Raw genomic sequence first — 115343 nt, 5'->3', positions numbered from 1 at the left:
CAGTGGGTATCGTTGCAAACCAGCCCAGCGTTATGGCGGGAGCTCTTGATATAGATTCCTCCGTTAAGGGGGCAAGGTTCGTTCGCTTCTGCGATGCCTTCAATATACCCCTGCTCACCCTTGTTGACGTTCCCGGCTTCATGCCCGGCGTTGCCCAGGAGTACGGCGGTATCATCAAGCACGGTGCGAAGCTCCTTTATGCTTACTGCGAATCCACAGTGCCCAAGGTTACTCTTATCACTAGAAAGGCCTACGGTGGAGCCTATGACGTTCTCAGCTCCAAGCATGTAAGGGGTGATATCAACTATGCTTATCCCACAGCGGAGATCGCCGTTATGGGACCGGATGGAGCCTCCCAGATCCTCTACAGAAAAGAGATCATGAAGGCGGAGAAGCCCGAAGAGATGCTTAAGGAGAAGGTGGACGAGTACAGAGAGACCTTCGCCAATCCCTATAAGGCTTCCGAACTCGGTTTCATAGATGAGGTTATCCTCCCCGAGGATACAAGACCGAAGCTGATTCAGGCTTTTGAGCTTCTGGCAAACAAGAGACAGAGCAACCCGCCCAAGAAGCACGATAACCTTCCGCTTTAATTGATAAGGAGGAGATATAATGCCTGATATTAAAAAAGTTTTAGTTGCAAACAGGGGTGAGATAGCCATCCGGGTTTTCAGAACATGCCGGAAGATGGGTATCTCCACCGTTGCCATATACACCCATGCAGACCGGAAGGCTCCCCATGTACGCTATGCGGATGAGGCCTACTGTGTCACAGACAGCGAGACGGATACCAGTTACCTCAAGCAGGATAAGATCATCGATATAGCAAAGAAGACTGGCGCTGCGGTTCACCCCGGCTACGGCTTCTATGCAGAGAACGCTGATTTCGTCCGTGCACTTGAAGAGGCGGGGATAACCTTCATAGGGCCCTCCGCAGAGCACATAGTTCTTATGGGCTCCAAAACCGGCGCCAGAAACGCCATGGTTGATGCGGGAGTTCCCGTTGTGCCCGGTACAAAGAACGCCATCCGTGATGTAGAGGATGCTAAGAAGGTAGCCAGAGAAGTCGGGTACCCCATCATGCTTAAGGCCGTACACGGCGGCGGCGGAAAGGGTATGCGCCTTGTAAACACGGAAGAGGATTTCGAATCCTCATACCGCATGGCCTCCTCCGAGGCGGAAAACGCCTTCGGAAACGGAGACATGTATATAGAGAAGTTCATCGTTGAGCCCCACCACGTTGAGATTCAGGTCCTTGGTGACAAGCATGGAAACGCTCTGCACCTCTTCGAGCGTGAGTGCTCTATCCAGAGACGTCACCAGAAGGTTATCGAGGAAGCTCCCTCACCCTTCATTAACGACGACACAAGGGCGAAGATGTATGAGGTTGCCGTTAAGGCTGTTAAATCCCTCGGCTACATAAGCGCAGGAACCCTTGAGTTCATCGTTGGTGCGGATCAGAACTTCTACTTCCTTGAGATGAACACAAGGCTCCAGGTTGAGCACCCCATCACAGAGATGATCACAGGGGTGGATATAGTTGCGGAGATGATTAGGGTTGCCGAAGGTAAGGAGCTCTCCTATCAGCAGGATGAGGTTCACAGAAACGGACACGCCATCGAGTGCCGTATATATGCCGAGGATCCTAGCAACAACTTCGCTCCCTCACCCGGGCTTATCACCGTATACGAAACTCCCGAAGGTCCCAACGTTCGTGTGGAATCAGGAGCCTTCGCAGGATACGAGGTACCACTTTTCTACGACCCTATGATCGCAAAGGTTTGCGCCATAGGCAAGACAAGGGAGAGCTCCATCATCAGCATGAAGCGTATCCTTACGGAGTACAAGGTATCCGGTATCAAAACCTCCATCCCCTTTCATCAGAGGGTTCTCAACAATGAAACCTTCCTTGCGGGGCACTACGACACCAGCTTTATCGACACCAAGTTCGATATGGAGGATCTGAAGCGCAAAGAGGAAGCGGATGTGACCATTCCCCTCATTGCGGCGGCTATCAAGCAGCTTCAGAGCGAGAAGCTCAGCGCCCAGCGTTCCGTTACCAGAAGGGATGTGGGAGAGAGCAACTGGAAGCGTTTCGGAAGGCTTACGAGCCTCGGAAACAAGCTGGCGTAAGGGGGTATGATATGATTACGAAAAGAAAATACTATGCCACAGTGGACGGGGGCGAGCAGGAATACCTCGTCCATATAGAGCAGTCCGAGACGGATCTTTTCAAGGTTGATATAGACGGTGAGGAGCATGTTGTGGATTTTGCCATGACAGGCGACAACCTCTATTCGATTATTATTGACGGAAGATCCTACGATATCGACATCACCGAGCATGGAGACAACTTCTCCGTTCTCCTCGAAGGTGATCACTACGATGTTGAGGTGCTTAACGACATGAAGCGCCTCATGAAGCTCAGAGCCGAAGCGGGTCTAGAAGGTCGTCAGGTTATCGAAGCACAGATGCCCGGAATGATCTGGAAGGTTCTCGTTGAGGAAGGCCAGGAAGTGGAAGAGGGGGAGCCCCTTCTGATCCTCGTTGCCATGAAGATGGAGAACGAGATCAAATCACCCAAGGCCGGAGTTGTGCAGGAGCTTTTCGTTAAGCCCGATGATACTGTCGGTGCCGGCGATAAGCTTGCCATCGTAGAGTAGAATATTCTTTCTGGTAAAAACTTAAATACGGGTATACATTTGGGAGGGCGAGACTTTCGCCCTCCCGGTGTCTTTTGCGGTGACACCTAATTTAACCCATTGTGAGTGTGAGGTTTTTTATGGCTGACTTCAAGAAACCGACCTTTAGTGAATGGGAGTCCAAAGCGGCGAAGGAGATTAAGAAGGACGATGTCTCCTCAATGCAGTGGAACACTCCCGAAGGTATCAAGGTTAAGCCCCTTTATACGGCGGATGACCTTGAGAACCTTGAGCAACTCGATACTATGCCCGGCTTTCCCCCTTATACCAGGGGACCAAGAGCCAGCATGTACGCCGGACGTCCATGGACGGTTCGGCAGTATGCAGGATTCTCCACGGCGGAGGAATCCAACGCATTCTATAAACGTAACCTTGCCGCAGGGCAGCAGGGGCTCTCCGTAGCCTTCGATCTTGCCACCCATAGAGGATACGACTCCGATCATCCGAGGGTTGTGGGAGATGTGGGCAAGGCAGGGGTTGCCATCGATTCCATCCTTGATATGGAGATCCTTTTCAGCGATATTCCGTTGGATGAGGTCTCTGTTTCCATGACGATGAATGGTGCGGTACTCCCCGTTATGGCGCTGTATATAGTCGCCGCCGAGGAGCAGGGGGTAACACAGGATAAGCTTGCGGGAACTATCCAGAACGATATCCTTAAGGAGTTCATGGTCCGCAACACCTACATCTATCCCCCCGAGCCCTCCATGCGCATCGTTTCGGATATTATTGAGTACACAAGCCTATATATGCCCCGTTTCAACTCCATAAGCATCTCTGGATACCATATTCAGGAGGCGGGTGCAAACAACGTTCAGGAGCTGGCCTTCACCCTCGCAGACGGCGTGGAGTACGTTAAGGCGGCTATTGAAAAAGGTCTTGATATCGATAAGTTCGCCCCCCGTCTCTCCTTCTTCTTTGCCATCGGCATGAACTTCTTCATGGAGGTAGCAAAGCTTAGAGCGGCGAGATACCTTTGGGCGGAGCTTATATCCCAGTTTAACCCTAAGAACGAGAAATCCCTCGCCCTTCGTACCCACTGCCAGACCTCCGGCTGGTCCCTCACCGAGGCGGATCCCTACAACAACGTAGTGAGAACCGCTGTGGAGGCTATGGCGGCAGTTCTTGGCGGAACCCAGTCTCTGCATACCAACGCACTCGATGAGGCGATCGCTCTTCCCACCGACCATTCGGCAAGGATTGCGAGAAATACCCAGCTCATCATTCAGGAGGAGACGGGCATAACCAACGTTGTGGATCCCCTTGCGGGCTCTTACTACGTCGAAAGCCTCACCAACTCCCTTATTACCGAAGCCCGTAAGCTGATAAAAGAGATCGAAGGCATGGGTGGGATGACCAAGGCCATCGAAAGCGGAATGCCCAAGATGCTCATTGAGGAATCAGCCGCCAGAAAGCAGGCGAAGATCGATATCGGCGAGGATGTTATCGTTGGTGTCAACAAGTACCGTGTAGAGGAGGACGAGCCCCTCGAGGTACTCAACATCGACAACACAGCCGTTCTCAACTCTCAGGTGAAGAGGCTCCAGAAGCTCCGTGCAGAGCGGAACGATGCGGACTGCAAGGCCGCCCTTGATGCGCTCACTAAGGTTGCTGAAACGGGTGAAGGGAACCTCCTTGAGGCGTGTGTCGATGCAGCAAGAAAACGTGCATCCCTCGGCGAGATGAGCGAGGCGATGGAGAAGGTCTTTGGAAGACACAAGGCGGAGATAAAGCTTGTAAGCGGAGTGTACGGCAAAGTGTTTGAAGAGGACGAAAACTTTACAGAGATACGCAAAGAGATAGAAAAGTTTGTAGAGGAAGAGGGGAGAAGACCCCGTATCCTCGTTGCGAAGATGGGTCAGGACGGCCACGACAGAGGAGCCAAGGTTGTTGCAACGGCATATGCGGATGCGGGCTTTGATGTGGATGTCGGTCCCCTTTTCCAGACACCCGAAGAGACGGCTAAGATGGCGGTTGAAAACGATGTTCATGCTATCGGCGTATCAAGCCTCGCCGCAGGCCACAATACCCTTGTGCCCCAGCTTGTGCAGGAGCTTAAGAAGCTCGATGCGGAGGACATCGTTGTTGTTACAGGCGGAGTTATCCCCAGAAACGACTACGACGCACTCTACAAGGCGGGCGCATCCTGTATCTTTGGTCCCGGAACCCCCATAACCAAATCGGCGAAGATGACCCTCGAGGCCATACGCAATAAGAAGGCGGGTATCTCCGGCTGATGGAACTCGGCGTTTTAGCGGATAAGATAATCGAGGGGAGCAGACGCTCCCTCGGCAAAGGTATTACACTTATAGAGAGCAGAAAGCCGGAGCATTCCAAGGATGCTTCGGCTCTGCTCGACCTTCTTTTACCCCATACGGGCAACTCTATCCGTGTGGGCATCACCGGGGTCCCCGGTGTGGGCAAATCAACCTTCATCGAAGCCTTCGGCAAATACCTCACTTCTATCGGTCACAGGGTAGCTGTGCTTGCCGTTGACCCCTCCAGTCAGATAACGGGGGGCAGCATCCTCGGGGATAAAACCCGTATGGAGGAGCTCTCCCGAGATGAAAACGCATTCATCCGCCCATCCCCCGCAGGGGACACGCTCGGAGGTGTTGCCAGAAGAACGAGGGAGACTATGCTCCTCTGCGAGGCGGCCGGCTATGATGTTATTATCGTTGAAACTGTCGGGGTAGGCCAATCGGAGATAGCGGTCGCCTCCATGGTGGATTTTTTCATGCTCCTTCAGCTCGCAACAGCGGGGGACGAGCTTCAGGGGATCAAGAAGGGTGTCATGGAGCTTGCCGATGCCATTGTGATAAATAAGGCGGATATCGACTGGCAGAAAGCGGAACTCTCGAAACAGCAGTACCTTAATGCACTTCATATACTCCGCCCCAAAAGCCGCAACTGGACCGTGCCCGTCTATCCGGTGAGCTCCCTCGAAAACAGGGGTATTGAGGATATCTGGGGAATGCTTCAAGAGTTTAAAGGTGTCATGGAGGAATCGGGGGAGTTCGATGAGAAGCGAAAGTCCCAGGCGGTGGACTGGATGTGGAGCCTCCTCATGGACGACCTTAAGGGGATGTTCATGGCCAACAAGAACGTTCAGGGTATATTCGAATCGGTTCAGGAGGCCGTTGCCAAAGGGATAACAACGCCCGGTGCGGCATCTAAAAGGCTTCTGGATGCCTTCCGTAAGGGGTGGTAAGAACTATAGGTCCCGTCGTTTCTCGATCTTATCGCTCTTGCATCTTGCACATACCGACTTAGTACGCAGAAACCATATAAACGACAGGAATAGGGCGGGTATGCCTATCACCGTACCGAAGAAGGGTACGAGTACAAAGAACACCGCCGCCACGGCCAGTGCAACCCCCGGGTAGTATGAAACCTTTTCAGCATCCACATTCTCGCCGCAGTCGCGGCAGTATTTCACAGCCATGCCAGATATTAGCACAAAGTGCCCCCTTTTTGAACCCCCAAGACCCTTGACAGCCCCTGGAAGGTTTCGGATAATGACTACTTGACTATGAGGTGAGCTATGGCGGATAAATTCCCTGTAACCCAGGCAGTAAGAGTGTTTCGTAAGGAAAAAGTGGATTATGAACCCTTCATGTACGACTATGAGGAAAAGGGGGGCACAGCCCAGAGTGCGGAGGTTCTCGGGGTAGATGAGCATAACGTTATCAAGACGATTATTATGGAGGATGAGGGCGGGAATCCTGCAATCGTTCTTATGCATGGCGATAAAGAGATCTCGGCAAAGAACCTTGCAAGGCATATCGGCGTAAAGAAGATGCAGCCCTGCCAGCCGGATATTGCCAATAAGCACACTGGCTATATTGTCGGCGGTACATCACCCTTCGGTACAAAGAAGAAGATGAGGGTTTATGCAGAGAAGACGATCTTCGATCGCCCTGTTATTTTTATCAACGGCGGCAAGAGGGGATTTCTTGTCTCCATGAAGCCTTCGGAGCTTGAGCGGGTATTAAAGCCGGAGAAGGTTGAAGCCACTGCGGAATAGGGGAGCCGGATTTGCGGGAGTTTAATCCTATCAATAGTGCTTCATTGAGTGTACTAAGCATCGAAGTAAGGATAGAATCTCATTGTTTGATGTAAGATATTGGCTTGGACTGAATAGAAGGGGGAAGACATAGCCCCGGCCTTGAAGACCGGGGTGGTTATAATCTCAAGTTAGGCCATGGAGCTGAGGCGTGTTGCGAGTCTTGAAACCCTTCTGGACGCCTGGTTTTTGTGGATGACACCCTTGGAAGCTATCTTTCTGATAGTTCTCTCGGCGTCAAGATAAGCCTTGGCCGCAGTTTCCTTGTCGCCTGATTCAACGGCGCTGAGGAATTTTTTTATGGTTGTCTTCATTCTGGACTTGTAAGCCCTGTTGGCCAGATTTCTTTTTTCGTTCTGCCTGATACGCTTCTTAGCAGAAAGTGTATGTGCCACTGTTCACCTCTGTATTTTTTTCAAGAACGCATCTTATACCAAATAGACCCGCTGTAGTCAAGCATTTTAAATCATTAATAAAGTTTTCTTGATTATAAGACCAGGGAACTCTAAAATGTGATACTACGTGTGAGGTAAGTTAATGGTGAAAAAAGCGTTTATTTTAATGTCAATCATGATGATTCTGAGTGCATGTGCAGGAAAGGAACCGGAGCCGGAGAAGGGGGAGAAGATCCTCAGCAGTTTCGGCGGAACTCCCTATGGTGCTTCCACTGCGGAGAATTCAGACAGGATTAAGGATCTGGCCTCCAAGGTGGAGGAGCTTGAGAAGGAGATCTCAGTTCTGAGGAACGATAATAAGGAGATCAAAGAGAACTATAAAGGGATACTTGCCCTTCTCGGCGAGTACCAGAAGGCGTTGTCCAATGTGCGCAACAGGCTGAAGGCAATGGCTGAAGGGGTTGATTCCTATGTTGCAGCAGAGAAGGCCTATCTATACTCCTCTCCCGATGCTTCCTCCGAACGGAAGCTGGAGCTAGAGCGGGGTGAGACGGTTAGTGTTATTGAGGGGATACCCGGCGCTGAGATGTGGATTAAGGTTATAACAGGGGAGCTTGAGGGCTATATGGACGGCCGTGTGGTTCTCCCCTTGGGGAAATAGAGTTATTAAACATTATTATTTCAGGAGGCTTGGATGAAAAAGATCATTATTGCTGTGCTGGCCCTTGCTGCCGCATTCGCTCTGCCCGCCTTTGCGGATGAGACAGGGGAGAGGATGGCGAAGACCTGTGCAGGATGCCACGGAACAAACGGAGCTTCACCCGGTGACTATATACCCACCATCGGTGGACAGAACGAGGTTTATCTTGAGGAAACCATGGCTGGCTACAAGCAGGGAGCCAGACCCGAAAGCGTTGAGATGAACCTTATGGCCTCCGGCTACACCGATGAACAGCTCGATTCCATAAGCGCATGGTACGCCGGGAAAGAGTGGGTCAGCTCCGACAGTAAGCTTGAGGAATTCAATGTTGATGCTTCCGTTGAGCTGATAGAGGATACCGGGTGTGCAGACTGTCACATGAGTGACGGCACGGGTGTTGATGAGATACCGAGGATTGCAGGCCAGAATCCGGGTTACCTCCGTGAGGTGCTTAAGCGTTATAAGAACGGCGAGATCAAATCCGAAGAGATGAGCGTTATGCAAGAAGTAAGTGAGATCGAGATAAGGGCTCTTGCCGCCTATTATTCAGCACTTGGGAGGAACAAATGAGCAGATTAAGCAGAAGAACTTTTCTGAAGGGAACCGCTGCGGCCGTTGGTGCGGTTGGTCTGGCGGGATGTGTTAATGTCGATGTAAACGTCTCCAAGAAAAAAGAGATAATAATGCCCAAAGGGGGCAAGCGTGTTGTTGTACTAGGAGCCGGTTGGGGGGGTACAACAGCTGCGAAGTACTGTAAGCTCACCGATCCTTCCATCGAGGTTATATTGATAGAGAAACTGGACAAGTTTGTCTCATGTCCCGCAAGCAACTGGGTTATAGGCGGGTTTAAGGCACTCTCAGATATAACATTCAGCTACAACGACCTTGCTTCAAATAACGGCATAAAGCTCCTTAAAACAGAGGCTCTCGGGCTTGAGCCTGCCAATAAGATCATCGTTACGGATGCAGGAAAAGTGGAGTACGACAAGCTTATCGTATCCCCCGGCGTCAGCTTTATGTATGACCAGATAGAGGGGTGGAAGGATTCTGCCATGGACGATTTCCCCCATGCATATAAGGCCGGACCCCAGACACAACTCCTCCGGGATAAGCTGGTGGCTATGAAGAACGGCGAGAATGTTGTGCTCACCGTACCGCCTAAGCCTTACAGATGCCCCCCCGGACCCTATGAGCGCATATCACTCATAGCAAACTATCTTAAGAACCATAAAACGGGCTCGAAGATCATCGTTCTTGATCCCAATGACGGGATAGTTTCCAAGGGTAAGCTCTTTATGGACGGCTGGAATGCTTATTACAGCGATGTTATCGAATATATAACCCTTGCGCCCCTCAAAGGTATCGACAGGAAGAACAAGGTTCTCCAAACCGAGAAGGGTGAGTTTAAGGCGGGAGTAGCCAACATCATTCCCGCTATGAAGGCAGGAGATTTCGCATATAAGGCTGGGCTTGTGCCCGAAGGGGAGCGTTGGGCAAAGGTGAATGCATATAACTTCGAATCGGAGGTTTATAAGGATGTCCATGTAATCGGCGACTCTACCCATGCGGGATCCGTGGGCCCTGTTCCGAAGTCGGGCTTCGTTGCAAACAGCATGGGCAAAGCATGCGCACTGGCAGTTGTTTATGCCCTTAACGGGCAGGAACAGCTACCTCCGAGCCTTGCAAATACGTGTTACAGCCTCATAAACGAAGAGGAAGCGATATTTGTATCAGCAGTTTACGATTATGACCCCTCAGTAAAACGTATCATGAAAACAGGTGGAGGTCTCTCACCAGATCGCAGAGAGATCTTCGGCAAGCACGCCAGGGACTGGACGTTAAGTATATGGTCCGATATGCTGACATAGATTTAGAGCCGGGTTCGCCCGGCTTTTTTAATCTTTTGTTCAAGTCCAAACGAGATAATATGTCAAAATCAAAATAAAATACTGTTATTAATCCACTATTTCATTGGTATTCAACTTAATATGAAAATCTGTATATTGTATACAAAAAATACTTGCGATTTTGTTGCAGGTTGATATAGTGATTAGAAATCAGTTCAGACAGAAGGTAATGTTTATATGTCAAGAACCCAGTTTATTTCTTTTAATGCGGCAGTAATGTCGGAGAATGTTTAATTATGAGCAGCATGGCAGAGTTCAAGTCAGCTCTCAATGAAGAGGATGCGGTTAAGGCCGGAGAGATTCTCTCTAAGGCGGAGCCCGATAAGGAAGGCCTTAAAAGCCTCTCATCCGTGTTCATGTTCCTTTCGGTTATATTCAGGTATCCTGAGGATACCGTTTATGAAACCATAGATAAATACTCCCCCGAGTTCCAGGAGTTCATTTCTGAATACACTGACAGGGCGCTGGTTCCCGGGAAGCAGATCGATATGGAGACGGAGTATGTGAAGCTCTTCATCAACGATTACGGCGGCGTTAAAGCCACCCCCTATGCCTCTGTGTATATGGGTGATGAACAGCTTCTCTGGGGTGATGATATGGTTCGTCTTAAGAACATCATGGCGGCCGAAGGCTTCATGCGTGATGAGAGCGTTAAGGAGCTTGAGGACCATGTCTATCTTGTGCTTGAGTTTTTCGGCCTCGTGCTCGAGAAGGTTGCGGATGAAGAGAACAGCGATTGCCGCCTTGGATCGTTAAGTACACTTCTGAGCGTATCGAGGGATTTTTTCCCCGTTTTCGCAGGCCCTTTTGCCGATAAGGTTATCGCGGAAACAGAGACGGAATTCTATAAAACGGCATCAATGCTTCTGAAAGGTTTTCTGAACGATACAGAGAACATTTTGGAAGAACTTATATTTAATTAAAAATAGGTAAAGCGGACGTAAAGTCCGGAATATTGGAGGTGTTCTAATGAAAAGAAAGGCATTTACAGCTGTAGTAGTGGCAGTGCTTCTTGCAATGGCAGTTTCCACTGCTTTCGCAGCAAACGCAAGAAAGGGTAAGAGAACATGGAAAAAGAGTTGCAGGACTACCTGTCATGACGGTAGTAAAGCAGTTGAGCTTTCACCCGTTTCCAAGACTCAGGCTCAGTGGAAGAGATTCTTCGATAACGCTCATGCAGAGATCGACGAAGCTCACGCTGGCGTTGAGGTTGATGCGCTTAAAGACAGCGACTGGGCAGATATGTTCGAGTATCTTCACGGCCACGCCCTTGACAGCGACCAGCCCGAAACTTGCGGCTAAAATTTAAAAAAAATTGCACTTAACAGGATGCTCCCGCAAAAGGGGGCATCCTGATTTTCATTTAATTAACGGGGGTTGTTAATGAAAAAGTTTCTAATTGCTATTCTGGCGGTGCTTGTTGCATCGACTGCGGCATTTGCGGCCGAGCCTTCACTCGAAGAGCTGAAGAAAGAGATCGCGGAGCTTCAGGAAGATATCGACAGCATCAGCAGGCGTGTATCCAAAAACGAAAGACACACGGCTGTGGACAGGGTTAACATCAAGGCAGAGCTCAGAACAAGGCTTGATTCAGTAAGCTACAAGGATGTTCAGGCTCTTCCCGCATACGCTAACGACATGATGGGCCTCTGGCTCAGAGATGTTCTCGTTGCAGGCGGCGGCGCAGATGCTCCCTGGGATCAAACAGGTATGACCGGTCAGCCCGACATGTGGAACGATGCTTTCATGGCCGAATATGGTCAGGATTTCGGCATGCTCTACAGCAACCTTATGGGAACCTCTCCCGAAGCTCAGGAGTTCCAGCAGAACTTCGGCGCTCTCGTAGGACAGGTTGGCCCCGGTACAGACCCTTCAGACTTTGTTGAGTCCGACTGGGTGGATGACATGGTCGATTTCGCCGGCATGACCGGTGCGATGATGGATGCCAACATGAACGGCTACAGCGACTATCAGGACTTCGTTGTAACTGTCGGCACCATGAACGGCCTTGATATGTCCAATCCCGAGCAGGCTGCTCAGGCCCAGCAGATGGCGAACATGATGGCCTTCTCTTACCTCTTCAGCGACAGAACTCTTACTGCCGGTGAGGCTCAGGTTATGAAGTCTATGTTCAAAGGCGTAGAGCCCAGATCATACGACACAGAGAACAGCTCCATGTTCACAAACAAGTTCAGGCTCCGTCTGAACAGCAAGGTAAACAGCAATCTTTCTTTCACCGGCCGTCTTGTTATGTACAAGGCGTGGGGTGACACAAGCCAGGTTAAGTTCTTCGACGGCACATTCAAAAGTATGTACCTCGATGGCAACTCCGGCTCTGTTCCCTCAGACGACAGTCTCCACGTTGAAAGAGCATACTTCGTCTACAAAAATCACATCGGAAACGTAGGCTGGCACTTCTCCCTCGGTAGAAGACCCTCAACCTACGGCCCCGGATATGAGAACCACGAGTTCTCCACACTCGGCGGTTCACCACTCGCTTCCATTATCCAGTGGAACTTCGATGGCGGCTCACTCGGTATCGATTTCGATTACTGGGTGCCCGGTTCATTCATCAAGTTCTGCTACGGTAAAGGCTTCGAAGGTCAGTGGGGAACCGGAAACGCACTTTCCGCAAACAACGGTCTCACATCCTACTCCAACGTAGATGATGTTGAGTTCGGCGGACTCATCGTTAAGTTCTATGACGACGAGAAGTACAAGTTCTGGTACAATTATGCGAGAGGCTTCGGCGTAACCGATGGTTTCACAGGCCTTGTAGCAATGCCCTACTACATTTCCGGTACAGATTATAACATGGACGGTGCTTACGACGAGTACGAGTTCAACCCGAACTGGGGCGGATACGCTTCCAGGTTCGAGCCCACCTCCGAGATTGGTGACATCGAGATGCATGCACTCCTCGCACAGGGTGAGAACTTCGGCTTCGACTGGTTCCTTTCATACAACATGAGTAAGACCCATCCGGACGGAAGGTCTCAGAACCCCATGTTCCAGTTTATGGAGCAGGATCAGCTTCTCGGTTCTGACGACAGCGAATCCGGACACATGATCTGGGTTGGTGTTATGACTCCTGATATCCCCGTTGTTGGCGGACGCCTCGGCTTCGAATACAACAAGGGTAGCAAAAACTGGATCAACTTCACCGGCGCAGAGGATGACGTAGTAGCAAGTAAGCTCGCCACACGCGGTAGTGTGTACGAGGTATACTACCACCGTCCCGTTGTAGGCAGCCGTCTTTTCGCCACCATTGGCTATCAGAGGTTCGACTACGACTACACCGGCAGCGGTAACCCCATGGGTTCACCCACAGATATCAACGATGTGAACGGACTTCATGCGATGATGCCCGTTGTTGATAAGGTGGAGAAGTTCTACGGCTCCTTCACTTACTCATTCTAATAACTAAAAAATATGAGCCGGGGTTGAAAAGCCCCGGCTTTTTATGTATCCAGCTATGCTAAAGTAAACTGTTGTTTGAAAGCGTCCAGCCCTCTTGTAAAGATAGATACAGCCAATATAGAAAGAATCATATGTAAAATCATTAATGTCTACTATAATACTATGTTTTAAATATTTGTAATTTTTCTTGCTAAAGAAGTAAAAAATGTATATTGTATTCTGTATACATTACAGGTGTATTGTGTCTACAGTGTAAACTAATGGTAGTATTGATAAAGTAGGAGGTCTATTTTATGAAGCTCAGCCGTAGGAAATTTCTGGCGGCATCCGGTAGCGCACTTGCAGCAACCATGGTTGCCAGTAATCTGTCTACCTTTAAAGCCGTCGCCAGCGGTGGACATCAGGAAGCCGCTCCCACCGGCGAAGTGGGTGAGAAGCACGTTGCCTCTTCCTGCGAGATGTGTGTAAACAAGTGCGGGTTTTACGCACACGTTGTAAACGGTCGTATCAAGAAGCTCAACCCCAACCCCAAGTTCTTCAAGAGCCGCGCAATGCTTTGTGCGAGAGGAAATGCGGGTGCGGAAGAGCCCTACAACCCCGAAAGACTTAAGGAACCCCTTCTTCGCGTCGGCAAGAGAGGGGAGGGCAAGTGGAAGAAGATTTCCTACGAGGAAGCCTTCAAAATAATTGCCGAGAAATTTGCAGAGAACAAGAAGAAGTATGAGAACCGCTCAAGCGTTGCCTTTGCTTCATCAGAAGGTTTTCAGGAAGGGATGTTCCACTTCCTTGTTCAGTCCTACGGTTCCCTTAATACAGTAAGGCACCCCACCCTCTGTCTCTCGTCCACCATTCAGGGATGGTCGTCTGTTTACGGTGTTTACCCCGATGCAGACCTGCTCAACGCTATGTTCGTTGTAATGCCCGGTGCAAACAGGGCGGAGGCCTTTGTAACACCCGACACCATCGATTTCCAGAAGAACAAGCCCAAGGGTCAGCAGCTTGTTGTCCTCGATCCCCGTTTTACAGCCACAGCCGCAAAGGCGGACAAGTGGTATCCTGTAAAACCTGGAACGGATCTTGCGTTTGTTCTTGGTATGATAAATGTAATCATTGAAGAAGAGCTTTACGACAAAGCCTTCGTTGATGAATACACCCATGGATTTGCAGAGCTTGTGGAGCATGTCAAACAGTACACTCCCGAGTGGGCGGAGAAGGAATGTGAGATTTCCGCCGAGGAGATCCGCTGGACTGCGAGAGAGTTTGCAAAGTACGCTCCCCGTTCCGTTGTTTACCCCGGCAGAAGAACCTCCTGGTATGTAAACGACGTATACTTCCGCAGAGCCTGTGCCATTGCAACGGCTATATGCGGCTGCTGGGACACCCCCGGCGGTATCGTTCCCAAATCCTCTGTACCCCTCGAGAAGCACGACATCATGTTCCCCTTCTACGACCTTGTACAGAGCAGGCTTGATATAGAATCCTACGGCAACTTCGACAACAAGATGCCCGAAGATGAGAGGACAGCATCCGGTCTTCCCATGGATTCCTGTACATACCTCAGCGAGAAGGACGGCAGCTGGCTCCGCTTCAGAGAGGCAGTTCTTAAGGGGGAGCCCTATCCCGTAACCGCTCTCATTGTATACAAGCAGAACCTTATTGAGGCTGTTCCCAACAGAGCCAAGACCCTTGAGATGCTTGATAAGATGGACTTCATAGCTATGGTGGATATACAGATGTCTGACACTGCCTACTACGCAGACCTCGTTATTCCTGAGTCCACTTACCTTGAGAGATGGGACCCTGTACACAGCCTCAGCGGCATATGGCCCATAGCCACTTTCCGCCAGCCATGTGTTGAGCCCGTATTCAAGACCAAGTCCATGTTCGAGATAACAGGTGGAATCGTTGAGGAGATGCTTAAGATAGACTCCCTCTGGGACGACACCTACGAAGAGGATATGGAATACTTCATGGACGGAGTTGTGAACGGAATACTTCGCAAGCCCATGACAGAATACATCAAATATCAGCTTAGCGAGCACTCCGGTGCCTACGAGCAGATGATGAAAGAAGGCGTCTTCTACCTTACTGACAAGGCGAAATACGGCAAGATGAGAAAGCCCGGCGCCAGATACAAGACCAGAACAGGCAAGATCGAGCTGTACAACGTTAAGTATGAGAAGGAAGGTCTTGATCCCCTTCCCGTATACAGAAGACCCAGACAGCCTAAGGAAGGTCAGTTCAGATTCGTTCTCGGACGTCACGGCTGGAACACCCACACAGGAACACAGAACAACGAGTTCCTCTGGGAGATCCAGAAGGAGAACACACTCTGGATAAACAGCCAGGAAGCACGCAAGCTCAATATTACCGACGGCGACTATGTCATCGTTAAGAGCAGCGTGGGCGAGCAGAAGGTTAAGGCCGAAGTTACAGAAAAGATCAGGCCTGACTGCGTATACTATGTGCACGGTTTCGGCCGTATCTCCAAGGGCCTCAGCCTCGTTTACAACGTGGGCGCTTCACAGGCGGCTATCCTTGAGGACTACATAGAGCCGATCTCCGGTAACTCTGCTATGCACGAAACCTTCGTAACCATCACAAAGGCATAATAGGGAGGCAGGATAGAGATGAGTACTAAAAAATACGGCATTGTCCTGGATACCGGGAAATGCATAAACTGCAAGGCCTGTACCGTGGCCTGCAAATTCGAGAACGTTATTCACCCCGGTGATGACGATTACAGGATATGGGTTACCCAGCTTGAGGTTCAGGGTGCTTACCCCAACCTCAGCCTTGAGTTTCAGCCCTCACAGTGTCAGCACTGCGAGAATACACCCTGTCAGAGTGTCTGCCCCACCAAGGCTACCTACAAGACGGAAGAGGGCGTTGTCCTTGTGGACTACGACAAATGTATCCTCTGCAAGGCCTGTATCACTGCGTGCCCCTATGATGCGAGATACGAAAACGAATCACATCATGCCATCGATAAGTGTACGTTCTGCTACCACAGGCTCCCCGAAGGAAGAGAACCCGCATGTGTTGAAACCTGCCCCACAAAGGTAAGGGTATTCGGCGACCTCAATGATCCCGAAAGTGACGCAAGCAAGCTCCTTGGCGACAACTACACCTATCAGCTCAAGCCGGAAAAGAATACTAACCCCCGGCTGTTCTACATTAAATAGGAGGTAATCTAATGGCACACGCAGCAGATACTCATAAAGAGTCATATCTCAAGTCCTTGATTACCTATAACAAGGACATACCCGCCATCCCCTTTATACTCTTGGGGCTTGCACTTTGTGCAGTGGGCGGAATAACAGCAATCATGGTTTTCGTAAATGGCCATGCGGAAATGTACAACGTAACAAGGCAGGTCTCCTGGGGGCTGCTTATCTCCACATACGCCTATTTCGTGATTACCTCCACTGGAATCGCTTTCATCGGCGGACTCGGACATGCCTTCGGTTTTGAAAAATACGCGATGATAAGCAGAAGGATCGTGGTTCTCGCTACGATTGTACTTCTTGCAGGATTCACACAGATCCTTATGGAGCTCGGAAACCCGTTGAAGATGATCTACATGATGATCACTCCCAACTTCAAAGCTCCTATCTTCTGGATGGGTATGTTCTACGGTGTTGAGCTTGTTATCCTCGCCGTTGAGCTTTTCCTTATCTTCAAGCCCAACCAGACCAAGGCGGACCACAAACTCGCCGCTGTTGCCGGCTTCCTTGCACTCCTCGTAGGTGTGCTTGCCACAAGCAACCTCGGATTTGTTTTCGGTTCACTCAACGCACGCCCCTGGTTCCATGGAATCCACTTCTCCACCTTCCTCGTGGTTTCCGGTATAACAGGCGGTGCGGCACTGCTTATACTTATCCACAACATTGTATATAAGTTCAATGTACCCTCGCGTCTCCAGCCCTCCATGGCTTCCCTCGGCAAGCTTATGGGCGGCGGTATCGGTGTTATGATATTCCTCTACCTCTGGAAGATGATTACATCCATATTCAACATGCCCGGCGACGCTTACCTTTCAGCACTCTCCCTTATCAAGGGTCAGCTTGCTGCAGGTTTCTGGATAGGCGAGATGGGGCTTGCAATCATCATACCCCTTGTCCTTATCGTGTTTGCTAAAGGAAACCCCAAAACCCTTGCTTTGGCAGGTTTTGTTTTCCTTATTGGCCTTTTCTTCACCCGCTACAATTATGTAGTAGCCGGTCAGCTTCCCCCCATGAGGGAAGGGCTTCCCGGTTCCGGTGTGGAGACTAATGCCATGGGGCTTCTTGCATACAGCCCCTCCGTTTCTGAGTGGCTCATCTTTGCCCTCGGTTTTGGAGTGTTCTTCCTGCTTTACTTCGCTGCTGAGAAGTTTCTTGACCTTGAGACTAAGGACCACCACTAAACGGAAATTAATTATGAGTAATCAAAAGGCCTCCTTCGGGAGGCCTTTTTTCATTTGATCAACGTGTCTTTACAAAACTTACAGAAACGATCTTATGATAGGTGAAAAAATAGTAACACTACACAACTTATAGGAATGAAGAATAGAATAAATATAGTCCATTAGTCATTTATATATATACAGATTTGTTTCTTTATGGAGATTAAAAAAGTTATAAAAAAATGCTTTGTTATTCAAATTTAAAATTGTAAAAAAGTATAAAATAAGATAATATAACCATGGTATAAAGATATTGCGCAGAAACATATATAAGAAATATGGTATATTAGAAAATACAAATATACCTATATGTATATGTATGGGAGATATAAAGATTTATTCAAGGACCATTTTAAAAATTCAGGTTATTTGAATAAAATATTGTTATAAAAGTATCGGGCATGTCAGCCCGAAACAAAAATGGAGGTATGTATGCGTGTAATTAGCAGACTTATGGTAGTACTTGTTCTTGTGGCTTCTATGGCAGTTATCGGCTGCGGTCAGAAGCCTGCAGCTGGCCCCGAAGAGGGAGCTAAAGGCAAGAGCGTTGCAGAGCAGATCGAAGAGGCCGGATTTGAGCTGGTTGATACCGATGAGGTTAAGAAGATCGTCGGCAACGGTGTTTACAACAAATCAAGGGGTACTCTCATCGATGCTAGACCCGAGAGAAAGTACAACCAGTCACACATCCCCACAGCTCTTCTCATCCCCGACACTCAGTTTGAGAAGTACTATGGAACACTTGCAGACCACAAAGTTGCAAAAGATGACTACATAGTTACCTACTGCGGCGGCGTTAACTGCATCAAGTCACTTCATGATGCTAATATGCTTCGTGACAAGGGCTACACCAACATCAAGATCTACCTTGACGGTATGCCCGTATGGAAGAAGTCCGGTTCCTATGATGAGATCTCCTTTGAATATGCTAAGAAGCTTATGACAAAGGACGAGGCTATCTTCATAGATGCAAGACCTTCCAGAAAGTTCAAGCAGAGCACTATCCCCGGTTCCATCAATATCCCCGACACTCATTTCGACAAGATGAAGGACCAGCTCCCCGCTGACAAGAACAAGCTTCTTGTACCCTTCTGCGGCGGATACCACTGTGTTAAGTCCCACAATGTAGCTAAGGACCTCCTCAAGCTCGGATACAAGAAGGTTGTTGTATACGCAGGCGGACTTCCCGAGTGGAAGAAGATGGGCGGACCCATGGACAAGGCTGCTGTTAAGAAGGCTGCAGGCGGTTCCGGCGATGCTGCTGTTCCCACAACTGGCGAGCAGGGTGTTATCACTAAGGACTACTTCAGAACTCTTATCGACCCCGCAAGCAGACCCGACAACATCCATATCATCGATGTACGTTCCGCTCAGGAATACCAGTCAGGTCACCTTGAAGGTTCTAAGAACGTTCACGTAAACCAGATCTACGAAGATAACGGCTGTGAGAAGGTTAAGAGCCAGCTTCCCGATAGCGGAATCCTTGTTCTTCACTGCGCATCCGGCGGTAGAGCTGGTGAGATGTACTACGGCCTCGTTGAAGACTGCGGCATTCCCATGGAAAGAGTATACTTCCTTGACGCTCAGATCAGCTTCGACTCCGGTCAGTGCACCGTTCAGTAAGCTATCTACTTAAGTTGGATATAAAAAAGGCTCCCGTAAGGGAGCCTTTTTTTATGTATACACTCAGAGAGTAATTAGTGCAATTTCAGGTTACTTCATCTTTAGGGTGTTCCAAGCTGTTTGTGGAACTTTGGTGATAATCCTTAAAAGAAAATGCTCTTGTGTGCTATTGATCAGCTACTTTCCAGCTATTTCAGCCTTTCCAAGTTCGCCTAGCCTTTTGAGGGCGCTCTCCGTCCTCTCATTCCACGGAACTGCACAATTCAGCCGCATACAGTTTGAGTACCTGTCCTGTGATGAGAATATCGTACCAGGAGCAATATGTATGCGTTCGTGGGCGGCTCTGCGGTAGATATTAAGGGTGTCTACCCCTTTCGGGAGCTCCACCCAGAGTATGAATCCACCCTTGGGGCGTGTTATTCTTGTTCCTTCGGGGAAGTATTTTGAGATAGCCATGCTGAAAAGAGAAACGTTTGATGCGCATACGTTTCTGAACTTCTCAAGGTGTCTTGCGTACTTGCCGGAGGCCATAAACTCCGCAATGGCAAGCTGGGTAGGGCGGACGGTATCCACTGTTGTGGATGTCTTGTAGCGGAATATAGGTGTGTAGTACCGTTCGGAATACAGCCATCCCACCCTGTAGCCAGGTGCTAGGGTTTTTGAAAACGATGATATGTAAATAACGTTGTCGTAGTCCCTTGAGAGGAGGGTGTCAGGGCGTTTACCATCGTGGGGGAGGTCGCCGTATATGTCCTCTTCTATTATGGGCACACCGCTTTTGCTGCACATCTCGACTATTCGGTCACGGTTCTCCGGCGGGATGCTGTATCCAAGTGGATTGTTGAAGTTTGTCTGGGTTATGCAGGCCTTCACATCGTATCTGTTCAGTGACTGCTCCAGCGCATCAAGATCCATCCCCTTGTCGGGGTGTGTGGGTATCTCAAGGGCGTATATGCCGAGGGCGTGGAGTGTATTGAGGTAGCCGAAGAAGCAGGGGGATTCGACTATAACAGAATCGCCGGGGCGAGCGAGGATAGTGAGTGCTATGAATAGAGCCTCGGAGGAGCCGTTTGTTATCATCATCCTGTCCGGCTGTACCCGTGTGTTATAGCTGAGCATATGGTAGGCGATCTGTCTTTTCAGCTCCGGCTGGCCTCCCATGAATTCGTATGCATTGTGGTTAGGTGTTGATGATATGGCTTTTTTCATGATCCTTGCAAGCTCGTCGGAGGGGACAAGCTCGAAATGGGGCTCCGCCACATTCAGGCATACGCTGTCACGGCTCCCCATGGAGTAGTACAGCTGTAGAACGAGGTCAAACTTGCTCACAGGGTTCGGCTCGGGGATTGGTGTTGTGGCATCGGGGAGTGGAAGTGTCTTAACCTCTGCATCCTTAAGGAAGTAGCCCGACTTCGGGCGTGATTCCAGAAACCCTTTACGCTCAAGCTCCATATATGCCTTCATTACAGTCGTAACGCTTGTATTAAGCTTTTTAGACATACTCCTTAGAGAGGGCACCTTCTCACCCGCCTTGAGCTCACCCTTCTTGACAAGCTCCAGAATTATATCCTGTATCTCTTCGTAGAGGTATTTCCCTTCCTTTCTGTCCATAGTTTCTCCACATCTGTTATACCAAAATATCTGTTATCTGTGTCTGTTATTCTAGTCCAGAAGATGTATATTGTAAACATAAACCAAGGACGGACGATTGTATGGAAAAGGAGGCTGTCATGACTGGAAAAAAGGCATATAGAAACGAGATACTCGAAGTCAGGATAGGCATTTTTGCCGTTAGCGCAGCTTTGCTCGGTCTTTTCGCCGCTGCCTCCGTTGTTTCACTCTTTTAGGCTGTTATATTATAATAGTCTGGTAGAGGTATAACAGAGGTGGTTAGATATCGTACTCCTTAAGTTTGGAGTGGAGTGTTCTGCGTGATATTCCAAGGATCTCTGCGGCCCTTGTCTTGTTCCCTTCTGTTTTCTCAAGGGCCTTTACGATAAGCTCACGCTCGTTTGATTTCATATCCAAACTGGAGCTTACACCCTTGTGGGATCCCTTGAAGTCTGGTAGCGTCTCGGTTCCCAGTTTCTCAGATTTGGAAAGGATGATGCTCCGCTCTACAATATTTTCCAACTCCCTGATATTCCCCGGAAAGCTGTAGCCTTTAAGTTTGTCTATATAGCTTTTATCCGCACCTTTGATTAGCTTGCCGAAACGTTCTGAGTATTTCTCGATGAAGAACTTGACTAAGGGCTCGATCTCCTGCGTCCTCTCCCTGAGCGGAGGAAGCTCCACGGGGAAGACGGAGAGTCTGAAATAAAGATCCTCCCTGAATTCACCTTTCTGTGAGATGGTTTTAAGATCCTTATTGGTCGCCGCGATTATCCTTGCATTGGTTTTCAGAGTTTTTGTTCCACCCACACGCTCGAAGGTCCGCTCCTGCAGAACACGTAGAAGCTTCGCCTGAACCTGTTGGGGGAGTTCGCCTATTTCATCCAGAAATATGGTTCCGTTATCCGCAGTCTCAAACCGCCCCTCCTTATTCGCAGAGGCTCCTGTGAACGAACCCTTCATGTGACCGAAGAGCTCGCTCTCTATGAGGTTTTCCGATAATGCCGCACAGTTTACAGCAACGAAGTTGCCGTCCTTTCTGGGTGAGTTATCATGTATAGAGCGTGCTATCAGCTCTTTACCCGTTCCCGATTCGCCTAATATTAGAACTGTTGCATCCAGCGGTGCCACCATCTTTAGCTGTTCTATGATGCTCCCAAGACCGTCTGCTGAATAAACACCACCGAACTCGTAATCCTCGGTATAGGGGATCCCCTCCGCCTGTACAGAACCGGAGATCCGCTCGATATTCTCAAGTAGTGAGTCGATATCCACCGGTTTGGTCATGTAGTCCTCAGCGCCCAGCTTCATCGCTTCCACAGCTGTTTTAACGCTGGAGAAGGCTGTTATCATAATAACGGGGATACGTATCCCTTTGCGGCTCAGATGGTTCAGGAAGGTTAGCCCGTCCATGATGTCCATCTTCATGTCCAGCAAGATAAGATCGGGGAGTGTATCCCCCAGTTTGGTGAGCGCATCGGCGCCGTTAACCGCCTCTTCGATTTCATAGCCCCTGTCCTTTAGATGGAGCTTAAGCATCAGCCTGTGGTTCTCTTCGTCATCCACAATGAGTATTCTGTTGATCATGATCCTTCACCAAAATCTATTTCCACCCTGAAGGGTGATATATGTGTAACTTTTACGCCGAAACCGTGAAGGGAGCATATACGTTTTACCACTGCAAGTCCAAGCCCGCTACCCCTTGTTTTGGTTGTATAGAAGGGCTCGAAAAGCTTGTTTTTGTCAATCTCGCTTCCGTCCGTTTCGTTTGTTATGCAGAGCTTCTGTTCGTATATCTCAAGGTTTACAACGCTACCCTCGGGGCTTGCGTGCACTGCATTATGCAGGAGGTTGAACAGCACCTGGAGCATACGGTCCGGGTCGGCGTTTATCTTCGTGTTAACACCTTTAACATCGATGAATACATCCCTGTTTGAGGCGTCCATCTCGAGGAGTACGGCGGATTTCTCCGCAAGGCTCAGCATATCCGTTTCTTTCTTGTTTATATATAGCTCACGCCCGTAGGTGAGGAAGTCGTTTACGATGGTGTTCAGCCGCTTTATCTCAGATGAGCTTCTGCTGAGCACATCTGAGATGGATTCATCCCCAACCTTCCCCTTTGCATAGTCCACAAGGCCTGAGATAGTGCTGAGAGGGTTCTTTATCTCATGGGCAAGCACCTGGGACATTCGGCCCATCTCCGCCTCCTGCTCGGCGCTTTTGAGCCTTTCGGTCTGTTTTGTATTGAGCTTGATGAAACGTATGGCGAAGAGGTATGCCGCTACGAGCAGGGCCATGATCAGGAGTATCTGCACTAATCCTGTATACATCTGCTTCTTAGCATCCCTAAGGGGCGTGTCATCGATTACGAGGGCGGCGATAACCTCCTTCATGTTCTCCTGGGAGGGTCTGCCGTGCATCATGCCCCTGCGGGGGTGCATTATGTTGAAGTTGGAATACATGACCATACCCTGATCCGTATTGAAGCTGTTTATATCCTTGATGTCTGTGCGGAGTTCTGGTGTTCTCTCAGGGTAGGGGTTTATCAGAACCTCTCCGTCGGGCGTATAGAGCACCATGTTCAGGATGGCTCCGTTTGCCGCAATGGTCTGGGCGAAGCGTGTGAGCCTCTCTGTTCCGGCGAACCGGTTTCCCATAAATGCCCTTCGACCCCCCTCAAAGGAGCGGAGTGTATTTACGCCTATGGTCACGAGGGTTCGCTCGTGGTAGGTTATGCTTTTTCTGTATGAGCCTATATGTATAACAGCATGGACGAGGTTCAGGAGAATAACAGCGATGAGTATAATCCTCAGCCTGCCCGCATAGTTTATTCCTTTATCGTTCATTGCGCCTCCGCTGTAATGAATTTTAGTCTTTTCACAGCAAATTGCAATAACACCGTTGCGGTTGAGCGTGTGCGGTGTTATCTCTTTATGTATGAGACATAAAGCGATGATACTTGCCGGCGGCATGAGCCGGCGCTTTGGTTCGGATAAAACACTGGCACCGTTCAGAGGTTCCACAGTAATAGGAACAACGGCGGATAATCTGGTTCAATCAGGTTTCAGAACCTATATAGTCGCCAAGGATATCGAGAAATACAGCGGTATCCCTGTGGAGGGGCGCATACTGGACGGCAATGCCCAGCAGTGCCCCATGACGGGGGTTATAACAGCCCTTGAGAACGTTTCGGAGCCTGTTTTCATAGTTTCTGCGGACTCCCCTATGGTAAACGGCTTCACCGCCGAAGGGATGTTTGAGTATATCGAAGGGTACGATGCGGTTATCCCCGATGTTGAGGGGAAGGTGCATCCTCTCCACGGTGTTTATGCCCCTTCGGCACTCGGTGTACTTAGACGTTTTTTTAATGATGGGAACTTCCGCATGTTTCAGGCACTAAAGGATATGAACGTCTGCTGGCTTGGGGATGACTATTTCGCCCGCTTCGAAGGTGGCACAAGGGTTCTTGGGAATATAAATACCGAAGAGGATATGGGGAAACTTCTCGGAAACTGATTCCTTTGTGGTATTATTTATAAGATGCAAACACATGAGGTGATTAAATGGCAGAAAAGTACAGGCTTATTACGAGGAGCGATTTTGACGGTCTAGTTTGCGGAGTATTGCTGAAAGACCTCGATATTATTGATGATATCAAGTTTGTTCACCCGAAGGATATGCAGGATGGCAAGGTTGAGGTTACAAGCAAAGATATAACCACAAACCTTCCTTATGTCGAAGGTGTTTATATGGCCTTTGACCACCATTCCAGCGAGACAGTGCGTGTTGGAGAGGAGAAGGATAATCATATAATAGATCCGGATGCGCCCTCTGCGGCAAGGGTTGTATACAACTATTACGGCGGTAAGGATAAGTTTCCCGGTATCAGCGATGATATGATGGAGGCTGTGGACAAGGGTGACTCCGCACAGTTTACCATGGAGGAGATCCTCGAGCCGAAGGGATGGGTCCTGCTGAACTTCCTTATGGATGCGAGAACGGGGCTTGGGCGCTTCCGTGAGTTCAGGATATCGAACTACAATCTTATGATGGACCTCATAGATCACTGTAAGGATATGACCATCGAGGAGATCATGAGCCATCCGGACGTTAAGGAGCGAGTGGAGCTTTACTTCGAGCATGAGAAGCTTTTCCGTGAGCAGATAAAGAGATGCAGTACGGTACACGGCAATCTTGTTGTGCTGGACCTGCGTGAGGAAGAAACGATCTATGCGGGTAACCGCTTCATGATATATGCACTTTTCCCCGAGCAGAACATATCTATCCATGTTCTTTGGGGGCTCAAGAAGCAGAATACGGTTTTTGCAGTGGGTAAATCCATCGTAAACCGTTCATCGAATACGAATATCGGCGACCTTATGCTCCGCTATGGCGGGGGAGGGCACGAGAATGCCGGAACCTGTCAGGTCTCAAACGACAGGGCAGAGGAGATTCTCAAGGAACTCATAGAGGAGATCAACAAAGACGGCTGAGTGTTATAACGGCAAAGATGTTTTGGCTATGGGAAATTTTCTTAAAAAAGTCCTTGCAAAATAGGCAAAACTTCTATAATTATACTTTCCCTGATGCGCCTGTAGCTCAATTGGATAGAGCGTTTGACTACGGATCAAAAGGTTGGGGGTTCGACTCCTCCCAGGCGCGCTTAGACAGAAGCGGGTTTCGGTTCATATGCCGGAACCCGCTTCTTTATTTTTACCCACCTATTACCCACCTTGCATGTCATGGAATTTTTTACACTTCATATTGTTATTAGATGTTATAAACAATTGTTGCCAATCTTTATATATGGCTGATAACAAAGTGATAAAATCATATATTCAATTTAACATTGCATTCAGCCCTGCTGAAATGATGTCGCGAACGAGTAGAGGATGCAAAACTCGTCGTATGAGCATGCATCAAGCGTTGGGTAGAGCTCGCCTGATTCTCGTTGCCATGATTCTCTGAGCCACAGCTCAGAGCGGGAGATCCTGTCCAGATGTACCCTAATATCATCTATAAGGCGTTGTGCCTTACTACATATTGATGTGTTAGCATAGATATTGATTATGATATTCTCCTTGCTTGTGGTGTTATTCTCATTGAATATTCGCACTATTGTATTGATGCTGTCAGCGTCCATTTGTAATCCTCCAGTTATAGTTTACAAGCATTTAAATGCTTTTTTAGTTCCCGTATACCTGTTGACATATAACCAGTATGGTTATATTTTCAATTATGATAGTCAATTTTGCTGATAAAGAAACAAGGAGGCTTTATGTTGATGGTTACAGCAAAAAGTTTCCTCAGGAGATTATGCAAAAGGCAGTGCTTATGCTCGACCTTTTAGATGAGACTTCTGTGGTGGAAGACCTTGGTGCCCTGGGAGGACGGAGGCTTCATAAGCTGTCAGGGGATCTTAAGGACTTTTGGAGCATAAGTATAAATAAGCAATGGCGAATCATTTTCCGTTTTGAGGATGAAAACGCCTTTGATGTAAAGATAATCGACTATCATTAGGAGGCTGATATGGAGCGTATAAATGTGAATAGAAGCAAAAGCCACCCCGGCGAGATCCTAAAAGAGCTGTATATTGATGAAACTGAAGGGCTTACGCAGAAAAAACTTGCCGAGTCTATCGGTGTTTCTTTCCGCACTGTCAACCAGATATGCAACAAGCGCAGAGGAGTAACCCCTGAGGTTGCTGTAAGACTGGGAAAGTTCTTCAGTACAACTCCAGAGCTCTGGCTTAACCTTCAGATGTCATACGACCTTCAAAAAGCTAGGCAATCTGTTGATGTAAGTCATATAAAGCCAGCGGCGGTTTAGAGTCGACATTTGCTAACTTATACATAAATGCCAAGGATTGAAGATGCTTTGGTGCCCAAAAGAAACTTCTAAATAGCTCTTAGAAAGTATAACTCTGGATATGTAAGACAGAGTTTATTTAATCAGGTTTTTAAAAGCTTTTATGTGAGATTGCTTAGAGAGTGCATCCCATCAACCCCCGTATTCTATCCGGTATATCTGCCCCGCCTTGTCGTCTGAGACTAGCATGGAGCCGTCGGGCATTATGAAGATGTCCACTGGCCGTCCGTTAACATAGCCGTCATCGAGCCACCCCGTGGCGAAGTCTTTATGGCTGACTGCCTTATCGTTCTCCACCTTTACGAAATAAACCTTATAGCCCACCTTCGTGCTACGGTTCCATGAGCCGTGCATGGCAAAGAATATTCCGCCTCTGTATTCCTCGGGGAACATATCGCCGTCGTAAAATTTCATGCCGAGTGCCGCAACATGGGCTGTGAGGTTAACCTGCGGATAGACCGTCTTTGTGCAGTCTTTATCCGTACTAAAAGCGGGATCCTTAACCCCGTCGCCGTAGCAGTATGGATAGCCGAAATCGGTGTTTTCACCCTTGATCCTGTTCAGTTCATCGGGGGGGAGGGTGTCGCCGAGCCAGTCTCTCCCGTTGTCGGTGAACCACAACGTTCCCGTCTTCGGATTCCAGTCGAAGCCTACGGTGTTTCGTATACCTGTGGCCTCGGTGCGGAAGTCTGTTCCGTCCGGCTTTATACTATGCAGTGCGGCGAAGGGGTGCCCCTCATCGCATACGTTGCAAGGTGCGCCGACAGGTATGTAGAGCCTGCCGTCCGGGCCGAAGGAAATGTATTTCCAGCCGTGCCAGTCATCATTTGGGAGCTCATCATATACAACAACTGGCTCAGGCGGGTTATCGAGCCTATCCTCGATGTTGTCGAAACGGATAATGCGGTGGATCTCGCCTATATACAGGCTCCCGTTGCGGAAAGCAGTGCCGTTGGGGGAGTTCAGCCCCTCAGCGATGACCCATTTCTTATCCGCCGTGCCGTCTCCATCCGTGTCACGAACCGCATAAACGTTCCCGGCTCCTCTAGAGCCGACAAAAAGGGTTCCCTCATCACCCATAACCATACTTCTCGCACCGGGGAGATCATCGGCGAATATCTCTATACTGAATCCATCGGGCATGTCGACTGCGAAATCGGGCTTTTCGGCGTAAGCTGTTATGCTGATTAATAAACTCAAAATTGTAAGTAAAACTCTCATATCTACCCCCATACTCAAAGGATAATAGAGATATCTGAGATTTCCACCCCGACTGATGAAAGAAAGATATTAAGAATTCATCTGTTTTGTGCTATTCATTATTTATGAGCAATCTGGATAAATGCCCGAAGTGCGGAAAAACATATATGGGTGCAGAGTGTCCCGACTGCGGCAAGGATCTCCCCGGAAGCAGTCTTCCGCCCTCTATCATAAACGGTCTTACCCTTCTCGCTTCCGTTCTTGCCTATATAGCTACAATCAATGCCCTTCTTCCCGGTTTGGCGGAGTTTCCTGACACGGGGGATTTCATGCAGAACCTTAGCGAATATGCCATGACAGCAGGTCTTGGCTTCATTATGTACCATTTTGCAGTGTTCCTCCCCATCGTGAAACTCATTAAGATGTACATGAAAAAAAGGGGAGAGGGATAGTTTATATTTGGTAAAGTAATTTCTTTTTGTTACTATTAATAAGTATGCTTTATTAATATAAGAAACAATTGGATATGATAATGCGTTTATTCCTTGTCCTGATCTTTTTGTTCTCCATCTTTACCGCCCATGCAGCCGATGAAGTTTCGGTGCGCCTGAAGTGGCACCATCAGTTCCAGTTTGCTGGCATATATATGGCTATTGAACAAGGGTACTATGATGCGGCGGGTCTTGACGTACAGGTTAAAGAATACACCTCTGACCTCGACAATATAAATGACATCGTCTCCGGTGAAACGGATTTCGGCATAGCAGGCCCCGAGCTTGTACTTAATTATCTGAAAGGTGAGCCCGTTGTTTCCGTGGCCACCATTATTCAGCACTCCCCTACGGTTATCATGGCCAAGAAGTCATCAAATATCCGCTCACCACATGACCTTGTGGGAAAAAAGGTTATGCTTGGGGAGAACCCCATAATAAACGCCATGCTTATCAATGAAGGCCTGCACATCAGCTCTCTCGATCTTGTTGAAACAACATGGGATATTAATGAGCTAGTCAATGATGAGATAGACGCCACGGAGGCATACCTGACTAATACTCCTTATTATCTTATAAAGGAGGGGATTCCTGTTGTTTATATCAATCCGATAACCTACGGCATCGATTTTTACGGCGACACTATCTTCACATCCAGAGAGATGGCTGAAGACAACTACGAAAAGGTTATGGCCTTTAAGAACGCCACACTCAAAGGTTGGGAATACGCTCTTGATAATGTTGAAGAAACCGTTGACCATATCCTGAGAAACTACGAGACATCCAAAACAAGGGAACACCTTATATATGAAGCCGAGACCATGAAGTCCCTTATGCTCCCCAAGCTGGTGGAGATAGGCCATATGAACAGAGGCCGTTGGCAGCATATGGCTAATACATATATCAAGCTCGGTCTGGCTGAGGATGGATATAATCTAACCTACTTCCTGCCTGAGACTTATAGCGATCACTCCCATGTTTACCTAAGAAATACACTGGCAGTAATGGCTGTAATTTTAACCGCATTGGCTGGTGCGGCAATAATGCTGTTTATGTTCAACTGGAGGCTGAAGAAATCCGTTGAGCAAAGAACAGAGGAGCTGACAAAAGAGATAGCCGAGAGGAAGGAAGCTGTTGCCAAGATGGAGCTTTTCCATGAGATATTTGAGAACTCCATTGAGGCGATAAGCATAACAGATAAAGATGCAAACATAATACAGATAAACAATTCATTCACAGAGGTAACGGGCTATACAGAAGAAGAGGTTTTGGGTAAAAACCCCCGCATCCTTAAATCGGACAGACACAGCGATGAATTCTATGAAAGGATGTGGAACGCAATAAATAGGGAAGGGCGCTGGTCCGGCGAAATATGGAACAGGCGAAAAACTGGTGAGGCATACCCGGAGTGGTTGAATATCTTCTGTATCTATAATCAGGAAGGGGAGATTGTAAACTACGTTTCCGCCTTCCACGATATCTCTGAATACAAGGACAAAGAGGCCAAGATCAAGTACCAGGCGCACCACGATGCCCTGACCGGCCTGCCGAACCGTTTCCTCATAAACGACAGACTGGAGCATGCGATATCCCACGCCCAGAGGGTTCAGAAACAGATAGCGGTTATCTTTATGGATCTGGACAATTTTAAGCGTATAAACGACACCCTGGGTCATCCCATGGGTGACAAGCTCCTTCAGCATGTTGCGGATCATCTCAAGTCACTCATGCGTGACGAGGACACCGTTGGAAGGCTGGGCGGTGACGAATTCGTTATTATAATCGAAGAGATAGAGGAGCCTGCATACCTAACATCTGTCTGTCAGAGGATTCTGGACAGCTTTGCGGAACCTGTGGTTCTTGACGGACATGAGCTTTATATCTCCACATCCATAGGGATAACCTATTTCCCTGACGACGGCAAGAACTCCGAAGAGCTTATCATGAATGCTGATATTGCCATGTACAGTGCCAAAGAGAGGGGTAAGAACAACTTCCGCTTCTTTACAGGAACCATGAACGAGGAGATGAAGCGCAGGCACGAGCTGGAGACCATGGTTCGCAAAGGCCTTGAAAACGGCGAGTTTGTTCCCTTCTATCAGCCCAGAGTGGATACTGCCAGCGGCAGAGTTAATGGTATGGAGGCTCTTGCCAGATGGTTCCCCGAGGAGGGGAAGATGGTTAGCCCTGCAGAGTTTATCCCTGTAATGGAGGAAACCGGGCTGATAGTGGATCTCGGCCGGCAGATGTTTGAGCAGAGTTGTGAATTTGTGAAAAGGGTGGAGGAGGAGACCGGCAAGCGTCTTAAGGTTTCCGTAAACCTTTCGCCGAAACAGCTTGAGCGTCAAGAGCTGGTTCCCCAGATGCTCAGCTCCGTTAAACGTATAGGTATAGGGCTGGATATGGTTGAGGTAGAGCTCACAGAAAGCGACATAATGAAGGATGTTGATAGAACGAAGGATGTTCTGGACAGGATCACAGGGGCAGGAATCTCCGTTTTTATCGATGATTTCGGAACTGGATATTCATCGATGTATTATCTGAAACATCTTCCAATTCAGGGGCTTAAGATAGACCGTTCTTTCATAAACGAGATCGACAGCGACCAGAACGACGCCGCCATTGTTTCCACGATGATAAGGCTCGCCGATGGCTTTAGGTTGCGTGTTGTTGCCGAAGGTGTTGAAAACGAGACACAGGCCAGCATTCTCAAGGAGCTTGGCTGTTACGAGATCCAGGGGTATTTTTACGGAAAGCCTATGCCTGCTGAGCAGTTTATAGAGTTTATTATGAACTCTTAAGCTGTTCATTTCGATATTTTCATTTTAATCCAAGTAAACTTGTTATCAGCCCTTCAATATGATATTTTTTATCAAGTATCATATACGTTTTGTTAAGATGGAGGTTGATTATGCCCCTCGATGATGAGCGGGAGATTATTCTTGTTGTGGATGATGAACCTGTTAATATCAGCCTGCTTACGGAGTGCCTTAAGAGGGATTATGAAGTTGAGTCAGCCCGAAGCGGCAGAGAGGCTCTTGATAAGATTTTTAGCGGGAATCCCCCGGCACTTGTCCTTTTGGATATCATGATGCCCGGAATGGACGGCTTTGAAGTATGCAGAAGGATCAAGGAGGACAGCCGTTCTGCCGATATCCCTGTAATCTTCATTACCGCTATGGGCGACCCTGTGGACGAAGAGAAGGGTCTTGAACTGGGTGCTATCGATTATCTTACAAAGCCTGTCAACACGTCCAAGGTGCGCATGCGTGTGCGTAATCATGTGGAATCAATTCGTATGCGCCAGAGTATTGAGGAAAAAAACAATCAGCTTCTCGAGGCGGCAAGGCTTCGTGAGGATGTTGAGCGGATCACAAAGCATGATCTGAAACAGCCACTGGTGGGTATCATGAATGTGCCCGATCTTCTGCTCATGTCATCCTCCTTCAGCGAGGAGGAGAAGATGCTCCTTGAGAAGATCAGAGAATCCGCCAATACAATGCTACATATGATAAACCGCTCCCACGATCTTCTGCGTATGGAGCTTGGAACCTATAATCTTAAGAAGGTATCGGTGGATCTCATCGAGATATGCGATAAGTCCATCGAGGATCTTATGTCCTATGCCACACGTATCGGTGTGGAGGTGATGCTTACAGTGAACGGGTGCTCATGCTACTTCGATGCAGGCTTCTTTGTGCCCGGAGAGAGACTCCTGTGCTACACAATGGTGGGAAACCTGCTTAAGAACGCTGTCGAGGCTTCTCCGAAAGGTGGGCGGGTGCATATACGCCTGAATGAGGTTGACGATGTTAAGCGACTGGAGATAGAGAACAGCGGATTGGTTCCGGAGAACTTAAGGGATTGTTTCTTTGATAAATACTCAACCTGTGGAAAGGAGCATGGTACCGGTCTGGGTACATATTCCGCATGGCTCACAGCGAAAACCGTTGGTGCCAATATGGGCTTCGAATCTGTTGACGGTACTACCAAGGTATGGGTGGACTTTCCGCAATCGTAACACTTCTCGCTGGAGGATTATGTATTACCCGTCCGTGATTTAAGTATCGATTACACCCTGCTGCAACCCTTTGCTATGTGAGCCCCTCAAGCCTTGCCTCGGAAAGCTGTTCCATGGAGAATCCGAACTCATCCAGAATCTCATTGAACCCTGCTATATCATATTCCTCAACCTTTTGCATAAGATCCAGAAGCTTTCCCAGTCTGCCTTCACCATCGGTAACTGCGGCTTTTATCTCCTCTGATATGTTGAATTGATCGATGAAATCCTCGAAGGGAGCGGAGAATACCACATCCAGAATCGAAAGAAGCCCTGCGAGATAAGCCTTCTCGATGAAATCGCTGTCGTATCCTTTCCCTTTAGAGAGAAGTGCCTCAAGGGTCTTTGCACGAATCTGGGCGGTTTGAAGGAGCGGGTTCTCATCCGGGTCAGCATCCCCTGTGGCGTAGAGTAGGAGTGTGAGCCATTTGGATAGATTGGTCCTCCCCAGCAATGATATGGCGTGGCGGATAGAGTTCACCGAAGAACGCAGGAAGAAGGCGGATGAGTTGATGAACTTAAGCAGGCTCAGGTTAAGCTCAGGGTTGGCTTTAAGCTCCTTTTCAAGGTCCTCTATTTCCGTATCCTTTCTTAGCATGTTCACAAGGTTTATGATGGCGAGTTTGGATGGGTCAATATCCTTCTTCTTGCTCAGCATGGAGGGCTTGGCGAAGTAGTAGCCCTGAAAGAGGTCGAAGCCGAGTTCCTTGCAAAGCTCAAACTCCTCTCTTGTTTCAACCTTTTCTGCCAGAAGCTTTACTTTGAAACCCTTAAGCATTTCCATGTTGTCTATGAGTTTTTTTCGATCGGAGTCCATAAAATCGACCTTGATAACATCAACCACATCGTACAGCTCTTTGAAGTTGTTGAGATACTCATCCTCAAAGATGAAGTCATCAAGGGCGAAGGAGAAGCCTTTCTCCTTGTATTCATGCACCTTTTGCAGTACCTCGAAATCAACCTTCGTTGTCTCCAGCAGTTCAAGGATAAATTTTTCTGGAGGAAGTATGTCAAGAACACCGGAATCGAGAACCGTTTCATCGATATTAATGAAACCTGTCTTCTCCTGAAGGAGGTTTTCTACGCCGAAGTTCTGCAAAGTGTTCACCAGAACGCTGGAGGTTGCGGCGAGGTTATCCTGAACGTTTGCACCTCCGGCGTTTCCGCTTCTGAACAGAATCTCATAGGCTGTAATCTTCTCTTCTCTGTCCAGTATGGGCTGTCTGCCTATGAACCAGTCTTTACTCATATGTCAGTATCCTTGGGTATATTAACTTCTCATGTCTTAATTTATAATTTTTCTTCATTTAGCGCAATAATTACTCCACCATCATAAGGAGTAAAAAAATAAAAAGTATAAGCACAACAGGGAGAACAAGGGAGAACCAAGGGTCTCGGTTAGGCTCCGGTTTGTCCCGCTCCGCACTGTCCATCACCTTTATGGTCTTCCGGACAAAACGGTCCGAAACCTTAAAAAAGATGAAGCCAAGCAGTGCAAGCGGGACTCCCCAGAGCAGAACCTCTTTCATTTATCCAGTAATCTCCTTAAAACGTTCATCATCCTTGAGACTATCGAAGTCCTCATCGGAAAGAGCCTTGGCGGCGTAATCCTTTTTGAGCTCCACAGCCCTTTCGAGAAGGTTAAGAGCCTCATCCCTGTCACCCGCCTGTGCTTTAATGCATGCGAGATTGTATACGGATTCGTGTTTATCCTCTTTTATTGAAAGTGCTTTGGTATAGCTCTCTTCGGCGGCTTTATCATCTCCGAGTGATGACTGTATGATGCCGAGGTTGTGAAGCGCTTCGTGGTAGTCAGGCTTTATCTCAACGGCTCTGTTGTATGCCTTAACCGCCTCTTCCTTTTCATCGGAAAGATAGAGGGCGTGGGCCATATTGTTGTAGGCAGCCGCATCGCTGTCGTTAAGAGCCACGGCGTTCCTGTATGCGTTAACAGCCTTTTCGTAGTCCTTCATCTTGGAGTATGTGTTTCCGAGGTTGAAGTAGGCATCAAAGCTTGTGCCGTCTGCGTTAACAGCCGCCTCAAACATCTCGGAAGCTTTTTCGTACTTCTTCTCCATATAGAAGCAGAATCCCGCATGGAACCATGCCGGTGCGAGGGATGCGTCCATATCAGCGGCCTTGCGGAAGAGGTCCGAAGCACGGCCGTAGTCCTTCTTGTATTCATAGTTCAGTGCGAGGCAGAAGTAGTCCTCTGCCTTAAGGGGATAGCCCGCATCCTTGAGGAATGCCACATCTTCGGCGAGCTTTGCCGCTGCATCCTTCATGCTTTTTGCAGGTCTGGGGACTGCGCTTGCTGTGGATATAAGCTCCTGATTCTCCTTTCTCAGCTCCTCAACCTCTTTGTAGCGTACGCCAATCTTCTCCACAACGGTTTCAAGCTCTTCGCCGTTGGTGTACGTCTCTTTGGCGGGCTCGGCAACGGGTGAGGCTGTATGGCTGGTTTTTTCGCTTTCTACAAGGGAGGCTATCTGCTTCTTGAGGGAGTTAACGGTGGACCTCATTACAAGCAATGTGACTATAAGCACAAGTATCATAACCGCCATCATCCCCGCGACGGTTTTAATAACGTTGTTGAGCCTTGATTCCACAAGTCCTCTAATGTCGGAACGGATCTCCTTAAGCTCGTTCAAGCCGCCCATGGAGCTGTCCACATATGCCTTAAGCTCCCTGCCCGTTTCGTTTATCCGGCTGTTAATAATGCTTACCTCATCCTTGAGGAAGTTCATCATCTTCTCGTCCGATGCCCCAGCGGCCTGAGTTGTTTCCTTTTTGATCTCCTCAAGCATACGCTGTGTCTGGTTCATCTTGCCCATAATCTTTCGGGTGTTGTTGTCACTGTTTTGGATAACATCCGCCATAGTCAGCTCTGCGTATGCCCCTGAGCCGGATGTTGAGTTGTCTGACTTCTTTGTGAAGTAGGGTGAGTCACAGGAAAGAACGGCCGTGAGGATCATTATAAAAGTGAGTAATGCAACAATGTTCTTCATAGCTAATATATACCTCGTTAAGATTTATTTGCTTTCGTACCCCTTTTTAACCATGAATCAGGCTCAGATGCAAGTCAGATAACCAATTCTGGATTATTGACAAATTCATGGAATTATGTAATAAATTTGTTATGGAATTAATGGATAAGATGAATATCTTATATGACAAGGTTGAGAGATTATTATCTCAAAGGGATAATCTCCGAACCGAGAATGCAGAGCTGAAAGAACGCATCGCAGAGTTGGAGGGTGAGAACGAGACCCTCAAGTCTGAAAGGCTGAATATAAAAGAACGGGTTGAGAGCCTCATCGAAAGAATCGATCAACAGGGTGAATGACCCTTGGGAGCAATAAAGTGGACTCCAAAAAGGTTGATGTTACCATCGGCGGGGTACTCTGCTCTATAAAGACTGACGAAGAAGAGGCTGTGCTTAAAGCGGCGGAGCTTCTTGAGGAGAGGATCGAAGAGATCCGCAAAAGCTCCAGCGTCATTAATACTCAGCGCAACACGGCATTGGCCGGTTTAAGCGTTATGATGGATAATATAAAGCTTAACGATGAGCGGAATAAACTGTCTGAACTTGTAGACAGGCTCACCGAGAAGCTTGATAAGATAGATACCGCTTAAGAATGGCCCCTGCGGCGTTCGTGAAATGAAGGAAGTTTGGAGCCAACACCTTACAACAGGAGGATGACTGCTGGTTGTTGTGTGCAGACCCGCCCTCGGCGGGAAGCCTAATGCAGCCGCGATTCCTCCGCCCTGGTTTACAGGGCTACAATATTTTCTTCATAAACGGCGTTTGCGGGGGCTTGTTTTTTTATGAGGATACTGGAAGAATTACGCCCGAGAGGGTTTCAGGATATAGCCGGGCAGTCTCATCTTTTCGGGGATGACGCTGTATTTTTAAAGCTTGTGGAGAGCGGCAACTTCGAATCGCTCATATTCATAGGCCCTCCCGGCAGTGGAAAAACCACCACGGCGGAGCTTATAGGGGAGTTTCTGCATCTTCCCTTTTTCAGGCTCCATGCGTCCACCTCCGGTTCCTCGGATATAAAAAGCATAATCGAAACAACGAAGCATTACGGCAAAGAGGCGATCGTCTTCATAGACGAGTTGCACCGTTTCAGCAAGACCCAGCAGGACCTCCTGCTCAAGGTTATTGACGGTAAGCACGCCAAGCTGATAGGAGCCTCCACGGAGAATCCCTATCACAACCTCACCCAGCCGCTCCGCTCCCGGAGTTTTGTCTTTGAGTTCAGCTCTCTGGACGAAAAAGCGCTGGATGAACTTTTTTTGAAAGGCATTGACTACATTAAAAAACAGTACTCGGTAAACGAGGTGCTGTACGACGAAGAGGAGCTTGCAAGGTGCAGGCAGATATCCCTGGGTGATGGCAGAAGGTTCCTGAATATTCTGGAACTGGCCGCTGTCAAAGGAAGATTCGAAGGGGATAAGCTTACACTTGGGCTCGAGGGTGTTGAGGACTTCGTAACCGGCGGAACCTACAACACCGATGAGCATTACGATCTCCTCTCTGCTATGATCAAGAGCATAAGGGGTACAGACCCCGATGCGGCCCTTGTCTGGGGGCTTAAACTACTGGACAGCGGAGTTGCGCCGGAGGTGATATTCAGAAGGCTTCTCATCTCCGCCAGCGAGGATATCGGAAACGCATTCCCCGATGCCCTCGTTTTTGCAAACTCCGCCTATGAAGCCTTCACAAGCGTAGGCCGGCCGGAGGGGGATATAATCTTCGCCCATGTGGTAACGTTTCTCGCCTCCTGCCCCAAAAGCAACCGGAGCTACGCTGCAATGCATTCAGCGAGGGACTACCTCGCAAAGAACAACCCCAGGGTGCCCGAGATACTGCGCACCTCCGGGGAGGGATACAAATACCCCTTTGATAAAGGGGAGTTTGTGCGACAGAAGTACACGGATGAGGGGCTGCAGTTCTATAAGCCCATGGAGTCCGGATTTGAGGCAAAGATAAGTGAACGTCTCAGGAGACTCTGGGATGACTGGAAGGAATACTGAGATGAAAAAGGCTCTCCGCACTGAGATGCTCGGCATCAGAGAGGGTCTGGAAAAAAGCTATATTGAGGAGGTTTCTGCAGCGGTAACCGAGCGTTTTTTTAATGAAGCCCGGGGCGCCGGAAACTGCCTCTTGTATATAGACTGCAGAAATGAGGTGCAGACAGAAACGCTAATCAGTAAACTTGAAAACAATGGAATGGAGGTCTTTCTCCCCGTCGTGCAGGGGAGGGAACTCTATACGGGGCGGTTTTCCTCAGGGCTTGTGGACGGTGCTTACGGCATCTCCCAGCCATCTGAGATAGAGCCCCGAGAAACATTTGATATCGTTGTTGTGCCAGGTCTCGCCTTTGATAAGGATTTTTACAGACTCGGCTACGGCGGCGGTTTTTACGACCGTTTTCTCCCAAAAATAAAAACAGGGATGAAGGCGGCATTTGCATACAGATTCCAGCTCGTTGAGAGCGTATACCCGGAGAAGCACGATATACCGGTTGATACGATCTTTACGGCGGATTCCACATACAGGAGGAAACAATGAGCAGCCTACATACATTGCTCGTTATTGCCAGCCTCGTCATAGGCGGTATGGCCGGCATGCTTTATCAGAAAAGAAGAAACGAAGCGGAAAACATCAAACTAAACAAGACAGCAGAAGACATCATGTCCAGAGCCAGAAAAGAGGCGGACGAGATTGTCAAAGAGGGTAAGCTGGAGTCCAAAGACCTCGTATATAAAGGGAAGCAGGAGCTTGACCGTGAGGTTAAAGAGAAGAAGAAGGAACTATCCCAGCAGGAGAAAAGGCTTATCCAGAAGGAAGAGGCTATCGACAACAAGATGAGCTCCATTGAGAAGAAAGAGGAGCAGGTAGCCAGGAAGAACCAAGAAGCGGAAGATAAGCTAAAGTCCGTGGACAAGGTTCGTGAAGAGGCGGAGAACCTCCGCAACAACATGATCAACGAGATCGAGAAGATCGCCACCATGACAAGGGAAGAGGCGAAACAGCTTCTCGTTAGCGAGCTCCTTGAGGATGCCAAGATCGAGGCGGCCAGAGAGCTCCGCGAGATCGAAGAGCAGACCAAATCCGAGGCGGACAAGAAGGCGAGAAGCATCATCGCCACCGCCGTACAGAGATGCGCTCCCGAATATGTGGGCGAGATATCCGTATCCGTTGTGAACCTCCCCAACGATGAGATGAAGGGAAGGATCATCGGCCGAGAGGGTAGAAATATCCGCACCTTTGAAAGCGTCACCGGCGTTGACATTATTGTGGACGACACACCCGAGGCTGTAATCCTCTCATCCTACGACCCCTACAGAAGGGAGATCGCCAAGATGACCCTTGAAAGGCTCATCACCGATGGACGTATCCACCCCGCAAGGATCGAGGAACTTCAGGATAAATGCAAGCAGGAGCTTGATAAGCACGTACTTGAGGTTGGTGAGCAGACCCTGTTTGACCTTGGAGTCCACGGTGTGCATAAAGAGATCACCAAGCTTATCGGCAGGCTTAAGTACAGAACAAGCTACGGCCAGAACGTACTCGGCCACTCCATTGAAGTCGCAAGGATATGCGGCACAATGGCTGCGGAGCTTGGGCTTAACGAGAAGATCGCCAAACGTGCAGGTCTGCTCCACGATATAGGAAAGGCCATCGATTATGAGAGCGAAGGCTCCCACACCGAGATAGGCCTTGAGGTTGCAAAGAAATATAAGGAGGACTGGAGGGTTCTTAACGCCATCGCCTCCCACCACGGCGAGGAGGAGTTCAAGTGCGTTGAATCCGTTCTCGTTCAGTCCGCCGATGCGATATCCGCATCCAGACCCGGCGCAAGAAGGGAGGTTCTCGAATCCTACCTTAAGCGTCTTGAAAACCTTGAGGAGATTGCAAACTCCTTCGACGGCGTAAGCAAGTGCTATGCGATCCAGGCTGGACGTGAGGTCCGCATCGTTGTTGAGCCGGACAAGGTTAACGATGAAAGACTGGTTACCCTTTCCAAGGATATCAGCAAGAAGATAGAGGAGGAACTCACATATCCCGGGCAGATTCGTGTAACAGTAATACGGGAAGCCCGTTCTGTGGGATATGCTAAGTAATTAAATGAGAGTACTCCACGTAGGTGATGTGATGGGGAGACCGGGGCGCAGGCTCCTTAAAAACAGTCTCCCCCGTCTCCGGGAAGAGATGGCGCTGGACATTATATGTGTTAATGTCGAGAACTCCGCCCATGGATTCGGTATAACAGAACCTATATACAAAGAACTAAAGACTGCCGGGGTTGATCTTATGAGCTCCGGGAACCACATTTTTGATGTGAAGGGTTCCGAGAACTTCATCGGCAGTCTTGAAAATCTATGCAGACCCGCCAACTACCCCGAGGGTACCCCCGGTAAGGGGTGGGTTAGCATGGAGAAGAACGGAGAACGGTTCACCCTGGTCAATCTTATGGGCAGGGTGTTCATGCCGCTTTCCGACTGCCCTTTCAGAAAGTTCGATGAGCTGTACCCCGAGATAGAGGACAGCTTTATCCTGGTGGATTTCCATGCAGAGGCCACCAGCGAGAAATGCGCCTTTGGCAACTATGCGGATAGCCGTGCCGGAGCCGTTATCGGAACCCACACCCATGTACAGACAAACGACGACAGATTATTGCCGGGAGGTACACTTTACCTCACAGATGTCGGGATGACAGGATCATACGAAGGTATTATCGGAATGAACAAAAAAGCCCCTACAGAGCGATTTCTGAGCGGTGTTCCTCGGAAATATGAGGTTGAAAAACACGGGAAAATGGTGTTTAATGCCATGTTTTTTGAGTACGATGAAACCCGCACGATAAAGGAATTCTCCAAACTGGCAATCATTACAGAGGTATAAGTTATGGACTATGCAAAAGAAATAAGACGCCTTGCGGAAGAAAACGATGCGGTAATCCTAGCGCACAACTACCAGCTACCCGAGATTCAGGATGTTGCCGATATAGTTGGCGATTCCCTCGGCCTTAGTATAGATGCGGCGGAGACGGAAAAGAGCATGATCGTCTTCTGCGGTGTGCACTTCATGGCAGAGACTGCGTATATGCTCTCTCCGGACAAAACGATCCTTCTCCCCGTTGCCGATGCCGGCTGCCCCATGGCTGATGAGATAAGCGGCGAACAGCTGCGTGAGTTTAAGGCGGAGCATCCCGGCGCAACGGTTGTGTGTTATGTGAATTCCACGGCTGCTGTAAAGGCGGAGAGCGATATAGCATGTACATCAGGAAACGCTCTGAACGTTATAAAGAGTATAGATAACGACAGGATCCTCTTCGTGCCGGACAGAAACCTCGGCCACTATGTTTCAAGGTTCACCGACAAGGAGATCATCTGCTGGGACGGATGCTGCCCTGTGCACGATAAGGCGGTTGTCTCCGGCGTTAAGGAACTCAAAGCAAAATACCCCGATGCACTTGTGGTAGCCCACCCCGAGTGCCCACCCGATACAATCGATATAGCAGACCACGTCTGCTCCACTTCAGGAATCTTCGACTACTGCCGAAACAGCGATGCGACAAGTTTCATCATCGCCACCGAAGAAGGCGTGGGCTACAGACTCCGCAAGGAGAGCCCTGATAAGGAATTCTTCTTCGCTTATGACAATTTTGTTTGCGAGGATATGAAGAAAACAACCATAAAGGATCTCTATAACGCACTCCTGCATAAAAAGAATGTGATAACCGTCGATAAAGAAGTCTCCGAGAAGGGTAGGCGATGCATCGAAAGGATGCTTGAGGTTCCCAGAAGCGAGTAAAAAATATCTTCCGGTTATGGTTGAATTATAGAACATCTGTGCTATTATACGCACCCAATTATCAGGAGAAACGATGGCCACTTCAGAAAAACACTTTAAGAAACTCGCTCTGGCCAGTGACCATGGCGGGTTTGAGCTAAAGGAACAGCTCGTTAAATATTTAACTGAAAATGGACTTGATGTTTTAGATCTCGGAACACACGGTGAAGAATCTGTGGATTATCCCGATTTCGGAGCGAAAGCAGCCAAGGCTGTTCTTAGCGGCGAGGTAGACGGCGCAGTTATCATGTGCGGAAGCGGCATCGGTATAAGTATGACAGCGAACCGCTTCCCCGGCATTCGTGCCGCACTCTGCTGGGATACATACACAGCCAAGATGAGCCGTCTTCATAACGATGCGAACATCCTCGCCCTCGGTGGAAGGATCATCACCTTCGAGAGAGCCGTGGATATTGTGGATACTTGGCTTGAAACACCCTTCGAGGGTGGACGCCATGAAAGGCGTGTTAAAAAGATCGACGATGCCGCTAAGGCAACAAGTTAGAAGGGGTGAGCTGGTATGGGAATGTATGACCTTATAAAGAAACAGGACGCAGAAGTATACGACAGCCTTATGAAGGAGCTTGGCAGACAGGAATCCCACGTTGAGCTCATTGCTAGTGAAAACTTTGTAAGCCCCGCCGTTATGGAGGCGCAGGGCTCAATAATGACAAATAAATACGCCGAAGGATACCCCGGCAAGCGTTACTACGGCGGATGCGAATATGTAGACGTTGCAGAGGAGCTTGCCATCGAAAGGGTAAAGAAGCTCTTCGGTGCAGAGTTCGCCAACGTACAGCCCCATTCGGGAAGCCAGGCGAATATGGGAGCCTATATGGCAGTCCTTGAGCCCGGCGACACCATCCTCGGCATGAACCTCTCCCACGGCGGACATCTTACCCACGGAAGCCCTGTAAACTTCTCCGGCAAACTGTATAACGTTATCTCCTACGGCGTAAGCAAGGATACCGAATATATCAACATGGACGAGGTAGAGAAGCTTGCCCTTGAGCATAAGCCGAAGATGATAGTTGTGGGCGCAAGCGCATACCCCAGAGTAATAGACTTCCCCGCCTTCAAAGCTATTGCGGAGAAGGTTGGCGCATATGTACTTGTGGATATGGCCCACTTCGCTGGTCTCGTGGCTGCGGGTGTGCACCCGAGCCCCATGGAGCATGCGGACTTCGTAACAAGTACAACACATAAAACCCTGAGAGGACCTAGAGGGGGCGTTATACTCACCAACAACCCCGACCTCGCCAAGAAGGTTAACTCCAGAATATTCCCCGGAATACAGGGGGGCCCCCTTATGCACGTAATCGCTGCAAAGGCGGTTGCCTTCGGTGAGGCACTCACAGATGAGTTCAAAGTATATCAGGCTCAGATCGTAAAGAATGCCAAAGCCCTCGCAGAAACGCTTACAGCAGAAGGTTACAGGCTTGTATCCGGCGGTACGGATAATCACCTTATGCTTGTTGATCTCACAAAGCAGGATATAACAGGTAAAGATGCCGAAGCCGCCCTGGGCATGGCGAATATCACAGCGAATAAGAACACCATCCCCTTTGAAACGAGAAGCCCATTTGTTACAAGCGGAATACGTCTCGGCACACCCGCTGTTACCAGCAGGGGCATGAAAGAGGGTGAGATGAAGATAATAGGCAAATGCATCGCAGATGTTTTTAACAATATCAGCGATGAAGCGGCCGTGAAGGATGTTAAAAACAGGATAGAGGACTTAACCTCTAAGTTTCCTCTCTATAAGGGTGTAATGTATTGAGACCCGATTGGGATCAGTATTTTATAGAGATTACAAACATTGCTAAAAAACGCTCCACCTGCTTGAGAAGGCAGGTGGGCGCAGTTATCGTTAAGGACAAACATATACTTGCCACCGGATACAACGGTGTGCCCTCGGGGATAAGCCACTGCTCAGAAGTGGGGTGTCTCCGGATGAAACTGAACGTTCCCTCGGGTGAGAAACATGAGCTGTGCCGGGGGCTTCACGCCGAACAGAATGCCATAATACAGGCGGCCTACCACGGCGTGTCGATAAGCGGGGCAACTCTTTATTGCAACACCAAGCCCTGTTCAATCTGCACTAAGATGCTGATAAATGCCGGGATTGCCCGCATCGTCTATGAGGAATTCTACTCAGACGAGCTTGCGGATGCTCTTCTGGCCGAAACAGATATATCACTCGAACAATTCGATAGGTGAGCAGATGCCGTTTTACGGATTCAAAGGGGGGATTCACCCCGACTACAACAAAACCGCCACCGCAGGAAAGGCCGTTGAGGTCCTGCCTGTAAAGGAGGGCGGTCATTATTTCATCCCTCTTGCCCAGCATATCGGGGCCCCTGCAAAGGCGCTCGTTAAGAAAGGGCAGGAAGTGAAGGCCGGTGAACTCATAGGCAAGAGTGCCGGTTTTATCAGTGCAAATATCCATGCCTCCGTATCAGGAAAGGTTGTGGGTCTGCAGAACATCCCCCATCCCGTTGCAGGAAAGGTTCCCGGCGTTGTTATTGAGGCCGCAGGGGATCAGGACGACATAATGCCTGTGGAAGAGGGGGAGAAGTTCCAGGATACGGTGCTCAATGCCGGTATCGTAGGCCTCGGCGGAGCAACCTTCCCGACGAACGTTAAGCTGAGCCCTCCCAAAGAGGTGGACACGCTTATCATCAACGGTGCGGAGTGTGAACCCTATCTTACATGCGACCACAGGCTTATGCTTGAGAACGCAGAGGAGATCCTCAAGGGTGCGCTTACCATCCAGAAGGAGCTTGGGATCAACTACCTTATCATCGCCATCGAGGAGAATAAGCCCGATGCGCTTGAGGTATTCTCGAAGCTCGGCGAAAACTATGAGTTTGAGCTTGTACCTCTTGAGGTAAAGTATCCTCAGGGTGGTGAGAAACAGCTCATTAAGGCAACGGTGGACAGGGTTGTGCCCGAAGGTGCTCTCCCCCTTGAGGTGGGTGTTATCGTCCACAACGTTGGCACATGTGTGGCTGTCTACGATGCCATCGAAAAGAAGAAGCCTCTCATAGAAAGACTTGTAACCGTTACGGGAGCCGTGGGCGAGCCGAAAAACCTGCTCGTTCGCATCGGTACCCCCGTTTCAGAAATAATCGAACACTGCGGCGGTTTTCCCGAGGGTGTCAGGAAGGTTGTCATGGGCGGGCCTATGATGGGATTTGCCATACCCTCCCTTGATACGCCTATGATGAAGGGAACCAGCGGTCTCATCGCCTTCCGTGAATCGGATATGCCCAACCTTAAGCAGACAAACTGCATCCGCTGCGGCAGATGCGTTGATGTCTGTCCCATGGGCCTTATCCCTGCCATCATGGACAGGTACGTTGTTAAGGAGATGTACGAAGAGCTTGCCGACTGGCACGTTATGAACTGCATAGAGTGCGGATGCTGCTCCTTTGACTGCCCCTCAAGAAGGAACCTTGCCAGCGGTTTCAAAACATCCAAGAGAGAAGTTATGAAGATTCTCAAAGCACGTGAAGCAGAGGCGAAGAAATGAGCCAGGATAAGCTTCTAGTAACGTTTTCACCCCATGTAAGAGACAGAATGACCTCGGACAGGATCATGCTCCTCGTGGTGCTTGCCCTTGTTCCCAGTATGCTCGTCTCTGTATATGTATACGGCTTCTATGCCATCAAAACCTACGCCCTGACGATACTCTTCTGCCTTGCCTTTGAGGCGGGATTTCAGAAGATACGGGGAACAGCCATTACCCTCGGGGACAACAGCGCACTCCTCACCGCCATACTGCTGGCGATGAACATGCCTCCCAATCCCCCATGGTGGCTGCTTATGGTGGGTAGCCTTGTGGCCATCGTCATATCAAAGCAGGTCTTCGGCGGTCTGGGTCACAACCCCTTTAACCCCGCCCTTGTGGGAAGGGTATTTCTGCTCATCGCATGGCCCGCTCAGATGACAGGCTGGATCGAGGCATCCACTGTTAAGGCTGGCTTCGCCTTCGATACTGTCAGTGCGGCTACCCCCCTCGGGCAGGTTAAGGCGGAGGTACTCACCCACGGAGAGATCGTATCAGATAACCTTGCCGGAATGACCGACCTGCTCGTCGGTACCGTGAACGGCTGTCTCGGCGGAGATTCCGCCATAGCTGTCCTTATCGGTGGACTCTTTCTTATATATAAGAAGATCATACGCTGGCATGTACCCGCAACCTATCTGGGCACAGTATTCGTTCTTACAGGCATCTACTGGTTCTTCTCACCCGATAAGACGCTTACACCCATACAGCACCTTTTTGCCGGCGGTCTTATGCTCGGTGCCTTTTTCATGGCAACCGATTATGTGACAAGCCCCATGACCCCCAAGGGTCAGATAATATTCGGCGTAGGCTGTGGTGTTCTTACAGTGGTTATCCGTCTCTTCGGCGGTTATCCCGAGGGTGTTGCATTCAGCATACTTATAATGAACGCATTCGTTCCTATAATCGATAACTATATGAGGCCCAAGAGCTTCGGGGAGGCTGCGGCATGAACCAGGGCTCCTTCAAGATGGTAATCGTACTTACAGTAATCGCAGGGATTTCCTCGCTCATCCTTGCCTTTGTTTACAGCATGACAAAGGATAAGATCGCAGAGGAGTACAGAAAGGACTTCCTCAAAGGCCTTCAGGTCGTTCTGCCCGAGTTTGAGAATGAACCCGATGTTGAGGCTGTTGAGTACGAGGGTAAAAAGCTCTATCCGGCCAAGCAGGATGGTGAGATTGTGGCATGGGCTGTCCGCTCTGTAAGCCATAAGGGCTATAGCGGCGATATCGCCGTCCTCATCGGTGTGAACCTCGAAGGTGAGGTTACGGGTATAGAAATACTCAAACACGCTGAGACCCCAGGCCTTGGGAACAAGATCGAGTTCCCTGAGTGGAGAGCATCCTTCAAAGGGCTTACAGCAAACGACAACATAGCCGTTAAAAAGGACGGCGGTAACATAGACGAATTCAGCGGGGCTACCATATCCCCCAGAGCCGTGTGCGAGGCCGTATCCAAAGGCCTCAGCTTCATGGAAAAAGCATTACCGGAGTTGAGCAAATGAGACTTTCAAGCCTGACAGACGGAGTATTTAAGAACAACGCCGTACTAAAGCAGGTTCTCGGCCTCTGTCCCGCACTTGCGGTTACCACATCCGCAGTAAACGGGATAGCCATGGGGGGCGCCACAATGGCGGTGCTTATGGGCTCCAACATCGTTGTTTCACTCACAAAGAAGCTTATCCCCAGCAAGGTGAGGATACCGGCTTACATTGTCATTATCGCCAGTTTCGTTACCCTTGTGGATCTCATAATGAACGCCTACATGCACGACCTGCACAAGGTACTGGGGCTTTTCATCCCCCTTATCGTTGTTAACTGTGTCGTTCTCGGCCGTGCGGAGAGTTTCGCCTCCAAGAACGGTCTTGGCGATGCACTGCTGGACGGTATCGGAACGGGGCTCGGCTTCACCTTCGCACTCTTCGTTCTCGGCGCTGTGCGTGAGGTTCTTGGTAATGGAACGTTATTCGGCGCAGGGCTTTTTGGTGAATCCTTCCAGCCCTCCATCGTTATGATTCTTCCTCCGGGGGCATTCATTGCGCTCGGATTTATTATGATGGTGAACAACTACATCGAGGAAAAGAGACGTTCCTCTGGAAAGGGGGCGTAAGATATGGGTGAATTAGCGCTTATACTCGTCGGAGCGGTTCTTGTTAACAACCTTGTACTAAGCCGCTTCCTCGGAATATGCCCCTTCTTCGGTGTTTCAAGGAAGGTGGATACTGCCATCGGTATGAGCATGGCGGTAACCTTCGTTATGACCGTTGCTGGGATAATCACATGGATGATCCAGTACGCCGTGCTTAATCCCTTTAACCTTGCCTATCTCCAGACCATTGTCTTTATTCTGGTGATTGCATCCCTCGTACAGTTCGTTGAGATGGTAATCGAGAAGACTTCTCCGGATCTTTATAAGAGCCTTGGTATCTTCCTGCCGCTCATTACGACAAACTGTGCGATTCTTGGTGCCGCTATCCTGAACATTCAGTCCGGCTTCGGATTCGTTCAGATGCTTGTGTTCACCATAGGTTCGGCACTCGGTTTCGGCCTTGCCCTCGTTCTCTTTGCAGGGATCAGGGAGAGGATCGAGCTGTCGGATATCCCGTACTACTTCCGCGGTGTTCCAATTGCGTTTATCACCGCGGGCATACTCGCTTTGGCCTTCATGGGCTTCAGCGGACTTGTAAAGTAACAAGGAGCCTGTACCTATGACTGCTGCTGTATTAACAATGCTTGCCACCGGCTTCGCAGCCGGATTCGGGCTCATGGTAGCCTCTAAAAAGTTCCATGTGGACAAGGACCCCCGTATCGAGGGGATTAATGAACTGCTTCCTGCGGCCAACTGCGGCGGATGCGGATTTCCCGGCTGCGGCGCTTTGGCAGAATCCATCGTAGCCGGAAACTCTGGTCCCGATTCCTGTCCCGTGGGCGGTTCGGAGCTTGCCGAGCAGATTGCCGATTATCTCGGCATGGAGTTTGGCGGAGGGGTCAAGAAAGTTGCCCGTGTTAAATGCCGTGGAGGGAGCGATAAAGCCCCCGAAAAATACGACTACTACGGTCCTCGTGACTGCCACAGCATCGCCATGCTTGCCGGCGGAAACAAACTCTGTTCCTTCGGATGTCTCGGTGAGGGGAGCTGTGTCAAGGCCTGTGGATTCGATGCAATGCGCATGGGCGAGGATCGCATACCGATAATCGACCCCGTTATGTGTACCTCCTGCGGCATGTGCGTTAAGGCATGTCCCAGAGCACTTATCGAGCTGATACCCGAGGATAAACCCTTCGTGGTGACCTGCATGTCTAAGGATAAGGGCCCCGAAGTCAAAAAGAACTGTACAGTGGGCTGTATCGGATGCAGACTCTGTGCTAAGAACTGCCCTGTCGGTGCCATTGAAGTGGACAGCTTCCTCGCAAAGATCGATCCCGAAACCTGCATAAACTGCGGTAAATGCGAAGAGGTCTGCCCCACTAACGCTATACTTAAGTTCGAAGACTGATAAATAGTATTATATAAGACAGCAGGGGGCTGTAAAAGGCTCCCTGCAGCACTTAATCTATGTATATGTATGGAATTTCCCATCCATGGAAATTATTCTGCCGTTCGAAGAAAGAGGCTTCCTTCTCACTTACGCAAGCGAGCTTTCATCCATGAAAGCTTGAGCTAATCATACGTTTGAGATTGATAGGTAACAGGCTTCCAAGGATGGAAGCCCTGAAGGCGAAGCTGAATTGAATTGTATTCAATTTATGTAGCCGGAAGTAAGCGGAGCGAAGGCTTTGCCAAGCGTAGCGGCAGGGAAATTCTCAGGATGATGAATTTCCCAGATTAGTATGGATGGAAGCCTTGAAGGCGTAGCTGAATTGGGCACTGCGCAATTCACGTAGCCGGAAGTGCGAGAGGGGAGGGTTTCCCTACCCGATCAACGATGGAATTTCCATGGATGGAAAATTCCATAAATATAATTAAGACTAAGGGGAAAGTTTTCCCTAAAAAGTTCCCTGCGATCTTTTACTTTCATACTATAATACTAAATAAGTCACTAATGATTGGTTACGTGCTAAGGCACGCCATACTTTTGGCGCAAAAGTATGCAAAACTATTCCCTCAGAGTTTTACATCCCCCATTGTTACTCATTTATATTCATAAATTCGTAATTGATGGCGGTTCCCTCATTTCACTCTTTTTCCACCTGAAGTTTTGCTGATGCTGAGGAGTGTAACCTCACTTCATACATTTAAGCATTCTATATTTAAGATTAACTCTTCTGTCACGTGCGGCCAAAACTTCCGGGCGGTTCCAAAAGAGCTCATTCGGTTGTAAAACATTCGGGGAAGATTAAGAGGGTTATTTGCTAAACAGAATATTGGCTACTAGTCACCTGTTTAACGAAAAAGCGCTTCACGTCTCACGTTGTTTCCTCTTTAGTGTAAACGTTATAGCTACCGATTAAATCTATGGAATTTCTATGGTCTTATTTTATGCATATATTGCTTCAAGTATTTCCAGAAAAGTTCGATTAGTATCATAACCTGCGTATTTCAGGTATTGAACCCTTATCGAAACAATCGGGACAGTACACAATGAAATGGGGGCCCGTAAAGGCCATGCCGGATTTAATCGACAGGGAACTGATTCTCCAGCATAAGATTGCGCTTCTAAATAGGCTTAGCAATTTCTATCAGGTGAGCAGTTTCTTTTTTGCCCTTAAGAATGATATAATAATAACAGCCAACGATCAGTATACCGAAGAGGGGAGTGAAGAGGTCCATAATGATATGGGACGGATCCTCGCTGAGCGAATAAAACGCATCGTTGAAAACGCCCGCCTCCTTGAAGAAGGAGAGGGGGACAGCGATGAAAGTGCGAGAAAAAAAGCCGACCTCAAACGCAAACTTGTAAAGCTCAGTAAGGATATGGACTAAATCCTGCTTGACCCATCCCTTCGCCTGACTTATCATAAAGCGGTTTTAGTGAAATACGGAGGTCCTGATGAAAAGGCTGTTCATTGTTTTTGCCGCCCTACTGCTTGTAGCCTGCGGAGGCAAGTCCAAAATAGATAAAGTTAACTATTCCAAGAACTTCTCCGCAGCTGTAGTAAACAGGGTTGCAATCATTGATTTCAGCAAAACTGATGGGCACAACTACGACGTCAGCAATATTACCAGCAAGTTCACAGCGGAGCTTGTGGGATCGGAGCTATTCACCCTGGTGGACAGAAACGATGTGGACAAGATAATGAAAGAGGTCGGTTACCAGTTCAAGGGTGCTGAGATAGGTACGCTTACCCAGGAAACCGTTCAGAAACTTAAGCAGGTTGGCGCAGATACGATTCTGACCGGAAAGCTTATATCCTTTAAGCAGAACGGAGTGGGTGATTTCAAAACCTATTCCGAAGCCCACCTGACCGCAAAGCTTATCCGCATTGAAACCGGCGAAATACTATGGTCCGCTGAGATGCTTCGCAGCTCGAGGGGTAAGCTTGGTGGTTCCGAGGCTGATTATGCAGAACAGCTTCTTTCTGAGATAGTTACAAAAATGTCTGTGCCTCTCAAAACTGAGAGCACTTTCAGAAGAATTATCCGCCGCTGATAATCAAACCGTAGAACACCCTAAACCAATATTCTTGTTACGAACAGGTGTCGCTTATGAAGCCAGAGATTATAGTTGCGCTCGATTACTCAGAGCTTGAGCCCGTAAAAGGTATCGTTGAATCTGTAGGAGATGCGGTGAACTGGTACAAGGTGGGTCTTGAGCTATTCGTCTCCTGCGGTCCCGATGCCCTTTCATACCTTGCGGACAAAGGGAAGAAGGTCTTCCTTGACCTCAAGTTCCACGATATCCCCAATACTGTATCAAAGGTTTGTCTCTCCTCCCTTAAGTACGGCGTATCGATGATGAATATGCACGTGCAGGGTGGTGAGGAGATGATGAAAACCGCTGTGGATAAGGTATCAGAATCCGCTGGGGATAAAAGACCGCTTATGCTCGGTGTAACGGTTCTTACTAGCCTTGACGAAAACCACCTTTCCCAGTACGGCATCGTCACCCCCGACACAGCCTCATACGTGCTCAAACTGGCAGAGATAGCCAAAAGGGCGGGTATGGATGGCGTTGTCTCCTCGGCGAAGGAGACCCAGATTATCAAAGAGAACCTTGGTGAGGATTTTATAACAGTAACTCCCGGTATCCGCCCTGCATCGGCTTCCGTCGATGATCAGAAGAGGGTGGTGACGCCGGCGGATGCCAGACAGATGGGTACGGATTATATTGTGGTCGGCAGACCGATAACAAAGGCGGATAACCCCAAAGAGGCCGCAGAAGCTATAAAGGAGGAGATGGGATGGACAGATTAAATGATATTTTAGAGGTGTTCGAAAGGCATGATGCACTCCTGGAGGGGCATTTCCTGCTCTCCTCCGGTCTTCACAGCGACAGGTTTCTCCAGTGCGCACTTGTGTTGCAGTATCCAGCAATATCGGAGGAGCTTATCCATCTCCTCGAGATGCAGACATACCACCTCGAATTCTGTACAGTGGTAAGCCCTGCCATCGGTGGAATACGTTTCGGGTACGAGTATGCAAGACAGCTTCGCAAGCGCTCCCTTTTCACAGAAAGGCATGAAGGTGAGATGACGATGAGACGGGGCTTTACCCTCAGAAAGGGTGAGCCGGTGGTTATAGCCGAGGACGTTGTTACAACAGGAAAATCCACAAAGGAATGCATAAAGGCAGTTGAGGATGCAGGCGGAAAGGTTGTCGGAGTTGTGAGCCTTGTGGATAGAAGCAACGGAAAGGCAGAGTTCGGCGTACCTTACTACCCGCTCCTCCGGATAGATGTACACTCCTACGAGCCCGATGAGTGCCCCCTCTGCAAGAAGGGTCTTGAGCTTGTTAAGCCGGGCAGCAGGACTGTTAAGGTCTAAGAAAGATTCGTAAAAATACGCAAAATATTTCCCTTCGCCGTCCGGAAAACCGCCGGGCGGCGTCTTACTAGTTTGAAATTAGTTGAAAAGGATGATAATTTCTACTATAGACAAGTAATTCCACAGCGGCCAATTGTCTGTGTTAATATACCGAATATTTGAATAGCTACGGAGTTAAGCGGTTTGGAAAAATATACAAAAGTGGATAAATTCCTGATTATAAACCAGAAGGTTATCCTTGAGGTTAAGTCGGGCGATTATCCGGGAACCTATGATTCCCGCATCGAGGATGTTAAGCCCAAATCCATCCTTATAACGATGCCCACTGAAAAAACAGTTACGATTCCGCTCTCTTCCGGTGTTATACTTGATGTAGCATATGTATCTGAGCAGGGACGCTTTCACTTCAGATCGAAGGTGATCAAAAGAGTGAAAGAGGTTATCCCTCTCCTGGAGATTGAGAAGCCTGATGCTGTTTACCGCAAGGAATTGCGGGAATATTTCCGGGTAAATACCAGAGCAAAGATAAAGGTCCTGCTCACTCGGGAGGAGCCGGACGGAAGCATTAAGGAGAAGCTCTGCATAGCCAGTGTCCATGATATATCCGGCGGCGGTATAAGGATTATAAGCGAATGCCGGATGGAGATGGAGGAAATGGTAGAGGTCTACTTCGATGGTGCCATCCCGGGCCTTGAGAGCATACAGGGCAGGGTTCGAAGAGCCGTTGCCCTCGAAGAAGGGAAATATGAGGCAGGACTGGAATTTATAGACATTAATAACGTTGACAGAGACAAGGTTATTAAATATGTTTTCAAGAGGCAGCTTGAATTACGCAAGCTGATGGGATAGGAGGAGCGGATGGCTTTCACGAGCGAGACTCAGACACACAGCGGTAAAACAGCAGAGGTGCTTTATCCTCTTCATGAGATCGATTCCTATAACGGTGAGGAGATGAAAACCTACGTATCCTCTCTGGAAGGGGGCGTTGACGCTGTTATCATAAACTTTTCCCGTGTTGCCTATCTTAACAGCTCCGGTCTGCGAGAGCTTATTCAGATCCTTAAACTATTGAAGGGGAAGGGGATGGAGCTTTTTCTTACCTACGTTAACGACGATATAAAAAAGATATTCGATAATACAAACCTTAACAGGCTTTTCGGCATCTACAACACAAACGAGGATGCGCTGGAGTTTCTGGGAACCTGATGTCAAACACCCCTGAAACTGCAGTAAACCATCTTGTCAAGATTGACTCCTACAGCATCGAACCACTTCGTGATCTCTTTGTGAATATGGGCTATAAGCGCTTCCGTGCGGATCAGGTGTATGAATGGATCCACGGTAAGGGCGTTAAGGACTTTGATGAGATGACAAATGTCTCGGTCAAGGCCCGGGAAGAGCTCAAAAACGTCTTCGAGTTCACCCCCATGGAGACGATCAAGGTTCAGCGTTCCGAGATGGACGGCTCCATCAAGGTCCTCATAAGGCTGGAGGACGGAAACCTTGTTGAATCGGTTGTTCTGGCGGATTATGAGCGCAACACTGGGTGCATCTCCACCCAGGTGGGTTGCCGTATGGGCTGTACCTTTTGTAGTACGGCAAAGATGGGCTTTGAGCGCAACCTCTCCGTTGCCGAGATAGTCGGGCAGGTGGCCGAGCTAAACCGTATCCTCGCCGAAGAGGACCGCAGGCTCACAAACCTTGTCTTCATGGGTATGGGGGAGCCGCTGGACAATTCGGACAACCTCCTCGATTCCATCCGCATACTTATGGACAGGAAGACCTTTGCGTTCAGCCACAAGCGTATAACCGTATCCACATGCGGACTCACCGACAAGATGATGCGCCTCTTCGAGCTTGAGACACCGGTTAACCTGGCTGTTTCTATCAATGCCGCCACCCAGGAGAAGCGTGAGCAGATAATGCCCGTAACGAAGAAGTATCCCCTGAAGGATCTCATCAAAGGTATTAAGCGTCTTCCCTCCGTAAAGCGGAAGATGATAATGGCGGAGTATGTCCTGATGAAGGGATTTAACGATACCCCCGAGGATGCAAAGGCTCTGGCGGCTATTTTAAAGGGTATCCGTGTTAAGGTTAACCTTATACCTTACAACAGCGGAATGGGGGGCGGGTACGAGCCTCCGTCGGAAAATGAGACTTTAAAATTTCAGGATTATCTGATACAAGAGAAGATCGGTACATTTATCCGTAAAAGCCTTGGAAGCGACATTGACGGGGCCTGCGGACAGCTCTATGCAAATACCAGAAAAGAGGAAGAGAATGGCTGAGCTAAAGGAAGGGGATCAGATCCCCGGTTTTGAGCTTGAGGGGGATGACGGCAAGGTGTATACGCCGGAGGACTTCAAGGGTGACAGGCTTATAATCTACTTCTATCCCAAAGATAACACACCCGGATGCACCGTGGAGGCAAAGGACTTCACAGCATTGACCGAGGATTTTGGAAGGCTGGGCTATAAAGTTGTAGGGGTTAGTCCTGATAAAACAGCCACCCACTGCCGTTTCAAGGAGAAGCATGAGCTTGGTGTACTCCTCCTCTCCGACCCTGAAAAGGAGGCTGCAGAGGCGTTTGGTGCATACGGCGAAAAGAAGAACTACGGGAAAACATACATGGGCATAATCCGTTCGACCTTCGCCTTTGACGAGGGTGGAAAACTGATTAAGTCCTATAAAAATGTACGTGCCACAGGGCACGCGCAGAGGGTTTTAGACGATTTATCATGAAAGAAAGCGGTGCATTTGAGAAGAAGCTGGTCAGGCTTGAGGAGATTGTCGAGAAGCTTGAGAATGAAGACCTTGACATAGAGACCACCCTCGAACTTTTTCAGGAGGGTATGAAGCTTGGCAAAGAATCAAGGAAGATGCTCGATGAGATTGAACTCAAGGTGAACAAGGTTCTCGGAACCGACGAGGACGGAAACGTGGAAACGGAGCCGGCTGAATGAGTGAAGATTTTAACCTTAAAGGATACATAAACTTCTGGGCGGACAAGGTGGGAGAGTTCCTGCAGGAATACGTTCAGACTAAAGAGATATTCGCCAGCGGACTTGTTAAGTCTATGAAATACAGCCTCTTTGCAGGGGGCAAGCGCATGCGACCCGCCATTATATATTCCAGCTACGGTATATTCGACAGCTATTTCGACAAGATAACGCCCTACGCAGCGGCGGTGGAGATGCTCCATACCTACTCCCTTGTCCACGATGATCTACCCGCTATGGATGATGACGATTTCAGGCGTGGTAAGCCCACAAACCACAAGGTCTTCGGCGAAGCAACGGCTATTTTGGCCGGCGATGCACTGCTCACCAAGGCGTTTGAAACCATGCTCGATAAGGAGCTCAACCCCGAGGTTGAGGACAAGCTTATGGTTGAAGCTGCCTTCAAGCTTTCAAAAGCCACAGGCGATGCCGGAATGGTTGCCGGACAGTATGCGGATATGGAAGCGGAAAGCGGTGGATTTGATGACAGCATTGTGGATTTTATCCATGAGAATAAAACAGCGGCACTCCTCGGCTACTGCTCCGAACTGGGGGCCATCCTCGGTTACGGTGAGGATATCGATAAGGCAAACATGAAGGAGTACGGCCGCAAACTTGGGCTTGCCTTCCAGATTGTGGACGATGTACTGGATGTGACAGGAACCACAGAACAGCTTGGAAAGGACGCAGGGAGCGACCTTGAAAAGGGGAAGGCCACCTATGTTACGATTTACGGGGTGGATAAGTCCAAGCAGATCGCCCGTGAGATGATAGATGAGGCGATCTCTATAGTTAAACCCTACGGCAAAGCCTCCCGCCCCTGCGAGGAGATTGCCAAATATGTTTTGGAGAGAACCCATTAGATGAGTCTTACAGATTCACTTAAATTGCCCGATGACATTCAGGAAATAGATTACGATGAAATAGATAAGCTGGCCGAGGAAACGAGGGAGCTTATCATTGATACCGTTTCCAAAAACGGCGGACACCTTGCCCCGAGCCTTGGTGTAGTTGAGCTTACACTAAGCCTTTTGAGGAATTTCAGCCCCGCTGCGGACAGGATCGTGTGGGATGTGGGGCATCAGTCCTACGCCTTTAAGATCCTCACAGACCGCAAGCACCGTTTCAAAACCCTTCGCCAGTACAAAGGTATATCCGGCTTCATAAAGCCGGCTGAAAGTTCATACGATTCCTTCGGAGTAGGGCATACAAGCACATCTATCTCCGCAGGCCTCGGCATGAGCGTTGCGGATGGTCTTAAGGAGCGAGACCGGAAGATCGTATCGGTTATCGGTGATGGCGCTATGACAGCGGGGATGGCCTTTGAAGCTCTTAACAATCTAGGCCACCTCGACAAGAGGATGATCGTTGTGCTCAACGACAACGAGATGTCCATCGGCTCAAACGTAGGCGGTGTTGCGGCATACCTTTCCAACCTTATGACAGGGAAGGTATACACAAAATTCCGTAAGGATGTGCAACATCTACTTGAGAAACGTCCCCTCGGTCCCCGTCTTCTGAACATCGCAAAGAAGATGGAGGAGGGTCTTGTGGGTATGTTCACCCCCGGCATCCTCTTTGAGGAGCTTGGGCTGCGCTATATCGGTCCCGTAAACGGGCACAGGGTCAAGGATCTGGATAAAGCTTTCCAGAACGCCCTCATACAGGACGGACCAGTCATAATCCATGTTTCGACCACCAAAGGTAAAGGTTATAAGCCCGCAGAGGAGGACCCCTCACGGTTCCATGGTGTATCCTCCTTCGATATTGAAACGGGCAAATCCAACAAGCTTGGAACATCCAAAAGCTATACCGATATATTCGGCGAAACCATAACCGAGATAGGGCACAGTAATCCAAATGTTGTTGCCATAAGTGCGGCGATGCGTGACGGAACGGGGCTTGCAAAGTTTGAAGAAGCCTTTCCAGACAGGTTCTTCGATGTGGGCATTGCCGAGCAGCATGCGGTAACCTTTGCCGCTGGTATGGCGATAAGTGGAATGCGCCCCTATGTCGCTATCTATTCCACCTTTCTCCAGAGAGCGTTTGACCAGATTATTCATGATGTGGCTCTGCAGAATCTCCCCGTAACCCTTTGCATTGACAGGGGCGGTTTCGTGGGAGCGGACGGACCCACCCACCACGGCATATACGATATATCTTTCCTGCGGTGTGTACCCGATCTCAATATAATGCTTCCAAAGGATGGTACAGAGCTTTCGGAGATGCTCAGGCTCTCGCTGGGTATAAAGGCTCCGGTATCCATAAGGTACGCCAGAGGAACGGCTCACAGCTATGATGAATACGGCTACAGACCTGTTGTTCTCGGTGAGCCGGAGGTTATCGATACAGGCGGAGATATAGCCGTTGTATCCGCCGGGCATATCTTCGAGGAGGCCTCAAGGCTCCATACGAAGCTTAAGGATGCCTACGGCGCGGCATCACTCATAAACCTCCGTTTCATCAAACCCCTCAACAGGGATATGCTTGTGGATGCGCTGAAGGGCAAAAAGCTTATCGTTACCGTTGAGGAGGGCTCCATAAGGGGTGGTGCCGGCGAAGAGGTGCAGTCGATTCTTATGGATGCTGGCAAAGCTCCGAGGGTTATCCGCTTCGGTGTGCCGGACAGGTTCATCGAGCACGGCGGAATCAATGACCTTCGCAAGCTTTGTGGACTCACAGCGGAGCAGATGTTTGAGACGGTATCCGGCATAGATATCTAAATGAAGAAGAAGCGGATCGATACCCTCCTTGTGGAATACGGTCTTGCTGAATCCGCCGAACACGCCTCCCGCCTTCTCATGGCTGGGCTGGTTGTTGCCGGCGAACACAGGGTGGATAAGCCGGGTGATCTTGTTGATCCCTCCCTACCTATAAGGCTCAAAGAGACGCTCCCCTATGTAAGTCGTGGCGGTCTCAAGCTTGAGCGTGCCGTTGAGCTCTTCTCCATAGATTTCAAAGATAAGGTTGTTATAGATATAGGCTCCTCCACAGGCGGGTTCACTGACGTTGCCCTTAAGAGCGGTGCAGAGCGTATTTATGCTGTAGATTCAGGTTTTAATCAGCTCCATGAGAGCCTCAGGAGAGAATCACGGGTAGTCTCACTGGAGGAAACGAACTTTCGGACAATAGATTTTGATACCATTGGCGAGAAGGCGGATGTGATCGTATCCGATGTGTCTTTTATATCCCTCGAAAAGATAATCCCCTCAGCAGTTCAGTTCTGCAGCGATAATACAGAGGTTGTTCTGCTCATAAAGCCCCAGTTCGAGGTACGGCGTGAACAGGTGGGCAAGGGGGGGATTGTTGAGCATGAGGAATACAGGGCAGAGGCGGTGGTGAGGGTTTGCCGCTTCGCAGTGGAATCGGGTTTCGGCCTCTTCGGCCTTGCATCCTCCCCCATAAAGGGTGCGAAAGGAAATGTTGAATATCTCGCCCATTTTGTATACAATTGCCCGACCGCAACAAACACTATTTCATCAGCACTGGAACAGGTTATCCATGAAAAAGGTTTCTATAGTAGCAAAGCCCCACGGGGATAGAGTTAAACAGGTTCTTGAGGATGTTTGTCAGTTCCTCGGAGACAAAGGTGTCGAGGTTCTTCTTGAGGAGAATAGCGCAGGAGTTATCGGCGCAGGATCCGTATCCCATGAGCGGATAAAGGAGGAATCGGACCTTGTCGTGGTTCTCGGCGGGGACGGTACTCTTATATCCGCTGTTCGCATACTTGGCGAGAAGGAAACCCCTATCCTCGGGGTAAACCTCGGGAGATTGGGCTTTCTTACAGAGACCAAGATAGAGGAGGCTCTGCCACAGCTAGGCCTTGTTCTTGACGGGGATTTCGAAACGGAAAAAAGGATGAAACTCCACTGCCACTTGGTGGAAAACGGCGTTAAGACCCTCGAAATAGAAGTCCTCAACGATGTTGTAATCAATAAATCCGACCTTGCCCGCATCATCGAAATGGAGGTTTACGTAAACGATTACTTCGTAAACAGCTACCGTGCGGACGGTCTTATCATATCCACCCCCACTGGTTCCACAGCATATAACCTCGCCGCAGGGGGGCCCATCGTGCATCCCTCATCGGAAACGATTATACTTGCCCCTATCTGCCCCCATGCGCTCACAAACAGGCCCATCGTTATCAGCGACGACAGCTTTATCAATATCCGCCTTCGAAGCAAGGAGGAGAACGTCTCCATAACCTATGACGGCCAGATAGCAAGGCAGGTGGACCCTGAAAAGATCATAACAATCAAGAAGGCGAGAACGGGCGTAAGGCTTGTTGTGCCGAAGAACAGGAACTATTACTCACTCCTGCGTGAAAAGCTGGGCTGGGGATGGTGATGATATGCTGAGCCTCCTCCGTGTGGAAAACCTTAGTGTTATTGAGTCCGTAACGGTGGAGTTCACCGATGGGCTCAATGTTATCACAGGTGAAACCGGAGCGGGAAAATCAGTATTTATTGGTGCTCTTAAGCTCATAATGGGTGAGCGTTTCAACAGGGCTCTGCACAGGGACGAAAGTAAGAAACTCCTTGTGGAAGCAGTATTTAACGGCGATTACAGAGATATAAATCCCGACGAAAGGGAGCAGTTTGAAATAGAGGATGAGATAATCATCCGCCGTGAACTGGACAGCTCCGGCAAGAACAGGGTATACATCAACGGCCGTATGGCCACCCTGAACCAGCTTAAAAGCATTGCAGAGAGCTTTGCTGATATCCACGGCCAGCACGAGCACCAGAGGCTACTGGATCCCTCCTGTCACATAGAGTTCATCGATTCCGCAGTGGACCGCCCCCTCCTTGAGGATTATGAGTCAAAGTTCAGCGAATACTCGGAAAAGCGTAAAAAGCTTGAGAAGATCCGTGAGGATCTCTCCGCAGTCCTGCGTGAGAAGGACATGCTCGAGTTCCAGCAGAACGAGATAGAGTCGATGAATATCGATCTCGAGCAGGACAGGGAGCTGGAGGAACGGCTGGGTATGCTCGGACATCTCGAAAAGATACGTGAGAACGCCGCAGGGGCCCTTGCCTGTCTGCAGGATGAGGAGATAAACGCTTCGGGCCTCATCGGCTCCGCATCATCGCTTATATCCTCCATCTCCTCCTACTCATCGGAGCTTGAGAAGGTGGCTGAACAGCTCTCGGGGATTGAGTATCAGGTAAACGATATCTCGGCTGTACTTGAGAATATCATAGATACCCAGGAACTTGATCCAGAAGAGCTTGAAAGGCTTACGGACAGGAAGTTCCGTCTCGCAGGGCTTATGAAGAAGTACGGCGGAAGCCTTGAGGCTGTGCTGGATCATCTTGAAGAGGTGAACCGGAAGCTCGAGAGCCTTGTCTTTGATGAAGAGACTGCAGAAAAGCTTGAGAAGGAGCTTTCGGGGCTTGAGAAGAGTGCTAAGGAATCTGCAAACTACCTCAATATAGCCAGAAAGAAGGCAGCCTCGGAGCTGTCTGAAATAATTGAGAAAACCCTTGGTGAACTGGAGCTTAAGAACTCGGTCTTTAAAACAGAGTTCACTGAGGCAGAAAGGCTTGACCCCCTCGGCGGCATCAGGGCGGAGTTTCATCTCTCCACCAACCCCGGTTTTGATCCCGGTCCGATTTCAAGGGTTGCCTCCGGCGGTGAGATATCCCGTGTTATGCTCGCTCTCAAGGATGTTTTCGCTTCGGCTGACAGGACCGAGACACTCGTTTTCGATGAGATCGATACGGGTATAAGCGGCCGCACTGCAAGGATGGTCGCAAAGAAGCTCTGCAACATTGCGGCTGGCAAACAGGTTATAGTTATCACCCATCTCCCCGTTGTGGCCGCCGGCGGTGAGGCACACTTCCACATTACCAAGAGCCTTGAGGGTGACAGGGCGAAAACGGATATTAAGAAGCTCACAGGTGCCGAGCGGGAAGAGATCCTCGCCACCATGATCGCCGGGGATGCCACCGAATCATCCCTTGAGCAGGCTCGTGAGCTTCTTTCAGGCGGAGACTGATGCTCGAAACTTTTGTTAGCTTTGTTCTGGATGCAATCTCCGGTATGGGATATACCGGCATAGTTATTCTAATGGCCCTTGAAAGCTCCTTTGTACCTTTCCCCAGCGAAGTCGTAGTCCCTCCGGCGGGGTATCTCGCTGCACAGGGGGAGATGAATATATACCTCGTTGTTCTCAGCGGTATTGGCGGAAGCGTTATCGGTGCATTGTTCAACTACTTCCTCGCAATCAAGATGGGAAGAATCCTTATCCTTAAATACGGCAAATATCTTCTTATGCCGCCGGAAAAATTTTACCGGGTGGATACCTACTTCGACAAGCATGGTGAGATTACCACCTTCGCCGGCCGGCTTATACCCGTCATAAGGCAGTATATCTCCTTCCCTGCGGGGCTTGCAGGGATGAATATACCAAAATTCTGTGCCTATACAGGTCTCGGCGCAGGCATATGGGTTGTGGTACTTGCGTGGCTCGGCTACTTTATCGGGAGCAATCCGGAGCTAATGCATTCCCGTTTAAAGACGATTACAATATTACTACTAATTTGCGTTTTTGCCGTAATTAGTGTATATATCTACTACCAAAGAAAAAAGGGGAATAATCGTGTATAAGCTCGGAAGCTGTTTAATTGCGTTAATCGTTGTAATGTTGAATATCACTGCTATAGCAGATACTTATAAAGTACAATGGGGAGATAGTCTCTACTCCATACTTGAAAGCGATTTTGAACCCTATGAGATCATCGAACTTAACAAAGAGATTAAGAAAAAGCTCCCCGGCTTTACCCTTAAGACCGGAACCGAGATAGAAAAGTCAGAAAACAGCTGGGTAATAAAGATGGACCTCCGCCGTGAGGTTCTCATAAATAAGACAACAGAAGGTTTCAGTGTTGATGTTCAGGAATATCCCGTTGAGGTTGTTAACTCCTATGTCCACGGTGAGATCACATCAAGCCTGTACAACGCTATGCAGGAAGCTGGCGAGGATTTCAGCCTTGCTGTGAAGCTTGCCTCCGTTTATGAGTGGGAAATTGATTTCTTTAAAGACATCCGCAAGGGTGACCGTTTCAATATATTGGTCGAAAAACGCTTTATCCGTGACCAGTTTGCAGGGTACGGAAAGATCCTCGCCGCAGATTTCATCAATCAGGGGAGGCTTATCAGAGGTATCTACTACGAGAGTGAGAAGGTTAAGGGGTACTATGCCCCCGATGGCAGCTCCCTTAAGAGAGGATTCCTCAAGGCGCCTCTGCGTTTTGGCCGTGTCTCCTCCGGATTCTCTTACAAAAGGCTCCACCCCGTCCATAAGGTTGTTAAGCCCCATCTTGGTGTAGACTATGCCGCTCCCAGAGGAACTCCCGTTTATGCCACAGCGGATGGATACATCGAGAGAATCGGCTACGATAAATACAACGGCAACCATGTGGGAATACGCCACATGAACGACTACCACACCCTCTACCTGCACTTCACCCGTTTCGCCAAGGGTATGGGCAAAGGGAAGTATGTACGTCAGGGTGATGTCATAGGCTACGTGGGAAGCACAGGTATATCCACCGGTCCCCATGTGGATTACCGCATAAGGAAGGGGAGAACATATATCAACCCTCTCCGTTTCAAATCACCTACGAAGAAGCTTCCGGAGTCTGAGATGGCTACATTTCAAGGGCACAGGGAGTACTATGCGTACCTGCTGAACAGCATGTTTGTGCGTGTAGCCCAGCGTTCTAAGCTAATTCCCATGATGTGATTGTCTTAGAATTTCTTCTTTCTTGAAAATATTTTTGCCCTAAGAGGAGAGGAGTATGTACTAAGACGGCTCTTAAGCCACTTCTGATCCCTGCTCCCTTTAATCTCTATACGGTTGATGTAAAGAGGATCTTTTCCGTAGAGGTTTGGGCCCCTGTCCAGGGTGAATGAACCTAGGTAGCCACACTCCTTCATAACCTCCATTGATATGGGGTCGTGCCCGCCGAAGGGCCAGCAGAAGAAGGGGCATTCCCTCTCAAGAAGCTCCTCAAGATCCCTTTTACTCTGTTTCATCTGGTCACGGCAGAAGCGTATCCGCTCCTCCATATTTCGCATGCGAAGCCCCTGTTTCTCCGGGATAAGACCATCCTCACTCAGTGCAGACACCCATTTGTAGAGTGGTGTTCCCGTTTCGACCTTGTCGTAGAGGGCATACATGCTCCAGTGATCCTTTTCAGGAAAACGCTCCTTCTCCTCCATATCCCTGAACACAGGCAGATGGCTCACAGAATGGCTGTACACCTCATGGCTGTAGCTTTTGACAAGGGTGTATATCTCCTCAAGGGACATGAACTGTTCCCTGTTTCCATCCCTGAAAACCTGCCGGTAGCATTCCGATGATGGGAGTAGCACGGGTGCATTCTCTGTTGTTCTTGCGGGGGTGTCATGGAGGAATCCAGTTATGCAGAAGAATACGCCTGTGTAGCCGTATCGTTCTAAGAGGGGAAGGGCGTGGAGCCAGTTGTCGAGGTAACAGTCGTCAAAGGTTATTACGAATGCCTTTTCCGGTATATCCACCCCGTCGGCTAAATGGCGGTAGAGGTGCATGGCTGAGATCGTTTCATAACCCAGCTCACGGTATAACCGCAGGTGCCCCTCGAAGGTATCGGGGGTTATGTCTCCTGCGGGGGATACCTGATGGTAGCATAAAACGGGTACGGATCTATTCGCTGAAGCCATTGTCTATAAACCTTTCCAGTGCGGGTTTGATGTCGTTAAAGCTCAGCTCCTCCATACAGGGTACATCTCCGGATATACGGCATTCAGACTTTTTGCACGGCTGGCAGTCCATGCCTTTGGATATCCAAGTATGCTTCGGGGAGGGTAGAACCCATCCGGGGCTTGTGGAGCCAATGATGATGAAGGTAGGTGTGTTCACGGCAGTTGCAATGTGGTGTGGTGCTGAGTCGTTGCCGATGTGCAGATCCGCACGTTCGAGGAGTCCGGCAAATTCCCTCAGCTTCAAGGGGGGCATTATCCTGATCTGTTCCGTTTCGACTACCCCCTCTCTTATATAGTCCTCTTCGCCGGGGCCGTAGGTGAAGATAACCCCCGCATTCCTTTCCGCGGCCAGCCAGTTTGCTGTATCTATGAAATGCCTCAGCTTCCATCGTCTGGTGTCGTTCTTATGGGTGGGTGAGATTGTTACTATCATATCCCTGCCCTCTAAGCCAAGTTCCTTTGGTATTTTGCTTATTTCGGGTGGGTATACCTTTCCCCTCGTATCCTCGACCGTGTACTCCCTTTCGCCAAGGAGGGGGGTAAGGAGGGATGTTTTTATGAGTCCTGCATGCCCTGTCTTGCGCTCGGGGGTATGGGTATACACTTTCCCCCTGCTGGTGTCCCCATAGGTTATACGCATATTCGCACGGGAGAAGAGGGTGCAGTATGTGGAGCGGGGGTTATCCTGAAAGTCCAGAACCGCATCATATCTTTCACGCCTTATCCTGAGAAGGAGTTTGATAAATGCCGGGATATCCTTCCTTTTGGTGGTTATCACTTTGTCTATTTGGGGGTTCCCCTCCAGAAGGGGAGCATTTGCCGTGAATGTAAGAAAATGTATCTCCGCATCGGGTTTCTCACGCTTTATAAGCTCTGGGATGTGTGTTGTGAGAACCAGATCACCCGTCTGGTAAAACTGTATGAGCAGTATCTTCATAAAGCCCCTGCAATCTCTACATAGCTTTTGAAAACATCATCATCGGAGAGTACCCTGTCCGAGTAGTCGCTCCGCCCTTTGGAGTATGCTGTTTCAAGAGCCTCTTTAACGCTTTCGGAGGATATTTCGTCTATAACTGCGCCGCATTCATCGTCTATTATCTCATGGGAGCCTGCAAAGCGTGAAACACAGACGGGAACACCCATGCAGAGTGCCTCTGAAGTAACGTTCCCGAAGGTGTCGTAGAAGCTTGGAAGGCAGAAAACATCCAGTGCTGCATGGAAGGAGGGCATATCGCTAACCTTGCCGAGGAACTTCACCCTGTCCGCCATGCCGAGGGATGCGGCGAGATCACCGAACTCCCCAGGTCTTCTTCCGCCGGCAACAAGCAGGACATACTCCTCGCTCATCTGCGAGACGGCCTCGATGAGATAGGAAAGCCCCTTCAGCTGAAAGTTGCTGGCTGCAAAGCCTATAACACGTCTGTTCTCCACGCCGAAATGCTCCCTCGCCTTATTCCGCAGAGCCTCACTCCGTGCGACATTGAATACATCCTTGTTGACCCCGTTATGGACTATCTCGAACATATCTTCGCCGATATTGTAGCTCTTGATCATCTCATCACGCACAACGCCTGAGATGGCGATAATCCTGCGCAGAGAGTCGTTATGAAGTGTTCTGTGTTCCAGTTTAGGGTTAAGTCTGTTGACGGGGTCCATGAACCGTTTGATATGCTTACGTATACGCTGATATCCGCTCAGCCCCTTGAGGGATTTCTCCATGAATACCCTGTGGCTTCCGCCTCCGGGGCGGTAAATGTGACAGCCGGGCATCTTCTCGAAGGAGAAATGTATACCATCAAGCCTTTCGGAAGCTTCCCCCGCTCTTGTGTAGAAGCTCTTCGCCTTCCGGTATCTCCCAGGCCTTGCAAGTCCGAGCTCCTCCACAGGGAATCGGGGCAGTTCATCCAGCCTGTTTTCACCGCACACTATCCGAACGGGATATCCGGCATCGCTGAGCCAGTTTGAGAATCTGAGTGCGATTCGTTCTGCCCCGCCGTAGTCTGAAAGGTATTTAACGAAGATATTAAGCCTTTCCATCTGGAAAATATCTCACATATCCTCTTCAAATTCCACACATTTTATGATTTCATAAGCGTTGCGAAACATCTGGAGTTGTGTATAATTTTCTAGGAGACAAAATGAAGGTAGCCTTTATTGTCGGAGGTCTCCCCTTCGGCGGCATTGAAAACTCACTTCTGGATCTCACCCGCCACTTTAAGGATGACAGGCGGGTGGATGCTTATGTAATAAACATATCCGGCACTGGTATGCGTGTTCCGGACTTTGAAGAGGCGGGGATAAAGCTGATCAACGTCTGCTCATCCCTTTCCGCCATAAAATCCTTCCGAATCACCACGGTGTTCAAGGTTCGTAGGGTACTCAAGGATATCGATCCCGATATTATCCATACCATCCATTTTACTGGGGATTATTTCGGCAGGCTCGCCTCCATCGGTCTTGATAAGCCGGTTATAACTCATATAAGGAACACCAAAAGAGAGAAGAAACTGCACAGAAGGCTCTCAAACCGTTTTCTGTCTAGGTATACAACAAAGTATCTCAGCGTATCCCAGATGGTTAAGGACTATGTGGAAGAGGCCCATAACGTTGCTAAAAAGCCGAGCGAGGTGCTTTATAACTTCTTTGACCCTTCAAAAAAGAGCTTCGCACCCCTTAAGCGTGAGGACTATATACCCGAGGGGAGGCGTGCGCTTATAAGTGTCAGCAGGCTTGTCCCGCAGAAGAATATCGATAAGGTGATACGTGCAGTGGACCTTGTCCGCAAGAGATATCCGGATATCCATTGTCTCATTGTAGGGGAGGGTGGACAGCGCAAAAAGCTGGAACTGCTCGCCTCGGAGCTCGGGCTTAAGGGGAATGTTACCTTCCTTGGATACCGGAAGGATGTGCCCGCTCTGCTCTCTCTGGCGGATATGTTTGTATTCCCTTCGGAGTTCGAAGGCTTCGGTACAGCTCATCTGGAGGCCATGTTCATGGGTCTGCCCGCCATTATCTCAGAGGACGTTCCTACTAAAGAGTTTGCTGGAGACTCCTCCATAATATGTGACCGAACACCTGAGGCTCTCGCAGAGTGCATTATAAGGGTTCTCAGCGATGATGAGCTTTATGGAAGGATGAGGGAGTCCGCCCTTGCTATATCCGCTGAATTCACCCTTGAGAGCTATGCGGACAAGCTTGTGAGTATCTATGAGGATCTCCTTCAAATGTGCAGTTTCGACACAGTTGAGAAGTAAACTCACATCCTATAGCCTTGCTTATATTCTCCTAACTGTCTGTATTTAAAGCGTAATGCGTGTTTTGGCATTTTCTGGCACTTCCGTTGCATTAACATGAGCAACAAGCGTTGATAACAAAACACGGAGGTATCAAAATGAGAAAGAGTTTAGTTTCAGTAGTATCAGTAGCGGTTCTTTTCGTAGCAGTAAGTGCATTTGCATGGGGTGGACCCAGAAGCGGCGGATGTGGTAACTGCCCCGGATACGGTGTTCAGAATCAGGGCTATAACGCACCCTGCGGTGGACCCGGTTACGGTGGACAGAGAGGACCCGGTATGAGAGGCCCCGGCATGAAAGGCCCCGGCATGAAAGGACAGAGAGGCCCCGGTATGAGAGGTGGCGGATGGGGTCAGGCACCCCAGGCTGAGCAGATAACCCCTGAGAAGGCTGAGGAGAAGATCAGCTCTTACGCTTCAGAAAATCTTAAAGGGTTTGATGTGGGTGAAATCCAGACTTTACAGGTTCCCAGAGGAAACATGTACTTCGCAGAGGCGAAGGATGTGGACGGAAACGTTATAAGCATCAGGATGAACCCCCGAGGCAACATCATGGCTGGTATTTTCCCCAATGAGCCCGGCAGTAGATGGAAAAACGCTCCTAAAAATCAGTAAGACACTCCTTAATAGCGCATAAATGGAAAAGGCGGGTTTCAGGCCCGCCTTTTTTTTGAGTATATTATGCAGTGCGTTTACTGTTTTTGTTGTGCTTGTTGAGCTGTTCGGGTGTTAAGCCGAGTCCGTCACCAAGGCCGTATACGTACCACTTGAGCTGTTCCTCGCTCATATCCGAAGCCATAACGAAACGCTCACCTTCTTTCTTCCCCCTGAGCACTACATTATAGTGTTCGGAAAACTGATCCACCTTCTTTTCAAGAAGGATCGATACATCCTTTTCCACAGCCTGGTTGATATGACCTAGCACAGAGAATACATTGCTCATAAAGTCTTCTGTCGACTTCATATAAGCCTCCTCATGAATAAGAGCCCTTCGTAGGCTTTTGTTACCACAGCTAATAATGCTGACATTATTATTATCGTCCGCTGTGGATTTTCATTAGCTCTAAATAACTCCTGAGCGTGATTTTATTGATATTATGGCAGGCAGCATTCAGTTACCTGCACCATCCATTCAATCGCATTTACCTATAATATTTTTACAGTTTAGATTCCGACGCAAACCTTGAGCCATCAGAAAGGGCAGCTAGTTTTTTTGCCCCCTCTAACCTTATTATAATACAATAAATTACAAATGAAACAAAACGTGTATTGGTGAACGATAGGTTAAATAGCATCGGGTTCATCTATGGAAAATGGCAGTGTTAATCAAAAAATCAATAATTATGTGTATTTAAGAATGCTTATCTTATTTAAGATTTGTGTTATAATACCAGAATAATAGAATTTAGATTCGCGGCTTTTGTTTGAATCTTTCATAATAACGAACCACGGAGAGATCGACTTCTATGCACAGCATTCTTTGTAACTGCGGAAATGCCACTATCCTTTTTGTGGAGGATGATGCTACATCCCAGCGGATAATAAGGCTTATGTTTGCCGAATCTGGGGATAAGATTCATATCGCCGGTGATGGAGCAGAAGGTCTGCGTATGGCCAGAGAGCTGAGACCAGACATCGTTATAAGCGATTACAGTATGCCCGTTATGAACGGTCTTGAGATGTTGAGGATAATCAAAGACGAGATCCCCGGAGTGAAAACCGTTTTCATGACCGTATATACCGAGCCCGATGTTCTTATAGATGCTATAAACCTCGGTGTGGACAGGTTTCTAGAGAAGCCCATAAACAGAGATAAGCTCGATAAGGTTTTATCAGACCTTCTGGAGGATGTTGAGCGTGCCAACAAGCTTAGGGAATATCAGAACCTCCTCAAGGCATACAGAAAGGGTGTTGACTCCTCCACTATATTCTCACTTGTGGATTCTGATGGTAATTTCAGCTATGTTAACAAGAACCTGTGTAATTTATCCGGCTACGATGAGGATGAGCTCATAGGAAAACCCTACAGTATGCTCAAGGTCTGTGGTGACTACTGCGAAACCGCATGCATAAGGCCGGAGAAGCAGAAGTTTCATTCAGTTTGGCAGGGTTGCCATAAAAACAGAGCCAAGGACGGTAGCGAATATACCACGGAGATAACCCTACTTCCCGTTTATCAGGGCTCTGAGATTTCAAGCTACATATCTATCGAGATGGATATGACCGATGTTGTTAAACAGCACCAGGAACAGCTTCAGGCGTTCTTTGATGCGGATAAAACAATAATGTTTGCTTACGATCAGAGGTTCAGGCTCTCACTTTGCAACAAACGCTTTCTGAAGTACTTCGGCTACAATTCTCTGGAGTCTGCCAGAGAGGAAGGCTTCTGTTTCTATGACCATATCCTCGAAAGGGAAGGCTACTACAGCTTCGATGCTGGCTCATTCAACGATATAAAAGAAGCTATGCATTCCTTTTTTCAGGAGAGCGCAGATAGGAAGGTGCGAAAGATTCTTATCAAAAACCCACAGGATGGAACGGAGAATATTGTTACCTTTACCGTGTTTTCACTTGCACAGAAGTATCTTGGGCTCGAGGATCTGCGTATTATCCGGTTGAATGACATAACCGAGCTTGAGCACCTGAAGATGGAAGAGGTAAATCAGGCTATGCTTGCTTCCATAGGCAAGCTTTCCGCAGGGATAACCCATGAGATAAATACTCCTCTTACATACATGAAGGGGAATCTTGAGATGATGGGTGACGATATTGCCGACGGAGATATGGATTCCCTCGAAAGCTATCTTGAGTCTATCAATGACGGCGTTTCGAGGATATCATACATCGTCGATTCGATGCGGGAGGTTACTGGGCAGTCCGATTTTGAGACCGAAGAGGCAAACCTTTATGCAACGCTCGTCGTGGCTTCAAGGATGATATATAATAGAGCCAAGCAGATAAGCCCCGTTTATATAAACGGTGAGCCGGTCAGCAGGGATATGGACGGCTCAAAGGAAAATTATCCCGCAATGATTGTTCCGCGGATGTTGGAACAGGTTTGGATAATCCTGCTTAATAACAGCCTTGATCAACTTAGCCAATGCAGTTTACCCTATGAGGAAAGATATATAAGCATAACTATCGAAAAGGATGGAGAGGGGCATATAATCCGCATAGCTGATAATGGCGGTGGTATTGATGATGCTATTCTCCATAGGCTCTTCGAACTGTTTACAAGCACAAAGAAGCACAGAGGAATGGGGATCGGACTCAACATAGCAAAGAGTATAATTGAACGGCATAACGGAAAGATACTGCCACGTAACGATGAAAACGGTGCAGTTTTCGAAATAAACATATAGGTTCGGAGGACACAATGCTCTTCTCAAAGAAACAGGAAAACACAAAAAACGAGGCAATGCAGGCGGAAATGGAAAAGCTTCGTGAAGAGGTGGAATACTACCGGGAAATTGCTTCTTTCTCCCATAGCGAAATGGTTGTTGTTTTGCGGGGGAGGGAGATTGTGTTCAAGAACGACAGCGCAGCTCAACACCAGTTTCTTGAAGAAGTTATTAAAGAACTGAGTAAGGGCTCTTCGGAGTTGTCAACCCTCCATGGTAACTATAAGGTGAGCTCAAAATCACTGGTAAATGGTGATGTTGTTTATTCGCTTCAGTCCGAGGATAGGGGCTCTAGGATCCATGAGCTTTTTGCGGAGATACATCAGGGCACTGTGCAGAACTCCTTTAAGATGAACCAGGATTTTTTCATAAAGATGCTGGGTGAGATGGAGGAGATGATCGATGAGTCCAAAGAAACCGCTGATATCTCAAATAACGGAATGCAGAGTGTTGGTGTTCTGAGCGGAGAGGTGGAGGAGCTTTCAAACTTTATTACAGAATCCACCGAAACCTCCGATGCCCTTTCAACCAGGAGCCAGGAGATCTCGCAGGTTACCAACCTTATTAAGGATATCGCAGATCAGACAAACCTCCTTGCCCTTAACGCTTCCATCGAGGCAGCCAGAGCAGGGGAGGCGGGCAGAGGCTTTGCCGTTGTAGCCGATGAGGTTAGAAAGCTTGCCGAAAGAACCCAGAGTGCCACATCTGAGATCGCTGAGGTTGTGGGGGGTATGCATAAGGATATCGACAACCTGCTGAACAATACCCGAAACATCCAGAACAATATGGAGGCTGTTTCTGGGAATACCAGAGATATCAGTGGTGTTATCCAGACCTTCAACAAGAACGCCAATCGGGTCATGTATGAAACCATGGACCTCAGTAACCAGATCTTTGCAAACCTTGCCAAGATCGACCATATAATCTATAAAAACAACCTGTACAACAGCGTATTGGAAGGTTCTGACAACTTTAACACTGTGGGCCATAACGAGTGTAGGCTCGGTAAATGGTACAACGAGGGCAAAGGTAAGCAAACCTTCAGCGACACAAGGGCTTATAAGGAACTTCTTACGCCCCATAAAATGGTTCATGAAGAGGCTAACATCCTATTTACCAGGTGCATTGAAAATTTTCAGGACTGCACCTTCGAGGAGATCAGCAACAGGATTGAGAAGATTGAAAACGCCAGTGCAGAAGTTTTTGAGTCTCTCGACCGAATGATAGAGGAACGCTCCGGCTCCATGATGCACGAGGCGATCGGAACCCTTTTCGATAAAAAGGGTAAGAAAGGTAAGGAACAGGATAAAAAAGAGAAAAAATAGAGGGGAGATATGGAAAAAGATATAACTGTTTTTGTTATCGATGACGAAATGGAGATTCTCAAGATGCTTGAGAACCACCTGAAAAAGAGCGGTTTCAAGAATGTCCGCACCTTCTCAAATCCTTTGGACGGGCTCAAGTCCTACAACGGAAGCAATGCAGATATTGTTCTTCTGGATATTATGATGCCCCAGATGGACGGTATCGAGGTTCTGGACAAGCTTAAGGAGAAGAATAAGGATCTGCGTGTTGTTATGATGACCGCTTATTCAACCCTGGACAGGGTTCTTAAGAGCCATAAGATCGGCGCAGACAGCTATGTGCTCAAGCCCTTCAAGAGCCTTAAGGATGTAAGCAGTAAGATAGAAGAGGTTCTGGCAGAGAAGTAGACACCGGCTAGAGCTATTTGTATTTTTAGAGATAATAAGAAAGCCCCCGTTTTTAGCGGGGGCTTTCTATTTGGTGTATCAGTTATTTATGAGCAGTGTGAGTATCCGCATGAGTAGCAGATATCGCACCCTTCAACGTGCTCAATGGGGCTGCCGCATTCGGGGCATGCTCCGTTGCGGACGAGGGGCTCGTCTGCATCCATATCCGCACTTTCGAGGAGCTTGTCCACGCTGAGCTGTTCACGTTTTCCGGTTACGGTTATCTCTATAGGATCCGCCAGGGCACTTTCAAGGGCTTTGCCCACTGCATCGGAGCAGCTGAGTACAACATTCTGGCCGAAGCCGTACTTCATATGGCAGGAGATCCCCTTGAGCTGTTTGATAATAAGATCCACGTCGCCACCGCTACGCAGGTCGAGGGATATAAGCCTTCCCATGGCCTCGCACTGGCTCTGGGCGCATCCGCCCGCCTTACCCATGCTTGTGAACACCTCGAAGGGCTCGCCGCTTTCATCGTAGTTGATTGTTACGTAGAGCTTGCCGCAACCAGTCATCATCTCGATGGTTCTTCCAACGAGTACGGAGGGGCGGGGTCTGGGTTTGCGCTCAACCTCAACATAAACCTTTTCCTGCTCCTTCTCCTTCTCCTTCTCCTTGGTGCCAACGTTGAGAACCTGTCCCGTACGGCTTCCGTCACGGTAGATGGTGGTTCCCTTGCATCCCATGTTGTAGGCGAAGAGGTAGGAGCTGCGAACATCCTCTATGGTGGCGCTGTTTGCGAAGTTTACGGTCTTGCTCACAGCGTTGTCGGTGTATTTCTGGAAGGCGGCCTGCATCTTGATGTGCCAGTTGGGTGATATCTCATGGGAAGTTACGAATACATCACGCCATTTGCTGGGGACTGCATCGATATCATGCACTGTGCCGCAGTCGGCAACCTTCTCAATGAGCTCCTCCGTAAGGAAGCCCTCCCTCTTGGCAGTCTCTCTGAATACGGGGCAAACCTCGGGGAGCTTGTTGTTGTCCATAACAAAACGGTAGAAGGCGATGGCGAAGTATGGCTCGATACCGCTGGAGCATCCCCCAATGATGGAGATAGTTCCCGTGGGGGCGATGGTGGTTACTGTGGCGTTTCTCATCGCCTCAAAGCCCATATCGGGATATATGCTGTCTTCATATACGGGGAAGCTTCCGCGAACCTTTGCCAGTTCGCAGGATTTCTCCCTCGCCTTATCCTGGATGAACTTCATCATCTTTTCGGCGAGCTCGATGGCCTCATCGCTGTTGTAGGGTATCTCAAGGGCTGCGAGCATATCCGCCCATCCCATAACGCCGAGACCTATCTTTCTGGTGCGCTTGGTCTGTTCTGCGATCTCCTCTATGGGGTAGTTGTTCATCTCGATAACGTTGTCGAGGAAATGAACCGCTGTTTCTATGGTGTTTTCAAGCTCCTTCCACTGGACCTTCTTTGAGGTGACGAATCTGCTGAGGTTTATGGAACCCAGGTTGCATGATTCGTAGGGGAGCAGGGGCTGTTCGCCGCAGGGGTTTGTGCTTTCAATCTCACCCTCTTTGGGTGTGGGGTTCTCTTTATTGATACGGTCAATGAAGACGATGCCGGGGTCTCCGCCGTCCCATGCGAGTTCCACCATCTTGTCGAAGACCTCCTTCGCCTTGAGGCTTCCGGTTTTCTTCTTTGTCTTGGGGTGAATGAGATCGTAGTCCCTCTCCTCTTCAACGGCCTTCATGAACTCTTCGGTTACAGCCACGGAGATGTTGAAGTTGGTCAGCTTTGTCTTGTCTTGCTTTGCATTTATGAAATCGAGGATGTCGGGGTGGTCCACACGGAGTATGCCCATGTTGGCGCCCCTGCGTGTTCCCCCCTGTTTGATTGTTTCTGTGGCGGCATCGAAAACGGTCATGAAGGATACGGGACCGCTTGAAACGCCCTTTGTGGTCTTAACCACATCGTCCTTGGGGCGGAGTCTGCTGAAGGAGAAACCAGTTCCCCCGCCTGATTTGTGGATGAGTGCAGTGTTTTTGACAGATTCGAATATATCTCCCAGGGAATCGTCCACAGGGAGAACGAAGCAAGCCGAAAGCTGTTGGAGCTCCCTTCCGGCGTTCATAAGCGTGGGGGAGTTGGGAAGGAAACGCAGTTCAACCATTTCCTCATAAAACTTGGAAGCGGCCTTAAGTACATCCGCCTTGGGGTCAAACTTCGTTTCCGCCTCAGCGATGTTCATCGCCACACGCTGAAACATGTTCTTGGGGTTTTCAAGGTTGTTACCCTTGTCATCCTTCTTAAGATACCGTTTTTTAAGGACAGTGACAGCGTTCGCTGACAGCTTCGGTTCCTTTGAGAGAACCTTTTCGGCCTCCTTGGTTAACATACATCCTCCGATAAGTTGAAAATTACATTTATATAAAAATTTTGTTCACAAAAGTAAGGCACTCTGCTCAAATTAATCACCCTTGTAAAAGGCGCAATACATAAAATGAAAAGACAGGAATCCTCACTGCGGATCCATCTCAGAATAGCAGAACATGCACCAGAGCGGACTATATCCTTTATGCATCAGTCACTTGGGCACTAATGGCCGCTTCCGGTTTTGAACGCAACAATACTGTTGCCTGTTTATCAGGCACTTAGCGGTCTACGCTTATCAGATACTCCTGTAATTTAGAAGGGGAGTTCTTTACCAAGCTTGTTTTCAAGGGCGATACGGTAAACGTATTCAGCTACCATAACGTCCTGAAGACCCATACCCTGGGATTCAAAGACGGTTAGTTCATCTTCGGAGTCCCTGCCGGAGCGTATGCCGGAAACGACATCTCCGAGTTCCAGAATTTCGTTCCAGTGGAGTCTCCCCTTTTCGAGGGAGGGGAGGATATCGCCGCATTCAACCTCTGCGACATCCTTAGCATCGACGGCGAGTTTGTCCGCTTTTTCAACGGTTTTCTCCGGAACCTCAGCCCTTATGAGGGCGTTGGAGCCTGTGGCGTTTATATGAACACCCTTCTTCTCGATCCATTCGTGCTTGAAAAGGGGTTTAACAGACCATGTGGCTGTGGTGATTATATCAGATTCCTTCACGACCTTCTCAGCATCGGTTTCAGGAACCATCTCAACGCCGATCTCTTTGGAAACCTTTTCAGCAAACTTCTTTGCATTTTCCTCTTTGAGATCGACAACATAGATCTTCTCAAACTTATTTGCAGCTGCAACGGCCTTGATGTGCGCCTCACCCTGGTAGCCGGCACCGAAAATGGAGCCGATTTTGGAGTCCTTATTAGCCATGTGCTTGGTGGCAACACCGCTGGCGGAACCTGTGCGGAGCCTTCCAAGTTCGCTCGCTTCGACAATGGCGAGGGGGGTTCCGGTTTCGGCGCAGTAGAGATGCACCTTGAAGATGAGCCCGGTTCTGAAGGATGTGTATGCCTTGTAGCCGAGAACGCCTTTGTAGGGAACAGCGGCGGGGAGCATGTGCAGAGCTCCTTTTCTTATCCGCATCCTTCTTCTTTCCATGTTAAAGGATTCGCCGAGGCTGTAGGTTTTAAAGGATTCTTCAACGAGGTCGACGGTTTTGTTGATATCAAGAACGCTTTTAACATCCTCTTCTGATAGATAGATAGCAGCCATATAATCTCCTTGAGAAGTGTTAATTATCAATTAAACAAAGGGGGCGGGTAACGGAAAAACAGCTTCATTTATATAGGTGCGCAGGAGTTAAACAGTTCCTGCAGCGAAGCTGGAATAAGCCCCTTTTGTTAAGGTGGCTCTGTATGAAAATCACACACATTAATACCACTCTTGAGATATATGTTAGTTTGTGGAGGCGGGTTTGTCAAATCAAAATAAGTGTAAATATTGCCTTTGATATCAGTAGTTTGAGCGCATTCCGCACTGGTAAAGGGTTATGGCTTTGTCAAGCTTTTTTTAGGGAAAATCAGCAGCACTTAGTGTTCGATCCTGCAAGATCTTTAAGAGTATAGGATTTAAGTTCGTCCACGAGCTTTGTCTGGATATCTCTCCACATAACATGGGCGGAGCATGAGTTAACCATGTTGCAGAAGTTGTCATCAAAGATGCATTCATTAAGGTTCAGCTCACCCTCTATGGCCTTTACGATGTCGTAGGCAGTAACACTCTGGGTGCTCTTGTTTAGCTTGAACCCACCCTTCTTGCCTCGCTCAGAACTGAGGATTTCAGCTTTTGCGAGGTTTTGGAGGATCTTGCCGAGGAAGCTGTCCGGAACATCGCACGCCTTTGAGAGCTCCGAGCGCATGAAAACTGTTCCCTCGGGTTTCTTCGCAATGTGTATAAGTGAACGGATAGCGTAGTCGCTTGCTCTTGTTACTTTCATCTTCAATCTCCTGACTAAATCGCCGAAAATAAGCATCCGGCGGCTGAAATTAAAAAAAGACTTCCGAGACCTTTTTATGAGATTAGCACAACTATTTTCACAGTAAAGTATAATTGTGCAAAAAGTATCTTATTTGTCATGATTTGAATAAAATGAATATAGTTATAAATATCGATAGAGTCAAGTCCACAGTGATTCCAAAAAAAATGTGAAAAAAAATGTAAGATACCCCTTGACAATATACTCAAAAAACAATAAAAAGTTTCTCCCTGCTGGGGTGTAGCCAAAGTGGTAAGGCAGCTGGTTTTGGTCCAGTGTACTGTGGGTTCGAGTCCTACCACCCCAGCCATTTTTTTACCTAAATCTAATGAGAACCCTACCTGATATAAAGACCCTGGTGGTCAAAATTGGCAGTAATATTCTCCTCGGCGAGAACGAAGGGCTCAATATCCCCTTTATCAAATCACTCACAGAGAGCATCCATAAGGTATCAGAAACCGTTCCTAATATAGTCATAGTCTCCTCGGGCTCCGTTGGTGCGGGGTTTCGTCTCCTCGGCTTTGAAAGCAGGCCGAAAAGCATTATCGATAAGCAGGCGTGTGCCTCTGTGGGACAGGCGAGGCTCATCTGGACCTATGAGAAAGAGTTCGAGAATTTCAGCCGGCAGGTCGGGCAAATACTCATCACCAAGGACGACTTCTCCAATAGAAGAAGATACCTCAACGCACGCTACACAATACGCCGCCTGCTCGAATTCGGTATTATCCCTATCATTAATGAGAACGATTCCGTCGTTGTGGACGAGCTTAAACACTACGAATCCTTCGGCGATAACGATAACCTCTCCTCCCTTGTAGCAGGGCTTATTGGTGCGGATATGCTTCTTATTCTCTCCGATGTAGAAGGACTTTACGACAGTAATCCCGCGCAGAATCCCGATGCCGAACTTATCCGGGAGGTCCGCTTCATTGATGAGGATATGATGAACAAGGCTGGCCAATCCGTCAGCGGAGTTGGCACAGGAGGCATGCGGACAAAGCTTAAAGCGGCAAAAAAAGCCTTGAGTGCCGGATGTTATGTTGGTATCGTCAATGGTCGGGATACGGAAAATATAACGAGGTTCGTGTCCGGCGAAGAGGTTGGAACGTATTTCAGCCATATCGAGGATCCCTACAGGCGGAAGAAGGTGTGGATAGCCCATGCCGCCGATGCAAAAGGGGAGATAGCAATAGACAACGGCGCTGTTAAGGCTATAGTGGATATGAAGAAATCTCTACTACCTTCGGGGGTTGCTATGGTGACCGGCAAGTTCGGCATCGGCGATGTGATCATCGTAAAAGATGTCGGCGGGAACGAGATAGCCCGGGGGAAAACCAGATATTCCAGCCGTGATATGAAGAAGATAGCTGGCAGACAGACAACTGAGATATTCGACATACTAGGTTATAAGTTTTCCGATGAGGTTATCCACAGGGATGATCTTGTTGTTTCAGCCTGAGAGGTACGGAGAGGCTATTATGAAAGATATTTTGGCAAAGGCGAAACAGACATCCTATGAACTGATGAACATTAGAACATCTGTTAAGGATGATGCTCTGGGACGCATTGCGCAAAAGCTGGACGAATCCAGAGACACAGTCAAGGAAGAGAACAGAAAGGACTTGGAACAGGGTGAGAAAGACGGCTTGTCCTCCGCCATGATGGACAGGCTTCTTCTGGACGATAAAGCTATAGATGGCATGATTAAGGCCGTTAATGAGATAAAGGCGCAGACCGACCCTGTGGGCTCCGTTGTGGAGGGATACACACGCCCCAACGGGCTTTACATAACCAAGGTACGAGTGCCCCTCGGGGTAGTGGGGATCATATACGAATCCCGACCCAATGTAACAGTTGACGCTGCGGCGCTATGCCTTAAATCAGGTAATGTATCAGTTCTACGGGGTGGAAAGGAAGCTTTCCACTCAAATACGGTGCTTGGAAAGCTCATGGCCGAAGCAGTAAGCGAAGCCGGACTCCCCGAAGGGTGCGTCAATGTTGTTGCGGATACCGACCGTAAGCGGATCAAGGAGATGCTCACAGCCAGAGGGAAGATCGACATCATCGTACCACGCGGCGGAAAAGGGCTCATAGAGTTCTGTACAGAGCATTCGCTGATCCCTCTTGTTAAACATGACGACGGCATCTGCCACGCCTATGTGGACAGGGATGCAGAAACCGCAAAGGCGCTCAATATTGTTATGAATTCAAAAACCCAGCGTACTGGAGTATGCAACGCAATTGAAACCCTTCTTGTACATAGGGATATTGCTGAAGACTTCATCCCCGCTCTTGCACAGGCTGCCTCTGCGGAAAGGCTCGAACTGCGTGGGTGTGAGGAGTCGTTGAAGCATGCTGATATGAACAAGGCAACAGATGAGGACTGGTCCACTGAATATCTCGACATGATCCTTTCCATAAAGGTTGTGGACTCAACTGAGGATGCAGTTAAGCATATTAACCGCTACGGTTCCGGTCACTCAGAGACAATAATCACAGAAAACTACAGCACAGCCAGATATTTCATGAATGCTGCGGATGCCTCTGCAGTCTTTGTAAACGCCTCTACCCGTTTTAACGACGGCGGGCAGTTCGGCCTCGGTGCAGAGATAGGCATCAGTACGCAGAAACTGCACTGCAGGGGGCCCATGGGGGCGTTTGACCTTACTACGACAAAATATCAGGTTTACGGCGACGGACAGATTAGAGAATGATAAAACTTGGACTATTCGGGGGAACCTTCAACCCCATACACATAGGGCATGTTGCCCTCGCACAGAACGTACAGAGAGCCTTTGACCTGGATAAACTGCTCCTAATACCCTCAAGGATACCCCCGCATAAAAAGACCTGCGACATCGCTCCGGAAACACGGATGGAGATGGTTCAGCTGGTTGCGGACAAACTCGGCGAGGAGTTCGGAGTGTCCGATTATGAGGTAAACAGCGAAGAGGTATCATACAGTTACAAGACTGTCAGCAAATACCGGGATGAATACCCCGATGCACAGATCTTTTTCATAGCAGGCACGGATATTTTCGCATCCATTAGTACATGGCAAAGCTATATGGAGCTTTTTGAGCTGGCGAACTTCATCGTTGTAAACCGCTCATTCATGCCCTTTGAAAAAATGCTGGAGAGTATCCCAGCCGAGCTGATGGATAGGGTGGTAAAAGCCGATAGCTATCAGGGTGAAAAGAGCGGCAAGGTAATACTTTACACAATGCCGGAAGTAGATGTTTCCAGTACAGAGATAAGAACTCTTCTTGACGAAAAATACAGAAAGGCTAATTTGCCCGAAGGGGTGTATGAATACATCTCATCAAACAATCTATACGGGAGTGGTAATGACTGCTGAAGATATACTGAACCAATCTGTCAACCTTCTGGATTCCAGAAAGGCTGAGAATATAAGTGTTTACAACATAAGCAAGGTTAGCTCGCTGGCGGACTACCTTGTTATCGCCACAGCCAGCTCCACAACACATGCAAACTCGCTTTCCGATTATCTCCTTGAGGAGATGAAGAAAGAGGGTGAAAAACCCTTTGCTATGGACGGTTACAAGTCCTCCCGCTGGGTATGTCTCGATTTCGGCAATGTCATAGTAAATATTATGTGCCAGAAAGAACGTGACTACTACGATCTCGAAGCGATATGGGGAGGAAGCACCAGAATACCTGCGGAGAGCCTTCTTGAAAACGCTCAGACAGGAAATAATTGATACGCTGAAGGACGGACCCGCCACAGCCGGCGACCTCTCTGTTATCGTTTCAAAGCCTGAGAAATTGATCTTTTCCGAACTTGAGCACGTTCGTAAAACCGTAGGCAAGGCTTTCGCTATAATCCAGCCGGAATGCAGGAAGTGCGGTTTCATCTTCAGTCGTGAGAAACACTTGAAGAAACCGTCCAAGTGCCCTGAGTGCCGTAGTACATGGATAACCGATCCGGAGTTTTATATAAAATGATCCATATCGCCCTCATAGAACCGGAAATCCCTCAGAATACAGGCAATATAGGCAGGCTTTGCGTTGCCACAGGGAGCGAACTTATACTCTGTGGCAAACTCGGGTTCTCACTTGATGACAAGTATCTTAAGAGGGCAGGGCTTGACTACTGGAAAAAAGTGAAGCTCACTCGTGTGGAGGAAGTTGAGGACCTATTTTCTCTCTATCCAGCGGATGAATACACCTATGCCGTTCTCAGTAAAAAGGCTGAGACTGAGTATACAGAGATACCGGTAGAAAGTGGTAAAGAGCTTCTACTTATCTTCGGCAGAGAGACAGAAGGCTTAGATGAAGAAATGCTCAATCGGTATGGTGATTACCTTTACAGGATACCCACTACAGGGGATGTACGGAGTTTGAACCTTTCCAACGCAGTTGCTGTTATAACATACGATATTCTGCGCAGGATTGATTTTTGCGGGCTGGAGAAGAAATGCTTAGAATCGGCCAGATAGACTATGCAAATATATATCCAATATATCATCATCTGAACAACCATTCAGGGATAAGGATAGTCAAAGGTGTTCCTTCTTTCCTGAACCATGCAATAAGAGAAGGCGGGATAGATGTTGCACCATGCAGCAGTATCGAATACGCCAAATCACCTGAGAGCTATATGCTCATACCGGGGATCTCCATAAGCTGTATCGATAAGGTAAAGAGCGTAATGCTTTATTCCAGATTTCCTGTGGAGGAATTGAGGGATAAACGAATCTATCTTACCGGTGAGAGTGGCACAAGCGTTGTTTTGGTGAGGATACTGCTACGTGAGAAGTATGGCATAAACCCTGAGTTCACTAGAGAATTGGAAGACGCATCTGCAAAGGTTCTCATCGGTGATAAGGCTCTGTTTGAGTATTATAATGGCAGTCACTCATATATCTATGATCTCGGAACAGAGTGGCATGAATTCACAGGTTTGCCCTTCGTTTTTGCACTATGGACTGTGCGTAAAGAGACTGTGCAGAACAAATGGGGTGAGATTAAGGCTTTTATCGATGATCTGATGAAGATAAAGGCAGACAGTAAAAAGAACCTCGCCGCACTGCTGGACCATTACACATTCAAAGGTCTCACATCCTATCAAATTATAGATTATTGGGAGACGATAGACTATAACCTCTCTGATAAGCACATAGAAGCACTACTTAGATTCTACCGCTACGCCGCAGAACTCGGCGCAATCAAAAACGTACCACCTCTACATATGATCACCTAGTGATTGCTTATACTTAAAATCTATACTTGTTTTTATGTAGCTTCAAATTAACTTTCAAAAACTCCTTTATTCTATCTGAATAATTTTCCATACATGGAAATTATTCTGCCGTTCGAAGAAAGAAGCTTCCTTCTCACTTACGCAAGCGAGCTCACATTCATGTGAGCTTATGATAACCACAGATTTGAGGTTGATATGTAACAGGCTTCCACGGATAGAAGCCTATTTGGTAGCAACCTTCATCGTCAGAATTGAATCGAGCTGGCTATAACGTTTACAACCAAGAGAAAACAACGTGAAACGTGAAAAGGTATTTCGGCTAGATGGTTACTAATAGCCTATTGCCGATTTTACCACAAACGCTCTTAATCTTCCCCGAATGTTTTACAGCCGAATGAGCTCTTTTGGAACCGCCCGGAAGTTTTGGCCGCACGTGACAGAAGAGTTAATCTTAAATATAGAATACTTAAATGTATGAAGTGCGGTTACACTCCTCAGCATCAGCAAAACTTCAGGTGGAAAAAGAGCGAAATGAGGGCACCGCCATCGATTACGAATTTATGAATATAAATGAGTAACAATGGGGGCTGGAAAACCCTGAGGGAATAGTTTTGCATACTTTTGCGCCAAAAGTATGGCGTGCTTTAGCACGAAACACATAAATTAGTGCCTAATTTCGCATTTAATTAAGTAAAAATAAAACTAAGGGGAAATTTTTAGGGAAAACTTTCCCCTTAGGAACCCCTTAAAAACCCATTTTGGGATTTTTATAAAGGTTGATACATAACAGGCTTCCAAGGATGGAAGCCTCTGAAGGCGAAGCTGAATTGTATTCAATTTATGTAGCCGGAAGAAAGCGGAGCGAAGGCTTTGCCAAGCGTAGCGTCAGGGAAATTCTCAGGATGATGAATTTCCCAGATTAGTATGGATGGAAGCCTCTGAAGGCGAAGCTGAATTGTGCTCTGCACAATTCACGAAGCCGGAAGTAAGCGGAGCGAAGGCTTTGCCAAGCGTAGCGGCAATGGAATTTCCATGGATGGAAAATTCCATAAATATAATAAAGACTAAGGGGAAATTTTTAGGGAAAACTTTCCCCTTAGGAACCCCTTAAAAACCCCTTTATCTGTCTGAATAATTTCCCGTCCATGGAAATTATTCTGCCGTTCGAAGAAAGAAGCTGCCTTCTCACTTACGCAAGCGAGCTTTCATCCATGAAAGCTTATGCTAATCACACGTTTGAGGTTGATAGGTAACAGGCTTCCAAGGATGGAAGCCCCTGAAGGCGTAGCTGAATTGAGCTTTGCACAATTCACGAAGCCGGAAGTAAGCGGAGCGAAGGCTTTGCCAAGCGTAGCGGCAGGGAAATTCTCAGGATGATGAATTTCCCAAATAAAATGGATGGGAAATTCCATACATAAAATCAGAGAACAGTCGTCATATTCCGACCGTTGCGCTTACTCATGTAAAGCGCTTTGTCGGCAATATGTATCATTTCCTCAATATCCTTGAATTTCTCATCGAAGAGGGTTATCCCCGCACTGAATGTAACACTGAACTTTCCGATGGGGCTTTCGAAAACCTTCTTGTCCATCTCCTTACGGATGCGGTCGATGGCGATTACGGCCTCTTTTATACCTGTTTCTGTAAAGATTATGGCAAACTCTTCCCCGCCGTACCTTGCGGCGATATCTGATTCTCGAACCATGTCGCTGATAACGTTTGCGAAGGCCTTAAGGACCTCGTCCCCCTTGAGGTGACCGTGGGTGTCGTTGACCTTCTTGAAGAAATCAAGATCGAGGATTGCAAGTGTGAAGTTATTGTCGTATCTTCCGGAACGGTCGAACTCATGCTTCATTTTATCCTTGAAGTAGGAGTGGTTGTACAGCATCGTCAGGCCGTCTTTCTTAGCCATTTTCTCAAGAAACTCATTCTGCTCAAGGACATTTGTTGATGCAAAGGCGAGTTCGAATACAGTGTTCTCAAGCTCCTCGCTCTTGTTGCGGAGTTCATCAAGGATGCTTTTATATTTCATCAGGGTATTGAAACGTATTACGATTTCTTCGGACGGGTCATCATAATGACTGAATACAAAGAAGAATTCGGAAGACAACTCTAGGAAGTGCACGTCAAAACTGCGGGATGCGATGAAGAGGTAGAAATGGTCCTCTTCGATCATGGAGCGGATGGAGCCGTAATCATCACCACTGCGAACCTCATAAATGATGACGCTCCCTTCCTCTTCAACACTGTCAAATGTAGCCTCGATGCTGGTGGGGAAGATTGCTTCCACACGCTTCTTAAGGTCTTCGCTTTCGAGGCATCTGTAGATTGTTGTGCTAACTTTTGTCCTCCTGGACAGTCTTATTCTTCTGTCTGCTGCGACTCCCCAGCTTCGGGTCTCATGTGGGGGAAGAGTATCACATCACGGATAGAGGGGCTATCGGTAAGTATCATAACAAGCCTGTCTATGCCAAGACCCGCACCCGCTGTTGGGGGGAGGCCGTATTCGAGTGCCCTTATGTAGTCGCTGTCCATCATGTGGGCTTCTTCATCCCCAGCTTCCTTCTCAAGAACCTGCTTCTCAAAGCGCTCCTTCTGGTCCATGGGGTCGTTAAGCTCATTAAATCCGTTTGCAATCTCGTATCCAGCAATAAATAGCTCAAATCTCTCTGTTATATCAGGGTTATCCGCCTTTGACTTGGAAAGGGGTGAAACCTCTTTGGGATAATCTGTAATGAAAGTGGGGTCGATGAGTTTATCCTCAACAAGCTCCTCGAAGATCTCCATGACAACCTTACCATGCCCCCAGCCATCTTTGATATGAATTCCTTTAGATTCTGCTGTTTTTGCTGCAGACTCTCTGTCGGCGATATCATCATCTGAGAGGTCTGTCATCTCCAGGATAGCCTCGCTGATGGTCATACGCTTCCATGGCGAGGCGAAGTCGATCTCGTTTTCGCCGTAGGTTATCTTTGAATCTGCACAAACCTTAAGTGCGATATTGCGAAGGAACTCTTCGATCATATCCATAAGGTCGTTGTAGTCCGCATATGCCCAGTACCACTCGATCATGGTGAATTCGGGGTTGTGGCGTGTGGAAAGCCCTTCGTTGCGGAAGTTCCTGTTTATCTCAAATACACGCTCGAATCCGCCGATAACGAGTCTTTTAAGGTAAAGCTCGGGTGCGATACGCATGAAAAGGGGCATGTCGAGAGCGTTATGGTGTGTTACGAAAGGTTTTGCAGTTGCCCCACCAGCAATAGGCTGCATCATGGGGGTTTCAACCTCCATGAAGTCCATGGAGGTGAAGTAGTTTCTGATCTCCTGGATGATGCGGCTGCGCTTCTTGAATATATTCTGAACGTCGCTGTTTACGATGAGGTCGACGTAACGCTGGCGGTAACGTGTTTCCACATCCTTAAGGCCATGCCATTTCTCAGGGAGATCGCGGAGTGATTTTGTCAGGAGACTGAATTTTTCAGCATATATTGAAAGTTCACCCGTCTTTGTTTTGAAAACGTACCCTGAGACACCGATGAAATCGCCAATGTCGGTGAGCTTGAAGATATCGAACTCTTCATCGGAAACATCCCCTTTGCGTACATAGATCTGGATATTACCCGTTCTGTCTTTAATATTGAGGAATGAAGCCTTGCCGAACTTTCTTGCAGCGGTTATTCTGCCAGCGAGGGTGAATGTGTATTTCTTCTCCTCAAGCTCGGGCTTGGTCATCTTTCCGAAGCGTCCGGAAATTTCTTTTATGCTGAAAGGGGCTTTGAAGGAGTTAACATAGGGCTGAACATCCATACCCTTTAGTTGATTCAGTTTATCTGCACGGTGCTGATCCATTATATTCTTTTGTCTCCTTGATTTTGTTGACTTGTTATACAAAAATCTTTAATCTATGACAATAGTAAATTAATTCTGCTATTATCCGCTAATTTGTAATTTCTTCAATGATTTTTGACGATAGACAGATAGGCGGTTTCATGTAACTACATCAGATTTACGAAGCAGTTTGGAGCCGGAGGTAATGGATGGTTTTCGGTAGTTTATACAACGTTTTCTCAAGCGATTTAGCAATAGATCTCGGAACAGCTAATACTCTGATTTACGTTAAAGGCAAAGGGGTTATCTGTGCCGAGCCTTCCGTTGTTGCAATAAATAATTTAACGAAAGAAACCTTGGCCGTGGGTGATGAAGCAAAGAACATGCTGGGGAGAACCCCTGCGAACATCGTTGCAATCCGCCCCATGAAGGACGGCGTTATCGCAAACTTCGAGGTTACGGAGAAGATGCTGAGGCATTTTATCCAAAAGGCGATAAACGGCAAAAAGTTTGTCGGCCCCAGAATCGTAATCTGCGTTCCTTCTGGAGTTACCCAGGTAGAGAAGAGGGCTGTCAAGGACTCTGCGATTCAGGCTGGTGCCAGAGAGGTTTACCTCATAGAGGAGCCCATGGCGGCGGCTATCGGTGCGGGGCTTCCCATAGAAGAGCCCTCGGGCAACATGATCGTTGATATCGGCGGCGGAACGACGGAGGTCGCAGTTATATCACTATCAGGTATCGTTTATTCCAACTCTGTCCGTGTGGGCGGTGATGAAATGGACGATGCTGTAGTGAACTATATCAAAAGAAAATACAACCTTCTCATTGGAACCGGAACTGCCGAGAATATAAAGAAGCAGATCGGCTCCGCCTATCCCCTTGATGATGAGAAAACCATAAAGATCAAAGGTCGTGATATGGTTACAGGCATACCACACACCAGAGAGATCACCGACAAAGAGGCCAGAGAGGCCATCGATGAGGCGGTTTCCAAGATTGTGGATGCCGTTCGTATCGCCCTTGAGAAAACACCCCCTGAGCTTTCAGCCGATATCGTCGACAGAGGTATCGTTCTAACAGGGGGCGGTGCGCTCCTAAGCGGGCTTGATAAGAAGCTTGAGGCGGAGACAGGCCTTCCCATCATCGTATCGGACGACCCTCTCAGAGCTGTTGTTCATGGAGCCGGAAAGGTTCTTGACAACATTGAGCTTCTGAAGAAGGTCCAAGTAGACTGATAAAAGGAAGTGATGCTGAGCTGGAAAAAACTGGCGGCAATCTTAGCGTTCATCTTTTTCCTTGTTATCCTTCAAGTGAAAAACCCTGATATAAACGGGCCCTTCAAGGGGATTCTGGGTAATATCCTTAACCCCTTCGTTTACTACACCTCGAAGACCACAGAGTTTGCGGGGAATGTATGGAACGGTTACATAAACCTTGTGAATGTACGCCGGGATAATGTGGAACTGCGTGAGGATAACGGGAGGCTAAGGCTCCAGAACTCCATCATGCAGGAGAAGGTTCTGGAGTATGAAAGGCTCAAGAAACTGCTGAACTTTAAGGACGCCTACCAGTTTGATACAATAGCCTGCAACGTTGTGGGAAGGAACATCGAGGGCTATGTCCGCTATATCCGCATTGACAGGGGAAGTGCGGACGGCGTTAAGGTCAATGATCCTGTGATCAGCTTCAACGGCCTTGTGGGCGTTGTCACCGAAGTGGACATGATGACCGCCCGTGTGGACGTTCTTCTTAATATAGTTAATAACGTATCTGTAATGAACAAGCGGACACGAAGCGTTGGTATTATCCGTGGTGACGGAGCCGGAAAGCTCACCGTTGACTACTACGACAGGCTGGATGATGCAAAGCTTGACGACCTGCTTATAACCTCCGGTCTCGGCGGTGTTTACCCCAAGGGGATCGCTGTCGGCAGGATATTCAAACTTTTTAGTACAGAAACAGGGCTTTACAGACGTATATCCGTTTCTCCGGTGGTGGACTTCTTCAAACTTGAGAATGTTCTGGTGGTCAGCCGATGACAGCCGGTTACTACATAAGGCTGGTTTTTCTCCTCTGCGTTCTGTATATCCTTTCCGGCTCGATACTCTCCTTTATGTCCCCTCTGGATTTCTTTCTCATAGCCTTTCTGGCAATTGTGGGGAGGGTTGACGAGGAGAACTTTTTGTACCACGGAATTATCTTCGGCATATTCTACGATTTCCGTCTCGGCTGGGTTTTTGGACCCTCGGTAATCCTGTTCATCCTTTACGGCTTCCTCCGCCAGCACGCACATATAGTGCTGGATATGGACAAGGCATTAAGCAGATTTATATTCCGGGCGGGCATAGCGGTTTTTCATATAATTGTAATAATGCTTCTCACCGGACACCTTACGGCAACATTCTTTGAGGTATTCATATACAGGTCCCTGGTAAATGTAGCCGCCGTGGGTGTCGTTGTTATAGCACCAGAGGTAAGCAGTGCATTTAAAACACTTAAGTAAGGAGATACACAACTACTACAAGAAGCGGATGAAGATCTATTTCGCCGTTCTCTTCCTGTTTTTCGGGGTAATCCTTCTAAGACTTGTGTATCTGCAGTTCTTTCAGCACGAAAAGTATAAACGGCTCTCCGAGAGCAACCGTATCCGTATAGTCACAGTAAAGGCGGACAGGGGCTTCATCAAGGACAGAAAGGGGAAGCTTCTCGTGCGCAATGCACCCAGCTATGAGCTCAAGGTTGTTAAGGAGGATGTGCCCGATATGGCGCTCTTCCTTAAGCGGGTCAGCCAGGTGGTTGATCTTGATATAGACTATGCAAAGAAACAGATCCGCAAGTCGTACCTTTATGAGCCCGCTGTTATCGCCAGGGGGCTTACATTCAAGCAGGTGGCATGGCTGCTTGAAAACTCCAGGCAGTTCAGGGGGCTTGAGATAGGGCTTGAGCCTGTTCGTAAATATATGGAGAGCAGGGCGTTCAGCCATGTTCTCGGCTACCTATCAGAGGTCACGGAGAGGGATATTCAGAAAGATGACCACTACACCGGCGGGGATATGATAGGCAAAACCGGTATAGAAAAGGTATACGAGGAGAAGCTGAGGGGTGTAAACGGAGCAAAGCATGTGGAAGTGGACAGCTACGGACGAGTGCTTGAGGTTCTTTCGGAGAAGGAAACCACGCCTGGCAACAACCTGGTGCTTACCCTCGATTCGGATCTGCAGAAATCGATCCACAGCATGTTCGAAGGGCGCAAAGGTGCGGCTGTTGTTATGGATATTGAGGATTTCTCCCTCCTTTCCCTCTATTCCGCACCGACATACAATCTCGAGGTGTTCACACCCTTTTTCAGTTCAGAGAAGCGTCTCAGTGTAATAAAGGATAAGGATAAGCCGTTACTTAACAGGGCTCTTGAGGGTGCCTACCCCCCCGGTTCCGTATTTAAGATACTAATGGCCGCCGCAGGGCTGACAGAGGGTAAGGTGACCGAGGATACCTCTTTCACATGCACCGGTTCACTTAAGTTCGGCAACTTCGAGTATGGCTGTTGGAAGAGAGGGGGGCACGGTTCTATGAAGCTTGTGGAATCCCTGGAGCAGTCATGCGATGTTTATTATTATCAGCTTGGTCTTCTATTAGGTATAGACAATATCGAGAAGTATGCTAAAAAGCTTTCCCTTGGCAGGATAACCGGGATAAACCTCCCCAATGAGAAAAGCGGCTCATTCCCCAGCAGAGCATGGAAGAGAAGACGATTCGAAGAACCCTGGTACCCGGGTGAGACAATAATATGCAGTATAGGCCAGGGCTACATAACTACAACGCCCCTGCAGATTGCTGTCATGCTCGGAGGCATCTTTAACGGCGGGTATGTTTACAAGCCAAGGGTTGTGGACTTTATCGAGGACATGATAACAGGGGAAAGGGAAGAGATAGAGCAGGAACTTGTGAACCGTATGGAGTTCCCTCAATGGGTGCGGGATAAGGTTATGGAGGGTATGGTTGAGGTTATCTACGGCGACCGTGCCACAGGACACCGTGCCCGGGTTGACGGCCTTACCTACGGAGGAAAAACCGGAACGGCACAGGTTGTTAGCCTTGAGAAAACAGAGGATATGGAGGATGATGAGATCCCCGAATTCATGAGAGATCACTCATGGTTCGGAGCTGTCCTCCCCGCTGAAAACCCCCGCTATGCCATAGTTGCCCTTCTTCAGCATGGAGGGGCCGGAAGCCGTGGTGCGGCTCCGGTTGTGGGCGCAATAGTAAACAGGATGATAGATTTAGGCTATGTTAGGACTGAACAGAAAACACCTTGAAAATTTCGACAAACCCCTTTTTGCCGCTATCCTCATCCTGCTGAGCATTAGCGTGTTCGCCATCTACTCCGCCGGGTATGACCCTGTAACGAGTACGGTGCGCAACTATTACATCAAGCAGCTCTTCTGGAGCTTTTTAGGGATACTGGTTTTCCTTGCCGTCTCTCTCATAGGGCACAGAAGGCTGGTTAAGATATCCCCCTGGCTTTATCTGCTTGGGCTCATAGCGCTCGGAATAGTTCTCTTTATGCCTCCGATTATGGGTGCAAAAAGATGGATCGTTCTGGCGGGCTTTCGTCTCCAGCCCTCGGAGTTCTTCAAGTTTGTATGGATACTTATACTTGCGAAGGTTTTCTTCGATTTCGATACAAGCAAGCTCTCCTTTAAGAAGCTTGCATTCAACTTTGTTCCTGTAATACCGCCGTTCCTGCTCATTTTCCTTGAGCCGGATCTGGGTACGGCCGGGACATACATTGTAGTCTGGGCGATACTTGTCCTTTTCCTCGGTATACGCCGGTGGACATTTATCATCCTCACCGTGGCGGCACTTTTGGCCGCTCCCATCCTCTGGTCACAGCTTAAACCGTACCAGCAGCAGAGGGTACTAACGTTTATGAACCCGGAAGCGGATCCCTTCGGCTCCGGTTACCATGTTATACAGTCCAAGATAGGCATAGGAAGCGGCGGAATCATGGGCAAGGGCTTTCTGGAGGGGACCCAGTCCCACCTTAAGTTCATTCCCGAAAGGCATACCGACTTCATCTTCTCCGTAATTGCAGAGGAGACAGGCTTTGCCGGAGCTGCCCTTGTTGTTATGTTCTTCGCCTATCTTGTTGTGCGGGTTATGAAGATAGGTCATCTTGCCAACGAACCCACGGGTAAGATTATCCCTGTGGTTGTCAGCGGGATAATATTCTTTCAGTTTTATGTAAACGTCGCTATGACAGTGGGTATGATGCCCGTTGTGGGTATCCCCATGCCCCTTGTCAGTTATGGCGGCTCCTCTCTATTAACCTTCATGGCAATGCTTGGGCTTGTTAACAGCGTAGCCATGAGGAGACTTGAACTACCAGGCGAGCAATAAATGACAGATAATTCACTGCTGAAGGTTACAAAACCTTCAAGGTACATCAACCACGAGATCAACTCCTTCCATAAAGGGGAGGGGGAGAGGCTTGATTTCTGCCTCATATTCCCCGATGTTTACGAAGTAGGCATGAGCCATATTGGCTTTAAACAGCTTTATGAGAGGCTTAACCTCTCGGATAAGATCAGCGCAGAGCGTTTCTTCATGCCCTGGACCGATGCCGTTGAAACCCTTGGTTCGGATATTTTCACCAGCCTCGAAAGCTCAAAGCCATTAAAGGAATTCGATGTTCTGGGCTTCTCGCTCCAGTACGAGCTATCCTACACCAATATCCTGCAGACACTCAGGATGTCCGGTATCCCCCTCCGTGCCGAGGACAGGGGTGAGGATGATCCCCTCGTGTTCATGGGTGGTTCCTGCTGTGCGAACCCTATGCCACTCAGCCGTTTTGCCGATGTCTTTTTCATAGGGGAGATGGAGGCTGAGATAGCCCCCTTGATGGAGGGGCTGGAACAGCTTATCCGCAAAGGGGGAACGAGGCGTGAGAGGCTTGAGTACCTTGATACAAAGGAGTACACGTGGGTGCCGTCACTCCAACGTGACAAACGGGTTAAAAGGAACATTCACACTGGTTTCAGTAACGATGTAACGATAAACAGGCTCATCGTACCCTCCATGCCCATCGTGCAGGACAGGGTTGCTGTGGAGATCTCCAGAGGTTGCACAAGGGGCTGCCGCTTCTGCCAGGCCGGCATACTATACCGACCCTCCCGTGAGCGAAGTATAGAGAGTATCGCCGAGGAAGCGTTGAGCCAGATAGCCTCCAGCGGTTACATGGAGGTTTCTCTCCTCTCACTCTCTGCGGCGGACTACAGCCGCCTTGAAGAGCTTCTGGTAACCATGGCAAAACTCCTTGAGGCGAAGAACACATCCCTCTCACTCCCCTCCATAAGGGCGGACAGGATACGTGATTTTATCTTCAGGGAGCTTTCAAGGGTTCGTAAATCTGGCTTCACCATAGCTCCAGAGGCGGGATCCCAGCGTATGCGTGATGCCATAAACAAGAACTTGAGCGAAGAAGAGATCATAAACGCCGTGGCGAAGGCCTCCTATTCCGGGTGGAATGGTGCCAAGCTCTATTTCATGATAGGCCTGCCCGGTGAAACCGATGAGGATGTTGCCGCCATTGCAGAGCTCGCCGGAAAGGTGAAGAGAGCCTCCGCCAAGGGACGGTTTAATGTCCGTGTCTCCATATCGAATTTTGTACCCAAGCCCCATACGCCGTACCAGTGGTTTCCGATGAACAGTGCGGGGGAGTTCCGCAGGAAGCAGAGGATAGTTAACGACAAGCTCCGCTCCATGCGCATAAAGTGCAGTACCCATGACACCCTTCCCAGTATCCTTGAGGGTGTTTTCTCACGGGGTGACGACAGGCTGTGCGATATACTTGAAAGTGTGGTGGAGAAGGGGGCGATGTTCGACGGCTGGTCAGAGGTTTTCAACGCTGAGATATGGCATGAGGCCTTCGAGGAAAATAACCTCACCATGGAGGAGTTCTCCGGCAGAGAGTTTGGCAGTGATGAGAAGCTCTCCTGGGAACACATAGATTCCGGCGTAACAAAGGATTATCTTTATACTGAATATAAGAGGAGCTTTGAGGGGCTGATAACCCCCGACTGCCGTGAGGCGGACTGCTCCGCATGCGGTGTCTGCGATTTCGAAGAGATAAAGAACAGCTACGCAGACGAAGGACTCCCCTCCAACCCGGAGAAGGAGGAGAGGGGTGAGGAGCTTAATCACTATATCCTCCGCATCTCAAAGACAGGTGCGGGGCGTTTCATGTCTGCCATAGAATCCACACGCTTGTTTGTCCATGCTGCCAGAATAGCCGGTCTACCCCTCGGCTTCACAAAGGGGTTTAACCCCCAGCCGAAGATGCGCTATCTTATTCCCCCTCCTGTGGGGGTTGATGCCTTTAATGACCTCATGGGTATCGAGGCGGCGGACTTCGGCGGTCTGGATTCGATGCGGGATACCCTCAACGATATCCTCCCTGAAGGCTTTGTTGTTAAAGAGATCCTCCCCTTGAGAGCCAATGAAAAGAAGCATACCTTCGCAGGGCGCTTCCGTTTAGGCGGAGATCTATCCGCCACGCTCAATGAGCTTATGGAACAGGGAAAGAACTATTACATAAGAAAGGACAAAAAGGGGCGTGATAAGCAGATTATCCTTGATGAATTCCTGCTCGCCAGAGGTGATGACTGGATAGTTCTCTCCTCAGGTCAGAAGGGTTCCTTCAATCTTCTGGAATTCTTCTCCCAGAACGGACTGGATAAGGCGGAGCTGGATGTTTCCAGAACAAACCTTTACATAATCCCGAGGGAAGATTGCTGAAAAAAGCAGAACTCCACAGGCCGTTCTTTGAGGAACTGTACAGCCGTTATAACCGTAAAGAGTATATCGATACAGACCCGATCTTCTACCCCCACACCATAGGGGGGAGTACGGAATTTGTGTCTCTGGCGGCAAGCTGTTTCGCCTATGGAAATGTGAAGGCGATCAAAGGTTTTCTGCTATCCTATTTCAATGAATACGGAACGGATCCAGGGGATATTCAGGATAAACCCACAGAACTTTACTACCGCTTTCAGAAGCCGGAGGATGTAAGAGCTTTCAGCCTTGCAGTGCGCGAGCTTTACCAGCGATTCGGTTCCGTGGAGGATGCCTTCTACAGCTTCTCCTCCGACCCCGAGGAGGCCCTCATCACCTTTGTGAACCATATGAAAGGCGAGGGTGAGCGTTTCGGCGCAGGGAGGGGGTATGCCTTCCTTTTCCCCGATCCTGTGAAGTCTGGAGCTAAACGTTTCCGTATGTTTATGCGATGGATGATCCGCAGCGACGAGATAGATTTCGGTCTGTGGAAAAAATTTCAAAGTGCGGGGTTGCAATTTCCAATAGATACGCATATATTAAGATTCGCATACAATAGAGGGATCATTAAAACAACTGCGGGAACGAGGAAAAACCTTGAAACTGTAACGAACTTTTTCAGGGAAATGAACCCAGAGGATCCTGCAAAATATGATTTTTCCCTTACAAGGCTAGGCATAGCCGGCGGATGCAGGTATGAGAAAGGGGAAACATGCTCAGATTGCGATATTTTCGGTGTTTGTCCCTTCTAATCCCATTGCATGATGGTGAGTAAGCTATAATTTATATAGTATGAAAGCTGAATTATTGACAAAAACACTAATTGGTATACTATAACTTAAGAAGTTATTAAGGAGGAAATAATGGCTGTAGAACTTAACGAATCAAGCTTCCAGAGCGAGGTTCTTGAAAGCGATGTTCCCGTAGTTGTAGATTTCTGGGCAGTTTGGTGCGGACCTTGCCGTATGCTTACCCCCACTATCGAAGCGCTTGCAGGCGAATACGAAGGCAAGATAAAGGTAGCCAAGGTAAACGTTGATGAAAACCAGCAGCTCGCCGCCAAGTACGGCATCATGAGCATCCCCACTGTTATGGTTTTTAACGAAGGTAAAGTTGCAGAGCAGTTTATCGGCGTTCAGCCCAAGGGTGTTTACGAGGACGCTGTTAAGAAATACATCTAAGAACAGCAAAGAAGGGTAACGGAAGATGCCGATTTACGAATACAAATGCAAAAAGTGCGAGAATGAGTTTTCGAAGCTCGTTTTCAGCTCTACTGCAGAGGTAAAGTGCCCGAAATGCGAAAGTGAGGAAGTGGAGAAGCTAATCTCTGCTGTTAGTTCCTTCTCGCCCGGTTCGGACTCTTCCGGCGGAGGCTGTTCCTCGCCTTCCGGCTTCACTTGAGCTTAGAGAATAGCAGGGCATCGGTTTCGATGCTCCAAAAAATGAATTAAAGCCTAAAAAATGAATACAAAGCCTCTGCACTTTTGCAGGGGCTTTTTTCGTGTAATCCTTTCTAACCCCTAACTGGCTGTGGCTACGCCGCCTAAGACTTCACAAGGTTCTAACATCGTGATTGACAGCACTTTACTACTGCATTAAAACTATATCTTTACAGCACGATCACACGTTATAATAAGCAGAACGGTTAGGGTGTACCTTTTACGCTTCCCTTCAGGAGGGGAAACGCTTCAATAAACACAGTGAGGATGTGCAACATGAAGAAACTTTTGGCTGTAATCTTTGTTATGGTGTTTGCCGTATCCATGGCTTCGGCAAAGGACATCAAAGCCGGGTTCGTATATGTAGGACCCGTAGGTGACGCAGGCTGGACCTATGCCCACGATGAAGGGCGCAAGGTTATGGAAGAACTCCCCTACGTTACTAAAACAACCTTTATCGAATCCGTACCCGAAGGTGCTGACTCCACAAGGATCATCACAAGCCTTGCGAAGAAAGGATACAACCTTATCTTCACCACAAGCTTTGGCTACATGGACCCCACCATCGAAGTTGCCAAGCGCAACAAAGACATCGTATTCATGCACTGCTCCGGCTACAAAACAGCCGAGAACGTGGGAACATACTTCGGACGTATGTATCAGCCCCGCTACCTTTCCGGTATCATCGCTGGTAAAATGACCGAATCCGACACCATCGGATATGTTGCCGCATTCCCCATCCCTGAGGTTATCAGGGGGATCAACGCCTTCACCCTCGGCGTTCGCAGTGTTAATCCCGATGCAAAGGTTAAGGTTGTCTGGACACACACATGGTTCGATCCCGGCAAGGAAAGAGAAGCCGCTGAATCAGCACTCGATGCAGGCGCAGACGTGATCACCATGCACCAGGATACCCCCGCTCCCCTTCAGGCTGCTGAGAAGAGAGGCGCATACGCCATCGGATACAACTCCGACATGAGCAAGTTTGCACCCAAAGCCTTCCTCACTGCACCCGTATGGAACTGGGAAGCTGTTTACACCCAGATCGCCGAGGAAGTACACAACGGCAACTGGGAATCCAGGCAGATCTGGTGGGGACTTGACAAGAAGCTTGTAGACCTTGCTCCCATCAATGATGCCGTTCCCGCAGAAGTTAAAGACATGGTTATGGAGCAGTACGAAGCTCTGGCCAGCGGCAGAACCGATGTGTTCACCGGCCCCATCAAGGACCAGAGCGGCAAGGTTGTTGTACCCTCAGGTAAAACAATGACCGATGGCGAAATGCTGAGCATGGACTTCTTCGTAGAAGGCGTTCAGGGCTCCGCCAAGTAATTGCTTAAACAATAACAGAGCAGGCCTGGAGTTGTCCGGGTCTGCTCTTTTTTATTCTCAGGATTGCTCAATTGGAACCCTTTCTTAAGCTTGAAGGAATAACAAAGAGTTTCCCCGGCGTTAAGGCACTCGACGATGTCAGGCTTGAGTGCCATCTGGGAGAGATCCACACCCTCCTCGGTGAAAACGGAGCCGGCAAGAGTACGCTTATGAGCGTCCTTGCGGGACTGTATAAGCCTGAATCAGGGCGGATAAGCATAGACGGCAAAGAGGTTCGCCCCGCTAAACCGGCGGAAAGTCTAAGCCTCGGCATAGGCATGGTGTATCAGCACTTTATGCTGGTTAAAAACCACTCCGTAATGGAAAATATCCTTCTTTCTCTGGACGACCTTCCGGGCATTATAAACAGGAAGCAGATCGCCCGCAGAACGAAAGAGATTTTGTCCGAGTTCGGTCTGGAAATAGATCTTGAGGAACCGATCTGGAAGCTCTCCATCGGCGAGCAACAGTGGGTGGAGCTGGTTAAGCTTCTGGTGCGTGACTGCAAGGTACTTATCCTTGATGAACCCACGGCGGTTCTCACGCCGCAGGAGGCAAGGAACCTCTTTGGATTCCTTAAGAAGCTCAAAGAAAAAGGAAAATCTATCATATTCATCTCCCATAAGATGCGTGAGGTTATGGAGCTTTCGGACAGGGTTACAGTGCTCAAGAAAGGAAGAACTGTGGCCAGCCTGGAGGCTGGGGATTTCGATGAATCAAGGCTTGCAAGCCTTATGATCGGCTCCGATGACATACCCGAGTGGGAGAAGAATCCCGTTGCCTTCGATGAAACAATCCTCAGCGTATCCAATCTATGCGTCAATAACGACAAAGGAATGGCGGATGTTTCCGAGTTGAGCTTCGAACTCTGCAAAGGTGAGATACTCGGTATAGCCGGTGTTGCAGGAAACGGTCAGAAAGCATTGGCAGAGGTCCTCACAGGGCTCAGGGATGCCTGCGATGGTGTGATCATGGCAGGTGGTGAGGATGTTACCCACACAAGAGGGCGTAACTCACTCATCCAGATGATTGCCCACATCCCCGAGGACAGAAAGGCTCTCGGTATTGCTCCGGAGATGAGTGTGGATGAAAATCTGATACTTAAGAGCTACAAGGATGCAAAATTCCGAAGCGGTCCCATACAAAACAGAAAGGCGATACAGGATAATTACGACGACCTTGTTGAGCGTTTCGCCATAAAGACAGGCCCTAAAGGCTCGCCTGTCAGGCTCCTTTCAGGCGGTAATATTCAGAAGGTAATCATCGCAAGGGAGCTTTCCCTCAACCCCCTCGTTCTTGTTGCTCTGTACCCGACCAGAGGGCTTGATATTGGCTCTGCGGAGTATGTGCATAAGGTTATTGCCGAGGCGAGGGATAAGGGGATGAGCACCATTCTTATCAGCGAGGATCTGGACGAGCTTCTCAAGCTCTCCGATCGGGTGGCGGTTATGTTCCGTGGAGGAATAACAGGTGTTGTAAGGCCTGAGGAGACCACCAGAGAGGAGATAGGCCTTATGATGAGCGGCGAGGTGCGCAATGCGGATTAAGGTCGAGAAGAGGCTTAATACATCTAAGTATTTCGGCATAACAGCGCCTTTGATGTCCGTGTTTTTGTCCCTTGTAACAGCGGGGATCATCATGATCTTTGCAGGTATTAATCCCCTTGCCGCATACTATGAGATGCTCACCGAAGCGCTTGGAACCTTCTACGGTATCAGCGAAACCCTTGTTAAGGCGACTCCGCTTATCATTGCAGGGCTTGGCATATCCATAGCGTTTCGTATGCAGCTCTGGAATATCGGTGCCGAAGGTCAGCTTGTTATGGGAGCCATCGGTTCCTCCATCGTCGGGCTTTATTCCGGTATAGAGTCGGAGATCCTTCTGCTCGCCGCTATGCTGGGCGCATCATTCCTCTTCGGCGGTATGTGGGCGCTTGTTTCAGGCTTTCTTAAAGCAAAATACAGGGTAAACGAGATCATAGTAACCCTTTTGATGAACTATATAGCAATCTCGGTCCTCAGCTGGCTCATATACGGGCCAATGAAGGACCCCATGGGATTCAACTTCCCCCACTCCCAACAGCTTGCCGATTCAGCAAGGTTGGCATACTACTTCGACACAAGGCTACACACGGGCTTCATCATAGCTCTGGTCCTTGTTGTACTTATACATATCTTCATGGAAAAAACCGTTTACGGCTACGAGATACGGGTAATCGGGGATAACCCCAGTGCGGCCAAATATGCAGGGATGAACATTCCTTTGGCTGTTATGGGAACCATGTTCCTCAGCGGAGCCATAGCGGGTATTGCCGGTTTTAGCGAATTTGCCGGTGTACAGTATCGTCTTCAGGAGAGCATCTCCATAGGGTATGGCTACACCGCCATAATTGTTGCATGGCTGGCGAGGCGCAGCGCCTTCGGGGTTCTTTTCGTTTCGCTGATTATGGGTGTACTCCTAGTGGGGGGTGACAGCCTCCAGATAACATGGCAGCTCCCCGTTGCCTTTATCAACCTGTTTCAGGGGCTTATACTGTTCTTTGTTCTTTCATCCGACTTCTTTATGCTTAACAGGGTGCGCCTTGTGAGGGACAACAATGATTGAAATACTCCTTGATGCAACCATACGGGCTGGAACATCCATCCTTTTCGCCACCACCGGTGCAATCATTATGGAACGTTCCGGTGTTATCAACCTCGGTATAGAGGGGCTTATGCTCATAGGAGCCCTAGCAGGCTTCGCTACGGCAAATTTAACGGGGAGCCTCTTTCTAGGCGTTATTGCTGCATTCATAGCGGCCCTCGCAGCAGGAGCTATCCACGGGCTTGTAACGGTAATCCTCCGGGGGAACCAGATCGTCAGCGGTCTGTCGCTTACACTCTTCGGGATAGGTATAACAGCCCTCTTCGGCAGGGGGATGGTGGGACGTACAATCCAGGAGTTTTCCCGTATTGAGATACCCCTTCTCTCAGATATACCCTTTATCGGCCCGCTGTTTAATCAGGATATCCTTGTATACTTCAGTATATTCATCGTACTGATGGTACGTTTCTTCTTCTATAAAACCAAATGGGGTCTCTACCTCCGCTCTGTGGGGGAGAACCCTGCGGCGGCGGATACCTCCGGAATCAGTGTTGTTAAATACCGCATGATGGCGGTTCTTATCGGTTCCGGTATCGCAGGTCTGGGTGGAGCGTATCTGTCCCTCGCATATACACCCTTCTGGGTGGAGAACATGACAGCAGGACGTGGCTGGATAGCCGTTGCTCTTGTTATATTCAGCCAGTGGCATGCTACCAGAGCTGTTTTTGGTGCATATCTTTTCGGCGGCGTGGATGCCCTTCAGCTGAGGATGCAGGCGATGGGGACTGAGATCTCCACACACATACTTGCCGTTATGCCCTACCTTTTCACCATCGTAGTGCTTGTTATTTCGACCATTAGACTTGGAAAAGGAGCAACGCCGGAGCCGGAGAGCCTTGGCGTGCCCTATGACAGAGAGGATAGAAAATGAGACCTGCACAGCTTTATCTTATTGATCTGATTAAAGAACACGGAAGGGTAGACGGCGAGATCGTCAAGGTGGACACCTTCCTCAATCACCAGGTGGATATCGAACTCTACCGTATGATGGCAAAGGACATCGCCGCCGCATTCCGGGACAAGGGTGTGACAAAGGTGTGCACCGCAGAGACAAGCGGTATCAGCATAGCCCATCCCGTTGCCGAGGAGCTCGGGGTTAACTATATATTCGCAAAGAAGAAAAAGCCCCTTACAATGAATATATGCTACATGGCAAAGAGCTACTCTTTCACTAAACAGGAGGACACAACCCTGCATGTATCCGGCGAAGTTCTCAAGCCGGGTGAAAAGCTCCTCTATGTGGATGATTTCCTTGCCAGAGGCAACACGCTCAAGGCTGTGGAGAGTATCGTTGAGGAGGCCGGAGCCGAGATGGTGGGCAGAGCCGTTATCATCGATAAGCAGGGTAGGGATGATGTGTATTCTATCCTTTCCCTTGATGAGATAAGACAAAATATATGATGTGAACAATTGAGCAATTTTAGCATGTAGATGCTAAGTGATTGCTAAGTAGCTTAATATACGAATTAAGAGGGCGCAGAAATCTGCGCCTTTTTTTATGGGTTCACAGTAGAATGAAAGTTTGTATATTTGAACATGTTATCGAATAATATGGTATTTGATAGGTTTATAACTTATATAATAGCTCAAAGGTTTGGTTTTTTATGTTATAGCTTTGCATAAGAATTATTGATGTATTACAGCAACTTGATGTAGTTGAGGATGCTCGTGTTTAAATATGTTTGATTGTGGTACGTTTTTATTAAGTGCGCGATTAATCAATTGCAGGATTGTATCGGTGCTGTTGCCGGACTTTAGTTCAGGTAGTCATGGAGCTTCTTGCGCATAGCCTTCTTACGCAGTTTCGCCAGAGCCCTTGATTCGAGCTGGCGTACACGTTCACGGCTGATATTGAGGATGTCGCCTATCTCCTCCAGGGTTTTGGGTGCATCACCGTCAAGCCCGTAACGCCAGGAAACTATCTGGGACTCTCTCCCCTCAAGTTCTTCTATGATGTCCCCGAGCGCCTGCTTGAGGGTCTTCATGACGATCTCATCCTCAACACTCTGGGAGCCGGAATCTAAAAGGTCTATGAACGAGCGGTCCTCGCCCTCCTTGATGGGGGCTTCCAGCGAGAGGTAGTTTCTGGATACACGCAGGACATTCTCTATGTCACCCTCCTGCATTCCAAGATGGCTAGCCAGTTCGGAGGATGTGGGTTCACGCCCGAGTTCTTTGTTCAGCTTCTCCATGGCGCCGTTGATCTTATAAAGGATACCCGCCTGCTTTATGGGAAGTTTGACTGTTCCAGACTGCTCCGCAAGAGCCTGAATGATAGCCTGACGTATCCACCAGACCGCATAGGATATGAATTTAACGCCTTTTGTGTGATCAAAACGCTTAGCCGCCTCCACAAGGCCAAGGTTACCTTGGTTTATAAGATCAGAGATGGGCAGGCCGGTATTGCGGTATCTATTGGCTATGGAGACTACAAACTTGAGATTGCATAGAATGAGATGGGTAAGGGCCTTTTCATCCCCATTTTGTATCCTTTCACCCAGTGCGAATTCCTCATCCTTGGTGAGAGGGCGGTAGCTGCTGATACTGTTGAGGTAATGTTTGAGGGTGTTTTCGCTAACCGGCGGAATCGCCTCCGGTTTTTCAGCTACTTCCTCTTCATTATCCGCCACCTGCTCGGTGACCTCCTCAAGATCCTCCTCGGATTCCTCTGTATCTTCAACTTCCTGCGGATTTTCTGTGTTCTCTGCCTTCTTTTTTCCCATAATCCCCAAGCCTTAAATAATAAGCGGTTAAATCTTTAACAAGTATAGCACAGCATAAAAATGTGCAAAACCATAATGTTATTAAAGGGTAAAAAAAAAGGCGGCCCGAAAGCCGCCCGGTGTTTAGGAGGTTGTAGCCCTAAATGCAAGTTCGCCCGTGTCGAAGCTTAGTTCGACAACCTGCTCGGCTGTTATTTCACCCTTTATAAGTGCTTCTGCCAGCTTGTTCTCCACCAGCCTTCTGATGGCCCTTTTCATAGGTCTTGCACCGAAGGCGGGATCGAAACCAGCCTTTACTATCTCTTCTATGACAGAGCTGTCCCATTTAAGTTCTATCCCGTTTTCCGCAATCCTCTTGGCAAAGTCCTCCATAAGGAGTTCTGCTATATTGCGGAGGTGGTCGCCAAAGAGGGGGTGGAATACGATAATATCGTCCACTCTGTTCAGGAACTCCGGTTTGAAGTATTGGGAGAGCCTGTTCATCACAACGCCGTCGATGAAAACGTATCTGTCCTCATCGGAGGATTCCCTGGAAAACTCCTCCTGAATCTCCTGACTGGCTATGTTCGATGTCATTATAACCACGCAGTTTTTGAAGCTTACAGTCCTTCCTCTGGAGTCTGTAAGCCTTCCGTCATCAAGCATCTGGAGGAGGATATTAAAGACATCGGGGTGCGCCTTCTCAATCTCGTCCAGCAGGATAACGGAGTAGGGCCTGCGTCTTACTGTTTCGGTGAGCTGTCCACCTTCGTCGTAGCCCACATACCCGGGGGGTGCGCCTATGAGCCTTGCAACAGAATGCTTCTCCATATATTCGCTCATGTTGATCCGCACAAGGGCGTCCTCTGAATCGAAGAGGAACTCCGCTAGAGCCTTGCCCAGCTCGGTTTTTCCCACACCAGTGGGGCCGAGGAATATGAATGAGCCTATGGGCTTGGCAGGATCGCCAAGGCCGGCTCTGTTACGTCTTACAGCCTCGCTCACTGCCTTGATGGCTCTGTCCTGGCCCACAACCCTTCGGTGGAGATGTTCCTCCATCTTGATGAGCTTGTCCGCCTCTTCCTGCAGGAGTTTAGTTACAGGAATGCCCGTCCATTTGGAGACAACGGCGGCGATATCTTCATCGTCCACCTCCTCCTTGAGCATCTTCTTGTCCTCCTGTGAGTCTGCAAGTTGTGCGTTAAGCTCCTCAAGCTCCCTTTCAAGAGCCACAAGACCGGAGTATTTGATCTCCGAGGCGGTCTGGAGATCCCCCTCACGCTCTGCCTTCTGCATCCTGTGTTTCTCGGACTCAATCCTCTCCTTGATCTCACGGGAACGCTGGATGAGCCCCTTTTCGTTGGACCAGTGGGTCTTGAGGCTGTCTCGCTCACCCTTGAGGTTAGCAAGCTCCTCATCAAGGCGTACAAGCCTCGATTTACTGGCGCTGTCACTCTCCTTTTTGAGTGCCTGACGTTCTATCTCAAGCTGGGTTATCTTCCTTTCGATCTCGTCCAGCTCTGTGGGCATGCTGTCTATCTCCATGCGGATTCTGGCCGTGGCTTCGTCTATGAGGTCTATGGCCTTATCGGGCATGAAGCGGTCGGTTATGTATTTTCTGGCAAGATGCGCCGCTGCAACGAGTGCGGAATCCTTGATGCGCACACCGTGGTGCACCTCGTATTTCTCCTTGAGACCCCGAAGGATGGATACCGTATCCTCTACGGTAGGCTCCTTCACGGTTACAGGCTGGAAACGTCTCTCAAGGGCGGCATCCTTCTCCACATGCTTTTTATACTCATCAAGGGTAGTGGCACCGATGCAGTGGAGATCCCCCCTTGCCAGTGCCGGCTTGAGGAGGTTCGCCGCATCCATGGCGCCGTCGGTTTTACCTGCACCAACGAGGGTATGCATCTCATCAATGAAGAGGATTATCTCACCCTCACGCTCACGAATCTCGGAGAGAATCGCCTTGAGTCTGTCCTCAAACTCACCCCTGAACTTGGTTCCGGCGATGAGTGAGCCCATATCGAGGGATGCTACCACACGATCCTTGAGGGAATCGGGTACGTCACCGTTAACTATCCGGTGGGCAAGCCCTTCTACGATAGCCGTTTTACCCACACCGGGTTCGCCGATGAGGACGGGGTTGTTCTTTGTACGTCTGGAAAGTACGTGTACAACCCGGCGTATCTCCTCATCCCGTCCGATGACAGGATCCAGCTTACCCTCACGGGCAAGGTTGGTGAGGTCTATGGTGTATTTCTCGAGGGCGTTCATCTTCTCTTCGGGGTTCTGATCCGTAACCTTTGACGAGCCCCGCAACTCTTTAACTGCACGCTCTACCGTCTTATAATCCACCCCTGCAGAGGATAGTGCGGTACGGAGGTTGTAGCCCGCATTTTCTATTATTCCCAGCAGGATATGTTCAGTGGATACGTATTCATCACCAAAGTCCTTGAGCTTCTTGAAGGCATGCTCGAGGGCCTTGTTTGAGTCCTGGGATATGTACTGCTGTCCACCCTGAACCTGTGCTATCTTGCCCAGTACTTCATCTATGGAAGAGAGCAGGGCGTTTGTGTTCACACCGGCTTTGGTGAGCAGGGGCTTAACAAGGCCATCCTCCTGTTTTATGAGACTTTTAAGTATATGTTCCGGCTCAATTTGCTGGTGATTATTCTCGGAGGCCGCCATGGCCGCCTGTTCCAAAGCTTCCTGAGCCTTTATGGTCATTTTGTTGAAGTTTATCATCTTTCATCTCCAACGGAACCGTGGACGGATCTCTCCTGTGTGTGGCCGTTAAGGGCATATGCTCATTGTCCGGTTCCGGGTTATTCCTTTTCTATCTTAACCTTTATAATATTGCGGGGAGGGGAGGGCACGACGGCTTTCTCCGTATCTGTTGTTTTGTGGTGTTCATTCATTCGTGTCTTTATGTATTTCTTCAGAGCATCAACCTGCTCCTGAAGGCCGTCTATCTGGTCCCTCATGTTGAGAATAATCTCGATCCCCGCTGTGTTCACACCCATCTCCTTGGAGAGGGTATTGATGAAGCGGAGCCTGTCAATGTCCTCATCGGAGTACACCCGGGTATTCCCGAGTGTCCTCGATGGTGTTACAAGCCCGAGCTTTTCGTATTGCCTCAGTGTCTGCGGATGAAGCTGGAGCATCTCCGCAACGATGCTGATGGCGTATAGCGGTTTGTTACCCATAATCTCTTACCTAGATTTTACCTTTTTTCAGTACCTCATCACGAAGCCCTGTGGCGTATCGTTTCTGCATCTCTTCAAGGGTTTCCCTGTCCTCGCCGATGGCTACCTGTGGTATTACAACGTTCACTACCACGTACAGGTCGCCGTTACCGTCACCCTTCAGCTTGGGAACGCCCTTGTTCCTTATCCGGAACTTCTGTCCCGGTTGGGTTCCGGCGGGAACGTTTATGTTGATGTTTCCGTAGGGTGTGGGAACCTCAATCTTTCGTCCCAGTGAGGCCTCGAACATATCCACATCGATATCAACGTAGAGGCTGTGCCCCTCACGTCTGTATACGGGGTGGTCCTCCACGTTTGTTATTATGAAAAGATGCCCTTGGGGTCCTCCGTTTCTTCCGGCGTTCCCTTTGTTTTTGACTTTTACCTTCGAACCCTTGTCCACGCCGGCGGGTATGCGTACCTTAATACGCTCTTTGACTTCCTTCTCACCCTTGCCGTAGCACTCATTGCATTGGCGTGTGGTGATTTTACCGGAACCGCCGCAGTTTGAGCAGACGCTGTTTACGAAGAAGCCCCCCCTGTTATGGGAGCTTTTTCCAGTACCCTGACATACGGTGCACGTGGACTTATCGCCCCCTTTGCCGCCGCATTTCTCGCAGGAGACGGTGTGCACAATATTAAGCTCGTATTCACGACCCTTGATGGAGTCCACAAAGGGGATCTTTACGGTGTAATACAGATCCTCACCCTGGGTAGGGCGGTCGGCTCTGCGTGCAGAACCGCCACCCATGCCGAATATATCGCCGAAGAGATCGTCGAATCCGAAACCGCTGAACTGATCCCGGATATCCTCAAAGTTAGAGCCGGAGAAGTCGTAGCCGTGTCCGCCGTTTTTGAAGGCATCGTGGCCTAGCTGGTCGTACTGCTTGCGCTTCTCCTCATCGCTGAGAACACCGTAGGCTTCGGAAACCTCTTTAAACTTACTCTCGGCCTCTTTGTCGCCGGGGTTCAGATCGGGGTGGTATTTTCTGGCCATCTTGCGATACGCCTTCTTCACCTCATCCTGAGTGGCGCCTTTCTCTATGCCGAGTATGTCGTAATAGTTCTCAGCCATCAGTTACTTCTCCTTGCGTTCAGAACGGAAAAAATCATTCAGTTTCCACCTTAATCACCTTCGGTTGAACCTCGCTCTTCTTGAAGAGGGTGATCTTAAGGATTCCGTCCTTAAGGCCGGCCTTGATATTCTCAAGGTCTACACTGTTGGGGATGGCAAAGGTTCTGTTAAACTTGCCGTAGGAGCGTTCAAGCCTGTAGTAGTTGTCGCTCTCCTTGTCGATGGGGTACTTCTTTTCACCCTTGAGCGTGAGTACGCCTTCGGATATCTGGATATCCACATCCTTCTCGTCCATGCCGGGAACCTCGCATACGATTACGATATTTTCCTCGGTCTCATAGATGTCAACGGGGGGTGTCCACTCACCGTAGCCAGTGTTCCCCGTCTTTTCGAATGCCTCATCGAACATCTTGTTCATCCTGTCGTGCATTGCCATAAGATCCTTCAGGGGGTCCCATCTTACTATTGCCATAGTATCCTCCTCGATTTATTCTGTCAGTGTTATGAATAATACCTTAGTCGATTCATGTCAAGTTTTATTATATGGAGTTCTGTTTTTGCTTCTGTATTGGCTTTGAACTTCTTGCCGAGACTTTGTTCATGTATTAGTATAATTGAGAGGAGGGGCTTGTAAGGGCTTAATATGAGGATAATTATTATATAATGAACAGAAGGCTTATACTCTTCATCCTTATTTCTGCATTCATTCACCTGCTAGTCCTTCAGCTTGTAGACCTTAATGTTCCTGAGAGTGAAGAAAAGAAAAAGCCAATAACCGTAGACGTTATCGAAAAGAAGAAGCCAGAACCCCCTGAACCGAAGAAGCCTCAACCATCTCAACCCCAGCCCCAGCCGGAAATTGTGCCGGAACCCGATCCTGAAAAGCCTGTACGTGTAAAACCGGAGGAGGCACCTCCACTCCCCGAAGCGGAAGAGGAGAAGAGGGCAAAGCCGAGACAAAGTCCAGACAGGAAGCCCGATAAACCTGTGGAGTCTGAACCGGAACAGCGTGAGCAGAAACCCAGTACAGCTCAGGAGGTTGAGCCTTTACCGCCGGAGAAGCCGGATCTGCCGAAAGTGGAGAAGGATGACAGCTCCGAGCTAAACCTCAGCCGCGAGCAGGTGGACAGGATACTTAACCCGAGGGATGTGATCGGTAAAGCGGCCGAAGGTGAGTACAGCGACGGCGAGGAAGTCGTCTCGATGACACAGGTAAAGCTGAAATACACCTCATACTTCCACAAGTTCAAACGCAGGCTTTACCAGACATGGAACTACCCCTACGATTCAGGCATGCGGGGGGAAGAGGGTGTTGTTCGCATACGCTTTGTAATACATAAAGACGGTAGAATAACTGGTGTGCAGGTAGTGGAGAGCAGCGGATACCCCGACCTTGACAAGGAGGCCGTCCGTGCCCTTAAGGATATGGGTGGTGTGCCCCTTCCGGCCAGCTATGATAAGCGGATACTTCGAGTTGACGGGCATTTCGTCTACAAGATCGGCGGAGCTTTTGACATCTATTAAATGTGGGAAATTTCCATGGACGGGAAATTCCAAAGATTAGTAAAGCTAAGATCGCAGGGAACTTTTTAGGGAACAAAGTTCCCCGCACCCCTCAAAAACCCATATTAGGAATAAATTGCGCCAAAAGTATGGCGTGCTTTAGCACGAAACACATAAATTAGTGACTTATTTCGTATTCGACTATGTAAAGAATAAAAAAAGGAGATTCTAAGAGGAATATCTTCCCCTTAACCACCCCTCACATTACCGCCGGTATCATGATCGTAATCATGAAGCACAACATAACCACTGACCCGCCCCTGAAATAATCAAGCCCGTTAAGTGTGCTGAATGCGAAGATGATAACGCTGAGGTTCCATGCTGAAAGGAAGGCAAAAAGGATAGAGAGCATGTTACCTGAAAAGAAAAGTGTGAGTGGCATGGCGAATCCTGTGATATATATCGCCAAAAATACCCTAAGGAAGCCCGCCGCATAGCGGAAGCTTTTACGTCTGGCAAAGATAAAGAGGAGGCCGAAGAATATCGATTCGAGGATAACTGTCTCTAGGAATCCTTCGAAGGTGAAGAAGACATCGGTTCCGTTTATGGGGGTTCTGTACGGCAGAATGAGGGTGGCGAGGGCTATGGTGATTATATTCCACATGTGCCTCCTGTTCAGGAAGAGCATATAGAGTGCCTTTTTATTGAAGAAGCAGAGGTAAAGTGCAGCGGTCAGGGAATCGAGTATGCCCGGATAGCTCTCCTCACCAGTTTTTTGATCCGCCTTTCCAGTCATCATCCTCTCCGTACCACCACTCATAGTACAGGGTTTCAAGGATGCCTTCGGCCATTCCCTTTGCCCTGTCCGTTTTAAGTCTGGTGAGAGCCGCTCTAATCCAGCGCTTTGCCTGGTCGTTCCCTTTATCCGCCTGTTCTTTCAGGAACAGTATGAGCTCCAGAACATCCGCATCCTTGGCAAGCCGTGCCTCGATGGTTTTCTGTTCGGTGAACTCATCGATAAGCTCTTTAACCGAGCTCTCGATGGGTAGTCCCTTAAGCGCATGGGAGAGGGCTCGATCGTCATCGGAGTCTACATACCTCTGCTGAAGGTAGTTCAAGTCACCAGTCCTTGCTTCCTCAATATCATGGAAGAGGCACATCTTCAAGACCTTGTCCGCATCGGCGCCCACCTCGGAGGCGAGGGTGAAGCCGATTATACAGGTACGGTAGACATGGGAGGCGACATTCTGGGAGCCGCTCCCCAGATAAGGAAGGCCGGTGCGCTCCATATTCTGGAGGAATCCGGCCTCAAAGAAGAAGTTAGCAAGCCTGTTGTCGTTACTCATAATCGCAGGCAACCGGTCTTTTATCGATAACCCGTTTCGCCTTACCCTCAAAACGATCAAGGGACTTGGGCATAACAAGCTTAACTTTAGGCTTAATGAGAAGCCCCTGCTGGAAGAGTTTTGTGAGCTCCTCCATGAGAGTTCTCTGTTTCTTCATCTCATCGAAGAAGAGCGCCTCGGATACCTCTATCTGTATCTCCAGATCATCGAGTGCACCCTTCTTTGTCACTATAAGCATATAGTGGGGTGATGCGCCCTGAACCTTCTCCAGAACCTCTTCAACCTGTGAGGGGAAGACGTTTACGCCGTTGATGATAAGCATGTCATCCGTTCTGCCGCAGGGCTTCTCCATCTTGATAAGTGTCCTGCCGCAGGGGCACTCCTCTCGGTAAAGGCGTGTTATATCCCTCGTACGGTAGCGTATAAGGGGCATCGCCTCACGCTTGAGGGTTGTGATAACAAGCTCACCCTTTTCGCCGAGGGGGAGGGGTTTGAGTGTTTCGGGATCGATTATCTCCATGAGGAAATGGTCCTCGTTAACGTGAAGACCCTTCTTTTCAAGGCATTCTCCGGCGACACCCGGACCCATAAGCTCGGAAAGACCGTAGTTGTCCGTGGCGATTACACCGAGCTTCTCCTCTATCTCCTCACGTATCTTCTGCCCCCACGGTTCGCTTCCGAACATGCCGAGGCGCAGGTGTATATCATCCTTTGTGAGCCCTTGTTTTTCGAGGGTCTCTGCGATATGAAGCGCATAGGAGGGTGTGCTTATGAGTACGGAGGAGCGGTAGTCCTGCATAATATTGATCTGTCTGCCGGTGTTTCCGCTTGATACGGGTATAACGGATGCGCCGATATGCTCGGCACCGTAGTGAAGACCGAAGCCGCCTGTGAAGAGGCCGTAGGTGAAGGCGATATGGACTATGTCGTTCTGGTCCGCTCCCCCTGCGATGAACAGACGGGCAACGAGATCCTTCCAGTTTTCAAGATCCGCCTTAGTGTAGCCTACAACGGTGGGTTTTCCGGTGGTTCCGCTGGAGGAGTGGATGCGGACGATATCTCTCAGGGGCACAGCGAACATGCCGTAGGGATAGTTATCACGAAGGTCCTGCTTCGTGGTGAAGGGCATATTGGCAATATCCTTGAGATCCTTAACTGTGGAGGGGTCTGCACCGACCTCACGGAATTTTCTGCTGTAGAAATCAACGTTCTCGTATGCTCTGTTGAGGGTGGTTTGAAGCCTCTCCAGCTGGAAAGCTTCCCGTTCCTCAACGCTCATCGTCTCTTCACGTTCCTGCCAGTATTTCATCTATCTCTCCCACTTCTCCTTGTATTCCTTGCCAAGATAGGCTCTCTTCACCTCGTTGTCACCAAGAAGTTCCGAAGAGGAGCCCTGAAGAACTATGCGTCCATTTTCAAGCACATAGCCTCTGTCCGCATATTTCAGTGCCATAGTTGCGTTCTGCTCCACGAGGAGGATGGTAAGCCCGCTTTTGCTGAGCCCCGCAAGCTTTTCGTATACATCCTTTATAACCAGTGGCGCAAGCCCCATGGAGGGTTCGTCCATGAGAAGCATTTTCGGTCTGCTCATGAGAGCCCTTGCTATGGCGAGCATCTGCTGTTCACCGCCGGAGAGCATGCCGGCAGCCTGACTCCTGCGCTCCTTGAGAACGGGGAACATCTCCTCGATTTCCTCAGCCTTCTCCTCATTCTCTTTGGAGCTTCTGGTGAAGCCCCCCATGAGGATATTTTCGTATACCGTCATATTAGGGAATACACGCCTGCCTTCGGGCACCAGTGCAAGCCCCTCCTTGACCGACTTATGAACGGAGTATGAAGCGATGGAGTCACCATTGAAGGTTATCTCCCCGTCTTTTGGAGGGACGATACCCATGATGGAGTTGAGCAGGGTTGTTTTGCCCGCTCCGTTGCTTCCGATGAGCGATACAAACTCGCCGTGGGATACGTGGAGGGAAACGTTCATGATCGCCTGTACGGCTCCATAGGATACGGAAAGTGATTTTACCCTAAGCATCCTCATCCCCCAGATACGCCTTGAGTACGGCATCGTCCGAACGTATCTCGTCATAGGTTCCTTTGGCGAGGACCTCTCCGAAATTCAGACATACAACGTATTCCGCAAGGCTTGATATAAAGTCCATGTCGTGCTCGACCATGAGTATCGTAACGCCTTCATCGGAAACCTTGCGCACAATCATGGCAAGGGTCTCCTTCTCCGCTATGTTGAGCCCCGCCGCAGGTTCATCCAGAAGCAGGAGCCTCGGTTTGGAAAGAACTGCACGGGCGAGCTCGAAGTTCTTCAGAACGCCGTAGGGAACCGAGCCGGGTAGCAGGTTTTCATACTGCTTTACGCCTGCCAGCTCAAGATAGCGGTCTATCCGCTCGGCGGAACTTTTCCAGTAGCTTTTGTTCAACCGGAATACGCTCTTGAAGCCACCCGGCTTCTCCTTACCTATGATACCAAGATACATGTTCTCCCGCAGTGAGAGCTCGGGGATAATATTCAGGTTCTGGAATGTCCGGCTTATGCCCCTGTCGAAAACTTTGTGGGGGAGGGCGGCGGTTATATCCTCGCCGTTGAACTCCACTCTTCCTTCGCTAGGGGTTACAAAGCCGGTTACTGCGTTGAACATGGTGGTTTTACCGGCACCGTTAGGGCCGATGAGGGCGGATATTCCCCCCTCTTTTATGCTGAATGATACGTCTGTTAGCGCTTTTACTCCTCCGAAGCGGACGGAGATACCTTGAACATCAAGCATCCTTGCGCCTCCAGAGCTTTATAACGGTTCCCACAACTCCCCCGGGAGCAAACATAACAACAACGGCGAGGAAGGTTCCGTATATGATCATCTCGAATTCCTCCAGACCTGCGAAGAGTTCGGGTATAAGACCAAGCAGAACTGCACCTACGACGCCCCCTGTAACGTAGCCCAGCCCGCCGACGGTGGCCATCGCAACGAGCTCGATAGAATATTTCAGCCCGAAGGAAACGGGGCTTATGAAGTGGGTGTAGAAGGCATACATCGAGCCGTTAAGAGCTGTGAATGCCGCCACGGAAGCGAAGACGAACAGCTTTGTGCTTACCACGTTTATGCCGTAGCTCGCCGAGGCTGTTTCAGAGGACTTAATGAACTTCATCTTATAGTGGAGAAAGGATTTATCTATTAGCTCCAGTATGGTAAGCGCAAGTATGAAATACACAGACATTACAATGAAGAACTCATCCTCGAAGGGGAAGGCTTTGCCGAAGAGTGTGAAATCACCTATCCCCATAAGGCCGGAGGGGCCCCCTGTAATAAAGCTCATCTCGTTCATGAATATGTACATTATCATTCCGAAACCGAGTGTTGCCATCGCCAGATAGTGGCCGTGGAGGCGTAGTACGGGCCAGCCCACAAGGAGTGCAAGAAAGAATGCCGATACGGCGGCTACCGGGAGTGTCAGGATAGCATCCCAGCCGTAGGCGGAGGAGAGAACCCCTGATATATAAGCCCCGAGGCCGAAGAAGGCCGCCTGACCAAGGGATATGATCCCCGTATAGCCCAGCAGAAGGTTGAAGCCGCTGGCATTAAGGGAATGGATCATTATCATTATGGCAACGCCCAGATAGTAGGGGCTGTCTATCTTCATTCCGAAAATTGTAAGGAAGATGGCCAGAGCAAGTGTAGGAAATGGATTGAGCCTTTTCATACCCTGTGCACCTTCTTGCGTCCGAGTAGTCCGTCGGGGCGGACAAAGAGGATTACGAGGATTACGAAGAACGCCATCGCATCCTTGTAGCCGGAGGGTATTATGCTTGCGGAGAAGCTCTCGAAAACTCCAAGAAGAAGCCCGCCGAGGACAGCACCCCAGAAGTTGCCAAGTCCGCCGAGGATGGCAGCTGCAAAGCCCTTCAGTCCTATCATGACACCGTCGTCGTAGGTAACAAAGGTTATGGGGGATATGATAACACCGGCAATGGCTCCCACAGCACCGGCCAAACCGAAGCTGAATACACGCACCATCATAACGTTTATGCCACAGATTCCTGCCGCTGTCATATCATCGAAACACGCCCTCATCGCCCTTCCGAAACGTGTTTTCTTAAGGAAAAGGTTAAGTAGGAGCGCAACGGCGATACCTGTAATGATAACAAGAACGCTCTGGGATGTGATAACGCCGCCGGGCATGTCGATATTCTTGTTGGGGATGAACTCCCCCACACGAATAGAGTCACGCCCCCAGATGAGCATGCCGATGTCACGAAGGATTATCGATGCAGCAATGGTAACGGTTATCAGGTTGATCTCGCTCTTCACCCTCACAAGGTTTATGAAAACCCTCTCGAACAGGAGTCCGATGATGAGCGCAGAGAGAACAGCACCCGGAAACGCCACTGCGAAGGGTAGGCCGGCCAGCGTGAACAGGGTGTATATCATCATTCCGCCCAGCATGACAAACTCACCCTGGGCGAAGTTGATGATTCCGGTTGTGTTGTAGATTATGTTGAAACCTAGGGCTACCAGCGCATAGATACTGCCGCTGGTAAGCCCCGAATATAGAAACTGCATTTAGTCAGCAATCTCGAAGTTGCCGTCTTTAATCTCGACCATTATAAACGCCTCTGCTGTAAGCCCATTGTGATCCGTTTCGGAGAGATTGAATTCACCCGCTGTGCCGAGGAATCCCTTAATCTGCTCTGCCGCTTTTGCTATCTTCTCCCTGTCTGCACCGGCCTTTTCGTAGGCTAGTTTGAACATGTGGAAGGAGTCGTAAGCGTGTCCGCCGAAGGAGGATACGGGGCTGTCGAACTTCTTCTCAAATTTATTTTTATATTCCATGAGAACGGGCTTGTACCTGTTCCCGTCGGGAAGTTTTTCTGCAACAGTTAGCCTTCCCGCAGGAAGTTTTATACCATTTGCACTGTCTCCTGCAAGCTCAATAAATTTTTTTGATGCAACGCCGTGGCTCATAAAGAGGTTTTCGATACCGAGCTGGGATGCGTTTCTCGCCACAATGGCGGGTGCGGGGCCGACTCCCCAGCAGATAACAGCATCGGGATTTTCTTTCTTTATCTTATCGAGCTGGCTGGTCATATCCTTATCCTTATCGCCGAACTTTTCATCGGCGACAATGGTGATCCCCATCTCCTTGGCACTTTCGAGGAGGGCGTCACGACCTGTGGTTCCAAAACCGCTCTGGGCAGTGATAAGAGCCGCCTTTGTCATCCCCTTAGCCTTCATGTAGCCGAAGATCTTCTCCGCCGCATGGACATCGCTCTGGGGTGATTTGAATACATAGGGGCTGGTTGGCTCAACGATTCTCTTGCTCGCCGCACAGCTGAAGAGGGGTACCCTGTATCTATCGGCAAGGGGTTTAATGGCAAGGGTGGAGCCGGTTCTGGTGGGTCCGATTACAGCAAGGACCTGATCCTTTGTCACCAGCCTTTTAAAGTTGTTTATGGTTCGCTGCTCGGAGCCTTGGGTATCCAGGGCGATGAGCTCAATCTTGTTTCCGTTCAGTCCGCCTTCGGCGTTTATCTCTTCCACAAGCATCTCAAGCGTCTGCTTCTCGGGGTATCCGAGGTAGGATGCGGGGCCTGTTTCAGCGAGTACAGCGCCGATCTTGATCGTCTCCGCATGGGCGAAGGCGGCGGTTAAAAGTCCAATCATCAGGGCGAGAATTGTTTTTTTCATGGGAAACTCCTAGATTTCGTAGATCTTCTTGCCCTCCATAAGGGTGTAGCCGGCACCTTTCAGCACCTCGATAGCCTTGTCGGTTTCATCGAAACGGAAGATCATGACCGCACAGTCACTGCTGGTTTCCACGAGTGCGTACATGTATTCAACGTTAAGGCTGTTTTCACTTAGGACACCGAGAACCCCTGCCAGACCGCCGGGATCATCGGGTACTTCTATGGCGAGAACCTCCGTTCTCCCCACAGTGAAATCGTTCTCCTTAAGAAGGGTATATGCTCTGTCCGGGTCATTCACGATAAGGCGGAGGATGCCGAAATCCGATGTATCCGCCAATGAAAGAGCCCTTATATTGATGTTGTTCTTGCCGAGGAGATCGGTAACTTCAAAAAGTCTTCCTGATTCGTTTTCGATAAAAACGGAGATCTGTCCTATCTTCATTTACGCATACCTCACTTTTTCCTCTTGTCGATAACCCGCTGAGCCTTTCCTTCGCTCCGGGCGATGCTCTTAGGCTCCACAAGGCGCACCCTGCAGGTTACGCCTATGATATCCTTGATATCCTTCTCTATGCTTTTTGCCAGTGTCTGCAGGTTCTTGATCTCGTCGGAGAAAAGCTCCTCGGAGACCTCCACCTTAACCTCAAGTGTATCAAGGTTTCCGTCCCTGTCCACCTCAAGGAGGTAATGGGGGAGTATGCCCTTTCTATCAACCAGTATCGATTCGATCTGGGAGGGGAACACATTTACGCCGCGGATGATGAGCATGTCGTCGCTTCTTCCAGCAACCTTGTTCATCCGCACGAAGGTACGCCCGCATTTGCAGGGCTCCTTTTCTATTATGGTGATATCCCTTGTTCTGTAGCGTACAAGGGGGATAGCTTCCTTTGTGATCGTGGTGAATACCAGTTCCCCGGGTTCGCCGAAGGGGAGAACCTCTCCGGTTTCAGGGTCTATGGTTTCTACTATGAAATGATCCTCATTGATATGCATACCCTTCTTCGCCTCGACAC

General features: G+C 49.0%; 116 protein-coding genes, 2 tRNA genes and 1 other RNA gene (2 of these 119 running past the window's edge). 85 read left to right on the top strand and 34 right to left on the bottom strand.

From position 1 onward, the window contains the following. From K300_RS0103590 to meaB, 5 genes are all read left to right on the top strand, one after another. A protein-coding gene (locus K300_RS0103590; protein ID WP_022850299.1) for an acyl-CoA carboxylase subunit beta crosses the window boundary here: on the top strand, window positions 1–593 show its 3' portion. Its footprint begins 952 nt before the window's first position; only the last 593 of its 1545 coding nucleotides appear in the window; its start codon lies beyond the left edge, outside the window; the stop codon is at window positions 591–593. A 19-nt stretch (window positions 594–612) separates the two neighbouring features. After that, the gene (gene accC / locus K300_RS0103585; RefSeq protein ID WP_022850298.1) at window positions 613–2133 is read left to right on the top strand and encodes an acetyl-CoA carboxylase biotin carboxylase subunit; all 1521 of its coding nucleotides are present in this window, start codon (window positions 613–615) and stop codon (window positions 2131–2133) included. Between the two features lie 11 nt (window positions 2134–2144). Next, window positions 2145–2663 (top strand): biotin/lipoyl-containing protein, encoded by a 519-nt coding sequence (locus K300_RS0103580; RefSeq protein WP_022850297.1) that lies wholly within the window; start codon window positions 2145–2147, stop codon window positions 2661–2663. Window positions 2664–2782: 119 nt separating this feature from the next. After that, window positions 2783–4939 carry a methylmalonyl-CoA mutase gene (scpA, locus tag K300_RS0103575; protein ID WP_022850296.1) on the top strand — a complete coding sequence of 719 codons (2157 nt, stop codon included), beginning with the start codon at window positions 2783–2785 and terminating at the stop codon, window positions 4937–4939. Further along, on the top strand, window positions 4939–5913 hold the full coding sequence (gene meaB, locus K300_RS0103570) for a methylmalonyl Co-A mutase-associated GTPase MeaB (protein WP_022850295.1): 975 nt from the start codon (window positions 4939–4941) through the stop codon (window positions 5911–5913). The genes scpA and meaB overlap by 1 nt, the downstream gene beginning before the upstream one ends. A gap of 3 nt (window positions 5914–5916) precedes the next feature. Here meaB and K300_RS0103565 read toward each other — a convergent pair whose 3' ends face one another. Continuing rightward, complete coding sequence (locus K300_RS0103565) at window positions 5917–6162, bottom strand: hypothetical protein (protein ID WP_155827556.1); 246 nt, start codon at window positions 6160–6162, stop codon at window positions 5917–5919. 84 nt (window positions 6163–6246) lie between these two features. Here K300_RS0103565 and ybaK point away from each other — a divergent pair, with 84 nt between their 5' ends. After that, a complete protein-coding gene (gene ybaK, locus K300_RS0103560) occupies window positions 6247–6729 on the top strand; it encodes a Cys-tRNA(Pro) deacylase (RefSeq protein ID WP_022850293.1) in 483 nt (160 codons plus the stop codon). 170 nt (window positions 6730–6899) lie between these two features. Here ybaK and rpsT read toward each other — a convergent pair whose 3' ends face one another. Further along, entirely contained in the window at window positions 6900–7163 is a 264-nt protein-coding gene (gene rpsT, locus K300_RS0103555; protein ID WP_022850292.1) for a 30S ribosomal protein S20, read from the bottom strand. 175 nt (window positions 7164–7338) lie between these two features. Between rpsT and K300_RS0103550 the strand changes: the two genes are divergently transcribed. The 10 genes from K300_RS0103550 to K300_RS0103505 all read left to right on the top strand — a co-directional run bounded on the left by K300_RS0103550 (window position 7339) and on the right by K300_RS0103505 (window position 19260). Next, window positions 7339–7824 carry an SH3 domain-containing protein gene (locus K300_RS0103550; RefSeq protein WP_162139845.1) on the top strand — a complete coding sequence of 162 codons (486 nt, stop codon included), beginning with the start codon at window positions 7339–7341 and terminating at the stop codon, window positions 7822–7824. A gap of 33 nt (window positions 7825–7857) precedes the next feature. After that, window positions 7858–8433, top strand: coding sequence for a c-type cytochrome (locus K300_RS15940; protein WP_022850290.1), 576 nt, complete (start codon window positions 7858–7860; stop codon window positions 8431–8433). Further along, window positions 8430–9731, top strand: a complete 1302-nt coding sequence (locus tag K300_RS0103540; protein WP_022850289.1) for an NAD(P)/FAD-dependent oxidoreductase — start codon at window positions 8430–8432, stop codon at window positions 9729–9731. Before K300_RS15940 ends, K300_RS0103540 begins: the two co-directional genes overlap by 4 nt. Before the next feature lie 275 nt (window positions 9732–10006). Then, window positions 10007–10693, top strand: coding sequence for a TorD/DmsD family molecular chaperone (locus tag K300_RS0103535; protein ID WP_022850288.1), 687 nt, complete (start codon window positions 10007–10009; stop codon window positions 10691–10693). A 46-nt stretch (window positions 10694–10739) separates the two neighbouring features. Next, complete coding sequence (locus tag K300_RS0103530) at window positions 10740–11072, top strand: hypothetical protein (protein ID WP_022850287.1); 333 nt, start codon at window positions 10740–10742, stop codon at window positions 11070–11072. A gap of 81 nt (window positions 11073–11153) precedes the next feature. Continuing rightward, window positions 11154–13190 carry a DUF3373 domain-containing protein gene (locus K300_RS0103525; protein ID WP_022850286.1) on the top strand — a complete coding sequence of 679 codons (2037 nt, stop codon included), beginning with the start codon at window positions 11154–11156 and terminating at the stop codon, window positions 13188–13190. A gap of 293 nt (window positions 13191–13483) precedes the next feature. Then, window positions 13484–15802, top strand: coding sequence for a molybdopterin-containing oxidoreductase family protein (locus K300_RS0103520; protein ID WP_022850285.1), 2319 nt, complete (start codon window positions 13484–13486; stop codon window positions 15800–15802). Window positions 15803–15820: 18 nt separating this feature from the next. Then, entirely contained in the window at window positions 15821–16375 is a 555-nt protein-coding gene (locus tag K300_RS0103515; RefSeq protein ID WP_022850284.1) for a 4Fe-4S dicluster domain-containing protein, read from the top strand. A gap of 11 nt (window positions 16376–16386) precedes the next feature. Further along, window positions 16387–17598 (top strand): NrfD/PsrC family molybdoenzyme membrane anchor subunit, encoded by a 1212-nt coding sequence (gene nrfD / locus K300_RS0103510; RefSeq protein ID WP_022850283.1) that lies wholly within the window; start codon window positions 16387–16389, stop codon window positions 17596–17598. A 471-nt stretch (window positions 17599–18069) separates the two neighbouring features. Further along, the gene (locus K300_RS0103505; RefSeq protein ID WP_022850282.1) at window positions 18070–19260 is read left to right on the top strand and encodes a rhodanese-like domain-containing protein; all 1191 of its coding nucleotides are present in this window, start codon (window positions 18070–18072) and stop codon (window positions 19258–19260) included. Window positions 19261–19437: 177 nt separating this feature from the next. Here K300_RS0103505 and K300_RS0103500 read toward each other — a convergent pair whose 3' ends face one another. The 3 genes from K300_RS0103500 to K300_RS0103485 all read right to left on the bottom strand — a co-directional run bounded on the left by K300_RS0103500 (window position 19438) and on the right by K300_RS0103485 (window position 23717). Then, window positions 19438–20871, bottom strand: coding sequence for an aminotransferase-like domain-containing protein (locus K300_RS0103500; protein WP_022850281.1), 1434 nt, complete (start codon window positions 20869–20871; stop codon window positions 19438–19440). Window positions 20872–21150: 279 nt separating this feature from the next. Next, window positions 21151–22458, bottom strand: coding sequence for a sigma-54-dependent transcriptional regulator (locus tag K300_RS0103490; RefSeq protein WP_022850279.1), 1308 nt, complete (start codon window positions 22456–22458; stop codon window positions 21151–21153). Continuing rightward, window positions 22455–23717 (bottom strand): ATP-binding protein, encoded by a 1263-nt coding sequence (locus tag K300_RS0103485; RefSeq protein ID WP_022850278.1) that lies wholly within the window; start codon window positions 23715–23717, stop codon window positions 22455–22457. Before K300_RS0103485 ends, K300_RS0103490 begins: the two co-directional genes overlap by 4 nt. A 91-nt stretch (window positions 23718–23808) precedes the next feature. Here K300_RS0103485 and mobA point away from each other — a divergent pair, with 91 nt between their 5' ends. The 3 genes from mobA to K300_RS0103470 all read left to right on the top strand — a co-directional run bounded on the left by mobA (window position 23809) and on the right by K300_RS0103470 (window position 25533). Further along, window positions 23809–24387, top strand: coding sequence for a molybdenum cofactor guanylyltransferase (mobA, locus tag K300_RS0103480; protein WP_081646869.1), 579 nt, complete (start codon window positions 23809–23811; stop codon window positions 24385–24387). A gap of 47 nt (window positions 24388–24434) precedes the next feature. Further along, window positions 24435–25364, top strand: a complete 930-nt coding sequence (locus K300_RS0103475) for a DHH family phosphoesterase (protein ID WP_022850276.1) — start codon at window positions 24435–24437, stop codon at window positions 25362–25364. Between the two features lie 95 nt (window positions 25365–25459). Next, window positions 25460–25533, top strand: a tRNA-Arg gene (locus K300_RS0103470). Between the two features lie 193 nt (window positions 25534–25726). Here K300_RS0103470 and K300_RS0103465 read toward each other — a convergent pair. After that, window positions 25727–26014 (bottom strand): hypothetical protein, encoded by a 288-nt coding sequence (locus tag K300_RS0103465; RefSeq protein WP_022850275.1) that lies wholly within the window; start codon window positions 26012–26014, stop codon window positions 25727–25729. Between the two features lie 95 nt (window positions 26015–26109). On the opposite strand from K300_RS0103465, the gene K300_RS0103460 reads away from it, so the two are divergent. Beyond that, entirely contained in the window at window positions 26110–26391 is a 282-nt protein-coding gene (locus tag K300_RS0103460) for a type II toxin-antitoxin system RelE/ParE family toxin (RefSeq protein WP_026836271.1), read from the top strand. Window positions 26392–26400: 9 nt separating this feature from the next. Further along, complete coding sequence (locus K300_RS0103455; protein WP_022850273.1) at window positions 26401–26700, top strand: HigA family addiction module antitoxin; 300 nt, start codon at window positions 26401–26403, stop codon at window positions 26698–26700. A gap of 171 nt (window positions 26701–26871) precedes the next feature. On the opposite strand, the gene K300_RS0103450 is transcribed toward K300_RS0103455, so the two are convergent. After that, window positions 26872–27960 carry a PQQ-dependent sugar dehydrogenase gene (locus K300_RS0103450; protein WP_081646868.1) on the bottom strand — a complete coding sequence of 363 codons (1089 nt, stop codon included), beginning with the start codon at window positions 27958–27960 and terminating at the stop codon, window positions 26872–26874. 104 nt (window positions 27961–28064) lie between these two features. Here K300_RS0103450 and K300_RS0103445 point away from each other — a divergent pair, with 104 nt between their 5' ends. The 3 genes from K300_RS0103445 to K300_RS0103435 all read left to right on the top strand — a co-directional run bounded on the left by K300_RS0103445 (window position 28065) and on the right by K300_RS0103435 (window position 32451). After that, on the top strand, window positions 28065–28391 hold the full coding sequence (locus tag K300_RS0103445) for a hypothetical protein (RefSeq protein ID WP_155827555.1): 327 nt from the start codon (window positions 28065–28067) through the stop codon (window positions 28389–28391). A gap of 80 nt (window positions 28392–28471) precedes the next feature. Next, a complete protein-coding gene (locus K300_RS15935; RefSeq protein WP_022850270.1) occupies window positions 28472–31231 on the top strand; it encodes an EAL domain-containing protein in 2760 nt (919 codons plus the stop codon). A 110-nt stretch (window positions 31232–31341) separates the two neighbouring features. Continuing rightward, entirely contained in the window at window positions 31342–32451 is a 1110-nt protein-coding gene (locus tag K300_RS0103435) for a hybrid sensor histidine kinase/response regulator (RefSeq protein WP_022850269.1), read from the top strand. A 73-nt stretch (window positions 32452–32524) separates the two neighbouring features. On the opposite strand, the gene K300_RS0103430 is transcribed toward K300_RS0103435, so the two are convergent. The 3 genes from K300_RS0103430 to K300_RS0103420 form a co-directional block, all read right to left on the bottom strand. Next, entirely contained in the window at window positions 32525–33739 is a 1215-nt protein-coding gene (locus K300_RS0103430; protein ID WP_022850268.1) for an EAL and HDOD domain-containing protein, read from the bottom strand. A 70-nt stretch (window positions 33740–33809) separates the two neighbouring features. Continuing rightward, window positions 33810–34019: a hypothetical protein gene (locus K300_RS0103425; RefSeq protein ID WP_022850267.1), complete on the bottom strand. Its 210-nt coding sequence runs from the start codon at window positions 34017–34019 to the stop codon at window positions 33810–33812. Beyond that, on the bottom strand, window positions 34020–35498 hold the full coding sequence (locus K300_RS0103420) for a tetratricopeptide repeat protein (RefSeq protein ID WP_022850266.1): 1479 nt from the start codon (window positions 35496–35498) through the stop codon (window positions 34020–34022). Window positions 35499–35629: 131 nt separating this feature from the next. On the opposite strand from K300_RS0103420, the gene zapB reads away from it, so the two are divergent. From zapB to K300_RS0103255, 33 genes are all read left to right on the top strand, one after another. Then, window positions 35630–35836: a cell division protein ZapB gene (zapB, locus tag K300_RS0103415; protein ID WP_162139844.1), complete on the top strand. Its 207-nt coding sequence runs from the start codon at window positions 35630–35632 to the stop codon at window positions 35834–35836. A 17-nt stretch (window positions 35837–35853) separates the two neighbouring features. Continuing rightward, window positions 35854–36126 (top strand): cell division protein ZapA, encoded by a 273-nt coding sequence (gene zapA, locus K300_RS14410; RefSeq protein ID WP_162139843.1) that lies wholly within the window; start codon window positions 35854–35856, stop codon window positions 36124–36126. A gap of 3 nt (window positions 36127–36129) precedes the next feature. Then, window positions 36130–36311: non-coding RNA, 6S RNA (ssrS, locus tag K300_RS16480), on the top strand. A gap of 7 nt (window positions 36312–36318) precedes the next feature. After that, window positions 36319–37533, top strand: coding sequence for an AAA family ATPase (locus tag K300_RS0103405; RefSeq protein ID WP_022850263.1), 1215 nt, complete (start codon window positions 36319–36321; stop codon window positions 37531–37533). After that, the gene (locus K300_RS14405) at window positions 37514–38071 is read left to right on the top strand and encodes a 5-formyltetrahydrofolate cyclo-ligase (protein ID WP_022850262.1); all 558 of its coding nucleotides are present in this window, start codon (window positions 37514–37516) and stop codon (window positions 38069–38071) included. Before K300_RS0103405 ends, K300_RS14405 begins: the two co-directional genes overlap by 20 nt. Continuing rightward, entirely contained in the window at window positions 38068–39627 is a 1560-nt protein-coding gene (gene rny / locus K300_RS0103395) for a ribonuclease Y (RefSeq protein WP_022850261.1), read from the top strand. The genes K300_RS14405 and rny overlap by 4 nt, the downstream gene beginning before the upstream one ends. A gap of 4 nt (window positions 39628–39631) precedes the next feature. Then, the gene (locus tag K300_RS0103390; RefSeq protein ID WP_022850260.1) at window positions 39632–40408 is read left to right on the top strand and encodes a TIGR00282 family metallophosphoesterase; all 777 of its coding nucleotides are present in this window, start codon (window positions 39632–39634) and stop codon (window positions 40406–40408) included. A 3-nt stretch (window positions 40409–40411) separates the two neighbouring features. After that, window positions 40412–41320 (top strand): quinolinate synthase NadA, encoded by a 909-nt coding sequence (gene nadA / locus K300_RS0103385; protein WP_022850259.1) that lies wholly within the window; start codon window positions 40412–40414, stop codon window positions 41318–41320. Between the two features lie 73 nt (window positions 41321–41393). Beyond that, the gene (gene rpiB, locus K300_RS0103380) at window positions 41394–41864 is read left to right on the top strand and encodes a ribose 5-phosphate isomerase B (protein ID WP_022850258.1); all 471 of its coding nucleotides are present in this window, start codon (window positions 41394–41396) and stop codon (window positions 41862–41864) included. Window positions 41865–41885: 21 nt separating this feature from the next. Then, window positions 41886–43139, top strand: coding sequence for a serine hydroxymethyltransferase (glyA, locus tag K300_RS0103375; protein WP_430681895.1), 1254 nt, complete (start codon window positions 41886–41888; stop codon window positions 43137–43139). After that, the gene (locus tag K300_RS0103370; protein WP_022850256.1) at window positions 43136–43579 is read left to right on the top strand and encodes a deoxycytidylate deaminase; all 444 of its coding nucleotides are present in this window, start codon (window positions 43136–43138) and stop codon (window positions 43577–43579) included. The genes glyA and K300_RS0103370 overlap by 4 nt, the downstream gene beginning before the upstream one ends. A 4-nt stretch (window positions 43580–43583) precedes the next feature. Then, window positions 43584–44894: an electron transport complex subunit RsxC gene (rsxC, locus tag K300_RS0103365; RefSeq protein ID WP_022850255.1), complete on the top strand. Its 1311-nt coding sequence runs from the start codon at window positions 43584–43586 to the stop codon at window positions 44892–44894. Further along, window positions 44891–45883: an RnfABCDGE type electron transport complex subunit D gene (locus K300_RS0103360; RefSeq protein ID WP_022850254.1), complete on the top strand. Its 993-nt coding sequence runs from the start codon at window positions 44891–44893 to the stop codon at window positions 45881–45883. The genes rsxC and K300_RS0103360 overlap by 4 nt, the downstream gene beginning before the upstream one ends. Then, complete coding sequence (locus K300_RS0103355; RefSeq protein ID WP_022850253.1) at window positions 45880–46437, top strand: RnfABCDGE type electron transport complex subunit G; 558 nt, start codon at window positions 45880–45882, stop codon at window positions 46435–46437. Before K300_RS0103360 ends, K300_RS0103355 begins: the two co-directional genes overlap by 4 nt. After that, window positions 46434–47042, top strand: a complete 609-nt coding sequence (rsxE, locus tag K300_RS0103350; protein WP_022850252.1) for an RnfABCDGE type electron transport complex subunit E — start codon at window positions 46434–46436, stop codon at window positions 47040–47042. Before K300_RS0103355 ends, rsxE begins: the two co-directional genes overlap by 4 nt. Window positions 47043–47045: 3 nt before the next feature. Next, window positions 47046–47624, top strand: a complete 579-nt coding sequence (gene rsxA, locus K300_RS0103345) for an electron transport complex subunit RsxA (RefSeq protein ID WP_022850251.1) — start codon at window positions 47046–47048, stop codon at window positions 47622–47624. Between the two features lie 16 nt (window positions 47625–47640). Next, window positions 47641–48429 carry an RnfABCDGE type electron transport complex subunit B gene (locus K300_RS0103340; RefSeq protein ID WP_022850250.1) on the top strand — a complete coding sequence of 263 codons (789 nt, stop codon included), beginning with the start codon at window positions 47641–47643 and terminating at the stop codon, window positions 48427–48429. Between the two features lie 1109 nt (window positions 48430–49538). Continuing rightward, window positions 49539–49856, top strand: a complete 318-nt coding sequence (locus tag K300_RS0103330) for a hypothetical protein (protein ID WP_022850248.1) — start codon at window positions 49539–49541, stop codon at window positions 49854–49856. A 67-nt stretch (window positions 49857–49923) separates the two neighbouring features. After that, window positions 49924–50523 (top strand): CsgG/HfaB family protein, encoded by a 600-nt coding sequence (locus tag K300_RS0103325; RefSeq protein WP_022850247.1) that lies wholly within the window; start codon window positions 49924–49926, stop codon window positions 50521–50523. Between the two features lie 56 nt (window positions 50524–50579). Then, a complete protein-coding gene (pyrF, locus tag K300_RS0103320; protein WP_022850246.1) occupies window positions 50580–51287 on the top strand; it encodes an orotidine-5'-phosphate decarboxylase in 708 nt (235 codons plus the stop codon). After that, window positions 51275–51856, top strand: coding sequence for an orotate phosphoribosyltransferase (pyrE, locus tag K300_RS0103315; protein ID WP_022850245.1), 582 nt, complete (start codon window positions 51275–51277; stop codon window positions 51854–51856). Before pyrF ends, pyrE begins: the two co-directional genes overlap by 13 nt. Window positions 51857–52039: 183 nt before the next feature. Further along, entirely contained in the window at window positions 52040–52705 is a 666-nt protein-coding gene (locus K300_RS0103310; RefSeq protein ID WP_022850244.1) for a flagellar brake protein, read from the top strand. A 9-nt stretch (window positions 52706–52714) separates the two neighbouring features. Next, complete coding sequence (locus K300_RS0103305; protein WP_022850243.1) at window positions 52715–53062, top strand: STAS domain-containing protein; 348 nt, start codon at window positions 52715–52717, stop codon at window positions 53060–53062. Next, window positions 53062–54144 (top strand): dual-specificity RNA methyltransferase RlmN, encoded by a 1083-nt coding sequence (gene rlmN, locus K300_RS0103300; RefSeq protein WP_022850242.1) that lies wholly within the window; start codon window positions 53062–53064, stop codon window positions 54142–54144. Before K300_RS0103305 ends, rlmN begins: the two co-directional genes overlap by 1 nt. Beyond that, on the top strand, window positions 54137–54598 hold the full coding sequence (locus K300_RS0103295) for a peroxiredoxin (RefSeq protein ID WP_022850241.1): 462 nt from the start codon (window positions 54137–54139) through the stop codon (window positions 54596–54598). The genes rlmN and K300_RS0103295 overlap by 8 nt, the downstream gene beginning before the upstream one ends. Continuing rightward, window positions 54595–54819 (top strand): exodeoxyribonuclease VII small subunit, encoded by a 225-nt coding sequence (xseB, locus tag K300_RS0103290; protein WP_022850240.1) that lies wholly within the window; start codon window positions 54595–54597, stop codon window positions 54817–54819. Before K300_RS0103295 ends, xseB begins: the two co-directional genes overlap by 4 nt. Further along, complete coding sequence (locus K300_RS0103285; protein ID WP_022850239.1) at window positions 54816–55718, top strand: polyprenyl synthetase family protein; 903 nt, start codon at window positions 54816–54818, stop codon at window positions 55716–55718. The genes xseB and K300_RS0103285 overlap by 4 nt, the downstream gene beginning before the upstream one ends. Next, complete coding sequence (dxs, locus tag K300_RS0103280; protein ID WP_022850238.1) at window positions 55719–57578, top strand: 1-deoxy-D-xylulose-5-phosphate synthase; 1860 nt, start codon at window positions 55719–55721, stop codon at window positions 57576–57578. After that, window positions 57579–58397: a TlyA family RNA methyltransferase gene (locus K300_RS0103275; protein ID WP_022850237.1), complete on the top strand. Its 819-nt coding sequence runs from the start codon at window positions 57579–57581 to the stop codon at window positions 58395–58397. After that, window positions 58357–59205, top strand: coding sequence for an NAD(+)/NADH kinase (locus tag K300_RS0103270; RefSeq protein WP_022850236.1), 849 nt, complete (start codon window positions 58357–58359; stop codon window positions 59203–59205). The genes K300_RS0103275 and K300_RS0103270 overlap by 41 nt, the downstream gene beginning before the upstream one ends. After that, the gene (gene recN, locus K300_RS0103265) at window positions 59180–60859 is read left to right on the top strand and encodes a DNA repair protein RecN (protein ID WP_162139842.1); all 1680 of its coding nucleotides are present in this window, start codon (window positions 59180–59182) and stop codon (window positions 60857–60859) included. The genes K300_RS0103270 and recN overlap by 26 nt, the downstream gene beginning before the upstream one ends. Next, window positions 60859–61470 carry a DedA family protein gene (locus K300_RS0103260; protein ID WP_022850234.1) on the top strand — a complete coding sequence of 204 codons (612 nt, stop codon included), beginning with the start codon at window positions 60859–60861 and terminating at the stop codon, window positions 61468–61470. Before recN ends, K300_RS0103260 begins: the two co-directional genes overlap by 1 nt. A gap of 34 nt (window positions 61471–61504) precedes the next feature. Then, window positions 61505–62608 (top strand): M23 family metallopeptidase, encoded by a 1104-nt coding sequence (locus K300_RS0103255; RefSeq protein WP_051135312.1) that lies wholly within the window; start codon window positions 61505–61507, stop codon window positions 62606–62608. 5 nt (window positions 62609–62613) lie between these two features. Here the strand turns inward: K300_RS0103255 and K300_RS0103250 are convergent, their stop codons facing one another. The 3 genes from K300_RS0103250 to K300_RS14395 are packed head-to-tail and all read right to left on the bottom strand — an operon-like array spanning window position 62614 to window position 65646. Further along, window positions 62614–63567: a polysaccharide deacetylase family protein gene (locus K300_RS0103250; RefSeq protein ID WP_022850232.1), complete on the bottom strand. Its 954-nt coding sequence runs from the start codon at window positions 63565–63567 to the stop codon at window positions 62614–62616. Beyond that, complete coding sequence (locus K300_RS14400; protein ID WP_022850231.1) at window positions 63551–64546, bottom strand: glycosyltransferase family 9 protein; 996 nt, start codon at window positions 64544–64546, stop codon at window positions 63551–63553. The genes K300_RS0103250 and K300_RS14400 overlap by 17 nt, the downstream gene beginning before the upstream one ends. Then, entirely contained in the window at window positions 64543–65646 is a 1104-nt protein-coding gene (locus tag K300_RS14395) for a glycosyltransferase family 4 protein (RefSeq protein ID WP_022850230.1), read from the bottom strand. Before K300_RS14395 ends, K300_RS14400 begins: the two co-directional genes overlap by 4 nt. A gap of 101 nt (window positions 65647–65747) precedes the next feature. Between K300_RS14395 and K300_RS0103235 the strand changes: the two genes are divergently transcribed. Together K300_RS0103235 and K300_RS16870 are read left to right on the top strand one after the other, a co-directional pair. Further along, entirely contained in the window at window positions 65748–66863 is a 1116-nt protein-coding gene (locus tag K300_RS0103235; RefSeq protein ID WP_022850229.1) for a glycosyltransferase, read from the top strand. Window positions 66864–67000: 137 nt separating this feature from the next. Continuing rightward, the gene (locus K300_RS16870) at window positions 67001–67516 is read left to right on the top strand and encodes a hypothetical protein (RefSeq protein WP_022850228.1); all 516 of its coding nucleotides are present in this window, start codon (window positions 67001–67003) and stop codon (window positions 67514–67516) included. Between the two features lie 64 nt (window positions 67517–67580). Here the strand turns inward: K300_RS16870 and K300_RS0103225 are convergent, their stop codons facing one another. Then, a complete protein-coding gene (locus tag K300_RS0103225) occupies window positions 67581–67865 on the bottom strand; it encodes a hypothetical protein (RefSeq protein WP_022850227.1) in 285 nt (94 codons plus the stop codon). Window positions 67866–68367: 502 nt separating this feature from the next. Between K300_RS0103225 and K300_RS0103220 the strand changes: the two genes are divergently transcribed. The 3 genes from K300_RS0103220 to K300_RS0103210 are packed head-to-tail and all read left to right on the top strand — an operon-like array spanning window position 68368 to window position 72014. Then, window positions 68368–70263, top strand: a complete 1896-nt coding sequence (locus K300_RS0103220) for a hybrid sensor histidine kinase/response regulator (protein WP_022850226.1) — start codon at window positions 68368–68370, stop codon at window positions 70261–70263. Window positions 70264–70277: 14 nt separating this feature from the next. Then, window positions 70278–71627 carry a methyl-accepting chemotaxis protein gene (locus K300_RS17035; RefSeq protein ID WP_022850225.1) on the top strand — a complete coding sequence of 450 codons (1350 nt, stop codon included), beginning with the start codon at window positions 70278–70280 and terminating at the stop codon, window positions 71625–71627. 9 nt (window positions 71628–71636) lie between these two features. After that, complete coding sequence (locus K300_RS0103210; RefSeq protein ID WP_022850224.1) at window positions 71637–72014, top strand: response regulator; 378 nt, start codon at window positions 71637–71639, stop codon at window positions 72012–72014. An 86-nt stretch (window positions 72015–72100) separates the two neighbouring features. Here the strand turns inward: K300_RS0103210 and K300_RS0103205 are convergent, their stop codons facing one another. The 3 genes from K300_RS0103205 to K300_RS0103195 all read right to left on the bottom strand — a co-directional run bounded on the left by K300_RS0103205 (window position 72101) and on the right by K300_RS0103195 (window position 76381). Continuing rightward, window positions 72101–74407 carry a vitamin B12-dependent ribonucleotide reductase gene (locus tag K300_RS0103205; RefSeq protein ID WP_022850223.1) on the bottom strand — a complete coding sequence of 769 codons (2307 nt, stop codon included), beginning with the start codon at window positions 74405–74407 and terminating at the stop codon, window positions 72101–72103. 290 nt (window positions 74408–74697) lie between these two features. Further along, window positions 74698–75657, bottom strand: a complete 960-nt coding sequence (locus K300_RS0103200) for an ornithine cyclodeaminase family protein (RefSeq protein WP_022850222.1) — start codon at window positions 75655–75657, stop codon at window positions 74698–74700. 307 nt (window positions 75658–75964) lie between these two features. Then, complete coding sequence (locus K300_RS0103195; RefSeq protein WP_022850221.1) at window positions 75965–76381, bottom strand: RrF2 family transcriptional regulator; 417 nt, start codon at window positions 76379–76381, stop codon at window positions 75965–75967. A 273-nt stretch (window positions 76382–76654) separates the two neighbouring features. On the opposite strand from K300_RS0103195, the gene K300_RS0103190 reads away from it, so the two are divergent. From K300_RS0103190 to K300_RS0103155, 8 genes are all read left to right on the top strand, one after another. Then, window positions 76655–76730, top strand: a tRNA-Gln gene (locus K300_RS0103190). Between the two features lie 18 nt (window positions 76731–76748). Further along, window positions 76749–77879: a glutamate 5-kinase gene (proB, locus tag K300_RS0103185; RefSeq protein ID WP_022850220.1), complete on the top strand. Its 1131-nt coding sequence runs from the start codon at window positions 76749–76751 to the stop codon at window positions 77877–77879. Window positions 77880–77898: 19 nt separating this feature from the next. Continuing rightward, the gene (locus K300_RS0103180) at window positions 77899–79134 is read left to right on the top strand and encodes a glutamate-5-semialdehyde dehydrogenase (RefSeq protein WP_022850219.1); all 1236 of its coding nucleotides are present in this window, start codon (window positions 77899–77901) and stop codon (window positions 79132–79134) included. Beyond that, window positions 79131–79778, top strand: coding sequence for a nicotinate-nucleotide adenylyltransferase (gene nadD, locus K300_RS0103175; RefSeq protein ID WP_022850218.1), 648 nt, complete (start codon window positions 79131–79133; stop codon window positions 79776–79778). The genes K300_RS0103180 and nadD overlap by 4 nt, the downstream gene beginning before the upstream one ends. Beyond that, on the top strand, window positions 79768–80142 hold the full coding sequence (rsfS, locus tag K300_RS0103170) for a ribosome silencing factor (protein ID WP_022850217.1): 375 nt from the start codon (window positions 79768–79770) through the stop codon (window positions 80140–80142). The genes nadD and rsfS overlap by 11 nt, the downstream gene beginning before the upstream one ends. Beyond that, window positions 80114–80386 carry a transcriptional regulator gene (locus tag K300_RS0103165; protein ID WP_022850216.1) on the top strand — a complete coding sequence of 91 codons (273 nt, stop codon included), beginning with the start codon at window positions 80114–80116 and terminating at the stop codon, window positions 80384–80386. The genes rsfS and K300_RS0103165 overlap by 29 nt, the downstream gene beginning before the upstream one ends. Then, window positions 80383–80880, top strand: a complete 498-nt coding sequence (locus K300_RS0103160; protein WP_022850215.1) for a tRNA (cytidine(34)-2'-O)-methyltransferase — start codon at window positions 80383–80385, stop codon at window positions 80878–80880. Before K300_RS0103165 ends, K300_RS0103160 begins: the two co-directional genes overlap by 4 nt. Next, window positions 80859–81644 (top strand): menaquinone biosynthetic enzyme MqnA/MqnD family protein, encoded by a 786-nt coding sequence (locus tag K300_RS0103155; RefSeq protein ID WP_022850214.1) that lies wholly within the window; start codon window positions 80859–80861, stop codon window positions 81642–81644. Before K300_RS0103160 ends, K300_RS0103155 begins: the two co-directional genes overlap by 22 nt. 1420 nt (window positions 81645–83064) lie before the next feature. Here the strand turns inward: K300_RS0103155 and K300_RS14385 are convergent. Both K300_RS14385 and lysS read right to left on the bottom strand, forming a co-directional pair. Continuing rightward, window positions 83065–83934, bottom strand: a complete 870-nt coding sequence (locus K300_RS14385; RefSeq protein ID WP_022850212.1) for a GGDEF domain-containing protein — start codon at window positions 83932–83934, stop codon at window positions 83065–83067. A 71-nt stretch (window positions 83935–84005) separates the two neighbouring features. Then, window positions 84006–85493, bottom strand: coding sequence for a lysine--tRNA ligase (lysS, locus tag K300_RS0103140; protein WP_022850211.1), 1488 nt, complete (start codon window positions 85491–85493; stop codon window positions 84006–84008). A gap of 188 nt (window positions 85494–85681) precedes the next feature. Here lysS and K300_RS0103135 point away from each other — a divergent pair, with 188 nt between their 5' ends. The 14 genes from K300_RS0103135 to K300_RS0103070 all read left to right on the top strand — a co-directional run bounded on the left by K300_RS0103135 (window position 85682) and on the right by K300_RS0103070 (window position 100159). Beyond that, complete coding sequence (locus K300_RS0103135; protein ID WP_022850210.1) at window positions 85682–86707, top strand: rod shape-determining protein; 1026 nt, start codon at window positions 85682–85684, stop codon at window positions 86705–86707. A gap of 12 nt (window positions 86708–86719) precedes the next feature. Further along, complete coding sequence (mreC, locus tag K300_RS0103130) at window positions 86720–87511, top strand: rod shape-determining protein MreC (RefSeq protein WP_022850209.1); 792 nt, start codon at window positions 86720–86722, stop codon at window positions 87509–87511. Further along, on the top strand, window positions 87508–87975 hold the full coding sequence (locus tag K300_RS0103125) for a hypothetical protein (protein ID WP_022850208.1): 468 nt from the start codon (window positions 87508–87510) through the stop codon (window positions 87973–87975). The genes mreC and K300_RS0103125 overlap by 4 nt, the downstream gene beginning before the upstream one ends. Continuing rightward, entirely contained in the window at window positions 87953–89788 is a 1836-nt protein-coding gene (mrdA, locus tag K300_RS0103120) for a penicillin-binding protein 2 (protein WP_022850207.1), read from the top strand. The genes K300_RS0103125 and mrdA overlap by 23 nt, the downstream gene beginning before the upstream one ends. Continuing rightward, the gene (gene rodA, locus K300_RS0103115) at window positions 89760–90872 is read left to right on the top strand and encodes a rod shape-determining protein RodA (protein ID WP_022850206.1); all 1113 of its coding nucleotides are present in this window, start codon (window positions 89760–89762) and stop codon (window positions 90870–90872) included. Before mrdA ends, rodA begins: the two co-directional genes overlap by 29 nt. After that, window positions 90873–93269 (top strand): TIGR03960 family B12-binding radical SAM protein, encoded by a 2397-nt coding sequence (locus K300_RS0103110; protein ID WP_022850205.1) that lies wholly within the window; start codon window positions 90873–90875, stop codon window positions 93267–93269. Then, the gene (locus K300_RS15930; RefSeq protein ID WP_022850204.1) at window positions 93263–94057 is read left to right on the top strand and encodes a TIGR02757 family protein; all 795 of its coding nucleotides are present in this window, start codon (window positions 93263–93265) and stop codon (window positions 94055–94057) included. The genes K300_RS0103110 and K300_RS15930 overlap by 7 nt, the downstream gene beginning before the upstream one ends. A 111-nt stretch (window positions 94058–94168) precedes the next feature. Then, on the top strand, window positions 94169–94486 hold the full coding sequence (trxA, locus tag K300_RS0103100) for a thioredoxin (protein WP_022850203.1): 318 nt from the start codon (window positions 94169–94171) through the stop codon (window positions 94484–94486). Window positions 94487–94511: 25 nt separating this feature from the next. Then, complete coding sequence (locus K300_RS0103095; RefSeq protein WP_022850202.1) at window positions 94512–94706, top strand: FmdB family zinc ribbon protein; 195 nt, start codon at window positions 94512–94514, stop codon at window positions 94704–94706. A gap of 314 nt (window positions 94707–95020) precedes the next feature. Then, complete coding sequence (locus K300_RS0103090) at window positions 95021–96076, top strand: BMP family ABC transporter substrate-binding protein (protein ID WP_026836264.1); 1056 nt, start codon at window positions 95021–95023, stop codon at window positions 96074–96076. 71 nt (window positions 96077–96147) lie between these two features. Beyond that, window positions 96148–97662 carry an ABC transporter ATP-binding protein gene (locus K300_RS0103085; RefSeq protein ID WP_022850200.1) on the top strand — a complete coding sequence of 505 codons (1515 nt, stop codon included), beginning with the start codon at window positions 96148–96150 and terminating at the stop codon, window positions 97660–97662. Beyond that, the gene (locus K300_RS0103080; protein ID WP_022850199.1) at window positions 97652–98719 is read left to right on the top strand and encodes an ABC transporter permease; all 1068 of its coding nucleotides are present in this window, start codon (window positions 97652–97654) and stop codon (window positions 98717–98719) included. Before K300_RS0103085 ends, K300_RS0103080 begins: the two co-directional genes overlap by 11 nt. Next, window positions 98712–99629: an ABC transporter permease gene (locus K300_RS0103075; protein WP_022850198.1), complete on the top strand. Its 918-nt coding sequence runs from the start codon at window positions 98712–98714 to the stop codon at window positions 99627–99629. The genes K300_RS0103080 and K300_RS0103075 overlap by 8 nt, the downstream gene beginning before the upstream one ends. Next, on the top strand, window positions 99626–100159 hold the full coding sequence (locus K300_RS0103070; RefSeq protein WP_022850197.1) for a phosphoribosyltransferase family protein: 534 nt from the start codon (window positions 99626–99628) through the stop codon (window positions 100157–100159). The genes K300_RS0103075 and K300_RS0103070 overlap by 4 nt, the downstream gene beginning before the upstream one ends. A gap of 353 nt (window positions 100160–100512) precedes the next feature. Here K300_RS0103070 and K300_RS0103065 read toward each other — a convergent pair whose 3' ends face one another. The 5 genes from K300_RS0103065 to K300_RS0103045 all read right to left on the bottom strand — a co-directional run bounded on the left by K300_RS0103065 (window position 100513) and on the right by K300_RS0103045 (window position 106258). Then, window positions 100513–101481, bottom strand: coding sequence for a sigma-70 family RNA polymerase sigma factor (locus K300_RS0103065; protein ID WP_022850196.1), 969 nt, complete (start codon window positions 101479–101481; stop codon window positions 100513–100515). Between the two features lie 123 nt (window positions 101482–101604). Beyond that, a complete protein-coding gene (gene clpB, locus K300_RS0103060; RefSeq protein WP_022850195.1) occupies window positions 101605–104211 on the bottom strand; it encodes an ATP-dependent chaperone ClpB in 2607 nt (868 codons plus the stop codon). 80 nt (window positions 104212–104291) lie between these two features. After that, the gene (locus tag K300_RS0103055; protein WP_022850194.1) at window positions 104292–104672 is read right to left on the bottom strand and encodes a heat shock protein transcriptional repressor HspR; all 381 of its coding nucleotides are present in this window, start codon (window positions 104670–104672) and stop codon (window positions 104292–104294) included. A gap of 10 nt (window positions 104673–104682) precedes the next feature. Then, window positions 104683–105786: a molecular chaperone DnaJ gene (gene dnaJ, locus K300_RS0103050; protein WP_022850193.1), complete on the bottom strand. Its 1104-nt coding sequence runs from the start codon at window positions 105784–105786 to the stop codon at window positions 104683–104685. A 34-nt stretch (window positions 105787–105820) separates the two neighbouring features. Next, the gene (locus tag K300_RS0103045) at window positions 105821–106258 is read right to left on the bottom strand and encodes an Hsp20/alpha crystallin family protein (protein WP_022850192.1); all 438 of its coding nucleotides are present in this window, start codon (window positions 106256–106258) and stop codon (window positions 105821–105823) included. A 191-nt stretch (window positions 106259–106449) separates the two neighbouring features. Between K300_RS0103045 and K300_RS14375 the strand changes: the two genes are divergently transcribed. After that, window positions 106450–107310 carry an energy transducer TonB gene (locus K300_RS14375; RefSeq protein WP_022850191.1) on the top strand — a complete coding sequence of 287 codons (861 nt, stop codon included), beginning with the start codon at window positions 106450–106452 and terminating at the stop codon, window positions 107308–107310. Between the two features lie 238 nt (window positions 107311–107548). Here the strand turns inward: K300_RS14375 and K300_RS0103035 are convergent, their stop codons facing one another. The 10 genes in view from K300_RS0103035 to K300_RS0102990 are tightly spaced (at most 56 nt apart) and all read right to left on the bottom strand, a layout consistent with a single transcriptional unit that may run on beyond the window. Further along, window positions 107549–108085 carry a hypothetical protein gene (locus tag K300_RS0103035; RefSeq protein ID WP_022850190.1) on the bottom strand — a complete coding sequence of 179 codons (537 nt, stop codon included), beginning with the start codon at window positions 108083–108085 and terminating at the stop codon, window positions 107549–107551. Then, entirely contained in the window at window positions 108054–108635 is a 582-nt protein-coding gene (locus tag K300_RS0103030) for an HD domain-containing protein (RefSeq protein ID WP_022850189.1), read from the bottom strand. The genes K300_RS0103035 and K300_RS0103030 overlap by 32 nt, the downstream gene beginning before the upstream one ends. Then, window positions 108628–109944: a phenylacetate--CoA ligase family protein gene (locus K300_RS0103025; RefSeq protein WP_022850188.1), complete on the bottom strand. Its 1317-nt coding sequence runs from the start codon at window positions 109942–109944 to the stop codon at window positions 108628–108630. The genes K300_RS0103030 and K300_RS0103025 overlap by 8 nt, the downstream gene beginning before the upstream one ends. Further along, complete coding sequence (locus K300_RS0103020; protein WP_022850187.1) at window positions 109945–110670, bottom strand: ABC transporter ATP-binding protein; 726 nt, start codon at window positions 110668–110670, stop codon at window positions 109945–109947. It lies immediately after the preceding gene. Continuing rightward, window positions 110663–111415 carry an ABC transporter ATP-binding protein gene (locus tag K300_RS0103015; RefSeq protein ID WP_022850186.1) on the bottom strand — a complete coding sequence of 251 codons (753 nt, stop codon included), beginning with the start codon at window positions 111413–111415 and terminating at the stop codon, window positions 110663–110665. The genes K300_RS0103020 and K300_RS0103015 overlap by 8 nt, the downstream gene beginning before the upstream one ends. Next, window positions 111408–112286, bottom strand: a complete 879-nt coding sequence (locus K300_RS0103010; RefSeq protein ID WP_238320636.1) for a branched-chain amino acid ABC transporter permease — start codon at window positions 112284–112286, stop codon at window positions 111408–111410. The genes K300_RS0103015 and K300_RS0103010 overlap by 8 nt, the downstream gene beginning before the upstream one ends. 56 nt (window positions 112287–112342) lie before the next feature. After that, on the bottom strand, window positions 112343–113206 hold the full coding sequence (locus K300_RS0103005) for a branched-chain amino acid ABC transporter permease (protein WP_022850184.1): 864 nt from the start codon (window positions 113204–113206) through the stop codon (window positions 112343–112345). Continuing rightward, a complete protein-coding gene (locus tag K300_RS0103000) occupies window positions 113207–114331 on the bottom strand; it encodes an ABC transporter substrate-binding protein (RefSeq protein ID WP_022850183.1) in 1125 nt (374 codons plus the stop codon). A 9-nt stretch (window positions 114332–114340) separates the two neighbouring features. Next, window positions 114341–114772, bottom strand: coding sequence for an ACT domain-containing protein (locus K300_RS0102995; RefSeq protein ID WP_022850182.1), 432 nt, complete (start codon window positions 114770–114772; stop codon window positions 114341–114343). A gap of 11 nt (window positions 114773–114783) precedes the next feature. Further along, window positions 114784–115343, bottom strand: partial view of a phenylacetate--CoA ligase family protein gene (locus K300_RS0102990; protein ID WP_022850181.1) — the final stretch only. Its footprint extends 742 nt past the window's final position; 560 of the gene's 1302 nt are visible here — the last part of the coding sequence; its start codon lies off the right edge, out of view; the stop codon is at window positions 114784–114786.

This window comes from Limisalsivibrio acetivorans, assembly GCF_000421105.1.
GTDB classification, from domain to species: Bacteria; Chrysiogenota; Deferribacteres; order Deferribacterales; family Geovibrionaceae; genus Limisalsivibrio; species Limisalsivibrio acetivorans.
Note: the sequence above shows the minus strand (reverse complement) of the source record. Positions and strands in the feature narration are given on the sequence as shown.

Coding starts and splice junctions, on each gene's coding strand:
- accC (WP_022850298.1), top strand. CDS start 613: ATGCCTGATATTAAAAAAGTTTTAGTTGCAAACAGGGGTGAGATAGCC.
- K300_RS0103580 (WP_022850297.1), top strand. CDS start 2,145: ATGATTACGAAAAGAAAATACTATGCCACAGTGGACGGGGGCGAGCAG.
- scpA (WP_022850296.1), top strand. CDS start 2,783: ATGGCTGACTTCAAGAAACCGACCTTTAGTGAATGGGAGTCCAAAGCG.
- meaB (WP_022850295.1), top strand. CDS start 4,939: ATGGAACTCGGCGTTTTAGCGGATAAGATAATCGAGGGGAGCAGACGC.
- ybaK (WP_022850293.1), top strand. CDS start 6,247: ATGGCGGATAAATTCCCTGTAACCCAGGCAGTAAGAGTGTTTCGTAAG.
- K300_RS0103550 (WP_162139845.1), top strand. CDS start 7,339: ATGATGATTCTGAGTGCATGTGCAGGAAAGGAACCGGAGCCGGAGAAG.
- K300_RS15940 (WP_022850290.1), top strand. CDS start 7,858: ATGAAAAAGATCATTATTGCTGTGCTGGCCCTTGCTGCCGCATTCGCT.
- K300_RS0103540 (WP_022850289.1), top strand. CDS start 8,430: ATGAGCAGATTAAGCAGAAGAACTTTTCTGAAGGGAACCGCTGCGGCC.
- K300_RS0103535 (WP_022850288.1), top strand. CDS start 10,007: ATGAGCAGCATGGCAGAGTTCAAGTCAGCTCTCAATGAAGAGGATGCG.
- K300_RS0103530 (WP_022850287.1), top strand. CDS start 10,740: ATGAAAAGAAAGGCATTTACAGCTGTAGTAGTGGCAGTGCTTCTTGCA.
- K300_RS0103525 (WP_022850286.1), top strand. CDS start 11,154: ATGAAAAAGTTTCTAATTGCTATTCTGGCGGTGCTTGTTGCATCGACT.
- K300_RS0103520 (WP_022850285.1), top strand. CDS start 13,484: ATGAAGCTCAGCCGTAGGAAATTTCTGGCGGCATCCGGTAGCGCACTT.
- K300_RS0103515 (WP_022850284.1), top strand. CDS start 15,821: ATGAGTACTAAAAAATACGGCATTGTCCTGGATACCGGGAAATGCATA.
- nrfD (WP_022850283.1), top strand. CDS start 16,387: ATGGCACACGCAGCAGATACTCATAAAGAGTCATATCTCAAGTCCTTG.
- K300_RS0103505 (WP_022850282.1), top strand. CDS start 18,070: ATGCGTGTAATTAGCAGACTTATGGTAGTACTTGTTCTTGTGGCTTCT.
- K300_RS0103500 (WP_022850281.1), bottom strand. CDS start 20,871: ATGGACAGAAAGGAAGGGAAATACCTCTACGAAGAGATACAGGATATA.
- K300_RS0103490 (WP_022850279.1), bottom strand. CDS start 22,458: ATGATCAACAGAATACTCATTGTGGATGACGAAGAGAACCACAGGCTG.
- K300_RS0103485 (WP_022850278.1), bottom strand. CDS start 23,717: ATGAACGATAAAGGAATAAACTATGCGGGCAGGCTGAGGATTATACTC.
- mobA (WP_081646869.1), top strand. CDS start 23,809: ATGAGACATAAAGCGATGATACTTGCCGGCGGCATGAGCCGGCGCTTT.
- K300_RS0103475 (WP_022850276.1), top strand. CDS start 24,435: ATGGCAGAAAAGTACAGGCTTATTACGAGGAGCGATTTTGACGGTCTA.
- K300_RS0103465 (WP_022850275.1), bottom strand. CDS start 26,014: ATGGACGCTGACAGCATCAATACAATAGTGCGAATATTCAATGAGAAT.
- K300_RS0103460 (WP_026836271.1), top strand. CDS start 26,110: ATGATAGTCAATTTTGCTGATAAAGAAACAAGGAGGCTTTATGTTGAT.
- K300_RS0103455 (WP_022850273.1), top strand. CDS start 26,401: ATGGAGCGTATAAATGTGAATAGAAGCAAAAGCCACCCCGGCGAGATC.
- K300_RS0103450 (WP_081646868.1), bottom strand. CDS start 27,960: ATGAGAGTTTTACTTACAATTTTGAGTTTATTAATCAGCATAACAGCT.
- K300_RS0103445 (WP_155827555.1), top strand. CDS start 28,065: ATGAGCAATCTGGATAAATGCCCGAAGTGCGGAAAAACATATATGGGT.
- K300_RS15935 (WP_022850270.1), top strand. CDS start 28,472: ATGCGTTTATTCCTTGTCCTGATCTTTTTGTTCTCCATCTTTACCGCC.
- K300_RS0103435 (WP_022850269.1), top strand. CDS start 31,342: ATGCCCCTCGATGATGAGCGGGAGATTATTCTTGTTGTGGATGATGAA.
- K300_RS0103430 (WP_022850268.1), bottom strand. CDS start 33,739: ATGAGTAAAGACTGGTTCATAGGCAGACAGCCCATACTGGACAGAGAA.
- K300_RS0103425 (WP_022850267.1), bottom strand. CDS start 34,019: ATGAAAGAGGTTCTGCTCTGGGGAGTCCCGCTTGCACTGCTTGGCTTC.
- K300_RS0103420 (WP_022850266.1), bottom strand. CDS start 35,498: ATGAAGAACATTGTTGCATTACTCACTTTTATAATGATCCTCACGGCC.
- zapB (WP_162139844.1), top strand. CDS start 35,630: ATGGAATTAATGGATAAGATGAATATCTTATATGACAAGGTTGAGAGA.
- K300_RS0103405 (WP_022850263.1), top strand. CDS start 36,319: ATGAGGATACTGGAAGAATTACGCCCGAGAGGGTTTCAGGATATAGCC.
- K300_RS14405 (WP_022850262.1), top strand. CDS start 37,514: ATGACTGGAAGGAATACTGAGATGAAAAAGGCTCTCCGCACTGAGATG.
- rny (WP_022850261.1), top strand. CDS start 38,068: ATGAGCAGCCTACATACATTGCTCGTTATTGCCAGCCTCGTCATAGGC.
- K300_RS0103390 (WP_022850260.1), top strand. CDS start 39,632: ATGAGAGTACTCCACGTAGGTGATGTGATGGGGAGACCGGGGCGCAGG.
- nadA (WP_022850259.1), top strand. CDS start 40,412: ATGGACTATGCAAAAGAAATAAGACGCCTTGCGGAAGAAAACGATGCG.
- rpiB (WP_022850258.1), top strand. CDS start 41,394: ATGGCCACTTCAGAAAAACACTTTAAGAAACTCGCTCTGGCCAGTGAC.
- glyA (WP_430681895.1), top strand. CDS start 41,886: ATGTATGACCTTATAAAGAAACAGGACGCAGAAGTATACGACAGCCTT.
- rsxC (WP_022850255.1), top strand. CDS start 43,584: ATGCCGTTTTACGGATTCAAAGGGGGGATTCACCCCGACTACAACAAA.
- K300_RS0103360 (WP_022850254.1), top strand. CDS start 44,891: ATGAGCCAGGATAAGCTTCTAGTAACGTTTTCACCCCATGTAAGAGAC.
- K300_RS0103355 (WP_022850253.1), top strand. CDS start 45,880: ATGAACCAGGGCTCCTTCAAGATGGTAATCGTACTTACAGTAATCGCA.
- rsxE (WP_022850252.1), top strand. CDS start 46,434: ATGAGACTTTCAAGCCTGACAGACGGAGTATTTAAGAACAACGCCGTA.
- rsxA (WP_022850251.1), top strand. CDS start 47,046: ATGGGTGAATTAGCGCTTATACTCGTCGGAGCGGTTCTTGTTAACAAC.
- K300_RS0103340 (WP_022850250.1), top strand. CDS start 47,641: ATGACTGCTGCTGTATTAACAATGCTTGCCACCGGCTTCGCAGCCGGA.
- K300_RS0103330 (WP_022850248.1), top strand. CDS start 49,539: ATGCCGGATTTAATCGACAGGGAACTGATTCTCCAGCATAAGATTGCG.
- K300_RS0103325 (WP_022850247.1), top strand. CDS start 49,924: ATGAAAAGGCTGTTCATTGTTTTTGCCGCCCTACTGCTTGTAGCCTGC.
- pyrF (WP_022850246.1), top strand. CDS start 50,580: ATGAAGCCAGAGATTATAGTTGCGCTCGATTACTCAGAGCTTGAGCCC.
- pyrE (WP_022850245.1), top strand. CDS start 51,275: ATGGACAGATTAAATGATATTTTAGAGGTGTTCGAAAGGCATGATGCA.
- K300_RS0103305 (WP_022850243.1), top strand. CDS start 52,715: ATGGCTTTCACGAGCGAGACTCAGACACACAGCGGTAAAACAGCAGAG.
- rlmN (WP_022850242.1), top strand. CDS start 53,062: ATGTCAAACACCCCTGAAACTGCAGTAAACCATCTTGTCAAGATTGAC.
- K300_RS0103295 (WP_022850241.1), top strand. CDS start 54,137: ATGGCTGAGCTAAAGGAAGGGGATCAGATCCCCGGTTTTGAGCTTGAG.
- xseB (WP_022850240.1), top strand. CDS start 54,595: ATGAAAGAAAGCGGTGCATTTGAGAAGAAGCTGGTCAGGCTTGAGGAG.
- K300_RS0103285 (WP_022850239.1), top strand. CDS start 54,816: ATGAGTGAAGATTTTAACCTTAAAGGATACATAAACTTCTGGGCGGAC.
- dxs (WP_022850238.1), top strand. CDS start 55,719: ATGAGTCTTACAGATTCACTTAAATTGCCCGATGACATTCAGGAAATA.
- K300_RS0103275 (WP_022850237.1), top strand. CDS start 57,579: ATGAAGAAGAAGCGGATCGATACCCTCCTTGTGGAATACGGTCTTGCT.
- K300_RS0103270 (WP_022850236.1), top strand. CDS start 58,357: ATGAAAAAGGTTTCTATAGTAGCAAAGCCCCACGGGGATAGAGTTAAA.
- K300_RS0103260 (WP_022850234.1), top strand. CDS start 60,859: ATGCTCGAAACTTTTGTTAGCTTTGTTCTGGATGCAATCTCCGGTATG.
- K300_RS0103255 (WP_051135312.1), top strand. CDS start 61,505: ATGTTGAATATCACTGCTATAGCAGATACTTATAAAGTACAATGGGGA.
- K300_RS0103250 (WP_022850232.1), bottom strand. CDS start 63,567: ATGGCTTCAGCGAATAGATCCGTACCCGTTTTATGCTACCATCAGGTA.
- K300_RS14400 (WP_022850231.1), bottom strand. CDS start 64,546: ATGAAGATACTGCTCATACAGTTTTACCAGACGGGTGATCTGGTTCTC.
- K300_RS14395 (WP_022850230.1), bottom strand. CDS start 65,646: ATGGAAAGGCTTAATATCTTCGTTAAATACCTTTCAGACTACGGCGGG.
- K300_RS0103235 (WP_022850229.1), top strand. CDS start 65,748: ATGAAGGTAGCCTTTATTGTCGGAGGTCTCCCCTTCGGCGGCATTGAA.
- K300_RS16870 (WP_022850228.1), top strand. CDS start 67,001: ATGAGAAAGAGTTTAGTTTCAGTAGTATCAGTAGCGGTTCTTTTCGTA.
- K300_RS0103225 (WP_022850227.1), bottom strand. CDS start 67,865: ATGAAGTCGACAGAAGACTTTATGAGCAATGTATTCTCTGTGCTAGGT.
- K300_RS0103220 (WP_022850226.1), top strand. CDS start 68,368: ATGCACAGCATTCTTTGTAACTGCGGAAATGCCACTATCCTTTTTGTG.
- K300_RS17035 (WP_022850225.1), top strand. CDS start 70,278: ATGCTCTTCTCAAAGAAACAGGAAAACACAAAAAACGAGGCAATGCAG.
- K300_RS0103210 (WP_022850224.1), top strand. CDS start 71,637: ATGGAAAAAGATATAACTGTTTTTGTTATCGATGACGAAATGGAGATT.
- K300_RS0103205 (WP_022850223.1), bottom strand. CDS start 74,407: ATGTTAACCAAGGAGGCCGAAAAGGTTCTCTCAAAGGAACCGAAGCTG.
- K300_RS0103200 (WP_022850222.1), bottom strand. CDS start 75,657: ATGGCTGCTATCTATCTATCAGAAGAGGATGTTAAAAGCGTTCTTGAT.
- K300_RS0103195 (WP_022850221.1), bottom strand. CDS start 76,381: ATGAAAGTAACAAGAGCAAGCGACTACGCTATCCGTTCACTTATACAC.
- proB (WP_022850220.1), top strand. CDS start 76,749: ATGAGAACCCTACCTGATATAAAGACCCTGGTGGTCAAAATTGGCAGT.
- K300_RS0103180 (WP_022850219.1), top strand. CDS start 77,899: ATGAAAGATATTTTGGCAAAGGCGAAACAGACATCCTATGAACTGATG.
- nadD (WP_022850218.1), top strand. CDS start 79,131: ATGATAAAACTTGGACTATTCGGGGGAACCTTCAACCCCATACACATA.
- rsfS (WP_022850217.1), top strand. CDS start 79,768: ATGACTGCTGAAGATATACTGAACCAATCTGTCAACCTTCTGGATTCC.
- K300_RS0103160 (WP_022850215.1), top strand. CDS start 80,383: ATGATCCATATCGCCCTCATAGAACCGGAAATCCCTCAGAATACAGGC.
- K300_RS0103155 (WP_022850214.1), top strand. CDS start 80,859: ATGCTTAGAATCGGCCAGATAGACTATGCAAATATATATCCAATATAT.
- lysS (WP_022850211.1), bottom strand. CDS start 85,493: ATGGATCAGCACCGTGCAGATAAACTGAATCAACTAAAGGGTATGGAT.
- K300_RS0103135 (WP_022850210.1), top strand. CDS start 85,682: ATGGTTTTCGGTAGTTTATACAACGTTTTCTCAAGCGATTTAGCAATA.
- mreC (WP_022850209.1), top strand. CDS start 86,720: ATGCTGAGCTGGAAAAAACTGGCGGCAATCTTAGCGTTCATCTTTTTC.
- K300_RS0103125 (WP_022850208.1), top strand. CDS start 87,508: ATGACAGCCGGTTACTACATAAGGCTGGTTTTTCTCCTCTGCGTTCTG.
- rodA (WP_022850206.1), top strand. CDS start 89,760: ATGTTAGGACTGAACAGAAAACACCTTGAAAATTTCGACAAACCCCTT.
- K300_RS0103110 (WP_022850205.1), top strand. CDS start 90,873: ATGACAGATAATTCACTGCTGAAGGTTACAAAACCTTCAAGGTACATC.
- trxA (WP_022850203.1), top strand. CDS start 94,169: ATGGCTGTAGAACTTAACGAATCAAGCTTCCAGAGCGAGGTTCTTGAA.
- K300_RS0103095 (WP_022850202.1), top strand. CDS start 94,512: ATGCCGATTTACGAATACAAATGCAAAAAGTGCGAGAATGAGTTTTCG.
- K300_RS0103090 (WP_026836264.1), top strand. CDS start 95,021: ATGAAGAAACTTTTGGCTGTAATCTTTGTTATGGTGTTTGCCGTATCC.
- K300_RS0103080 (WP_022850199.1), top strand. CDS start 97,652: ATGCGGATTAAGGTCGAGAAGAGGCTTAATACATCTAAGTATTTCGGC.
- K300_RS0103075 (WP_022850198.1), top strand. CDS start 98,712: ATGATTGAAATACTCCTTGATGCAACCATACGGGCTGGAACATCCATC.
- K300_RS0103070 (WP_022850197.1), top strand. CDS start 99,626: ATGAGACCTGCACAGCTTTATCTTATTGATCTGATTAAAGAACACGGA.
- K300_RS0103065 (WP_022850196.1), bottom strand. CDS start 101,481: ATGGGAAAAAAGAAGGCAGAGAACACAGAAAATCCGCAGGAAGTTGAA.
- clpB (WP_022850195.1), bottom strand. CDS start 104,211: ATGATAAACTTCAACAAAATGACCATAAAGGCTCAGGAAGCTTTGGAA.
- K300_RS0103055 (WP_022850194.1), bottom strand. CDS start 104,672: ATGGGTAACAAACCGCTATACGCCATCAGCATCGTTGCGGAGATGCTC.
- dnaJ (WP_022850193.1), bottom strand. CDS start 105,786: ATGGCTGAGAACTATTACGACATACTCGGCATAGAGAAAGGCGCCACT.
- K300_RS0103045 (WP_022850192.1), bottom strand. CDS start 106,258: ATGGCAATAGTAAGATGGGACCCCCTGAAGGATCTTATGGCAATGCAC.
- K300_RS14375 (WP_022850191.1), top strand. CDS start 106,450: ATGAACAGAAGGCTTATACTCTTCATCCTTATTTCTGCATTCATTCAC.
- K300_RS0103035 (WP_022850190.1), bottom strand. CDS start 108,085: ATGACTGGAAAGGCGGATCAAAAAACTGGTGAGGAGAGCTATCCGGGC.
- K300_RS0103030 (WP_022850189.1), bottom strand. CDS start 108,635: ATGAGTAACGACAACAGGCTTGCTAACTTCTTCTTTGAGGCCGGATTC.
- K300_RS0103025 (WP_022850188.1), bottom strand. CDS start 109,944: ATGAAATACTGGCAGGAACGTGAAGAGACGATGAGCGTTGAGGAACGG.
- K300_RS0103020 (WP_022850187.1), bottom strand. CDS start 110,670: ATGCTTAGGGTAAAATCACTTTCCGTATCCTATGGAGCCGTACAGGCG.
- K300_RS0103015 (WP_022850186.1), bottom strand. CDS start 111,415: ATGCTTGATGTTCAAGGTATCTCCGTCCGCTTCGGAGGAGTAAAAGCG.
- K300_RS0103010 (WP_238320636.1), bottom strand. CDS start 112,286: ATGAAGATAGACAGCCCCTACTATCTGGGCGTTGCCATAATGATAATG.
- K300_RS0103005 (WP_022850184.1), bottom strand. CDS start 113,206: ATGCAGTTTCTATATTCGGGGCTTACCAGCGGCAGTATCTATGCGCTG.
- K300_RS0103000 (WP_022850183.1), bottom strand. CDS start 114,331: ATGAAAAAAACAATTCTCGCCCTGATGATTGGACTTTTAACCGCCGCC.
- K300_RS0102995 (WP_022850182.1), bottom strand. CDS start 114,772: ATGAAGATAGGACAGATCTCCGTTTTTATCGAAAACGAATCAGGAAGA.